Raw genomic sequence first — 115,077 nt, 5'->3', positions numbered from 1 at the left:
CCTGAACAGGCCCCACAGGAACTTCGCGACCGCGCTCGCGCCCTGGAACGGCTTGGTGCGGGCGGGGACCTTCCCGCCGCCGTCGCCGATCGACACGGCGTTCTCGGTGAGCAGCTGCACCAGCGGCGCGACCGAGCCGCCGGTGGCGGCGGCCAGGAACTCCTCGACGATCCGGCGGGCGTCGGCCTCGTCGATCTCCTTGCGGGCCTTGCCGTCGGCGAGGTGCTTCTTGGCGCGGTGGTAGATCTGCTGGCTCGACGCCTCGGTGAGTTCGAGGAACCCGGCGATCTCGCGGTGCGTGTAGCCGAACGCCTCGCGCAGCACGTACACGCCGCGCTCCACCGGGGTCAGCCGCTCCATGAGGGTGAGCATCGCGAAGGACACCGACTCGCGCTGCTCGGCCGTGTCGGCCGGGCCGAGCATCGGGTCGCCCGCGAACAGCGGCTCCGGCAGCCATTCGCCCACATAGGTCTCACGCCGCGCCCGCGCGGACGTGAGCTGGTTGAGGCACAGGTTCGTGAGCACCTTCGTCAGCCACGCCTCCGGCACCTCGATGCGGTCGCGCTCGGCCGACTGCCAGCGCAGGAAGGCCTCCTGGACGGCGTCTTCGGCTTCGCTCGCGGAACCGAGGAGGCGGTAGGCGATGGCCTCCAGGCGGGGCCTGGAGGCCTCGAACCGGTCGAGTTCGGTCGCTGTGACGGGCATGGTCCGATCGTAGCCCGCGGACGGGTGCGACGGCCGAGACCGGCTGCGGGCCTGGGCCCTAGACCTCCTTCACGCAGTAGACCGCGGTGATCGAGTCGAGCTCGGGGTCCCAGTCGCGGCCGGCCGCGATCGCGGTGTCCGTGTAGTAGTAGTTCGTGTTGCCGCTGCCCGCGCAGGCGTCGGCGGCGGCGACCGAGTGGGCCGCGTCGGTCGGCTCGGGGTCCTCGGGGCTCTGGACGACCCGCAGGACCTCCCAGTAGGCCAGGTCGGACCCGCAGTCGACGACGTAGAAGCCCTCGGGGTTGTTCTCGATGCACTCGCCTTCGGCCGGAACGCGGTAGACGGACTCGCCCTCGGTGGTCGCCTCCTCGGTCGGCTCGGCGGCGCTGGTCTCCTCGGCCGCTTCGCTGGTCTCCTCCGCGGCGGTGGTGGTCTCCGCCGGGTCGGGGTCGTCGTCGCCGGTCATGCTGAGGCCCAGCATGATCCCGCCGCCGATGACGGCGATGACGACCACGACGAGGGTGATGATGAGCGGGGTGTTCGAGTTGCCGCCGGGCGGCGGGGGCGCGGCCTGGCCGGGCTGGAAGGCGCCGCCCGGCGGGCCCACCGGGGGCTGCTGGTAGCCGCCGGTCTGCGCGTACGCCGGGCCGGGGGAGTAGGGCTGCCCGGGAGGGGCGCTGCCGGGGTGGCTCGGGGCGGTCGGGTAGCCGGCGCCGGGGCCGTACGGGTCGGGGCGGGAGTACGGGTCGGCGTCGGTGGTGTAGTGCTGGGGTGCGGGCGAGGGCTGGCCGTATCCAGGCGACTGGTTGGGGTCGTAGGGGTTCGGCGGGGGATAGGTCATGGGGTTCTCCGTCGCGTGGCCGGGCTCGAGGGCGTCGTGGATGCGCTTGGGTTCCATCATATTGCTCGCTTGCGATGCCCTCGTCCCACCAGTCTCCGCAAGCGTTCGGCGCGACGGCGAGCGACGCGTCCGATTCCGGCAGGTACGCGGGCGGATCGGGGCCGCCGGGCACGCAGAAGGGCCGCCCCCGGGCGGGGGCGGCCCTGCCGCGTCAGGTCTCGCGGGCTACATGGTGGTGTAGCAGTAGATCGCGGTGACCGGGTTGTCGCTGGTGTCGAGGTCGAACGTGTCGGTCGACTTCTGGTTGAGCCAGGTGACCGACTCGCCGCCGGAGCACTCGGAGGTGCGGGCGACGATCTCGTCCTCGGTCATGACCGCGGGCGGGTCGACGAGGATGACGTCGTCGACCTGGTAGTAGGCGTCGGCCGCACCGCAGTCGACGCTGTACCAGTCGTCGGCGTCGTTGAAGCACTGGCCGGCGTCCGGCGTGCGCGGCGTCTGACCGGCGTCGTCGACCTTGTCGATCGCCTCCAGGCAGAAGGCGTAGTCGATGTAGTAGTCGCCCACCGTGTAGACGTAGTAGAAGTCCTTCCACAGCTGACCCGGGGTGCGGGCGAGGATCTCGTCGCCGCACATCGTGGTGAACTCGGAGAAGTCCGCGACGTCGCCCAGGGCGTCGGTCTCGGTGTCGATCGAGTCGTCGACCGAGGTGATCGTCCAGAACGCCGTGGGGTCGTCGCAGGGGACGATGAGGCTGTCGGTCGGGTCGTCGAGCGAGGTGTCGCTGGAGTCCCAGTCCTGGATCATGCAGTCGCCCGCGGCGGCGCTGGGGCTCATCTTCGAGTCGTCGAGCTCGTCGAGCGCCTCGCCGGCGCTGTCGCCGCCGGCGACCTTGACGAGGAAGTAGATGCCGAGGCCGATGACGACGAGGATCACGGGGACGATCTTCCACAGGAGGCCCTTGCCGGTCTCCTTGGCGAAGTCGCCGAAGCCGCCTCCGCCGCCCGCGCCGGGCGGCAGCGGGGGCGGGCCGTACGGGTTGCCCGGCTGCTGGGGCGGGTAACCGGGCTGCTGGGCGCCGTATCCGGGCTGCTGGGGCGGGTAACCCGGCTGGGACGGCTGGCCGTAGGGCTGCTGCGCCGGCGGGGGGGCGTACCCGCCCGGCTGCTGCGGCGGGTAGCCCGGCTGCTGCGGCTGCTGTCCGTAGCCAGGGGGCGGGGGATAGCTCATTGGTGCATTGCTCCTTGCGAACGTACTGTGGAAGGGGTGTCCCTGCACGGGGGATGGGCACCGCGCGAATATCAGCTCACTCTAACCACCGGCCGCCACCGGTTCGCGCCGCCCGCCCCACGTGTGCGAACGCGTTACGCGCCCATTACGGATCAGTTGCCCGGGGCTGCCGCACAAGTGAGAAAAACCGCTCGACCTGCTCGGATCGTAGGACGATGGTGTCCATCAGATGAGCGATGCATTACACTCGTCTGACACTTTGCATTCTCTCGGGCCGACGTCGTCCCGTTCGAAACACCGTAGTGCTCCGCGCCCCCACCTGCTGCTGGAGCCCTCGACGACGAAGGAGGCCACGGTTGCGTTCTGCCCTGAACTCAGAGCCCGGTCTTTACCGCCCCGCTTGGGAACACGACGCCTGCGGTGTCGCGTTCGTCGCGGACATGCAAGGCAGGGCGGCCCATAGTGTCATCGAGCACGGTCTCTCCGCGCTCGTGCGCATGGAGCACCGCGGCGCGACCGCCCCCGACCCCGATTCGGGCGACGGCGCCGGCATCATGCTGCAGATCCCCGACGCCTACTACCGCGCCGTGGTCGCGTTCCCGCTCCCCGAGGCCGGGCACTACGCCGCCGGCCTGGTCTTCACCCCTGAAGACGACGACGCGACCGCGCGCGCCCGCGCGATCGTGGAGAAGTACGCCGTCGCCGAAGGCTGCACCGTCCTCGGCTGGCGCGACGTGCCCACCGACGCCTCCGGCCTCGGCGCCGCCGCCCTGGCCTCCAAGCCGCGCGTCTCCCAGGTCTTCCTCGCCGCCGAGGACGGGTCCGCCGCCGGACTCGACCTCGACCGCCTCGCCTACGCCGTGCGCAAGCAGGCCGAGCGCGAACTGCGCGAACGCCACCTCGACGGCTCCGCGATCGTCGGCCTCTCGGCCCGCACCATCGTGTACAAGGGCATGCTCACGCCCGCGCAGGTCCCGCAGTTCTACCCCGAGCTGGCCGACGAGCGCCTCCAGAGCGCCATCGCCCTCGTCCACTCGCGGTTCTCCACGAACACGTTCCCGTCCTGGCCGCTCGCCCACCCGTTCCGGATGGTCGCGCACAACGGCGAGATCAACACCATCCGCGGCAACCGCAACTGGATGACCGCGCGCCAGGCCGAGCTCGCCACCGAGGCCCTGCCCGGCCGCCTGCGCCGCCTCTTCCCGATCAACACCCCGGGCGGCTCGGACTCCCTGAACTTCGACGAGGTCGTCGAGCTCCTGCACCTGGGCGGGCGCAGCCTGCCCCACGCGATGCTCATGATGATGCCGGAGGCCTGGGAGCACAACGCGACCATGGACCCCAAGCGCCGCGACTTCTACCGCTACCACGCCTCCATCATGGAGCCGTGGGACGGCCCCGCCGCGGTCTGCTTCACCGACGGCGTCCAGATCGGCGCGGTTCTCGACCGCAACGGCCTGCGCCCCGCCCGCTGGTGGCGCACCACCGACGACCTCGTCGTGCTCGCCTCCGAGTCCGGCGTGGTCGACATCGAGCCCTCCAAGGTCGCCCAGAAGGGCCGCCTCGAGCCGGGCCGCATGTTCCTCGTCGACACCGGCGCGGGCCGCATCCTCGACGACGAAGAGGTGAAGGACGCCCTCGCGAAGGAGCACCCCTACGGGGACTGGCTCCACGCCGGACTCATCCGCCTCGAAGAGCTGCCCGAGCGCGAGCCGGTCGGCTGGGACGCCGAGTCCCTGCGCCGCCGCCAGCTCACCTTCGGCTACACCGACGAGGAGGTGCGGCTCATCCTGGCGCCCATGGCGTCCAAGGGCGAGGAGCCGCTGGTCTCCATGGGCTCGGACACGCCCATCGCGGGCCTGTCCAAGCGCCCGAAGCTCCTGTTCGACTACTTCACGCAGCTGTTCGCGCAGGTCACCAACCCGCCGCTCGACGCGATCCGCGAGAAGCTCGTCACCGCGCTCGGCACCACGGTCGGCCCCGAGGGCAACCTCCTGGAGCCCGGCCCGCACTCGTGCCGCCAGATCGAGCTGGCGCGCCCGATCCTGTCGGACGAAGAGCTCGCCAAGATCCTCCACATCGACGAGGACGGCGACATGCCCGGCTTCAAAGCCGTGCGCGTCTCCGGCGTCTACAAGGCCCGCCACGGCTCGCGCGGCCTCAAGGACCGCCTGGTCGAGATCTGCCGCCACGTCTCCGAGGCCATCGAGGACGGCGTGCGCATCCTCGTGCTCTCCGACCGCGACTCCACCGCCGACCTCGCGCCGATCCCGTCGCTCCTGCTCACCGCCGCCGTGCACCAGCACCTCGTGCGCGAGCAGACCCGCACCAAGGTCGCGCTCCTGGTCGAGACCGGCGACTGCCGCACCGTGCACCACGCCGCGGTCCTCCTCGGCTACGGCGCCGCCGCCATCAACCCGTACCTCGCCTTCGACTCCATCGAAGAGCTGTGCGCGGAAGGCGTCGTCGACCTCGAACCGGCCCAGGCCGTCGAGAACTACATCAACGGCCTATGCAGCGGCGTCCTCAAGGTGATGTCGAAGATCGGCATCTCCACCGTCGCCTCCTACACCGGCGCGCAGATCTTCGAGGCCGTCGGCCTCGACGCGGACTTCGTCGACCGGTACTTCACCGGCACCGACTCCGCGATCGGCGGCATCGGCCTCCAGACCCTCGCCAAAGAGGTCGCCGAGCGCCACCGCTCCGCCTACGAGCGCCGGATCGAGACCTCCGAGCCGCTGCCCCCGGGCGGCGACTTCCAGTGGCGCCGCGAAGGCGAAGTGCACCTGTTCAACCCCGAGACGGTGTTCCTGCTCCAGCACGCCACCCGCTCGGGCCAGTACGACGTGTTCAAGCGCTACACCGAGAAGGTCAACGCCATCGCCGCCGACTCCGGTCTGCTGCGCGGCATGCTCGGCTTCGACGACTCCCGCCGGGCGGTCCCGCTCGACGAGGTCGAGCCGGTCGAGACCATCGTCAAGCGCTTCCACACCGGCGCGATGTCCTACGGCGCGCTCTCCGCGGAGTCCCACGAGACCCTCGCGATCGCCATGAACCGCCTCGGCGGGCGCTCCAACTCCGGCGAAGGCGGCGAAGCCGTCGACCGCCTCTACGACCCGCTGCGGCGCAGCGCCATCAAGCAGGTCGCCTCCGGCCGCTTCGGCGTCACCTCCGAGTACCTGGCCACCGCCGACGCCATCCAGATCAAGATGGCCCAGGGCGCCAAGCCCGGCGAGGGCGGCCAGCTGCCCGGGTACAAGGTCTATCCCTGGATCGCCGACACCCGCAACGCCACGCCCGGCGTGGGCCTCATCAGCCCGCCCCCGCACCACGACATCTACTCGATCGAGGACCTCGCCCAGCTCATCCACGACCTCAAGCACGCCGGAGGCGGCGACGCCGAGGTCCACGTGAAGCTCGTCTCGGAGACCGGCGTCGGCACCGTCGCCGCCGGCGTCTCCAAGGCCAAAGCGGACACCATCCTCATCTCCGGCTACGACGGCGGCACCGGCGCCTCCCCGTCCAACTCGATCAAGCACGCGGGCACCCCGTGGGAGATCGGGCTCGCCGAGGCCCAGCAGACCCTCATCCGCAACGGCCTGCGCGACCGCGTCAAGCTCGAAGTGGACGGCGCCATGAAGACCGGCCGTGACGTCGTCGTCGCCGCCCTCCTCGGCGCCGAAGGCTTCGGCTTCGCCACGGCCCCGCTCGTCGTCACCGGCTGCGTCATGATGCGCGTCTGCCACCTCGACACGTGTCCCGTGGGCGTCGCCACCCAGGACCCGCGCCTGCGCGAGCGCTACACCGGCGAACCCGAATTCGTGGAGAACTTCTTCCGCTACATCGCCGAAGAGGTCCGCGAGCTCCTCGCCGAACTCGGCTACCGGTCCCTCGACGAGGCGATCGGCGCGGTCGAGCGCCTCAAGCAGATTCCCGGACCGGGCCGCAAGGCCTCCCGCGTGGACCTCTCGAACGTCATCGCCGCCCCGGTCGAGGGCCCGCGCACGCAGGCCACCGTCCAGGACCACGGCGTCGAGGACACCCTGGGCGCCCGCATCGTCGAGATCGCCCGCCCCGCCATCGAGCAGGGCGAGCGGGTCGCGGCCGAACTCGAGATCCGCAACACCGACCGCTCCGTCGGCGCCCTCCTGGGCGCCGCGGTCTCCCGCGCGCACCGCGAGGGCCTCGCCGACGACACCGTGAACCTCACCTTCCGCGGCACCGCCGGGCAGTCCTTCGGCGCGTTCCTCACCCGCGGCGCGAGCTTCAAGCTCGTGGGCGACGCCAACGACTACGTCGGCAAGGGCCTCTCGGGCGGGCGCCTCGTGCTCACCCCCGACGCCGGAGCCCCGTTCAAGGCCGAGGAGAACGTCATCGCCGGCAACACGCTCCTCTATGGAGCGACCTCCGGCGAGGTCTTCATCCGCGGCAAGGTCGGCGAGCGCTTCGCCGTCCGCAACTCCGGCGCCGTCGCCGTCGTCGAAGGCGTGGGCGACCACGGCTGCGAGTACATGACCGGCGGCACCGTCCTCGTCCTCGGCCCCACCGGCCGCAACTTCGCCGCGGGCATGTCCGGCGGCGTCGCCTACGTGTGGCGCCTGGACGAGTCCCGCACCAACACCGCGCTGGCGGACCTGGACCCGCTGTCGGCCTCCGACATCGACCTGGTCCACTCGCTGCTGCTGCGCCACGGCCGGGCCACCGGCTCGGCGGTCGCGGCGGACCTGCTGGCCGAGTGGCCGCGGGCCGCGAGCGGCTTCACGAAGGTCATCCCCCGCGAGTACAAGGCCGTCCTCGCCCGTCAAGCCATTGACACGATCACGACCCGCACGCTCGTCCTGACCGAGAAGGAGGCCGCCAATGCCTGATCCGAGCGGATTCCTCGAGCACGGCCGCGCCGTGCCGAAGAAGCGTCCTGTGCCGGTGCGCATCCTCGACAACCGCGAGGTCTACACCCGCACCTCCAAGGAACTGGTGACGGCCCAGGCTTCGCGCTGCATGGACTGCGGCATCCCGTTCTGCCACAACGGCTGCCCGCTGGGGAACCGGATTCCCGAGTGGAACGACCTGGCCCGCACGGGCCGGTGGGGCGCGGCGATCGAGCAGCTGCACGCGACGAACAACTTCCCCGAGTTCACCGGGCGGCTCTGCCCCGCCCCGTGCGAGGCGGCGTGCGTGCTGGGCATCGGGGACGACCCGGTGACCATCAAGAACATCGAGGTCGAGATCATCGACCGCGCGTTCGACGATGCGAACGTCCGGCCGGAGCCGGCCGAGGCCTCCAGCGGCAAGTCCGTCGGCGTGGTCGGCTCGGGCCCGGCGGGCCTGGCGGCCGCCCAGCAGCTGGCCCGCGCGGGCCACGCGGTCACGGTGTACGAGCGCGACGACGCCCCCGGCGGCCTGCTGCGCTACGGCATCCCGGACTTCAAGCTGGAGAAGCACCAGATCGACCGCCGGGTCGAGCAGATGCGGGCCGAAGGCGTCGAGTTCGCGTGCAACGTCAACGTCGGCGTGGACATCACCGCCGAGGACCTGCGTGAACGCCACGACGCGGTGATCCTGGCCGTGGGCGCGCTCGAAGGCCGCGAGACCGAGCAGCCGGGCCGCGAGCTCGCGGGCATCCACCAGGCGATGGAGCACCTCGTGGGCGCCAACCAGGTGGTCGCGGGCAAGGCCCCGTTCGCGCCGATCGACGCCAAGGGCAAGCACGTCGTCATCATCGGCGGCGGCGACACCGGCGCGGACTGCCTGGGCGTGGCCCACCGGCAGGGCGCGGCCTCGGTGCGCCAGCTCGACCTGTACCCGACCCCGCCGGAGCTGCGCGACGCCGGCCGCGACCCGTGGCCGACCTGGCCGGTCATCGTGCGCAACTACCCGGCGCACGAAGAGGGCGGGGAGCGCAACTACGCGTCCGCCGCCGCCGAGTTCATCGGCGACGAGCACGGGCACGTGCGCCAGATGCGCTTCAGCGAGGTCCGGGTCGACAAGTCCCAGGGCCGCCGCGACATCCTCCCGGTCGAGGGCACCGAGCAGATCGTCCCCGCCGACCTCGTCCTGCTGGCCATCGGCTTCGCGGGCACCGAGGACCAGCCGCTGCTGCGGCAGTTCGGGATCGAGCGCTCGCGCCGCAACGTGATCGACTGCGGCGAGGACTGGCAGACGGACGCGCCCGGCGTGTTCGTCGCGGGCGACGCCCATCGTGGAGCCTCGCTCATCGTGTGGGCGATCGCCGAGGGCCGCGCCGCGGCCGCCGCGGCGCACCGCTTCCTCGGCGGGCAGACCGCGCTTCCGGCGCCGGTCGAATCGAACGCACAGGCACTCGCGGCGTAAGTGCAATAGGCGGAATTGAGCGCAGTAAATATGTACTCGCGCTCAATTCCGCCTATCTCCGATTTGCATTCCGGCAGCGGTGAATTCCACCTCTCAACTGCGGAGACCCTGCGAGTGCGAGTAGGCGTCCGATATAAGCTCGCAGGGTGACTCGTAGAGCAAAAATCGTCTGCACCATCGGGCCTGCCACGGCCACGCCCGAGCGTATGGCCGGCCTGATCGACGCCGGCATGAACGTCGCCCGCATGAACTTCTCCCACGGCGCCCAGTCCGACCACGAGGCCGTCTACCAGATGGTCCGCGAGGCCGCCGACGCCGCCGGCAAGCCCGTCGCCATCCTCGCCGACATGCAGGGCCCCAAGATCCGCCTGGGCACCTTCGCCAACGGCTCCGAGCAGTGGGACGCGGGCGACCGCATCCGGATCACCTCGGACGACGTCGAAGGCACCCACGACCGCGTGTCCTGCACCTACAAGAAGCTGCCGGCCGAGGTGACCAAGGGCGACCGCCTCCTGGTCGACGACGGCAAGCTGGCGCTCGAGGTCCTCAGCGCCGACGACACCGACGTCGAGTGCCTCGTCGTCGAGGGCGGCCCGGTCTCCAACAACAAGGGCCTGTCGCTGCCGAACGTGAACATCTCGGTCCCGGCGCTGTCGGAGAAGGACATCTCCGACATGAAGTTCGCGCTGAACCTCGGCGTGGACCTCATCGCGATGTCGTTCGTGCGCAGCCCCGACGACGTCCGCCTGGGCCACAAGGTGATGGACGAGGTCGGCGTGCGCCGCCCGATCATCGCCAAGGTCGAGAAGCCCGAGGCCGTCGCGCGCCTCGAGGAGATCGTCCGGGCCTTCGACGGCGTCATGGTCGCCCGCGGCGACCTGGGCGTCGAGATGCCCCTCGACGAGGTCCCGATCGTGCAGAAGGAGATCGTGCGCCTCTGCCGCGAGAACGCGAAGCCCGTCATCGTGGCGACCCAGATGCTCGACTCGATGATCGAGAACGCCCGGCCCACCCGCGCCGAGGTCTCCGACGTCGCCAACGCCGTCCTCGACGGCACCGACGCCGTGATGCTCTCCGGTGAGACCTCGGTCGGCAAGTACCCGATCGGCACCGTCCGCACCATGGCCAAGATCGTGGAGACCACCGAGGGCGGCCCCATCGGCCTGCGCGAGCTGCTCCACGACCCGAAGACGAAGTCCGGCGCGGTGACCCACGCGGCCGCCGACATCGCCGAGGCGATCGGCGCGAAGGCCCTCGTCGCCTTCACCCAGACCGGTGACACCGTCAAGCGCCTGGCCCGCCTCAAGCCGGACCGTCCGATCTACGGCCTCACCCCGATCGAGAGCGTCCGCAACCAGATGGCGCTGTCCTGGGGCACCGACTCCTACCTGGTCGAGCACGTGGACCACACCGACCAGATGTTCCAGCTGGTCGACAAGACCGTGCAGGAGCACCACCTGGCCGAGCCCGGCGACCTCGTCGTCATCGTGGCGGGCACGCCGGCCGGGACCCCCGGTTCGACGAACACCGTCCGGGTCCACCGAATCGGCTCCTGATCCCTTGAACAGCTCAGGGCGGGAAGTCCTCGTAGGCCAGGACGCCGTGGACTCGCTCCTCGGCGTCCTCGACCTGGAGGAGATCGACAAGGGCCTCTTCCGGGGACCGCGCGCCGGGGTGGGCCTCCAGCGGGTCTTCGGCGGCCAGGTCGCCGGGCAGGCGCTGGTCGCCGCCGGGCGCACCGTCCCGGCCGACCGCCGGGTGCACTCGCTGCACGGCTACTTCGTGCGCCCCGGCGACTCGACGAAGCCGATCGTCTACCAGGTCGAGGACATCCGCGACGGCCGCTCCTTCTCCGTACGTCGTACGGTGGCGCTGCAGAACGGGCAGACGATCTTCTTCATGTCCGCCTCGTTCCACACCGGCGAGCGCGGCCTCGAGCACTCGGATCCGGCCCCGAACGGCCTGGCCCGGCCCGAGGAGATCGCGCCGCTCAGCGAGCAGCTCAAGTCCCACCCGGACCGGCTCGGCATGTGGGCGCGCGTGCCGCGCCCGATCGACATGCGCTACGCCGGGGGCGGCTCGGGCTTCTCGGCCTCGGGCGAGCGCCCGGCCCAGGAGCACCAGCGGGTCTGGATGAAGGCGGACGGCCGGCTCCCGGACGACCCGCTCATCCACGTGTGCGTGCTCACGTACGCCTCCGACCTGACGCTGCTGGACTCGGTCCTGTCGCGCCACGGCGCGGTCTGGGGCCCCGGGGGCTACCTCGGGACGAGCCTCGACCACGCCCTGTGGTTCCACCGGCCGTTCCGCTTCGACGACTGGATCCTCTACGACTCGATGTCGCCGACCGCCGCCGACGGCCGCGGCCTGGCCCAGGGCCGGTTCTTCGACGCGGCCGGGGTGCACCTCGCCTCGGCGACGCAGGAGGGCCTGCTGCGGGAGACCCCGGAGCCTCCCGGCGTCCCTTAGGGGGCGTTCACGGACGAAACGGCGAGGGCGCACCCGGCACAACGGGTGCGCCCTCGCCGTTCTCCGTATGCGGCCACCCTCGGTAAACATGGTGTTCGAGTGATATATCACCGCTTTAGAGGGGGTAGATCCCATTAACCGGGCAATGTTATGGTCTGCACTCGTCCCCGGTAAGACCCCCGACCCCAGTCCGCCCAGCCCTGCCCGGCTGGGGAGTCCGATGCCCGGTGAACCGTTCGGAGACCGACATTCATGCGTCTGACCAACGCACACGAACCGGCGAAGACGTCCGATGACGCCGCCGCCCGCATAGCACCGAAGCGGGACCCCGAGACCGCCGCGACCAAGCGGACCGACCAGTCGTCCAGTGCGCGCCCCAGCCACTGGCGACCCGACATCGAAGGCCTCAGGGCCCTGGCCGTGGGCGTCGTCATCGCCGCTCACATCGGCTTCCCGTACATGGCCGGAGGATTCGTCGGCGTCGACGTCTTCTTCGTCATCTCCGGCTTCCTCATCACCTCGCTGCTGCTGCGCGAGATCGACACCACGGGAACCGTCTCCATCGCGGGCTTCTACGCCCGCCGCGCCGTGCGCCTCCTCCCGGCCGCCGCCACGGTCCTGGTCGCGACGCTCGTCGCCGCCTGGCTCTGGCTGCCGCGCACCCGACTCGGCGACATCGCCGCCGACGCGGCCGCCGCCGCGCTCAACGTCATCAACATCCGCCTCGCGCAAGAGGGCACCGACTACCTCAACGCCGAGGTCCCGCCCTCGCCGCTGCAGCACTTCTGGTCGCTCGCGGTCGAAGAGCAGTTCTACATCGTCTGGCCGCTCGTGCTCCTGGCGATCGTCTTCCTGGGCGCCAAACTCGGCAGGCCCGGCAAGTTCACGCTGGCGCGCCACCGCAACAGGGGACCGGGTCGCACCGCCGCCATTACGGCGTTCCTCGTCGTCGCCGGGGGCGCGTCCTTCTGGGCCAGCGCCGCCTGGACCGCCGGGGACCCCATCTGGTCCTACTTCGGCATCCACACGCGGGCATGGGAACTCGCCGTCGGCGCGCTCATCGCCGTGGCCGCGGGCCGCATCCGCGCCTGGGTGCCGACCTGGGCCGCCGCGATCGCCTCCTGGGCCGGACTCGTGCTCATCGTGGCCGCCGTGTTCGTCCTCGACGAGCACACCGTCTTCCCCGGCACTGCGGCGATGCTGCCCGTCGCCGGGTGCGCGCTCGCCATCGCCGCCGGGTGCGTCCCGCACCGCTTCGGCGCCGGGGCGCTCCTGGGGATCAGGCCCGCCCAGTTCGTCGGCAAGATCTCCTACGGGCTCTACCTCTGGCACTGGCCGCTCATCATGATCGGCCCCGCCGTGATGGGCCTGGAGCAGGTGCGGCTGCGCCACTACCTGCTGCTCATGGCCGTGGCGTTCCTGCTCACCATCGCCACGTTCTACCTGGTGGAGAACCCGATCCGCACCAAGCGGCCGCTCGTGCAGGTGCCCTCCCGGGCGCTCGCGCTGGGCGGCGGGCTCATCACCGCCATGCTCGCCGTGTCGATCCTCATGGTGCAGCAGCCCATGCCCGCCCAGGAGAACGACGAGGCCGCCGAGATCACCGGCGACGACAGCACGGTCTGGGAGATGATCGGCGAATCCTCCGATGTGGAATCGGTGCCCGCCAACCTCACCCCGCCGCTCGACGCCGCCGGCAGCGACGAACCCGCGCTCTACGCCGACGACTGCGTCACCTCGCGCGAGGGCACCGACCTCGCGAAGGACTGCTGGTTCGGTGACCCCGACGGTGAGAAGACCATCGTCCTGCTCGGCGACTCCCATGCCGCCCAGTGGTTCCCGGCGTTCAACCAGATCGCCGAGGCCTCCGGCTGGAAGCTCCTGCCGCTCGCCAAGGCCGGCTGCAGCGTCGCCGACGTCGCCGAGCACAGCAATCAGCTGGGCCGGCGCTACACCGAGTGCGAGGAGTGGAAGGAGAAGGCGTTCGCCGAGATCGAGTCGATCGAACCCGACGTCGTCGTCGCCTCCTCCTACGACGAGAAGGAGATCCTCGCCGACGACCCGGACCAGGCCTGGGCCGACGGCTGGGCCGAGAGCCTCAACCGCCTCGACGAAGCGGCCGACAGGGTCTACTACCTGGCCGACTCCGCGAACCCGCCCGGCGACACCCCCGCGTGCCTCGCCGAGCACTCCGACAACGTGACCGCCTGCGTCGTCGGCATCGCCGAGGCCACCACCAGGCCCGAACGCCGGGCCGCGGCCATCGAGGCGATCGAGGCGGACACGGACGCCACCGTGGTCGACCCGATCCCGTGGATGTGCGACATGGAGAACGACACCTGCCCCGTCGTCGTCGGCAACCTCCTGGTCTACCGCGACGCCAACCACCTGTCGCCCCGCTTCGTCGCCGAACTCACTCCACAAGTGGCGGCGGCCATCCCGCTGGAGGCCCAGCAGGTCGACACCAGGTAGTCCCGCAACACAATCCGAGCACTGAGGTGGGCCCGCATTCGCACGCGAATGTAGGCTCACCTCGCTTCGTAGGAAGCACAGTGCAAGAGGCACAACGCATCACGCACAGCGCAAGCGGCACACAAGGAGTGGTACGGATGGAACGCGTCTCACCCTGGCTCAAGGCCGTCAACAGCGTCCTCACGCCCGCGATCGCCGGACGCCGCAAGAAGATCGACCGCCTCCTCGACCGCGCCGTCCGCGAAGCCGAGCACCGCACCGGCTCCACCGCCCACGGCGAGGACGCCTTCATCGACGACATGCGCGTCCTCCTCGCCGGCTACGCCGACATCGACGGACTCACCCTCACCGGCTGGGTCGCCGTCCAGCAGGAGGTCACCGACCGCCTCGAGAACCGCCTGCGCATCCGCAAGCTCCACGCCCTCAGCCCCGAGATCGCCGACGAGCCCATCAGCCGCCCCATCGTCATCACCGGCGTCCCCCGCACCGGCACCACCATGCTCCAGCGCCTCCTCGCCGCCCCCGCGACCCACCGCTCCCCGCTCATGCACGAGCTCATGCACCCCGACCTCGAGCACGCCGACCACGTGCGCCGCGCCGAACGCGCCACCGAGTTCCTCAACAAGGCCGTCCCCACCTTCGGCGCCGTCTACGACATGCACCCGCACAAGCCCGACGCCGACGTCTGGGTCCTCCCGCACGGCATCGGCCACCTCGTGCGCGCCCAACCGCCCGGCTACGTCCAGTGGATGCTCGAACGCGACTACACCCCCGACTACCGTTACCTCAAGCAGACCCTCCAAGTGCTCCAGCACGGCCGCCCGCGCCGCCGCTGGGTCCTGCGCGCACCCGCGCACCTCTGGAACCTGGGAGCGCTCATCAAAGCCTTCCCCGACGCCCAGATCCTGTGGACCCACCGCGACCCGGCCGCCGCCCTCGCCTCGCTCTGCTCGATGACCGAGAGCGCCAGCGCCGTGAACACCGGCGACACCGACCCGCACGAGATCGGCCGGACCTGGCTGGGGCTCTTCGCGACCGGCCTCGACCGCGCCCGCGCCGCCCGCGAACGCATGCCCGCCTACGCCGTCGTCGACGTCCCCTACCGCGACCTCACCGACGACGCCCGCGAACGCCTGCCGCAGCTCTTCGAACACCTCGAGGCCCCGTGGGGGCGCACCGAAGCGAACGCGCTCGACGAGGCGCTGGCGAGCCGGCCCACCGGGCACAAGTACGAACTGGCCCGGTACGGCCTCAACGAGGGCGAGGTCGACCGGGCGCTCGGCGATTACAAGCGGGCGTACGGGGCCCTGCTCTAGAGCTCGAGGCGGAAGGCCCACAGGCGCACGCCCGGCAGCGGGTACCAGTCCAGCCCGGGCTCGCGCTCGAACCCGAGGCGCCCGTACAAGCGGTGCGCGGTCGTCATGGCCTCCTGGGAGCAGAGCACGACGCGCTTGACGCCGGGCTCGGCGCGGGCCCGCTCCACGCACGCGACCGCGAGGGCCGAACCGACGCCGCGGCCCTGCGCGGCGGGATCGACGGCGAGCATCCGGACCTCGGCCTCGCCCGGCCCGGCCAGCTGCGCCATGGGACTGCCGTGGAACGCGAGCGTGACGCCGCCGAGCAGCGCCGGCCCCTCCTCGTTCGCTCCGGCGCGCTCGTCGACGGCGACCAGCACCGTCGCGGAGGCCGCCCGCCCGGCCACGTCGCGCAGGTTCGGCGCGTACGGGTCGTCGAGGCCGCCGATCAGCAGTTCGCCGTCGAGATAGGTGCGGAGAGTCAACTCGCCGAGCGCATCGTGCTCGGCGGGGAGGATGGGGCGGATCTGAAAGTCGCTGGAAGTCACCAGAAGATTCTGCCTCGCGCCGTCCGCAGCACCTCGCGTGCCGGGCACTCGCCTCCCAGCCTTGCGGGCGACCCCTCCGAAGAGGACCAGAGCCGCCGATTCGCCTCTGCCACATGCGGAATCGGCATCCGTCACCTACCGTTCCCGGATCGGGACAGGTCCCGGGGGACCACCGATATCGTCTAGGATCGATGCCACACCTCACGATGACGTGACATCCCTGCCTCACCCCCAGGCCACCCCGAAGGGAACACCATGCCTTCAGCGACCCTTGAGGACGAATTCGAGAAGGTGAAAGCGCTCCTCGGCCGCCCCTCCGCCCCCGCCGAACACGACCTCGAACTGGCGGCGACGGCCCCCGCCGACATACTCGACCGAATCGCCGCCGCCCTCGACGGCCGCACGCCGCACGTGGTCATCGACTGCCATGAGTTCTCCCACGAGAGCATCCCCAAGCTGCTCGCCGCCGCGAAGGCCCGGCTCGCCATGCCGTGCCCGAACTACCCGCGCCTGTGGTTCCGACGCCTCGAAGTGGGCCTCGTGGTCATCGAGCGGCGCATCGACGAGACCTCCCAGCTCGCCTACACGAAGGCGTTCAAGGAGGCGGCCCGGAAGATCATCGCGCGCCCCGCGGCCTCCAAACGCAGCGCCCAGGGCCTCGTGGCGCTCCTGTCCCAGGTCGGCCCGAGGATCGCGCTGATGGGCGCGATCGGCGCATGGCTGTTCGAACGCCGCTACCCCTCCCTCTACGAGTTCTACAAGTGGTACGGGCACCGCGATCGCCCCGGCCCCCGCCACGTGCCCGAATCGCGCCTCGGCGAACTCAACAACTGGGCCCACCCCGCAGGCGAGCACGGCACCCCCAAGCACCGCCTCCGCGACCGCCAGCTGATCGAGGCCATGCTCGCCGACATCCGCCACGCCTACAGCCGCGGCCGCCTCGCCAAGCACGACTGGTACCGCTGCGTCATCCTCCTGCGCAACTCCCGCACCCGGGCCGGCGCGGTCTTCCGCGAGCGCCTGCGATCCGAGCTCGCCGAACTCGAACGCCTCGGCGTCGCGCCGCCGCCGCTGCTGGTCGTCGCGGACGGACGCACCCCCGGCACCGACAGAGGAGACGACGAATGACCTCCGCATCGACAACGGACCGATCCGGCCAGAGCCCGGCCCTCTACCTCCCGCCCAGCGACGGCGCCCTGCGCTGGGCCCGGCGCCGCCGCCGCATACGCCGGTCGTCGCTCCTCGCGGCCGTCGCGGCCGTGATCGCCGCCGCCGTCCTGTTCGGCCCGACCGCGATCGGCGAGCTCCGCTGCGGCGGCATCGGCTCCGGCGTCCGCGAGATCGAGGACGAATGCGTCGGCGTCACGGACGGTTCCTTCCACTTCCAGGGCCAGTTCGCCGCCGTCCAGGACAACATCAAGGCCGAGAACGAATGGGCCGCCGAGCAGGCCGCGGCCGAAGGGCTGCCGCTGGTGCGGATCGCCCTGCTCACCACCATGACCACCACCGCGGACAGCGCCATGAGCGCCGACAAGATCCAGAGCGCCCTCGAAGGCGCCTACGTCGCCCTCCACCGCGCCAACCGCACCGCCGAACTCGGCGACCGCACCCGGCTCGTCCAGCTCTACCTCGCCAACGAAGGGGCGCGGCAGGCCCACTGGGAGTTCGTCGTCGACGAGTTGGAGGGAATGGTCGACGACGAGGTGCCCCTGGTCGCCGTCATGGGCCAGGGCATCAGCAGCGACCGCACCGTGGCCGCGGCCGAGCGGCTCTCCGCCGCCGGCATCCCCATGGTCACCGGCGTCACCACCGCCGACGGCATCGACCACGACTTCATCGACGGCCTCATCCGCGCCGCCCCCAACAACACCGACTTCGCCGTCGCCCTACGCCGCCACCTCGACGCGCGCGGCGACGTCGACTCGGCGATCCTCGTCTACGACAGCACCGCCGAGGACCGCTACACGACCACCCTCCGCACCGCCTACGAAGCCGAGCTCGGCGAGTACATCACCGGCTCCCACCAGCCGTTCCCCGGCCGCTCCATCGCCACCGGCGGACCCGAGGTCTTCGACCCGATCACCCGCAACATCTGCACGGCCGAATCCGAGGCGGTCCTCTTCGCCGGACGCGAACCCGACCTCAAGGTCTTCCTGGAGGCGCTGATCGTGCGCGCCTGCGTCGGCCGGCCCCTCACGGTCCTGTTCGGCGTCACCGGCACCGACATGCAGCAGGACCGGGAACTGGGCGAACGCATCCTCGAAGCCAACCTCGACGTCCGCTACGCCGCCGGGGCCGACCCCGGCTGGGCCACCGGCGCGACCGTGGCCCCCGCCGACTTCGCGGCCTTCCACGGCCACTACTCCCGCCTGGTGGGCCCCGACCCCGCGGGCCTGGCGGACGGCTACGCCGTGACCTACCACGACGCGCTGGCGACGGCGATCGGCGCGGTGCGGATCACGAACCCCTGGGAGGTGGAGGCGCCGCTGCCCGAGGACGTGCGCGAGCACCTGCTGCTGCTCAACAGCGAGCAGGTGGTGCGGGGGGCGACCGGCGCGCTGAGCTTCGCGAGCAACCGCGGCGGCAATCCGGGCGGGAAGTGGGTGCCGGTCGTGGCGCTGCCGTACCCGCAGGACCCGCCCGCCCAGGACGTGTACGTCACCCCGGTGGAATGACGGCCTGACCTGGGGAAGGTGTGGCCGGGCGCCGGATGGGTACACCCACGGAGCCAATTACCGTTCGGGAAAGGACGGAAAGTCATGGGTGGTTTTGACAAGGCCAAGGACAAGAAAGACCAGCTCGTCGGGAGCGCCAAGGAGAAGATCGGCGACGCGACCGACAACGAGAGCCTCGCTAACGAGGGGCGCGCGCAGGAGCTGAAGGGCAAGGCGAAGGAGGAGTGGCACGACCTCAAGGAAAAGGGGGACGACAAGCTCCACGACGCCAAGCAGGGCCTGACCGACGACGACGAGGGCCGGCGCTGACCGGAGCCGCACGTCACACGGAACCACCGGGGCGGGGCCGCTCATAGCGGCCCGGCCCCGAGATCCGTGTGTTCCGGCCTCAGCCCCGGCGCGGGGGCGGGGCCACCGTCTCGCGCACCACGATGTGGGTGCCGAGGACGACCTGGTCGGGCGCGGACGCCTCGCGGCGCAGCCCGAGCCGCACCGCTTCGCGGCCCAGCTCCTCGTGCGGTACATGCACCGTGGTGAGCGCCGGGGTGAGGTCGGAGGCCAGCGGGATGTCGTCGAAGCCGACCACCGACATGTCCTTGGGGACGTCGATCCCGGCCTCGCGCAGCGCCTTGAGCACGCCCGCGGCGATCATGTCGGTCGCGCTGAACACGGCCGTCACGTCGTCGCGCTTCGCGAGGAGCCCGCGGGTCATCTCGATCCCGCTCTGCTTGGAGAACTCGCCGGGGATCAGCAGGGACTCGTCGACGTCCACGCCGTAGTCGGCGTGCGCGCGCCGGAAGCCCCGGATGCGTTCGTCCGTAGTGGAGTGGCCGATGCCCGTGCCGAGGTACGCGACGGTCCGGTGCCCGGCCGAGAGCAGGTGCGAGGTCATGGCGTACGCGCCGCCCTCGTTGTCGTAGTGCACCACCGTCGCGGGCACGTCCTCGCCGAGCGAGGGCCGGCCGCACAGCACCAGCCGCGAGCCCGAGCGGTCCAGCGCCGACGCGAAGTAGCGCATCCGCTCGTTGTACTTGTCGTCGTCCCAGGCGCCGCCCACGACGATCACGGCCTCCGCGTGCTGCTCGCGCATGAGCTCCACCACCGCCAGCTCGCGCTCGGGGTCGCCGTGCGTGGTGCACAGCAGGCAGAGGCGCCCCTCAGAGGCGGCCTGCTGCTCGACGCCGCGCGCGATGTACGCGTAGAACGGCCCCGTCACGTCGTCGACCACGAACGCCACGGTCTTCGTCGTCGCCCCGGCCAGTGCGCGCGCGTGCGCGTTGACCACGTAGTCGAGTTCGCGCATGGCGCGCAGCACCTTCGCGCGGGTCGCGGGGGCCACGGGGTAGTTCCCGGCGAGCACCCGCGAGACCGTCGGCACCGACACGCCGGCACGCGCGGCGACGTCCCTGATCGTGGGGCGCTTGCCGGTCTCCGCATTCGACTTCTTGGGCACTGGGGCCTTCTCTCACCGTTTCTCGGGGGATGCGACGGGTCCGCACCCAGGGTAGTGCACGCTCGCATGCTCCTTTGTGAGCACGTCATTGTGCGCGAACCCGTCGCACGGGTCTCACTCGGTCGCTTCGAAGCCCAGCGTGAACGCCGTGGCCTCGGGCAGCAGCCGGTGCTGGGGCAGGACGCCCGGGCCGCACGCGGCCGAGCCCATGCCTTGGAGGCCGGCGTCGAGGTTGACGTAGAGGCGGTCGCCTTCGACGAGGTCGTACGTGTGCTTCGCCGCTTCGAGCTGCTCGCTCGTCCACGGCCGCACGGTGAACGCGAACTCGGGCGCGCCGAGCACCTTGAGCGTCCTGCCCTCGCCGGAGAGGCGGGCCCAGCGCACGTCGATGCGGGAGCCGTTCTCCTGCGGGAACACGTACGGGGTCTGCATCCCGGCGACGGTCGACCGGAAGCGGCCGACGCGGGCGGCCGCGCGGGTGTCGGCGTAGGCCTCGCCCGGCCCGCCGCCGAACCACTCGACCTCGTTGAGCGCCTTCGGCACTGAGGCGCGCACGCCCAGGCGCGGCAGCGGGAAGTCCCACTCGCCCTCGGGGTTCACCTCGACGGTGAGCCACAGGCGCGCGCCGTCCAGGCGCCAGCGGTAGACCGCGCCCATGGCGATCTCGGCGCCGCCGGCGCCCACGCGGGTCGCCACGGTGAGGCCGTCCGCAGTGGACTCGATGTCGAGGACCTTGTGCTCCAAGCGGTCCAGGCCCGCGTTGCGGTCCTTCCACAGGGGCGCCATCTGCCGGGTCCAGCCGAGCAGGTCGTTGTCGACGGGTGCCCGCCACAGGTCGAGGCGGGGGCCTTCGATGTCCAGTCCGCCGATGGCGGTGAGGCGGCCGAGCGCGTCGAAGGCGGCGTCGCCGAGGCGGTAGCCGTTGCCTGCGGCGACGGGCGCGGTGCCCCCGCCGGCTGACGCGGGCGCGCCAGCGGCGAGTTGCGCCTGGCCCCAGGCGATCTCGTGCCCGGCTTCGGCCCAGGCCTCGTCCTTGGCGAGGACGGCGCGGACGGTGAGCCAGCGTTCGCCCTCGGCTCGGGCGAGTGCGGCGACGGCCGCCGGGAAGGCGACGATCGCGGACTCGCCGGCGGCGACGGCGCGGACTTCGAGCTCGCCTCGGCCCACCGGCTCGCCTTCGTCCTCGACGGTCCAGGTGAACGCGAGGTCGCCGGTGTCGGCGAAGTCGCGGCGGTTCGCGATGACGACGGCGTGCGAGCCGGGCTGGACGGTGATGCGGACGGGCTCGATGACCTTCTTGTACTCGACCAGCCCGGGGGAGGGGGTGCGGTCGGGGAAGACCAGCCCGTCGACGACGAAGTTGCCGTCGTGGAGGGGCTCGCCGAAGTCGCCGCCGTAGGCGAACCATTCGCGGCCGTCCTCGGTGTGCATGCGCACGCCGTGGTCGATCCACTCCCAGATGAACCCGCCGGCGTTGCGCTCGTACTGCTCGAAGAGGCGCTGGTACTCGCTGAGGCCGCCGGGGCCGTTGCCCATGGCGTGGGCGTACTCGCAGAGGATGAAGGGGAGGTTGCGGCGGTGCTCGTCGTGCGCGGGGTCGCTGGTGCGCGCTTCGGCCTTCTGGCCGATGCGGTCGACGCCGTCGGTGTCGGTGTACATGTGGCTGTACACGTCGACGTAGGGGGAGTCGAAGTCGCCTTCGTAGTGGATGGGGCGGCCGGGGTCGCGCTGCTTGGCCCACTGGGACATCGCGGCGAGGTTCTCGCCGGTGTGGCTCTCGTTGCCGAGGGACCAGATGATGACCGAGGCGTGGTTCTTGTCGCGCTCGACCATGCGGGCCATGCGGTCGAGATAGGCGTCCTTCCACATGGGAACGTCGCTGGGGTTGTTCCGCCACTCGTGGTGGAAGAAGCCGTGGGTTTCGAGGTCGCATTCGTCGATGACCCAGACGCCGAGTTCGTCGCAGAGGTCGAGGAAGCGGCGGTCGGGCGGGTAGTGGCTGGTGCGTACGGCGTTGACGTTGTGCCGCTTCATGAGTTCGAGGTCGTGGCGCATGGTCTCGACGGTGAGGGTCCGGCCGGTGTCGGGGTCCCATTCGTGGCGGTTGACGCCGCGCAGGAGGATCGGCTTGCCGTTGACCTTGAGGACGCCGTCCTCGATCGTGACGGTGCGGAAGCCGATGCGCAGGCTCACGCGTTCGGTCTCGGTGGCGACGACGGCGTCGTACAGGCGTGGCGTTTCGGCGGTCCACGGTTCGACCGGGATGGTGGCGCTCTCGCCTGCGGCGATGTCGATGCCGAGTTCGGGCACGGTGACGCGGGCGTTCGCGGCGGTCTCGACGCGGAGGGTGCCGAGGCCGGTGGCGTGGTCGTAAGCAGCGTGCGCGAACACGTCGTCGATGCCGTTCTCGGGGCGGTGGACCAGGGCGACGGGCCGGAAGATGCCCGAAAGCCACCACATGTCCTGGTCCTCCAGGTAGGACGCGGCGGACCACTGGTGGACGCGGACGGCGACGGTGTTCTCGCCGGGGACGAGGTGCTCGGTGGCGTCGAATTCGGTCGGCAGCCGCGAACCCTTGCCGTCGCCGAGGAGGATCCCGTTGACCCATACGGCGAACGCCGAATCGACGCCTTCGAAGCGCAGCAGGGTGCGACCGGTGGCGGGCCATTCGGCGGGGAGGGTGAAGGTGCGGCGGTACTCGCCGGTGGGGTTCGCGTCCGGGACCCGGGGCGGGTCGACGGGGAACGGGTAGTACGTGTTCGTGTAGGCGGGCTTGCCGTACGGGGCGTCGCCGTCGAGGTCGGTCATCTGCCACATCGACGGGACGGCGAGGGTGTCCCAAGCGCCGGCGCTGTCGCCGTCGGGGTCGAATGCGGGGGACTCGAAGCCCTCGGTGGTGTCGTGGAGGCCGGCGGCCAGGTTGAAGCGCCACTCGCCGTCGAGGCTGAGCGCGGCGGCGTCGGAGGCCAGCGCCGCCCGCGGAGCGCGCCGCCCGCTGCCAGGGCTAACGCTTTCCACGTAAGTGAAATCGGTTCGGCTCATCGCCAGGTTCCCTTTCCAGTATGCGATCCGTCCGGTCGGCTCTGGGCCGGCCGGACTCCGGCCCGCGACCGCCGAGCTGCCGCGCGAACGCGCGGCCGCCTCGTCTCGGTTCGGCGGTGCAGGCCGGATCATTGTCCGCCATGACGCAGACGCGTCCATCGCGGCCGGCCCGTCGCACGAGCAGCGGCAGGCCGACCGGATAGATACCGGTTTCTATCTTAAGGGTGGCCACTGAGGTGTCAATACCCGGGAGACGTTCATGTTCTAAGAGTGAACGTAGATGTCGAACTCCCGGGTCTCCTCCACTCATCTACGGCTCTGAGGCTTCGCGGAGAGCGGAGGTCCCAAAGGGCGCAAGTATCACTGCAAACCGCGATACTTCACTGTTCGAAGGTGCTATTCCACCGGCTTCAGCATCGACGAGAACGCCACCGTGTCGGCCGGATAGTGCTCCGCCGCATACGCCTCCAGCTCCGGGGTCACCAGCAGCGCGTCGATCAGTGCGACGCCGTTCTGCTCGTCGGCCCAGCCGCCGTAGACGTACCGCGGGAACTCCGCGGTGATCTCATCCGCGATCGCCTGCAGCTCGACCGCGCTCAGGTCCTCAGCCGGGTCGCCGATCTCCGGCTCCTCGTACTGGAGTTCCGGGTAGTCGGCCATGTCGATCTCCGAGGTCGGCACCGGGTCCTCCGTGAGCACGAACGACTTCCCGTCGAACGTCCCCGTCACCAGGTACGAGCCCCACCGGACCCCTTGGGCCTTCTCGTGCTCGACCGCGCCCCAGTCCCAGCCCGTCACCGGCAGGCCGCCGCACTGCGGCGGATACGACTCCGCCACCGCGCCGCACAGCTCCGCCGCGTCGCGCTCGACCCCCTGGAGCACCGTCAGCGCCCCCTGGTAGACCACCTCGTCGGACGGCACCGTCGGCTCCTCCGACTGCGCATCGCCGGACTGCGAGCTGTCCGCGGCCGAACCGGCCCCGTCCGAGCCCGCCTCGTTCGCGCCCTGCCCGCACGCCGCCAGCACCAGGAGTGCCGCGAGCGGGATCAACCGTTGCATACTCTTGTGTCCCATCATGTCCCTTCGACGCCGCCCACCCGGATCGGGTTCCCCGCACGACGAGTCCGAAAAATCCAGCCGCCCGGAACACCCGGAGACTCAGTCGGCAGCGCATCCGGAAACACAGTCGAATAACGGATAACCGGATACGTACCCCCGATGCTAGGTTTGGCCACGGTGCCACCAGCGCCCCAGGCCGGAGCCGCCCGCCCACCCAAGGCGCTCCGCCCGCCCCACCGTGAGGAGCCACTGCCCGTGAGCGAGAAGTTCAATCCCCGTGCCGCCATCGCCATCGGCATCACCGTCCTGTGCTGGGCCTCGGCGTTCGTGTCCATCCGCGACGCCGGCCGCCACCTCGACCCCGGCCCGCTGACCCTCGGCCGGGCCGGCGTCGCCGCCGTCGTCCTCCTGGCCGTCTGGGCCGTCCGCCGCGAAGGCCTCCCCAAACGCGCCGCCTGGCCCGGCATCCTCACCGCCGGCATCCTCTGGTTCGGCCTCTACATGGTCGCCCTCAACTGGAGCGAGCAGCTCGTCGACGCCGGCACCGCCGCCCTCATCGTCAACATCGGGCCCATCCTCATCGCCCTCCTCGGCGGCTGGCTCCTCAAAGAGGGCTTCCCGCCCCGCCTGTTCATCGGCATGGCCGTCTCCTTCGCCGGCGTCGCGGTCGTGAGCCTCTCGATGTCCCGCGACGGCGCCGCCTCGGTCCTCGGCGTCCTGCTCTGCCTGGTCTCGGCCATCACCTACGCCATCAGCGTCGTCGTCCAGAAGCCGACCCTGAAGCACTGCACCTCGCTCCAGTTCACCGCCTTCGGCAACGCCATCGCCGCGGTGCTCTGCCTGCCGTTCGCCCCGCTCCTGTTCAGCGAACTGGAGGCCGCCCCGAGCTCGGCGACCCTCCACGTGCTCTACCTCGGCCTGTTCCCGACCGCCCTGGCCTTCCTCACCTGGGGCTACGCCCTCCGCTTCACCACCGCCGGGAAGCTCGGCGCGACCACCTACGTGGTGCCGGCGATCGTGGTCGGCCTCTCCTGGATCCTCCTCGACGAGATCCCGACCTGGCTCACCCTCGCGGGCGGCGCGCTGGCGCTCGTCGGCGTGGCGATCTCGCGCTCCAGGGGCCGCAAGCAGTCGAACGACGCCCCGAAGCCGCCGGTCGAGGCGACCGACGCCGCCGCCCCGGCGGCGAAGGCCTAGGCCCGTCCCCTGAACCGGCGCGGTCGTCTTCGCCCTGATGGACCGGACGGGCCCTAGGCCAGGCGCTCCGCGAGCCGTTCGAGGCGGGCCTTCCAGTCCACCTTCGCGGCGGCGAGCGCCTCGGCCGAGCCGAGCTTGGCGATCTCGACCTGCACGGCCGTCTTGGCGTCGCCCTTGGCGGTGAGGTTCGCGAGGACGAGCGTGCCGTCCGACGCGTCGAACCGCACCGATTTCGGCGGCGACGCGCTGCGCTGGGTCAGCTCGATGTCGCCGAGCCACCCGGCCTGCGCGGCCGGGTCGGCGAGCTGCTCGAAGACGTCGGTGATCGAGCCGGGCACGGTCTTGGACGCGTTGGCGCTGAACGTGCCGTCGGGCCGCTGCCCCGGCTCGCGCATGCCCCGCTCCTGCTCGTAGCCGACGGTGATGGACTGCGCCCACCAGCCGTCGACCTCGAACTCCTGCACCAGCATCCGCGCGATCGCGGTGTGGTCGAGCGCTGCCGCATCGCGCTCGTCGAGAAGCGCCAGCCAGGTCTTCCAGTCCGCGCCGGTGCCCTCGATCAGGGCCTGATCGGACATGGTCTGGCGGCGCGGCGACGTCGATGCACCCATGGCTCCAGCGTAGGGGAGGAGTGTGGCGCGGACGCCCCATCCGGCAGAAGGCGCCGCGCCGACTTCCCGCTGCGCAACAGCGCTGCCGCGTCGGTTCTCTGATAGTTTTCGCCATTTGTAGGGGTTTCCGCCGAGATTGCGGCCGTACGGGCATTAACGTCCTTCCCGAACCCGATCGGAACGGAGTCCGCATGATCCCTGCCCGCCTCGCGGCCGCGGCCCTCGCCGCCGCCGCGCTCGCCGTCCTCCCCGCCGCCGCGGCCCGGGCCGAGGTCGAGGTCGACCCGACACGGTATGCGGCACTCGGGGACTCGTACTCTTCAGGGACCGGTACCGGCGACTACTTCGACGAGACGTGCCTGCGTTCGAACCGGGCCTACCCGCAGCTCCTCGCGAACGGACTCGGCGCCGAACTGGCCTTCGCGGCCTGCTCGGGCGCGACCACCAGCGACCTCCTCTCCAAGCAGCTCGGCTCGCTCGACGCCGAGACCGACCTCGTCACGGTCACCATCGGCGGCAACGACATCGGCTGGGCAGAGGCCGTCACCGCCTGCATCACGCCCCTCACCGACTGCATGGACGAGATCGAGGCCTCCGAAACCCTCGTCGAGGAGCATCTGCCCGGACTCCTCGACGGCGCGTACGGGGCGATCACGAACCGCGCACCCAACGCCGCCGTCTACGTGCTCGGCTACCCGCGCCTGTTCAACGGCGAGCGCACCTGCGGCGCACTGAAGCAGCCGAACGTCGCCGAGCAGGTGCGCATGAACCAAGCGGCCGACCGGCTCGCCGAGGTCCTCCAGGGCAAGGCCGAAGAGCACGGCTTCACCTATGTGGACGTGCGCGACGCGTTCGCCGGACACGCGATCTGCGACGACGTCGCCTACCTGAACGGCCTGACCTACCCGCCGGCCGAGTCCTACCACCCGAACGAGATGGGCCACCTCAACGGCTACTACCCGGCGCTGTCCCGCGCGATCGCCTGACGCGAGCCGTCGGCTTCGAGACGGAGCAGGGCCCGGCGGCATCGCCGCCGGGCCCTTTGCGCGCCTGAGAGCTTGTCCCAGTTGGTGTCGAAGGTGAGCGGGAGAACCTCGCGGGAGCCGGAGTGTCAGGGCAGTGCTCGCGTGAGCCAGACGATGTCGCCACGATCGTCGGTGGTGGTGTGGTCCCGCTCGAAGTCGAGCTTGTCGAGGACCCGGAACGATGCCGTGTTCCAGGTGCGGACGGTCGACCACAGTCGCCTCCTGCCGGTCGCGATCGCGGCGTCGAGGACTGCGCGGGCGGCTTCGGTCGCGTAGCCGTTGCCGTGGACGCGCTGGAACAGTTCATAGGCGATCTCGGGCTCTTCGATCGTGGCGCGGCCGACCAGCAGACCGCAGTAGCCGATGAAATCGTTCTCGACGCGGCGGCGTATGGGCAGCAAGGCGATCCCGGAGCTCGCCGCGGACGCGAGACCGTTCGCGATGAGCTCCCGGGCTTCTTCGACCGTCAGATTCCCATCGCCGCGCTCAGCGTGCAAGGCGCATAGCGCCTCCGCGTCCGTCTCGGCCCACGGCTGCAGGATCAGCCGTTCGGTCTCCAGGTGGAAGGACATCGGTTCGTAGGCAGACATGCCCCTACCTTTCACCAAGGGCGTCGAGACGCTCTTTTGGGGTGCCAAGCACCGACATCGCCTGGTGTGCACCGAGTGTGGTGTCGATCGTGTGCGGATGCCGCCGCGTTCCTCGCCCTCGCGGCAGCCGTCGCCTGCTGCAAGAAACTCGCCGACTGAGACACGCTCCAAGTACCAGGCCGCCCTGCGCGTCAGGCCTGCAAGGCGAGCGCGAGCGGGTACACGGCCGTCGCCCCGGCCTCGCGCAACCGCATGGCGGCCACGGTCATCGACCAGCCGCTGTCGCGCACGTCGTCCACCAGGAGCACGCTCGAAGCGGGCACCGGGAAGTCCACGGTGAACGCGTGCAGGACCTGCTGGAGGCGCTGGGCGCTGTTGGCGCGGTGCGCCCCGCCACCGGTGCCGCCCGCGCGGCCGAGAGCGCCGAGATACTCCATGCGGCCGAGCTGCGCGAGGCGCCCGGCCAGGCCGTCGACCAGCCTCGGGCGCGAGAGCGACCCCATCGAGACCACCGCGGCGGGCCGCTGCGCCCAGTCCCAGGACGCCAGGACCTGCACCACCGCCTTGAACACGTCCTCCGGGACCTCCCGGTCGGCGCCGTCGGCGAGCAGTTCGCGCAGCGGGCCGCCCCAGCCGATGTCCGACAGGCGCGCCAGCGCCCGGCCCGGCTCGGCGCCCGACTCGACCGGGATCTTGCCCTTCAGGTCGATCCCGATGGCCTGCAACCCGGTGGGCCACATGCGCTTGGGGTCGAACGGCACGCCCGGCTTCGACAGCGCTGCCGCCGCGCCCGCGGCCGCCTCTGCCGAAACGCCCGCTTCGGTGCGGGTGCCGGTGCAGTTGTCGCAGCGCCCGCACGGCGCGGCCTCGGCGTCGTCGAGCTCCTTGCGCAGGAACTCGAGCCGGCATTCGGTCGTGGCCTCGTAGGCGAGCATCCGCCGCTGCTCGTGGGTGCGGGCCGCGGCGACCTTCGCGTACCGGTCGGCGTCGTAGACCCACGGCTGCCCGGTGGCCTCCCAGCCGCCCTTCACGCGGCGCACCGCGCCGTCCACATCGAGCACCTTGAGCATCATCTCGAGCCTGGTGCGGCGCAGGTCGACCCGGGTCTCCAGGGCGGCGGTCGAGAGGGCGCGGCCTTCGGCGGCGAGCACCTCGAGGGTGCGGCGCACCGCGTCTTCGGCCGGGAACGAGAGCGACCCGAAGTAGTCCCAGATCGCCCGGTCCTCGCTGCCGGGCAGGAGCACCACCTCGGCGCGTTCGCGGGCGCGGCCGGCGCGGCCGATCTGCTGGTAGTACGCGACGGGGGAGGACGGCGCTCCCAAGTGGACGACGAAGCCCAGGTCGGGCTTGTCGAAGCCCATGCCGAGGGCGCTGGTGGCGACGAGCGCCTTGATGCGGTTGCCGAGCAGTTCTTCCTCGCGCTCAAGGCGTTCGGCGTTGTCGGTGCGGCCGGTGTAGGAGCCGACGGCGTGGCCGCGCGAGGCGAGGTAGTCGCTGACCTCCTCGGCGGCGGCCACGGTGAGGGTGTAGACGATGCCGGAGCCGTCCATGCGGGGGAGCTGCTCGTCGAGCCAGGCGAGGCGGTGGGCGTTGTCGGGCATGTCCACTACGGAGAGGCGCAGGGACTCGCGGTCGAGGCTGCCTCGCAGGACCAGCGTGGCGGCGTCCTTCTTGTCCAGCTGCTCGGCGATGTCGTCGGAGACGCGGGCGTTCGCGGTGGCGGTGGTCGCCAGGACCGGGACGCTGTCGGGCAGGTCCTCGATGAAGGTGGCGATGCGCCGGTAGTCGGGCCGGAAGTCGTGGCCCCAGTCGGAGATGCAGTGGGCCTCGTCGACGACGAGCATGCCGCACCCGGCGGCCAGCTTGGGCAGCTGGTAGTCGCGGAACGCGGGGTTGTTGAGCCGTTCGGGGCTGATGAGCAGCACGTCAACCGTGTCCTCGGCGATGGCCTCGGCGATCGCGTCCCAGTCCTCGGGGTTGGCCGAGTTGATGGTGCGGGCGCGCACCCCGGCCCGCTCGGCGGCCTCGATCTGGTTGCGCATGAGCGCGAGCAGGGGCGAGACGATCACCGTGGGGCCCGCGCCGCGGCGGCGCAGGAGCGAGGTGGCCGTGAAGTAGACCGCCGACTTGCCGAACCCGGTGCGCTGCACCAGGAGTACGCGGCGGCCGCTGTCGTCCGGTTCCTTGTCGCAGAGCGCCTCGATCGCCCGCCATTGGTCTTCGCGGAGCCGCGCGTGCTCGCCCGCGAGGGCGCGCAGCAGTGTCTCGGCTTCGTCTCTGAGCGTCGCTGTTCCTGCCATAGGGACCGTTGTACCGCACTGGTGTGACGGCCCGTGACGACAGTAGGCTCGGAGCGATGGACGATGTGGCACCGAACGACAACCCGGCCTCGGCGACGCTTGCGGGCCGGGAACTGGCATGGAAGTGCGGCGCATGGACGACGCTGCCGGTCGCGGCGAAGGAGTCCGACGACGGCCGGCTGCTGGTCACCGCGGCCGAGGGCAGCGACGCGTGGCGGCACACCGGGTACGGGTTCGTCCACGAGGACGAGCACGCGCTCCTGGACGACTGGGACCGCGGCAGCGCGGTCGAGGTGAGCTTCATCGCCGCGTTCGAGGCGCAGTTCGACCAGGCCGGTCTGATGATCCGCGTCGACGCGGAGCACTGGATCAAGGCCGGGGTCGAGTTCGCCGACGGCGCGCCGCAAGTGGGCGCCGTGGTCACCGCCGGGAAGTCCGACTGGTCCGTTGCGCCGGTCCCGGACTGGGCCGGGCGCGAGGTCACCATCCGGGCCGGCCGCTTCGAGGACGCCGTCATCATCCGCGCCCGCGTCGAGGAGGAGCCCTGGCGGCTCGTGCGCCTCGCCCCGCTCGACCCCGCCGCCGCGGCCCAGGCGGGACCCTACTGCTGCGCGCCGAGCCGCGCCGGCCTCAGCGTCGCTTTCACCTCGTGGCGGCTCACGGAACCCGACGCGGCGCTGCACTGACGGGCGAGCGCATGGAGGATCGCTCGTATCGTGTTCGAAGGATCGATGCCCTACCCGGCGCATCCTTTTGAACCTCGCCGATTGCGCTCGCAGGCCTCGCCGAGGCCGGGTCCTTAAAGCCGGAAATATCACGATACGGCGGATTATTCCCAGTCGTCTTCGTCGTCCGGTGTCGGATCGTCCTCGTCGAGTTCGGCCGCGAGGAGCTTGAGGTCGTAGACCGACATGCGCTGGGCGCGGTCGGCGCGGCCCTTCGCGCTCACCGTCACGCCGTCCGCACGCAGGAGGTCGGGCACATCGCGGCCGGTCCGGCCGTCCGCCCAGCGGAAGCCCTCCGAGACCGTGCCGCCCGCCGTGAGGACCCGGTACGCCTGCGGGACATCACCGTCCCGCATGTACGCCCCGACCTGGCGCGGGCCCGTGCCGATCAGCTCCGCGAGGTCCCCGTACGAGGTCCAGGTGCCCTCCGGCAGCGCCGCCACCACCCGCCGCACCCGCTCCCAATCCCGTTCAGTCGTCATCACGGCAATGTACCCAGCCCGGCCGATGCCCCGCCCCCGCGATCGGGCGTGCACGCCGAGCGTCCGGCGCCACCTGTCGGGATCGCCTCGGGTCACGAATCGTCGCCTGGTGTTAACGTCGGAAGCGACAGGGGAGCCGATTGGCTGAGAGTGCGGAACCGACCGCAGACCCTCACACCTGATCCGGGTAATACCGGCGGAGGAAGTCGTTCGTCGACCGCTGTCGCGTCGTGTCCATGAATTTCGTGAAAGGCATGCCCATGCCCGACAGCCCCGCCCTCGCCGCCCCCGGCCGCTGGCGCACAGTCGACATCCTCACCTGCGCCGTCCTCGCCGTCGCCTTCAGCGTCGTCTTCTGGGCCTGGAACTTCGTCTGGGCCGTCCTCAGCCCGGCCCTGTCGTTCTACCCGCCGCTCTCCGCCGTGATCTACGGGCTCTGGCTCATCCCGGCCGTCCTCGCGCCCCTCATCGTGCGCAAAGCCGGCGCCGGCGTCTTCACCGAAGGACTCGCCGCCCTCATGTCGCTGCTCCTCGGCTCCCCCTACGGCATGACCGTCATCTACCAGGGCCTGCTCCAAGGCCTCGGCGGCGAACTGCCCTTCGCCGCGGGCCGCTACCGCCACTTCGGCAAGTACACCGCCCTCGCCGCCGGCGCGCTCGCCGGCATCGCCGGGACCCTGTGGGACGTCTTCTACTGGTACCCCACCGCCGACCTCTGGGCCTTCAAGGTCCCGTACGTCGCCATCGCCGCCGCCTCCAGCGCCGTCGTCGCCGGACTCGGCTCCAAGGCCCTCGTCAAGGCCATGCTCCCCACCGGCGTCCTCGACCGCTTCCCCGCCGGCCGCGAACGCCAGCGGATCTGACCCCGCCATGATCCCGGTCGAATTCCGCGGCTTCGCCTGGCGCCACGCCGGCCGCCGCGCCCAGGCGGTCGCGGGAGTCGACCTCCGCGTCGAACCCGGCGAGCGGGTCCTCCTGCTCGGCCCCTCCGGGTCCGGCAAGTCCACCCTGCTCGCCGCGCTCGCCGGACTCCTCACCGAGGACTCCGGCGAGCAGGACGGCGACGTCCTCATCGACGGCAAGGCCGCCGCCGAGCAGCAGGGCCGCGTCGGCATCCTCTTCCAGGACCCCGAAACGCAGCTCGTCATGGCCCGCAGCGGCGACGACGTCGCCTTCGGCCTCGAGAACCAGGCCCTGCCCCGCGACCAGATCTGGCCCCGCGTCCACGAAGCCCTCGAAGCAGTCGGCTTCCCCTACGGCGTCGACCGCGCCACCCACGCCCTCTCCGGGGGCGAGCAGCAGCGCCTCGCCCTCGCCGGCGTCCTGGCCCGCCGCCCCGACCTCATCCTCCTCGACGAGCCCACCGCGAACCTCGACCCCGAAGGCGCCCAAGACGTCCGCAACGCACTGCGGTCCGCGCTGGCCGACACCCGGGCGACCTTGATCGTCGTCGAGCACCGGGTGGCCGAGATCCTCGACCTGGTCGACCGCGTCATCGCCCTCGGGCCCGGCGGCACCCTCCTCGCCGACGGCCCCGCCGCTGCCGTCCTCGTCGAGCACGGCGACCACCTCGCCGCCCAAGGCGTCTGGGTCCCCGGCGTGCCGCTGCCGACCCGGCCGGCCCGGGCCGCCGGAGACGTGGCGCTCCGCGGCGAATCCCTCGCCTTCACGCACCCCGGCGCCGACCGGCCCGCCCTCGACGAGGTCGCCTTCGAACTGCGCCAAGGCGAACTGCTCGCCGTCACCGGAGCCAACGGCTCCGGCAAGTCCACACTGGCGCTCCTGGCGGGCGGGCTCGCGAAACCCACCCGCGGCGCCACCACCGTGCCCGGCGAACCCCGGCCCCTCCACAAACTGGCCGCCCGGCGCCTGGCGACCCGCGTCGGCTCGGTCTTCCAGGACCCCGAGCACCAGTTCGTGACCGCGAGCGTCCGGGACGAACTCGCCTTCGGGCCCCGCCAAGCCGGCTGGCCGAAGGACCGCACCGAAGCCCGCGTCACCGAACTCCTCGAACGACTCCGCCTGGCGCCCTTGGCCGACGCCAACCCCCACACGCTCTCGGGAGGCGAGGCCCGCCGCCTCTCCGTCGCCGGGGCCCTCGCCGCCGCGCCCGGCGTGCTCCTCCTCGACGAACCCACATTCGGGCAGGACCGGCGCACCTGGGGCGAACTCGTCGACCTCACCGCCGACATCCGCGACGAAGGCACCGCCCTCCTCGCCGTCACCCACGACCGCGACTTCGCCGCCGCCCTCGCCGGACGCGAACTCGTCCTCCGGGAAGGCCGCATCGCCGAGGAGCGCCGCCGATGACCATCACCCTCGCGCCCGTCTGCGACGCGCAGGCCCCCATCGCCCGCGTCAACCCGGTGGCGAAGCTCGCCGCGGTCACGGCCGTCTCGACCACCGCGCTCATCGCCTCCGACTGGCTCACGCCGCTGCTCCTGCTCACCGCGCTCCTCGCCGTCGTCCCGTTCAGCGGCATCCGCATCGCCGAACTCGCCCGCCGGCTGCGCTGGCTCTGGTTCGCCGCCGCGGCGGTCGTCATCGTCAACGCGGTCTTCGCCGCAGAGCAGACCGGCCGCACCCTGATCGACTTCGGCCCCTTGGAGATCAGCACCGGCGCGCTCCTCGGCGGCACGGCCATCGGCCTGCGCGTCTGCGTCGCCGCCACCGCCGGCGTCCTCGGCTTCGCGACCACCGACCCGACCGACCTCGCGGACGCCCTCACCCAGCAGCTCCGCGCCCCGGCCCGGTTCACGATCGGCGCACTCGCCGCCCTGCGGCTGCTGCCGCTGCTCGGCGCGGAATGGCATCAGATCACCAGCGCCCGCAGGGCCCGCGGCCTGGAAGGCGGCTGGAACCCGGTCCGGCGCGCACGGCTCTTCGCCTCGACCATGTTCGCCCTGCTCGTCGGGGCGATCCGCCGGGCAGGCCGCCTCGCGGCCGCGATGGACGCGCGCGGATTCGACTCGGAGATCCCCCGAACCCATGCGCGCGAGCAGCGGATGCACCCGTCGGACTGGGGCGTCGTCGCCGGGGCGCTGGTGGTGTGCGGGGCGGCGATCGGGATCAGCGCGGCGTACGGCGTCTTCACGGCCTTCGGCTGAAAAGCCGCACCCGCTGGTCATTGCGGTGGATCAGACGGTGACCGCGGCGCCGTCGGCGATGCGCTGGAACGGGTCGCCGATGAGGTCGGTGAGCACGCGGTCGACGATGACGATGCCGTCCTTGCTGAGGATCGCGTCATGGATGGGGTGCACGACCGGCGCGCCGACCGCCCGGATGAAGTCGACGGCCTCGGAGAGCTTCATCCAGGGTGCGGCGACCGGCGCGAGCAGGACCCGGACGGGTTCGCCGGGGACCGTGAGGGCGTCGCCCGGATGGAATACCCCGTCGACGAGGTAGCCGACGTTCGGGACCACCGGGAGGTCGGGGTGGATCACCGCGTGATGCCGTCCGATGACCTTGACCTCGGTGCCCGCCACGGCGATCGCGTCACCTGCGCCGACCACGGTGAACGGGAGCCCGCCGAGCACCTCGGTGAGCGATGCGGGACCGTAGATCCTGGTCTCGGGCTGGTCCTCGAGGAGTCGACGCAGTTCCGGGTCGTTGCAGTGGTCCGGGTGCTGGTGGGTGATGAACACGGCCTCCACGCCGTCGAGGGCCGCGGGATCGGAGAACACGCCCGGATCGATCGCGAAGGCACCGCCGTCGGTGTCGAGCCTGACGCATGCATGGCCGAACTTGGTGAGTCGCATGCCTTCACCGTAAACGCCTTGGGGCGGTGAACCAGGCCGCCCCGAAAACGCGGCTGCCGAGCCGATCCGGTTCCCGGTGGTACGGGGATCCGCGCAGTCGAGCCTGTGAGACGTGACCGGTGGGCCGGGCTCTCGCCCCGGCCCACCGGCCTCGCTTCCTGGTTTCGCTGGTTATCGCGGGCCCCGACCGGCTCGGCTACTTGCCGGCCGGCTCCTCCTCGATCGCGGGCTGCGCGAACTGGGCCTCATAGAGGCGGGCGTAAGCGCCGCCGGAGGCGAGGAGCTCGTCGTGGTCGCCCTGCTCGACCACGTGGCCGTGCTCCATCACCACGATCACGTCGGCGTCGCGGATGGTCGAGAGCCGGTGGGCGATCACGAAACTCGTGCGGCCCTGCCGCAGCGCGACCATGCCCTGCTGGACGAGCATCTCGGTGCGGGTGTCCACCGAGCTCGTGGCCTCGTCGAGGATCAGGATCGACGGGTCGATCAGGAACGCCCGCGCGATCGTCACCAGCTGGCGCTCACCTGCGCTCAGGCTGCCCTCCTCGGCGCCGACCACCGTGTCGTAGCCGTCCGGGAGCGTCCGGATGAAGTGGTCGGCGTGCGCCGCCGAGGCGGCCGCCACCACTTCCTCCCGGGTCGCCTCCGGCTTGCCGTAGGCGATGTTCTCGGCGATGGTGCCGTCGAACAGCCAGGTGTCCTGCAGGACCATGCCGATGCGCCGCCGCATCCGCTCGCGCTCGACCGTGGAGACGTCGACGCCGTCGACGGTGATGCGGCCCGCATCGAGGTCGTAGAAGCGCATGAGCAGGTTGACGAGCGTGGTCTTCCCCGCGCCGGTGGGACCGACGATCGCCACGGTCTGGCCCGGTTCGGCCGAGAGCCACAGGTGCTCGATGAGCGGCTCGTCCTCCAGATAGCGGAAGGAGACGTCCTCGAAGGCGACCCTCCCGTGCACCGTCTCGAGCTCGGCGCCGACCGCCACCGGGTCGGGGCGCTGCTCCTCGGCGTCGAGGAACTCGAAGACCCGCTCGCCCGAGGCGACCGCGGACTGGATCTGGCCGAACATGCCCGCGAGCATGTTCAGCGGGTTCGAGAACTGGCCGGTGTACTGGATGAACGCCTGGATCTGCCCGAAGGTCAGCACCGCCGCGGCCACCTGGAGCCCGCCGACCACGGCCACGAGCACGTACGTGACCGAGCCGAGGAACCCCATCGCCGGGCCGAGCAGGCCCGCGACCCACTGGGCGCGCACGGTGGTCTCGTACAGCTCCTCGTTGTGCTCCTTGAACCGGGCCGCGCCCTGGGCCTGGCGGCCGAAGAGGGTCACGAGCTGGTGGCCGGTGATCATCTCCTCCACGTGCCCGTTGAGCTTCCCGGTCGTCGCCCACTGCTTGGCGAACCGCGGCTGGCTGCGCTTGCCGATGACCCGCGCCGCGATCACCGTGAGCGGCATCGTCAGCAGCACCACGAGGGTGAGCAGCGGCGAGATCGTGAGCATCATGATCGGCACGCCGACGAGGAACAGCATGCCCTGCACGACCCGCTGCGTCACCTGCCCGACGGTCTGGGTCAGGTTGTCGATGTCGTTGGTGACCCGCGAGAGCACTTCGCCGCGCGAGCGGGAGTCGAAGTACCGCAGCGGGAGCGCCGAGATCTTCCGATCGGCCTCCGCGCGCAGGTCGAACGCCATCTCCTGCGCGAGCTTCGCGATCGTGCGGCCGTTGAGGACCGTGATGGCGAAGGTCGCCAGGGCCAGCGCCACCGCGAGCCCGAGCAGGCGGGCCAGGCCCGCGAAGTCGAGGCCGCTTCCGGTGGTCGCGCCCTGGATCACGAGGTCGGTGGCGCGTCCGAGCACGGTGGGGATCGACAGCATGCCGGCCACCATGAGGACGCCGAACCCGACGACCGAGGCGAGCCGCAGCGGATTGCGGCGCAGCAGGTCGAGAATGCGGCGGACGGTGCCGCGGAAGTCCTCGGCCTTGGTCGAGCCCGGTGCGCCGGGCCTGGCTCCCATCATGGTCACAGCGCCTCCTGGAGGGTGAGTTGGGAGTTGACGATCTCGGCGTACACCGCGTTGCCCGCGAGCAGCGCTTCGTGGGTGCCCGTGCCGGCCACGCGTCCGGCGTCGAGCACGACGATCCGGTCGGCGTCGCGGATGGTCGAGACCCGCTGGGCCACGATCACCTGCGCGGCGTCGGCGATGTCGCGGGCGAGCGCGGCCCGCAGCGCGGCGTCCGTGGCGGTGTCGAGCGCGGAGAACGAGTCGTCGAACAGGTAGATCTTGGGGCGCGCCACCAGGGTCCGGGCGATGGCCAGGCGCTGGCGCTGGCCGCCGGAGACGGTGGTGCCGCCTTGGCCGATGACCGTGTCGAGCCCGTCGGGCATGGCGCGCACGAAGCCGGCGGCCTGAGCGGTCTCGAGGGCGCGCCAGAGGTCGTCGTCGCTCGCGTCCGGGTCGCCGTAGCGGAGGTTGGAGGCGATGGTGCCGGAGAACAGGTAGGCGCGCTGGGGGACGAGCCCGATGGTGCGGGCGATGAGGGCCCGGTCCATCTCGCGGACGTCGACGCCGTCGACGCGCACGTGCCCGGCGTCGACGTCGAAGAGGCGGGGGATGAGGTGGAGCAGGGTGGTCTTGCCCGCACCGGTGGAGCCGATGACGGCGGTGGTCTGGCCAGGCCGGGCGACGAGGTCGACGCCGCGGAGGACGGCCTCTTCGGCTCCGGCGTACCGGAAGGTGACGCCTTCGAGTTCGAGTTCGCCGATTCCGACGAGTTCGGTGACCGGTTCGGCGGGGTCGGCGATGCTCGGGTCGGTGTCGAGGACTTCGCGGATGCGCCCGGCCGCGACCTTGGCGCGCGGGGCCATCATGAACACGCCCATGGACATCATGACCGCGCCGAGGATCATGCCGGCGTAGGTGAGGAAGGCGATGAGGTCGCCGATCTGCATGGTGCCGTCGGCGATGCGGCCGGCGCCGATCCAGACGATGGCGATCGAGGTGAGGTTGCCGAACATCATCGCGGTGGCGCCGAAGAAGGCCTGGACGCGGCCGACTCGGAGGGAGGCCGCGGTGAGCTCGGCGTTGGCCTCGCTGAAGCGCTGCTGCTCGTGGCCGTCGCGCACGAAGGCGCGGATGACGCGGATGCCGGTGATGTGCTCGCGCATGACGCGGTTGATGCCGTCGATGCACCGCTGCATGACGCGGCTGGCGGGGACCATCGCGATGACGATGCAGGCGATGGCGACGGCGACCACGGGGATGGCGGCCAGGAGCACGCCGGTCATGGGCACGTCGAGGCTCAGTGCCAGCGCGAGGCCGCCGAAGGCGGCGATGGGCGCGGTCAGGAGCAGGGTGAGCGCCATGACGAGCATGGTCACGATCTGCGTGATGTCGTTGGTGGCGCGTGTGATGAGGGAGGGCGCCCCGAAGCGGTCCATCTCGGCGGCGGAGAAGCGCTGGACCTGGGCGAAGAGGTCGGCGCGGAGGTCGCGGCCGAGGCCCATGGCGGTGCGGGCGCCGAAGTAGACGGCGAAGCCGGACGCGGTGATCTGGACGACGGTGACGGCGAGCATGAATGCGCCGTGGCGCAGGACGTAGGCCGTGTCGCCGGTGGCGACGCCGTGGTTCACGAGGTCGGCGTTGAGGGTCGGCACGTAGAGGGATGCGATGGTGCCGAGGATCTGGAGCACGACGGTGAGGGCGAGGGTGCGGCGGTGGGGTCGCAGGTATTCGGCGAGGAGCCGGACGACCGAGCCTTCAGGCGAGGCCTCCTCGTCGTCCGCCGCCTTCGGGGCCGGGGGTGCGGGTGGTTTTCCTGTCATGTCGTCGAGGATAGCAGTAGAATTTGACCGGGTACAAGTTTTTTCCCGGTTCAGATTTTGATCTGGTATAGTTAAGGGGTGGAGCACAAGGCGGGACTGCGTGAGCGCAAGAAGAACGCGACCTGGGAGCTGTTGCGGAAGACCGCCCTCGACCTGTTCGAGGCGAGCGGCTTCGAGGACGTGTCCGTCGCCCAGATCGCCGCCGCGGCCGAAGTCTCCAAGGCCACGGTGTTCAACTACTTCCCGACGAAGGAAGACCTCGTCATCGGCGGCATGAAGCGCCACACCGGCGATGCGGCGCGGATCGTGCGCGAACGGGCCAGGGGGCAGACGCCGCTCGAGGCGCTTCGCGAGCACTACTTCCACCTGCTGGAGTGCCGCGCGCCGCAGGTGGGGTTGAAGGACGACCCGGTGTTCCTTCGGGTCCAGCGCCTCATCATCGCCACACCGTCCCTGCTCATCAGGGCCATGGACTACCGCCGGCAGTCCGCGGTGCTGCTGGCCGAGGCGCTGATCGAGGAAGGGAACCCGCCGCTCACCTCGCGACTGATCGCCTCCCAGGTGCTGCACACCCAGCACATCATCGTGGAGGTCAACGTCCGGCGGGTCCTGGCCGGCGAACCGGTCGAGGTGGTCCACCACGCAGCCGTTTCCGCCGCCGAGCACGCGTTCGGGCTGCTCGAGCACGGGATGGGCGACCTCATGCGCCGCGAGACCGAGCCGCCCCCGCCCGATCCCGCGTACGGTCCCGACGGCTGCCGCCTGGACTACCACCGGCAGCACGCCGAGGAAGCGGTCGAATCGGCCGCGGAGAAGGTCCTCGCCGAGCCCGGGGACGACATGCTGCAGATGCTCGCCCATCCGGAGCGCCCCTGAGGCGGTACCTGCGACACCCGTTACGCCAGTGGCTCACAGTGACTAAACTGCGGTTTATGTCCTCACTCGACCACCTCGTTCTCGCCACGCCCGATCTCGCCGCCACGGTCGCGGAGATCACGCGCCTCACCGGGACCCGACCGGTCCCCGGCGGGGTCCACCCCGGCCGCGGCACCAGGAACTTCCTGCTCGGCCTCGGCGAGGGCGGCTATCTCGAGATCATCGGACCCGACCCCGAGCAGGGCGACCCGGAAGGGCCGCGCCCGTTCGGGATCGACGGCCTCACCGAGGCCCGGGTGGCGACCTGGGCCGTGCGCGTCGAGGACATCGACGCGGCCGTCGCGGCCTCCCGCCAGGCCGGCTACGACCCGGGTGAGCCGCACGCGATGTCGCGCCAGGCCCCCGGCGGCGAGCAGCTCTCCTGGAAGCTCACGCTCGACCTCCAACGCGGCCAGACCGGACTGGTCCCGTTCCTCATCGACTGGGGCCGGGCGGTGCACCCCGCCGCGAACCTGCCGGTCGTGCCGCTGGTGAGCCTCGAAGCCGTGCACCCGCACCCCGAGCGGATCGAACCGCATCTCGCGGCCGTCGGCGCGAAGCTCCTCGTCAAGTCCGGCAACCGGCCGTCGCTGGCGGCCACGGTCTTCGGCGAGACCGGACTCGTGGTCCTGCACTGACGCACGGAAATGGCCGTCCCCGTCGCGGGGGCGGCCATTCGCGCCTAGCCCCCGTTCGGCTCGCCCGAAGGCGGATCCCCGGAGGGCCTCTCGCCCGCAGGCGGCTCGCCGCCGCCACCGCCGCCCGCCTCGGTCGAGGTTTCCACGCCGACTGCCAGCGAGACGGTGTAGCCGTTCGCGACGTCGCCGGACACGCTCCCCATCTGGGACTCGCCGCCGTCGTCGCTGAAGACGCCGTCCGACTCCAGGGTGATCCGCGTCAGGTGCTCCACGGAGCTCTCGTAGCCCTCCTCCGCGTACACCGTGTCGCAGACGTCCTCGGGGAACGCCAGCTGCGAGGTCGCGATCGAGTTGGCGCTGTCGGTGATCGACCCCTCGTCCGGGTACACCTCGAAGTGGACGTGCGGCCAGCGGCCCGAGTAGCAGCCGGGGAAGACCGAGGTGAAGGACACGACGCCGTCCGCGTCGGCGATCTGCACGCCGCGCAGGAAGTTCTCGCCCTCCAGCCCTTCGCCGTACATCGAGTACTCGCCCTCGCGGGTGCAGTGCCACGCGTAGACGGCGACGCCCTCGTACGGCACGTTCCCGTTCGCCATGTCGTACACCGTGAACTGGAGCGTCAACGGCACCCCCTCGGCGGTGGCACCGCCCGTGCCGAAGCTCGAGCGGATGTCGCCGCGCACGATGCCGCTCTCCTCGAGCACGTCCGGGCCGTTCGAACCGTCGCCCGGGTACGGTCCCGCGGTCTCCTCCGGGATCTCGGTCAGGTCCCCGGAACCGTTCGAACCCGAGCCGTCGGCCTCCGTGTCCGCGGTCCCGCAGGCCGCGAGCCCCGCCACCGCGACGCCCGCCCCGGCGAAGAGCACCCCGCGCCGGCTCAAGAGCGTCCCGATGTCGAATTGCAGGCCCTGGTCGGCCAGCTCCTCGTCCTGCTTCGCGTACCGACGCCCCTCGTAGGTCGGCGCCTCCTGCTGCTTCGTCCTCACCGTGTGCCCCTTTCCGGCAGTTCGTCCGCCGAATACTGCGTGCGGAACCACCGCTCGCGCTCGGAGCCGTGTCAAAGGAACCTCGGAGCGGTCGGCCCGGCACCGGATCGCCGGCTCCGTGATCGGAGCCGGCGGGGCCGCACTCCCCGAGCGCGGGAAACACCGCCTCAGGCGTTGTCGTACACCTCTTGGATGACCGAGGACTCGATCTTGCCCATCTTGAGCATCGCCGCCATGATCGCCTCGGACTTCGCCGGTTCGCCGTCATAGCGCAGTTCCCACCAGAGTTTCGGGAAGATCTGCCACGACAGGCCGAACTTGTCCTTCAGCCAGCCGCACGGGCCCGGCTCGCCGCCGTCCGCGATGAGCGCGGCCCAGTAGCGGTCCAGTTCCTCCTGCGTGTCGACGGTGACCATGATCGAGACGGCCTCGGTGAACGGGAACTGCGGCCCGGCGTTCAAGGCCGTGAACCTGAGTCCGGCCAGTTCGAAATCGACCGTGAGCACGGTGCCGGGCTCCCCGGGGCCGGCTGAGCCGTTCTTCTTGATGCGGGTGATCCTTCCGTCGTCGAAGATCGAGGTGTAGTGGTTCGCGGCCGCTTCGGCCTGGTCGTCGAACCAGAGGAACGGGTGCACTTCGGTCATTGTTCTGCTCCATTCAGGTTTGCATCGGCCCGCAGCGGGATCGATTGCGGGAACGTGAAGAGTCGGCCGGGGTCGTAGGCGGCCTTGACCGCCGCGAGCCGGGGGAGGTTCTCGGCGTGGTACGCCGCCGGGCCGTCCTCCAGCGCCGGATCGGGGAAGTTCGGGTACACCCGCCCCGAGCCGTCGGCGTGCGCGATCGCCCAGGACGCGTCCACCCACGCCGAGCCCGCCTCGGCGACCTGCTCGACCAGGTACCGCTCGCCCCGGTGGGCGAAGGCCGTCGCGGACGCGGGCACCCGGTTGTAGGCCCCGCCCATCGGCATGAACGTCAGCCGCCGCCGCTCGTCCCGATGCTCGGCGAAGGCGTCGATCAGGGCCCGGATCGTCCGGGGCCGCATCAACGTCGCGAAGCACTCCGATCGGATCCGCAGGCCCGACGCGGGCCGCTCGTGCGGGTCCTGTTCGGCGAGCGCGGCTTTGAGGCCGTGGTAGGGCCTGGCCTCCCCGATCGCGAGGTCCGCGTCCGCTGCCGTGGCGGCCCGGAACCCGGTCAGCAGTTCCCTCGTCGCGGCTGCGGTGAGCAGGGAAGCGCCGAACAGGACGACCTCGCCCGGTCCGCCCGGGTCGGCGGCGAGGGTGAGGTTCGCGGTGAGGTCGTCGGGCGCGTCCGGGGCCCAGCGCTGCCATGCTGCGATCACCGCCGCGGCGTCGGTTCGCGCCCAGTGCATCGCGAACGGCATCGCCACCGGCTCGGGAACGGTGGCGAAGACCAGGTCGGTGACGACCCCGAACTGCCCGCCGCCGGCGCCCCGCAAGGCCCAGAACAGGTCCGGCTCGCGCTCCTGGTCGCAGTCCACGACGCGGCCGTCCGCGAGGACCACCTGCGCGCCGACGAGGCTGTCGGCGGTGAACCCGTACTTGCGCCCCAGCAGCCCGAAGCCGCCGCCCAGGGTGAGGCCCGCGATCCCGACGGTCGGCCCGCAGCCGGCCGGAAGGGTCCGCCCGTGCCCATGGAGCGCCTCGTACACCCGCGCCAGCCGGGCGCCCGCCCCGATCCGGGCCAGTTCACCGTCCACAGTGATCTCGTCCAGGTGCGACAGGTCGAGCACGATCCCGTCCGTCGTCGACCGCCCCGCGAAGGAGTGCCCGCCGCCGCGAGGGACGATATGCACACCGGACTCCCGCGCGCAGCCGAGGGCGAGCACGACGTCGGCGACCGAGCGGCACCGCAGGACCAGCTGGGGGCGTATGTCGTCGAAGCCGGGGACGGCGGGAAGCCGCGCGGCCTCGTAGCCGGGCGAGCCGGCGTCGAGCACCTCGCCTTCGAACCGGGCCCGGAGTCGTGCGGTGTCGATCATGGATCCGAGGCTAGTGGCCGGCCCACCGCCCGGTCTTGAACGAATCGAGCATCTTCACCGGTGCAGCGGCACGGTCCGGTTCGCGAGGAACGGCTTGTAGGACGCGGCGTGGTCGTGCCCGCATTCGCACCTGCCCACCAGCTCCCGAGGGGTGAGCCCGGTCAGGCTGAGGCATTCGCGGCTCAGATGCGCCTGGTCGGCGTACCCCGCCTCGGCCGCCAGGACGGCGTTCCCGCGCCAGGCGGCGCCGACGTCGGCCTGCGCCAGCGCCAGGAACCCCTGGAACCGCAGCGTCCGCTGGAGCGTCTTCGGGCCGACCCCGAGCGCGTGCAGGCACCGGCGCCGCAACTGGCTGGGCGAGATCGCCAGGTGCTCGGCGACGGCCCCGGTCGCGAACGGCCGCCACGGCATCAGCAGCCGCACCGCCTCCCGGACGAGCGGATCGACCCGGTCGGCACCGCGGAGGACGAGGTGGTCCTGCAGGACTTCGAGCGCCGCGTCGGGTCCCGCGGCGTTCGCCATCGCTTCGCCGAGGCGGTCGACCGCGCCGCCCCAGACGTCCGCGAGCGCCACCCGGCCGTCCACGAGATCGTCCAGGACCGTCGGGAGCGGCGGCGCCGCCCCGGGGTGGAAGCGCACCCCGATGACAGTGGTGTGCGGCGGGACGACCTCGAGGTTCGGGCCGGTGAGCGGTCCGACCAGCTCGGGCCGGCCGCCGATCGGGACGTGGATCTCGACCCCGCCGTGCGGCAGGTTCCGCTGCACGAACGCGGTCGCCTCCGTGCGCTGCACCCACAGGGCGCGTACCGCGCCGGCCAGTTCGGGCCGGGGCTCGTGCTCGACATAGGACTGCGTCACCACCCCAGGTTAGGGCCTGTCCTGAGCATCAGGAGGCCCTAGACCGGCCGGGACGCCTTCAGCGAGTACATCAGGGGCAGCTGCGGCCGCCCTTTCGGCAGCCTGAAGTACCCGTCGTCGCCCCGCACGAGCTCGGGGAACTGCTGGAACACCGTCACCCCGTGCTCGTGCAGGAACTCGAGGCGGAGCCCTGCGGCGCAGATCGCCGAGACGATGTCGCCGAGCGTGTGGATCCGCGCATAGCTGAGATTGTCGATGGTCTCCGCCTCGATCTCGACGTACGAGCCCGGTTCGTCCGTGACCAGCGGCTCGGAGCGGAAGTAGTCCTCCTTGGCCTCCGTGACGCTCTCCCACCCGAAGACGTTCAGGAACGGGTGGAACTCGGCCAGGTACAGGAAGCCGCCCGGCGCGACCAGCGACGCGGCCGTCTCGGCCCACCGCTCGATGTCCGGCAGCCAGTACAGCGCCCCGATACCGGTGTAGACGATGTCGTAGTCCTCGTCCGGCACGGCCGCGGGCGCCTCGTACACGTCCGAGACGACGAACGCCGCGCGGTCGGCGAGCCCGATGTCGGCCGCCAGGCCGCGCGCGACCACGATCGCGGGTTCGGAGAAGTCCAGCCCCACCACGCTCGCGGCGCCGCGGCGCGCCCACGAGAGCGTGTCCTGCCCCATGTGGCACTGCAGGTGCAGGAGGCGCTTGCCGGTCACGTCGCCGACCTCGGCCGCCTCGAAGTCGCGGATCTCGTCGCGACCGGCGCGGAAGCCCTCCTGGTCGTACAGGGCGCTGGCGGCATGCAGCGGGACCCGCTCGTCCCACATCGCGCGGTTGGCGGCGATCCATGCCGCATCGTGCCCGGCTTCGCTCATCATGGGCTTCACTGTTGCAGCGGTGCGGGTCCGCGGCAACCGAATTGCCTAAACGCGCTTGCTGCGCGCGCCCGGGAAGTCGGCGACGAAGGACCAGCCGAGGTGCTCGTACAGGGCCCGGCCGTCGTCGCTGCCCACGAGGAGCCCGAACCGCATGCCCTGCGCCCGGGCGCTGCCCGAGAGCGCCCGCATCATGAGCGAGCCGAGGCCGCGGCGCTGGTGGGCGGGGGCGGTGACGACCTTGTCGAAGACGCCGAACTCGCCGTCGCGGCCCAGCCGCGCGGAGGCGGCCAGGTCGCCGTTGCGGTGGAAGACGCGCGCGACGGTGAGCGGGCCCTCGCTCTCGAGGAGGAGCCGGTAGTCCTCGGGGACCGCGTAGTGGTCATGGGCGAACGGGACGGTCATGAGGTGGCCGCGATCGTCCATCGTCCAGGTCGAGGGCACGGTCGAGGCGAGCAGCGCGGAGGGGCCGGCGATCATGACCTGGTGGCCGGGCTCGTCGAGGCGGGCCGCGGCGGCGGCCAGCGACTCGGGGGTGTACGTGTGGAAGACCTCGCGGATCTCGGTGCTGGGCGGTCCGACCGCGACCCGGAAGCCGCCGTCGATCGGCTCGGGCAGGGCGGTGGTTCGCGAGTGGGCGCGACCGCGCCCCCAGGCCATGATGAGGTCGGGGAGGGTGTGGCCGGTGGGCGTGGTGGTCATGGGGGGCTCCTTCGCGTCGGGGGACTTGCACGACTCTATTGCAAGTATCTTGCAACAAGGGTGTGACAGTCCAGGAGTGCGGTGGGGCGGATCGTCGGTGGCGGCGCGTACGCTCGGGGCGGTTCGCACGAGGGACGGGAGTCAACGGTGAGCGAAGCAGACGACGGCCTCACGCGGTGCCCCTGGGGCGCGTCCCCCGAGATCTACCGGGACTACCACGACCAGGAGTGGGGCCGGCCGATCCGCGGCGACGACGCCCTGTTCGAGCGGGTCAGCCTGGAGGCCTTCCAGTCCGGCCTGTCGTGGCTGGTGATCCTGCGCAAGCGCGAGGCCTTCCGGAAGGCCTTCGCGGGCTTCGCGATCGCGAAGGTCGCCGCGTTCACCGAGGCGGACGCGGCGCGGCTCCTCGGCGACGCTGGCATCGTGCGCAACCGCATGAAGATCGAGGCGACCATCGCGAACGCCAGGGCCGCCGCCGAGCTGGACGGCGGGCTGAGCGACCTCGTGTGGTCCTTCGCCCCCGAGCCGCGGGCGCGCCCGGAGCGGATCGCCGACGTTCCCGCGGTGACCGCTGAGTCGACCGCGCTCGCGAAGGCGCTCAAGAAGCGCGGCTTCAAGTTCATCGGGCCCACCACCGCCTACGCGATGATGCAGGCCATCGGCATGGTCGACGACCACCTCGCCGACTGCCACGTGCCCGCGCGCTAGGCCCCCGCGGTCGCCCCCAGTGCGGGGCGCCGGAGACGGCGGCCGTAGCCGCCGGGCACCGGGGCGTCGTGAACCGGCGGTCCCCGGCAGGTGCTCAGCCCGCGGACGCGGTGGAGCCCCGCACGACGACGCGGCACTGGACGGTGCGCACGCCGGGGCCGTGCTCGGCGTCGATCGCCGCGAACAGGGCCCGGGCGGCGGCGCGGCCGAGCTCTTCGAGGTTCATGTCCACACTGGTGAGCTGCGGGCGGGCGCCGGTGGCGAGGACCTCCCAGTTGTCGAAGCCCATGACCGCCACGTCCTCGGGGACCCGGCGGCCGCGTTCGCGCAGCGTGTCGAGTACGCCGCGGGCGACCTGGTCGGAGCCGCACAGCACCGCGTCGACGTCCGGTTCGCGGTCGAGGAGCATCCCGGCCGCCGCACGGCCCCAGCCCTCTTCCCAAGCGCCGTAGGCCACTTCGCCCACGAGCTCGAGGCCGGCGGCGTCGAGGGCCGCCTGGGCGCCCGCCGCGCGGTCGCGAGCGGCGCTGTACTCGCGGTCGCCGCTGATGTGCGCGATCCTGGTGCGGCCGCACGCGATGAGGTGCTCGACGGCCATGCGGCCGGCGTTCACGTTGTCGGGCACGATCGAGAGGTCTTCGGGCGCTTCGGAAGGCGCGTAGGCGTACACGACCGGCACGTCCACGGCGACGGCCAGCGGCGGCCTCGGGTTCGTGGAGGACCCCACCACGATGAGCCCGTCCACGCGGCGGCTCAGCAGGGCCCGCACATGGTGGCGCTCGCGGATCGCGTCGCCGCGCGCGTCGCACAGGAACACCGAGACCTGACCCGCGCCGAACGCGTCCTCCGCGCCCATGAGGATCGGGAGACTGAAGCGGCCCACCAGATCCGAGGTGAGGAGCCCGACAGTGCCGGTCCGGCCGGCGAGCAGCCCCCGGGCGAGGGAGTTCGGGGAGAAGGAGAGCTGCGCGGCGGCCTCCAGGACCCGCTCGCGGGTCTGGGGGTGCACATGGTCGCGGCCGTTGAGCGCCTTCGATGCCGTCGCGATCGAGACGCCCGATAGACGAGCCACATCGGACAGTGTGGTGGCGCGTGTGCCGCGCGGCGCGGGGGTTCGGGCCACTCGTCCTCCTTCGGCCGGAGCCCGACGGGCGCCGCCCGCGGCGGCGTCCTTTCCTCCGGGCTGGGCTCGACTGTAGCCGACCGGCCGAAAAGGTTTTCGGAGCTTTCGGCCGACCCGGGCCACCGGACCTGGCGGTGCGGACGTGGCGGAACTCACGGTCGACGCCTCCGTCGCACCGGTCGAACGGGACGGCCGGGTCTGGATCACCGCGCAGGTGCGCGACCGCGACGCGTCCGGCCCTGCGGACCGGCCACACCGGACGAAGGACGCAAGGCCGCCGAGGCCGCACTGATCCGCTCCCACCGCAGGGCGACCAGGGGACCGGCGCCCATGCGCGTGCGGCTGCCGACCGGCCGGCCGGAACGGGCCGGTGCGGCCCGCACTGCGGGCCGCACCGGGCCCTCCTTCCGGGTGCGCCGGGAAAATCGGGCAGAACGTCGCACTGGGAGTCCAAGTGCCGCATGGTCTTGCACCTTTAGGATGAAATCCGTCGGGGTGGGTCGAGACGAAGGCGGGAACTGCATAATGAGCGAGCTGCTGGAATTCCTGGGCACGGCGGAGCAGGCGGCCGAGACGGCCGTCGCGGCGATCCGGGAGGGCATCGGGCGCGAGCGCTCCATCAGCGGCAAGGGCGACCGGGACTTCGCCACGGACCTCGACTACGCCGCAGAGGACGCAGTCCGCGCCTTCCTCGAGCGGGAGACCCCCGAGATCCCGCTGCTGGGGGAGGAGCGGGGCCGCACCGGCGACACCGAGTCGCACTACGAATGGGTGCTCGACCCGATCGACGGGACCATCAACTTCGCGCACGGCTCACCCATGTTCGGGGTCTCGCTCGCCCTGGTGCGCAACGGCATGCCCGTGGTCGGCGTCGTCCATGCCCCGATGTCCGAAGAGCGCTTCAGCGCCGCGCTCGGCCACGGCGCGGCCCTGAACAAGCAGGCTCTGCGCTCGACCGGACCGGCGGACCTGGCCGAGGCCGTGGTCGCCATGGGGGACTTCTCGGTCGGACCCGACGCCGACAAGCGCAACCTCCGCCGCCTCGCCACCCTCCAGCGGATCGTGCCGAAGGTGCAGCGCATCCGCATGCTCGGCACCGCCGCCCTCGACATGTGCTGGCTCGCGGCCGGGCGGGTCGACGCGGTCTTCCACGAACGCGTCAACCTCTGGGACGTCGCGGCCGGGACCGTGATCTGCCGCGAGGCGGGCCTGCTCGTCACCGACCTCGACGGCGTCGACTACGGCGACGGCGCCCTCTCGGTGCTCGCCGCCGGCCCGGCGATCCACCGGGCGCTGCTCGCCGAACTCGCCTGACCCGCAAGGAGCAAGACGTCCGGTCCCCGGGTCAGGGACGCCGCTCGGGCGGCCTGCCGTGCCGCGCCCGGTAGCCCGCCACGATGTCGTCCTTCACGTCCTCGCCGGCGTGGAGCCGGACGAGCAGCGGCACCAGCCAGTGCAGCGCCGTCGCGTCGAACTCCTCGGCGAACGCAGGGTTCAGGCCTGTCCCCGATTCGTCGAGGACGGCCGCGAGGGCGACCAGGCCGCCCGCGTCCATCGGGTGCGGTCCGACCGAGATCGCGACGACGGAGTCGCGGCCGGCGGGGTGGACGCCCACCTCCACGGGCCACGACCCGGGCGGCGTCCTCCCGACCACGATGAAGCGCTTCGGGGCGGCGCGGTGCTTCCTCCGTTTCATCGCCCGGCGTTCACGCGGCGAGCGCCTGCTCGTCGTAGGCCTTCCGGGCCTCGATGATGTCGGGCTGGTGGCGCTCGGCCCACTCGAGCAGGCCCGTCAGGTGCCCGTACAGCTCCCGCGCGCTCGGGGTCGCGCTGTACTCGACCTTCGGCGGCACGGTCGGGTAGACCGTGCGCTCCAGCAGGCCGTCGCGTTCCAGGTTCCGCAGGGTCAGTGTCAGCATCCGGCGGCTGATGCCGGGGACCGAGCGCTCGAGCTCGGTGTAGCGCACCGGCTTCCGGATGGCCGCGACCAGGATCGAGACCGACCACTTGCCCGCGACCCGGTCGATGATCTGGACGATCGGGCAGGCCTCGGCCTGCACGTCGGACTTCGGCAGCACGCAGTCGTCGTCGTTCATCGGTCCACTCCTCAGCAGCGGTGCGGTGCCGCCGGGCGAGACCGCGAGCACCTATGTCGCACGTCACATCCAGGGAAAAGGCCGGTCGACCTGGACAGGAACATCCCTGTACCCCCTGGCACATGAAAGTGCCTTCTTACGGATCGCTCCATTGGAACACATGATTACCCCAGGAACAAAACGTTCCCCAAGCCGGGTTTCCGAGCCCGCCGTTCTATCAGGAGCACCCGATGTCACCCATTGCAGCGCAGCGCCTTCGCACCCGTTGGCTCGCGGTGATCGCACTCGCGGCCGCCCAGGTCATGATCGTCCTGGACCAGAACATCGTCAGCATCGCCCTCCCGGCCATCCGCGAGGACCTCGCCTTCAGCCAGGCGAATCTCGTGTGGACCGTCAACGCCTACGTGATCCCCTTCGGCGGCCTGCTGCTCCTCGCCGGCCGGCTCGGCGACCTCGTCAGCCGCAAGCAGGTGTTCCTCGCCGGGCTGGCCCTCTTCACGCTCGCCTCCGTCGCGGCGGCGCTGGCCGACTCGCAGGGCTTCCTGCTGGCCGCCCGCTTCGTGCAGGGCATCGGCGGCGCCATCACGGCCGCCGGGCTCCTGGGCATGATCGTGACGATCTTCCCCGAACCGCAGCACCAGGTGAAGGCCATCGGCCTCTACGGCTTCGCCTCTGCGGGCGGCGGTGCCGCGGGCAGCGTGGTCGGCGGCGTGCTCACCGAGACCCTCGGCTGGGAGTCGGTGTTCTACGTGAACCTGCCGCTCGGCCTCATCGTGGCCGCGATGGCCTGGAAGCTCCTGCCCGCCGACCGCGGCATCGGCCTGAAGGCCGGAGCGGACGTGATCGGTGCGGCCCTGGTGACCTCGGGCCTGATGCTCGCCGTCTACACGCTGATCGAGACCGAGCGGTACGGCCTGACCTCGGCCCGCACCCTGGGCATGGGCGCCCTCGCGATCGCGCTGCTCGCCGGGTTCTTCATCCGCCAGGCGAAGGCCGCCGCGCCGCTGATCCCGCTGCGCATCCTGTTCTCCCGCAACGTGGCCGGGGCGAACCTCTCGCAGTCGCTCATGGTCGGCGCGGCCTTCGGGTTCATGTTCTTCACCGTCCTCTACCTCCAGCAGGTGCTCGAGTTCGCGCCGCTGGCGGCGGGCCTCGCGTTCCTGCCCGCCCCGATCGTGATCGCGGTGGTCTCGATGGCGCTCGCCCCGCGGCTCCTGACCCGCTTCGGGGCCCGCCCGATGGTGCTCGCCGGCCTGTCGCTCATGGTCGTCGGCTTCGTCCTCTTCGCCCAGATGCGGGCCGACGGCAACTACCTGGCCGACGTCCTGCCCGGCATGATCACCGCGCCGCTCGGCTTCGGCCTGGCGATGCCCGCCCTGATGACCCTCGGCATGGCCGACTCCCGGCCCGAGGACGCCGGGGTCACCTCCGGCCTGTTCAACACCGCCCAGCAGGTGGGCGGCGCGGTCGGCCTCGCGGTCATCAGCACCGCGGTCTCGGCCCGCACCGGCACCCTGCTCGAGGGCGGCGCGGCGCAGGCCGAGGCCCTCACGGGCGGCTTCCGCCTCGGGTACGGCATCGCCGCCGGCCTCGCGGCGGCGGCCCTGGTCATCGCCGTCGCGGTCATCAAGACCCGCAAGGCCGCCGACGCGGTCGAACCGGTCCCGGTCGCCGTCGGCTAAGTACGCGAACGCCCGGGGCCGCCTCCCGCAAGGAGGCGGCCCCGGGCGTTTCCGGCGTTCAGCCGGGGAACATGACGGCCCACGCCGGGACGTGGTCGGTGAGCCAGACGCCGTTCTCGGACTTGTAGAACGCGTGGCCCGCACCGGCCATCCGCTCGGCGTCGATCACGAGGACCACGGGCTTGCCGCGCCGCGACCCCACCTTGACCGCCGTCTCGCGGTCGGGGGAGAGGTGCACGTGGTGCCGGTCCATGGCCTTGAGGCCCTCTTCGCGGATCGTCGCGACGAAGCCGCCGACGGTCCCGTGGTAGAGCACGGGCGGCGGCGCGGCCGGGGCGAGACCGAGGTCCACGTCCACGGTGTGGCCCTGGTTGGCCCGGATCCTGCCGTCCCGCAAGGCGAACCGCTGCTTGTCGTTGCGGGCCACGACCTCTTCCAGTTCCTCGCGGGTGACCTGGAAGTTCCGGTCCTCAAGGGCCTTGAGCAGTGCGTCGACCTCGACCCAGCCGTGCTCGTCGAGTTCGATGCCGAGCCGCTCCGGCTCGTGGCGCAGATGCCGCGAGAGGTACTTCGAGACCTTCACCAATCGCCGATCGTCCACTTCGTTCTCCGTTCTCGCCGAGGGGAACGTCAGGCTATCGCGGGCGACTAGAGCTGCGTCAACGCGAATATCAGGGCCAGCGCCGGGAACAGGCCCTGCTTCAGCGCCGCCGAGGCCATCGACCGGTCCTTCAGCACCAGCACGAGGGCCGCGCCGAGCATCGATGCGCACGCGAAGACGATGAGCGTCATGCCCACGGCCGCTTCGGATCTGACCACGGCGACGCCGACGAGGGCCCCGATCGCGAGGAACAGGTTGTACCAGCCCTGGTTGAAGGCCCAGGAGCGGACGGTCTCGACGTCTTCGGCGGCGACCCGGAACACGCCGTGGTGCACCTTCGGGTCGGAGAAGCGCAGGCACTCCATGACCCAGATGTAGACGTGCAGGAGGCCGGCGAGCGCGGCGAGGATCTGGACGACGATGAGCATGGACAGCATTCTCCACGACGCGGCGCCGCGATGGCGCCGGTCCGGTCCGATTCGGCCTCAGGCGCTGTCGAGCACGAACAGGTCGGGCGGCACGAGGGTGCGCGTGCGCAGCAACTCGGTGACGAGGTTGTGGTTGAGCATGTTGCCCACCGGTTCCCCGACCTCCTCGCGGGTCAGGCCCGGCACGCCCGCGGCCGACAGGCGCCGGCGCACCCCCGCGACGAGGTGCTCGGCCTTCTTCGGCCGCCAGCCGCTCCGGGGCCGCAGCTCCGCGAGCTCGGCGGCGACCTGCTTCCACGACACCGGCTGCGGGTAGGCGTCGTGCAGGAGGTACCGCTGGGCCAGGCACACGAGCGCCAGCCGCTCGTCGGCGTCGAGCTTCCAGGGCTTGTCCTTCAACGTGGACGCCGCGGGTGCGGGTGCGGGCAGGCGGCCGTCGACGCCGGCGACGTACAGCTCCACGAGGTGGCGCCGCCGCGCCGTGCCGCTGATGAACACCGGCGTGTACCCGGTGTCGAGCGGGTAGGCCTCGTCCTCGGGGAACAGCATCCGCGCGCCCGGCAGCTGGAGCGGCAGGTGCCCGGTGTTGGCGAGCCACCAGTGGTCCCCGCGCCGGGCGAGGCGGCCGTGGCTGCGGCTGACGCGGCGGTCGTCCCCGCCGACGCACACGTGCACATCGGGCCGGTTGCGTCCGAAGAGGACGACCCGCTCCTCCTTGGGCCGGAAGCGGACCCCGCCGGAGACGGAGAGGGCGTAGAGCGTGCCCGGCTCGGACTCGGGCACGCCGAACGCGAGGCTGGCGTGGTTCGGCTGCAGCGGTTCGAGCCCCTCGACCTGGGAGATGTCGGTCATGGCGACCTCCTTTCCTGCGCTCAGCCTGGCATGGTCCCCCGGGACCCGTCCCGAGCCGCTTCGTTCGCATCGGGCGGGGACGCGATGCCCGAGCGCCGCAAGCGGCTACGCGTCAGGCAGGGCCTCGGCGGCGGGCCCGGCCATGGCCTCGGCGAGGTCGCACAGCTCTTCCACCGGGTCGTCGCCGATCACCCAGATCCTGAGGTACTCGGCGGTGATGGTGCCGTCCCCTTCGGCGCTGGTGAACTGGCGGTAGACGACGCTGACCAGGCACGAGTCGTCCTCGCTCCAGTGGTCGCCCTCGTTGTACGCGACCATGCCGGCGTATTGGAGGCGCTGGCCGTCGTCGGCCTCCGGGGGGTCGTCGCGGTCGAAGAGGACGCGCACCACCGTCTCGCTCGTGGTGCTGGTCCACGCGCAGGTCCAGCCGCCGAAGCCCTCCAGCGGATCGTCCGCGGCGACGCCGGGGAAGCGTTCGAGCGCTTCGTCGTCGAGCAGCTCGCAGGCGTCGAGGTGGAACAGCGACTCGGGGTCCTCCTCGCGCTCGCGCCGCGGGAGCGGGCGGCCCTCGGCGACCACGGCGATGGCGGCGTTCGCGGCGGTGTCGATGATGGGGCAGATCTCGGTGTCCTCGCCGGGATCCTGCTTGGCGTACATCTCGACGAAGTGCTCGCCGTCGGGGAAGATCAGGGTCCGCGTGCACCTGTCGTGCGAGCCTTCGTCGCTGATGAGGCCGAACTCGCCGACCATCGAGACGTCGCCCTGCTGGTGGGGCTTGCCGTTCGTCTCGTAGAAGTAGAGGTTGAGGTCCACCCCGCCGGTGTCGTTCTCGATGCGCAGGTCGCAGCTTTCGAAGGGGCCGTTGTCGGCGTCGATCTCGGTCGGCCCGTAGGCGCCGAGCGCCGCCTCGTCCCAGAGCGAGCACGGGTCGGCGGTGATCTGGTCGCCGACGAAGTCCCAGGGGTCGAGTTCCGGCGGGTCCTCTTGGGCCGCTTCGGACCCGTTGTCGCGCATGCCGTTCCACACGGCCGCGGTGAGCACGACGAGCGCCGTCGCGGCGGCCCCGGCCCAGACCCACGAGCGCCGCGGACGCTTGGCGGCCCCGATCGCCGCTTCGCCGCCGAGCTTCCCGAGTGCGACGCGGGCCTCGCCGACCTTGATGCGCCGCTTGGGGTCGGTCTCGAGCAGCCGGTCGAGCAGCGGCGCGAGCGCCCCGGCCCGCTTCGGTTCGACGCGGTCGCCCTGCGCGGTCCGCCACAGCAGCGAGTGCGCGTTCCCCTCGCCGAAGGGCGAGGTGCCCTCCACGAGATGGAAGATGGTGGCGCCCAGGGAGAAGACGTCGGCGGCGGGGGAGAAGCTGGCGCCCCGCACGACCTCGGGCGCGACGTAGCCGGGCGTGCCGGTCACCGCGCCGGTCCCGGTGAGGGTCGGTTCGGTGTGGACCTGCCGGGCGATGCCGAAGTCGGCGAGCTTCGCGTGCCCCTGCGCGGTGACCATGACGTTCGCGGGTTTGATGTCGCGGTGCAGGATGCCCTTGGCGTGCACCGCCTCCAGGCCGCCGGCGAGCTGCGCGCCGTACCGCGCGGCCTGCTCGGCCCCCATCGTGCCGGTGTCGGCGAGGGTGCGGCCGTCCACGTACTCCATGACGATCCACCAGTCGCCGTCCTCCTCGACGGCGTCGTAGACGGTGACGACGTTGGGGTGGTTGACGCTCGCGAGCACCTCGGCCTCGCGCCGGACCCTCGCGGCAGCGGCCGCGTCACCGCCGGTGAGGGCCCGCTTGAGCGCCACGGACCGCTCGCGCAGCCGCAGGTCGGCCGCGCGCCAGACCTGCCCCTGGCTGCCCGAACCGAGCCGCTCCTCCAACCTGTACCGATCGCCCACGACCTGCCCAGCGCGCAACCGTCTCTCCGCTCGCTTAAACCCGAATCGCCCCCATGTGTCGCGCTCCACATTAACGCACCGAAGTGACGCGAATCCGTACTGGAAGCCGCACTCCGGTATCAGTCGGTCCTGTGGCCGGAACCACGCGGCGCAGTGTTTGCACTCCGTGCGTCGTTGCACTTAGTGTAATGAGCATGTCCGCGACACCCGAGCCCGTCGACCGCCGCGCCGCCCTGAAGGCCCGGAGCCGCAAGGCGATCCTCGACGCCGCCACGGCCCTGATGCGCGAGCGCCGCTCCACCGACTTCTCCGTCGACGAACTGGCCGCCGCCGCCGACGTCTCCCGCCGCACCGTCTTCAACCACTTCGACTCCCTCGAAGCCGCGGTCACCGCCGCCGCCGGCCGCATGCTCGTCGACATCGTGGACGCCATGGAGGCCGAGGCCGCCAACGCCTCCGGCGACGGCGCGACCGTCCTCGGCGACCTCGCCGCGGCGGGCTCGGCCGAGCACCTCGTGCCCACCGTCGCCTACCTCATCGAAGTCCTCGGCGCCGACGCGGAGCAGCCGTCCGAACGCGGGGCCGTGCTCATGCAGCGCGCCATCGCCCTCTTCACCGAGCGGATGTCCGCCTCGATCGCCCGGCAGCACCCGCAAGCGGACGCACTCCAGGTCGCCCTCCTCGTCTCCGCCTTCTGCGGCGGCCTCGTCGGCCTCGTCGGGCACTGGACGGCCGCCACCGGAGGCACCGACACCGCCGCCTCCCGCCGCGTCTGGAACGACCTGCTCGACCACCTGGTCGCCGTCCTGCGCGAACCAGAAGCCTGACCGATCCTCAGCAACCGAAAGGCCGACATGGCTGAATTCCTGTACCGCGTGGGACGCTGGTGCGCCCGCCGCGCCAAGACGGTCATCGCCGCCTGGGCCCTGCTCCTGGCGGCCGCCGCGACCGCCTTCGTCCTCTTCGGCGGCACGCTCACCACCGCGTTCACCATCCCGGACACGCCCACCGACGCCGTGACCGAGCAGCTCAAGGACGCCATCCCCGCCGCCGCGGGCGGCACCGGCACCATCGTCCTCAGCACGACCGACGGCAAGCCGTTCACCGCCGAGCAGCAGGCGCAGATCAGCGACCTCGTCGCCCGCGCCGGCGACCTCGACGGCATCGAGACCGCCGTCGACCCCTTCGCCACCGAGGCCGAACGCGCCGCCCAGGTCGCGGCCATCGCTGACGGCCGCACCCAGATCGAAACGGGCCGAGCGGAACTCGAGGGTGCACAGACGCAGCTCGACCTCGCCCGGCAGCAGGCCGGCGACTCCGCCGAACTCGACGCCCAGCAGGCCCAGATCGACGCCGGGCTCGCCGAACTCGAGACCCGGTCCGCCGCCCTCGAGCAGGGCGCGACCCTGCTCGACCTCGCCTCGGGCATCACCCTGGTCGCCGAAGACGGCAGCGCCGCCGTCGTCTCCATCGCCTTCACCGAACCGCAGATGGAGGTCACCCCCGAGACCAAGGCCGCCGCCACCGACCTCTTCGACGACAACCCGATCGACGGCGTCGAGGCCGACTACTCCTCCGACATGCTCGAATCCGTGCCGAGCGTCTTCGGCGCCGGCGAGGTCGTCGGCCTCGTCGTCGCGGCCGCAGCCCTGATCGTCATGCTCGGCACCCTCATCGGCGCGGCCCTGCCGCTGCTCACCGCCCTCGTCGGCGTCGGCGTCGGCGCCATGACCACGATGTCGCTCTCCGGCGTGATCGACATGGCCTCGGTGACCCCGGTCCTCGGCCTCATGCTCGGCCTCGCCGTCGGCATCGACTACGCGCTGTTCATCGTCAACCGCCACCGCCGCCAGCTCAAGGAGGGCTACGACCTCGACGAGTCGATCGCCCTCGCCACCGGGACCTCCGGCAACGCCGTCGTGTTCGCCGGGGCCACCGTCCTCATCGCGCTGGCGGCCCTGAACGTCACCGGCATCCCGTTCCTCGGCCTCATGGGCTCGGTCGGCGCGCTGTGCGTCGCCGTTGCGGTCCTCGTCGCCGTCACCTTCATCCCGGCCCTGCTCGCCTTGGCGGGCATGAGGATCCTGCGCCGCTCCGAGCGCGCCGCGCTCGACGCCGAGCACCCGGCGCCCGAGACCGCCGCCGCGGACGGGCGCGAGGTGAAGGCCATGCGCACGCCGAGCGCGCTCCTGCGCGTCCTCGTCGGCATCGGCGCGCTCCTGGTCGTGGCGGTCCCCGCGATGGACATGCGCCTCAACCTGCCCGACGGCTCCTCCGAAGCGCACGACACCACCCAGTACCAGGCGTACGCCACGGTCGCCGAACGCTTCGGCGAGGGCCAGAACGGACCGCTGCTCGTCGTCGCGACCCTCCCCGGCAGCCCCGACGAGGCCGCCGCGCAGACCGCGCAGCTCCACATCGCGCAGGCCCTCGCCGACCAGGACGGCGTCGTCGCCGTCGCGCCGATCGGCACCTCCGAGGACCGCACCGTCGCCGCCTTCCAGGTCCTGCCCGAATCGGGCCCGACCAGCGAGGAGACCGAGGCGCTCGTGCACACCCTGCGCGGCCTCGACATCGACGGCGTCGACTCGATCGGCGTGGCGGGCAACGCGAGCGGCAACATCGACATCTCCGAGAAGCTCTCGGACGCGCTCCCGGTCTACCTCGGGGTCGTCGTCGGCCTGTCGCTGCTCATCCTCATCCTGGTGTTCCGGTCGATCTTCGTGCCCGTGGCCGCCACCCTCGGGTTCGTCCTCAGCTACTTCGCGGCCCTGGGCGGCGTGGTCGCGATCTACCAGTGGGGCTGGCTCGCCGACGTCTTCGGCGTCGACAGCCCGGGGCCGATCCTGAACTTCCTGCCGACGCTCCTGGTCGGCATCCTGTTCGGACTCGCCATGGACTACATGCTGTTCCTCGGCTCGGGGATGCGGGAGGCCTACGCCCACGGCGTCCCCGCGCGCCTCGCCGTCGTGCACGGCCTGCGCGCCGGGCGCTCGGTCGTGACCGCCGCCGCGATCATCATGATCGCCGTCTTCGGCGGGTTCGTGTTCTCGCATTCGGCGATGATCCGGCCCATCGGGTTCGCGCTCGCGTTCGGCGTGCTCGTGGACGCGTTCCTGGTGCGGATGCTCATCATCCCGGCGCTCATGCACCTCTTCGGCGACAAGGTCTGGTGGCTGCCGAAATGGCTCGACCGCCTGCTGCCCGATGTGGACGTGGAAGGCGCGGCCCTCGAACGCCGCCACCCGCAGGTTGAGCGGGAGGCCGCCGCGACTCCGTAAGCGGCGCAGCCGGCCCGGGAACGCCGTCGTTCCCGGGCCGGCCTTCTCCGTGCTCAGTCCTGCCCGAGGACCGCGGTCACCCGGATCTCGACGCGCATCTTGGGCGCGCCCAGCGCGGCCACCCCGATCTGCGTCCAGATCGGCGCGCGGTCGCCCATGCGCTTGCGGAACTGCTCGGCCATGACGCGGGTCGGCCGCTCGCCGATCTGGTCGGGGGCGTCGGGGAGGTGGTAGGAGTCGACGTTGACGACGTCCCGCCACGTGGCCCCGGCCAGCGCGAGCGTCCGCTCCACGTTGTCGAAGGCGCGCACGATCTCCGCTTCGAGGTCGTCGGGGAAGACGAGGTCGTCGTCCCAGCCGCCCTGCCCCGAGATCTCGACGCGGTCGCCGATGCGCAACGCCTGCCGGTAATGCAGCATCTCCTGGAGCTTCTCCCCGGCGCCGGGCGTGACGAAGAATTCGGGCCTGCTCATGACGGTCTCCTTCAATTGACTTCAAGCTTGAAGTAAACCTAGCACATTGACTTCAACCTTGAAGTCAATCCTCGGCGGTATATTGCTGCCATGACCGAACCCGACGAGACGCTGTGGCTCGACGCCGCCGAGAAGGCGGCCTGGACCGGCGCCGCCTCACTCGCCTGGCTGCTCCCGGGAAGGCTCGAGGCACCGCTCCAGAAGGAGTTCGGCCTCACCCTCTTCGACTACCTGACCCTCAGCCACATCTCCGAGGCCCCCGACCGCCGCCTGCGCATGAGCGAGCTCGCCTACCTCGCCAACGGCTCGCTGTCGCGGCTGTCGAACGTCGTCAAGCGCTTCGAGCGGCGCGGCTGGGTCGAGCGCTCGCCCGACCCCGAGGACGGCCGCTACACGATCGCCGCGCTCACCGACGCGGGCTTCGACGTCGTCGTCGCCGCCGCCCCCGTCCACGTCCGCGCGGTTCGCAAGTACGTCCTCGACCCCCTCGACGACGAGGACCGGCGCGCGCTCGCCCGCATCGCCGCGAAGCTGGACGTCCGCCCCGAAGACCTCGCCTGAGGCGGCATGAAAGCCGCCGACCGGCACTGCCGGTCGGCGGCTTTCGGGTGTCGTCGACTAGATGTTCTGGACGTTCTCGTAGACGCCGTCGCTGTTGTTGTCCTCGGCGGACACGTCGTAGACGCCGTCCCCGTCCGTGTCGGACTGGACGGTGTTGACGAAGCCGTCGCCGTCGGTGTCCGTGCCGGTCGTGTCGAGGAAGTCGTCGCCGTCGGTGTCGACGACGATCGTCTCGGAGTACCCGTCCATGTCCGCGTCGGTGGTCACGGTGTCGACCCAGCCGTTGCCGTCCATGTCGGACTCGATGGTCTCCTCGAAGCCGTCGCCGTCGAGGTCGTAGGAGGTCGACTCGTTGATGCCGTCACCGTCGACATCGGTGTCCGCGATCGAGGTGTACACGTCGTCGTCCGACGACGTGTCGTCGGCGTACGCGTCCTCGGTGTACGACTCGTCCGTGTAGCTCGTCGTGTCCTCGGCGGTGTAGTCGTCGGCCGAGTCGGCTCCGTAACCGTCCGTGGTGTAGTCGTCTTCGACGGTGTCGAATTCGCTCATCGCTCAACCTGCCTCGGGTGTGAGTTGTGTTCAATGCGTGCGTTGAGAACGATAGAACCTGTACGCAAGCCCCGTCCTCCCAGGATCGTGCCACTGCGAATCGTTTCTGCCCGGCGCGCACACGCGCGAATCGAATGGCTCCGCTCCGTGGCCGCACCCTTTGGCGATGGCGTCGCACTCGTATGCTCGGACGATGGACCAGCCCCTCGGATTCACGCTGCCGAACGAGCCCGGCCCGCGCGTCGCCGCGGCCGGACGCGCGCTCCGCGTCATCGGGCACGTGCACTCCGAAGCGGAGTTCCTGATCGGAGAGGACACAGAGGACGCGACCGTGTGGGTCCTCGACGTCGCCGACGGAGCGCTGCACCCGCTCAACCGCGACCGAGACCGCACCGCGCGCTTCCTCGAGGCGTTCGGCGAGTACCTGCGGGACGGCCCGCCCGCGGCGGCGCCCATGGTGCTCGACGCGCGGCAGGCCGCGGAGCGCCTGGCCCTACTCCGCGCGGGCAAGGTGGCGCCGTGCGCCCCGGCGCGTCCGGCCGTTTCCCACCGGGTGCGCCTGGGGCGCCTGCTCGAAGCGCTCGAGGGGGCCGATCCGGAGGCGGCGGCGGCATCGTGGTGGTCGGGCCCGATCGAGCAGGCGAAGGACGACCTGCTCTAGCCTTCCGAAGACCGAACCGAACCCTGGAGTCGCCGCATGGCCGCAGCCGAGCCCGTGAAGCCGCATCCGGCGCTGACCGCGGTGCTGCTCTTGATCGTCGTCGGCGTGTTGTCGCTGTTCCCGATCGCACTGCACGCCAACGGGATGGAGATGCTCGACGGCTACCGGGCCTCGCACGGCGAGGCCGGGACCCCGGGCACCGCGACCGTCGAGAGCGCGGTCCACGCCAAGGGCGGGCAGGTCTGCCGCGGCGTCTTCACGCCGGACGGCGGCGCCGCCGCGGCCGACGTGCGCATCGAGGTCGACGGCGATTGCGAGGAGGGCCAGGAGGTCGAGGCGCGCTTCATGGAGGGCCGCTCCTCGATGTTCACCGGTTACGGCGAGCCCAGGGCCTGGGCCGCAGGGGCGGACGACTGGGCCGGGTACATTCCCCTGGTGGTCCTCTTCGGGGTGCTCAGCCTGCCGCTGGTCCTGCTGGCGTTCATGATCGTCGTCAAGCTCGCGAAGCTCGTCTTCCTGCCGCGGGAGGCGCCGAAGGCGTGAGGGGATTCGGGCTTGACAATCCGCTGTGAACCTCTAGGCTCTTTATCGATAAAGTCATGTCGTCGATGACCTAAGGAAGTTCGCCTCGTGAGCCGGAAACTCATCCGTCACGCGCCCATCGCCAAGGGCGTCCCCCACCTGCTGCACGGCGGGGACTACAACCCCGACCAGTGGCTGGCGTCCAAGGACGCCACCTGGAAAGAGGACATGCGCCTCGCCCGGCTCGCCGGGGTCAACACCCTCTCGGTGGGCATCTTCGCCTGGGCCGCACTCGAACCCGAAGAGGGCCGCTACGAGTTCGGGTGGCTCGACGAGATCATGGACCTCATGGCCGAGAACGGCATCACCGCCGTGCTCGCCACCCCCTCCGGCGCGCGCCCCGGCTGGATGAGCCACCAGTACCCCGAGGTCCTGCGCGTGAACGGCGACCGCTCCAAGAACCTCCACGGCGGCCGCCACAACCACTGCCTCACCTCCCCGGTCTACCGCGAGAAGACGCTCGCGATCAACACGGCCCTGGCCGAGCGGTACGGCGAGCACCCCGCGCTCGGCGTCTGGCACATCTCCAACGAGTACGGCGGCGAATGCCACTGCGACCTGTGCCAGGAGCGGTTCCGCACGTACCTCCAGGCCAAGTACGGCTCGCTCGACGAGCTGAACGAGGCCTGGTGGACCGCGTTCTGGGCCAAGACCTACGGCGACTGGTCCCACATCGTGTCCCCGGGTGCCAACTGGCACGGCGAGCAGGACATCCACGGCCTCCGCCTGGACTGGATGCGGTTCACCACCGAGCAGTTCGTCGACTTCTACCTCCACGAGACCGCCCCGCTGAAGGCGCGCACACCCGAGATCCCGTGCACGACCAACCTCATGGGCACCTACCCGGGCATCGACTACTACCGGCTCGCCCAGGTCCTCGACGTCGTCTCGTGGGACTCCTACCCGCAGTGGAGCGACACCGACCGGGACGTGCGCGCCGGCGTCGAGGCCTCCTTCAACCACGACCTGACGCGCAGCCTCAAGGGCAAGCCGTTCATGCTCATGGAGTCCTCCCCGTCGGCCACCAACTGGCGGCCGGTCGCCAAGCTCCACCGCCCCGGCGTCCACATGCTCCAGTCGATGCAGGCCGTCGCCCACGGCGCGGACACCGTGCAGTACTTCCAGTTCCGCAAGGGCCGCGGCGGCTCCGAGAAGTTCCACGGCGCGATCGTGGACCACGAGGGCACCGAGCGCACGCGCGTCTTCCGCGACGTCGCCGCCGTCGGCGAGCGCCTCGCCGAGCTCGACGCGGTCGTCGGCACCACGACCCCCGCCGACGTCGCGGTCGTCTACGACTGGCCCAACCGCTGGGCCCTGGACGACATGAAGGGCATGCTCCAGGACAAGACCGGCTACCACGGCACGGTGCTCGACCACTACCAGGCGTTCTGGGAGCAGGGCGTCCCGGTGGACGTCATCGACGGCTCGTTCATCGCGGCACCCGGCGAACTCGACCAGTACCGGGTGCTCGTCGCGCCGATGCTCTACATGCTCCGGCCCGGCGTGGCCGAAGCGGTGGACGCGTTCGTCGAGCGCGGCGGCACCTTCGTAGCCACCTACGCCTCCGGCTACGTGGACGAGAACGACCGCACGTTCCTCGGCGGCTTCCCCGGTCCGCTGCGGGCCACGCTCGGCGTCTGGGCCGAGGAGATCGACGCGCTCTACCCCGACGACCGGAACGCGATCGCCTGGAACGGCAAGGAGTACGAGGCCTTCGGCCTGTGCGAGCTGATCCACGCCGAAGGGGCCGAGGTCCTGGGCGCGTACGGATCGGACTTCTACGCGGGCCGCCCGGCGCTCACCGTCAACCGCCGCGGCGAGGGCAGCGCGTACTTCATCGCCGCCCGCACCGGCGCCGACTTCCTCACCGACTTCTACCGCACGGTGATCGAGGAGACCGGCGTCGAGCGGGTGCTCGACGCGGCGCTCCCCGCGGGCGTGACCGCCCAGGTCCGCAGCGACGGCGAGAACGACCACGTGTTCGTGCTGAACTGCAACCCCCACGGCGCGGTCGTCGAACTCGACGGCGGACCGCTGGAGCTCGACCCGCACGCGGTCATGGTCTTCGAGCGGCCCCGCAAGGGCGCCGACGCCTCCTGAGCGAAGCCGGCCCCGGACCCGCACGGGTCCGGGGCCGGCTCGCGCCTCACGCCGCCGCGGTCCCGGCTAGGTGATCCGGCGCTCGCTCGGCAGCGTCGCCTTCGTGAACACGACCGCCCCGACGGCCGCCACCAGCGGCACGGCCATGAGCACGACCGCGAAGCTCGCCCACGGCAGCTCCCAGCCGTAGAGCGTCTCGAACGGGTACTGGAACTGGAGCGGCCGGTTCAGCGCCTCGCGCAGGACCGCGTAGCCGATGAACGCCGCGATCACGCCGAGCACCGTCCCCAGCACCGCGATCACCAGGGTCTGCCACATCGCGAACCGCCTGCGCAGCCCCGGCGCGGCGCCCACCGCGCCGAGCGTCGCCATGTCCCGCCGCTGCTCGGCGACGATCAGGCCCGTCGAGACCGCGGTGGCCCCCAGCGCCACGAGCGCGCAGAGCCCGGTCACGGCCATCACCAGGTAGCGCAGGAACGGGTCGGAGTAGTCCACGACCGTGAAGATCGCCCAGGCCTCGCCGCCGAGGACCTCGCGGTCGACGTCCGTCGTCAGCGCCTCCAGGTCCGCGGCCTCTGGTTCGGATTCGGGGGTCACGAGGAACTGCTGCTGCCCCTGGGAGCGCACGAAGCCCATCGCCTCGGCCGCTTCGGGACTCACGAGCATCTGGTCGAGGCCCAGCTGCCCCTTCTCGACGGCCATCGCCGGCAGTTCGAGGGTGGCGGCCTGCGACTCGGTCGATCCGCCGTTCGCGTCCCAGACCGTGAGGTACTGCTGGAGCACCACCGTTCCGGCGTCCGTGAGGGCCCACTCGTCGGCGACGAGCAGGCCGCCCGACTCCAGGACCTCGATCGCGCGGTCCAGTTCGGCGCCTTCGAGATCGGTGTACGCGGCGACGACCGCCGGGTCGGTCGTCCCGACGATCTGGTCGGCGTAGACCCACGACTCGCTCAGGAGCTCGTCGCAGCGCGGGTCCCGCCGCGCGGCGTCGACCGCGGCGCGTTCGGCCGCATCGGTCGACGTGTCGGCCTCCCAGTACGGGCAGCGGTGCTCCTCGGGCCGGACGGGGGACCACTGGCAGTCCACGTCCTCCTTGGTCGTGTCGACGACCGTGCCGCAGCCGTCCCAGCCCGCGTACTCCGGGACCGGGGTGATGATCACGTCGCCGAGGCGCGAGCGCAGTTGCGGCTCCACTTCGGCCACGGCCGCGTCCCAGTCGGTCGCGCCGTCGTCGGAGGTGCCCATGAACGTCAGCGTCATCGTCCCTTGGGGCAGGATCTGCTCCTGGCTCTGCTCGGAGCGGACGGACTCCGCCGTCGCCATCATGGAGAAGGCCATGCCTCCCGCGACGACGCCGAGGACCGCGGCGATCGCCGGGGCCGCGGAACCGCGGTTGCGGCCGGCCTCGCGCAGGGCCAGGCGCGGCGCGAGCGGCAGCCGCCGTCCGATCCGCGCCGCGGCCGCGAGCAGCGCGGGCGTGCAGGCGACCAGGCCGAACTGGGCGAGGACGATCGCGGCGGCCATGAGCGGCAGGCTCACGAACAGGGCCCCGACGACAGCGGAGGCGATGCCCGCGGCGACCATCGCGACGCCGATGGCCAGCCACCGCTTCGAGCCGTGGCGGCGGGGCACGCGGCCGGTGAGCGCCGCGATGACGTTGACGCGGGAGGCGCTGACGGCCGCCGCGAGCGCCGAGAGCAGGCCGGTGGCGATCGCCGCCCCCACGAGCGAGGCCTGCAGCGAGGGCAGGACGCGCAGTCCCGCGCTCCGGTACCCCATCACCTGCTCCAGCCACGGCAGTCCCGCCGCGATGAGCCCGACCCCGATCGCGATCGCCGCTGCGGCCGCGATCGCGCCGAAGAGGACGCCGCCGGCGAGGACGACGGCGCGGATCTGCCCCGGGGTGGCGCCGTTCGCGCTCATGAGCGCGAACTCGCGGGTGCGGCGGCGGGCGCTGATCGCGAACGCCGGGCCCGCCAGCAGGATGACCTCCATCATGACGACGACCACGATGAGGCCGTAGATCATGAGTTCGGCCTCGTCGACCACATCGCTGGACTCGAGGTACGCGGGCGAGGGCGGCTCGTTCAGGAGGGAGCCGGCCCACACGGTCAGCCCCAGGCCGTTGAGCGTCAGGGCCTGCTCCTTGGTGAGCGGCGCGGGCGCGTCCACCAGCCAGCCGAGGGCGTCCGCCGGGAAGGACTCGGCGATCGCGAACGGCCCGTTGAGGTTCCAGGGGAGTTCGACGATGCCGCTGACCTGCAGCTCCCCGGCGCCCTCGTCCAGGACCAGGTCGTCGCCGACGCCGATGCCGAGCAGTTCGGCCGCGGCCTCGTTGACGACCGCCTCGCCCGCTCCCGGCGCGGATCCCTCGAGGTACTCCAGGCCGGCGTCCTCGTAGAGGCCGTCGTCGAGGCGGTAGCCGTAGCCCTGGATCTGGGCGAGCCCGCCGCCGTTCTCGACCTGGAGCGTCGTGCCCTCGCTCTGCAGGCTGTAGGGCGCGATCGAGGATCCGGGCGGCAATGCGGCGAGGATCTCGGCGTCGGCCAGGTCGCGGCCGGCGCTGTCCTCGAAGCGCGTGTCGCTCGGGACGTCGAAGGTGATCCACTGCGAGTCCCAGTTCATCTGCTCGATCGGCACTCCGGGCACGGCGGGCTCGATGAACGCGTCGGCGGACCCCAGGTACTGCTCAGCGGTCTCCTCTTTGGAGAGGGTCATGGTGTCGTAGGCGCTCGCGCCGATGGCCACGGCCAGCAGGGGCAGGCCCAGCAGGATGATCGACAGGGCCGAGCGCCCCTTGTAGCGCAGCGCTTCGCGCCGCGCGATGCGGTAGGCCAGGCGTTGGCTCGAGAGGATCATTGCGCTCCTTTGCGGAGGCCGTCGGCTCCGGTGAGCGGTGCGCAGGCGTGAATGACGGTCATGCGGGGCCTCGTATCCGGGGGAGTGGCGAAGATACGCAGTATTGTATACCTGGTATGCGCACTGTCCGCGCCACGGAGTCGAGCCGACCCGCCGCGCGGGCCGGCCGGGCCGGTCCCGTGGCCGAAGCCGCGGGACCGGGCTCAGCTGCTAGACGCGGGTCCACTTCTGGTTGGCGCCGGTCCAGCAGGAGTAGAGCTGGACGGCGGAGCCGTTCGCGCTCCCGTACACGTCAAGGCAGGTGCCGGTGCCGGTGTTGCGCACCGTGCCGTCCGATCCGAACGTCCACTTCTGATTGCCGCCGCTGGAGCAGCTGCCGATCTGCGCCAGCGCCCCGTTCCCGCTCCCGGAGGGCTCCAGGCACTTCCCGAGGACGCGCAGCTCCTGCGCGGCGGTGTAGGTGAACTGCTGGTTCGCGCCCTCATAGCAGGTGTAGAGCTGGACGCGGGTGCCGTTGGCGGTGTTGCCGCTCGGCACGTCGATGCACTTGCCTGCCGATTCGGAGCGCAGCAGGTCGGTGCCGGTGCCGCCACCGCCGCCTCCGCCGCCCCCGGTCGTGGGGGCGACGGCCCGGCCGGTCGACGGGGAGATCATCCCCGCGCACAGGCCCCGGGAGCGCAGGTTCGCGGCGATCTGCGGGATCGCGTTGACGGTGTTCTGGTAGGCGTCGTGCATGAGGATGACGCCGCCGTTCTGGAGGTTGTTCGCCGCCGACACGATCTGGGCGGTGCTCGCACCGTTCCAGTCCTGGGAGTCGACGGACCACAGGACCTCGGTCAGGCCGTACTGGGCCTCAACGGATCGCAGGGTCGCGTTGGTCTCGCCGTAGGGCGGCCGGAACAGCACCGGGGTGCCGCCTCCGGCCTGCTGGATCGCCTGCTGGGTGCTGGAGATCTCCTGCGCCATCTGGGAGGACGACATCTGCGTCATGTGCCCGTGCGAATAGGAGTGGTTGCCCACCCACATGCCGGCGTTGACCTGGGCCGCGACCAGCGAGGGGTTGCCCGCCGCGCGCTGGCCGGTGTTGAACATGGTGGCGCGCAGGCCGTTCGCGGTGAGCGTGCTGAGCAGGCTGCCGGTGGTGCCGGGGTTGGGGCCGTCGTCGAAGGTCAGGGCGACGTAGCCGTTGCAGGTCTGGGCCTGCGCGGGGCTCGCGGTGAGGAGCGCCGCGGCGGTCGCGGCGGTGAAGACGAGTGCGGACAGGGTGGCGATGAGCGGTCGGATGCGGCGGCGGATGCCGTGCATGCTGCCCTCCTTGGGATGCGATGCGGCGCATCAGTTCCGCGTCGACGGATCCCGGGGTGAGGGCCGTGGTCGTCATGAGGGGGACGATGGAGCGATGCAGTAGACATTGAGAATTATCGATGTAATCGGAGGGTCCTAACAAGACGTCTGCGCCGGACGGCGGCCGCGCTGCGCCGAACGTGCTGCGAACGGTCGCCCTGCGGTCAGAGGGCCGCGGCCTTCTTGAGGAGGTAGCGCTGCTCCGGGGTGCTGGTGGCGAGCCGGGCCGCCTCGCCGAAGGCGTCCCGGGCCTCGGGGAGCCGGCCGGCCTGTTCGAGGAGGTGCGCCCTGACCGCGTGGAGGCGGTGGGCCCTGGCGAGTGCGGGTTGGCGCAGGAGCGGATCGAGCATCCCCAGTGCGGTGCCGGGCCCCTCGGTCATCGCGACCGCAACGGCGCGGTTCATGGTCACGACCGGCCCGGGCGCCGCGGCCTCCAGCATCCGGTAGAGCTCGGCGATCTGGGGCCAGTCGGTGTCCGCGTAGGCCGCGGCCTCGTCGTGGACGGCGGCGATCGCCGCCTGCAACTGGAAGGGCCCCACCGGACCCGAGGGCAGGGCCGCTTCGACCAGCCGCACGCCCTCGGCGATGAGCGACCGGTCCCAGCGGGACCGGTCCTGGTCGGCGAGCGGGACCAGGTCGCCGCGCGCGTCGGTGCGGGCGGCCCGCCGCGCCTCGGTCAGCAGCATGAGGGCGAGGAGACCGGCGGTCTCGGCGTCGCTGGGGAGCCGGCGGTGCAGTGCGCGGGCGAGGCGAATCGCCTCGGCGGTCAGCGGGACGTCGAGGAGGTCGGCGCCGCCGGTGGCCGTGTAGCCCTCGTTGAAGACCAGGTACAGGACCTGGCGCGCGGAGGCGACGCGCGCGGGCAGGTCGGCCCTGGTGACGTCGCCCAGGCGCGCGCCCGCGGCCGCGAGCCGGGCCTTGGCGCGGCTGATCCGCTGGCCCGTCGTGGCGACGGGCACGAGGAACGCCGCGGCGATCTGCTCGGTGGTGAGCCCGCCGACGGCCCGGAGCGTCAGGGCCACTTGCGAAGCGGGGGTCAGGGACGGGTGGCAGCACAGGAGGAGGACCTGCAGCGAGTCGTCGCCGCCGAGGACCGGCGCCTCACCCGGCTCGAGCAGGTTCGCGGCGGCCTCGCGGTCGTGGCGGGCGCGGTCCGAGCGCAGGGCGTCGACCAGCCGGCGGGAGGCCGCGCGGATCAGCCAGCCGCGGGGGTTGGCGGGCGCGCCCTCGCGGGGCCAGTGGACCGCCGCGGAGAGCAGGGCCTCCTGGACGGCGTCCTCGCAGGCGTCGAAGCGGCCGTAGCGGCGCACCAGCGCCCCGAGGACGTGCGGCGACTCGCGCCGCCACACGTCCTCGAGTCCGCCGTCCATCAGTGCTCCTCGCCGCCGGGCCACATCGCCGGGCGCAGTTCGACGGTCTCGCCGGGGCCCGAGAAGGCGTGCGCGATCTCCTGGGCGCGTTCGGGTCCGGCGACGTCGATGAGGAAGAACCCGGCGAGGTGCTCCTTGGACTCCGAGTACGGGCCGTCCGTGGCGAGCGGTTCGCCGCCGCTCCAGCGGTAGAGGGTCGAGGTGCTCGGGTCGGCGAGGGCCTCGCCGTGCACGAGCTCGCCGTTCGCGCTCATCTCGGTGAGCAGCCGCTCGAACTCCGCGTTGAGCCGCTCACGTTGCTCGGCGGGAAGCGCCTGGTTCTCGGCGATGTACTCCCCGGTCGGGTGGCCCCACGGCTGCGGGTTGGAGTGGATGAGGATGACGTACTTCACGGTGACCTCCAGTCGCGGATCCGGCTCTTCCGGATCTTCACCCGGGACGACGGAGCCGACCCGCGGTTTTCGACACCCTGAGCAAACCATCCCCGAAGTTTCTTGCGCCGGGACCCGCCGCCCGTTCGAACCGTGCGGCGGAGCCGGGTGCGCGTCAGTAGCCGGTGCCGTGCTTGACCTGGGCCCGTTCGACCGCATGGGTCGCGCCCTTGGCGTCCAGCGTGCGGCACGCGTCGGCGATGTCCTCGCTCAGGCGGTCGATCTGCTCGCGGCTCAAGGTCTCCTTGACCAGGGCGCGCATGATCTTCACCGCCTGCGCGTCGGGCGGGAGCGTGTAGGCCGGGACCATCCAGCCGCGCTCGGCCGAGAGCTGCCATGCGACGTCGGACTCGTCGTAGTCCTGCTCGCCGGTGAGGCGGAACGCGACCAGCGGCAGCTGCTCGGCGTCGTCCCCGATCACCTCGAAGCGGCCCCCGTCGCGCAGGTTGCCCGCCAGCACGCGGGCGTTCTCCTGCATCATCCTCATGACGTAGGTGTAGCCCTGGCGGCCGAGCCGGACGAAGTTGTAGTACTGCGCGAGCACCATCGAAGCGCCCGTGGAGAAGTTCAACGTGAACGTCGCGTCGGTCTTGCCCAGGTAGTTCTCGTAGAACACGAGGTCCATCGACAGGTCGGACTCCTCGCGGAAGACCAGCCAGCCGATGCCGGGGTAGACCAGGCCGTACTTGTGCCCCGAGACGTTGATCGAGCGGACCTGCTCGAGCCGGAAGTCCCATTTCGAGTCCGGGTAGAGGAAGGGCCACACGAAGGCGCCGCTGGCGCCGTCGACGTGGATCGGGATGTCGAGGTCCCGCTTCTCGCGGACGTCCCGCAGGAGCTCGTCGATTCCGACGACGTCGTCCTTGTGGCCGGTGAACGTGGTGCCGAGGACGGCGACGACGCCGATCGTGCGCTCGTCGAGGCGGGGTGCGACGTCTTCGGGGCCGATCGTGTACTTGCCCTCGGCGAGCGGCACGATCCGCGGCTCGACGTCGAAGTAGCGGCAGAACTTCTCCCACACGACGTGGACGTCCCCGCCGAAGACCAGGTTGGGCCGGTCGGTCGACAGGCCGGCCGCCTTGCGGCGCTCCCGCCACTTCCACTTCAAGGACAGCCCCCCGAGCATGATCGCCTCGGACGAGCCCTGGGTCCGGCACCCGGTCGTCCTGCCCGGCGCGTTGAAGAGGTCGGCGAGCATGCGCACGCAGCGCCGCTCGATCTCGGCGGAGATCGGGTACTCCGCATGGTCGATGAAGTTGCGGTGGAGGTTCTCGGCGATGATCCGCTGCGCCTCGGGCTCCATCCAGGTGGTGACGAACGTGGCGAGGTTGCGCTGCGGGTCGCCCTCCATGGCGAGGTCCACGTCCAGCAGCCGCATGGCGTCGGTCGCGCCCATGCCCTCCTCGGGGAACCGCTCCGAGGGAGCGGGCGTGGTCAAGAACCGGTTGCCGAACAGTGCCGCATCGTCGCGCTCAGTCATATGAGGATTCAACCGCGCAAGAGCCCGCCTCGGCGCGGAAACGCTGAGGCGGACTCTGGCGCGGCTCTGACCAGGGCGTCGAGCCGACCGGGTCGCCGCAGTCGCGCTCAGAGCGTGCGCGCCGCCGGATCCCACTGATGCGGCAGGGCCTCGGGCCGGGTCACCGTGCTCTGCGGTTCCACGGCGCCTCCCGACGCCGCGGCGTCAGTGATCGCGACCATGACGTCGAGCACGTGGAAGGCGACGGCGGCCGAGGCCCGCTCGCCGGTTCCCGACCGGATGGCGCGGGCCAGGTCGAGCACGCCGGCGCCTCGGCCGTATTCGGCCCCGACCGCCTCGATCACGTCCGGCTCGCCGCCGTCCCGCCACAGCCGCGAGGGGCCGTCGAAGCCGTTCGGGTCGGGGAGCGCGAGCGTGCCCGAGGTGCCGGTGACCTCGACGAGGCCGGCCCGCACCAGGTGGGACTCGAAGCTGAACAGGGCCACCGCGCTCGTGCCGCCGGTGAACTCCAGCAGCGCGCTGTGCGCGGTCGGCACGTTCACCGGGAACTCCGTTCCGGCCCGCGGACCCGAACCGATGACCCGCGTGGCGCGCGACCGGGACGAGGTCGCGCTGACGCGGCGCACCGGGCCGAAGACGTGGACGAGGGCGGTCAGGTAGTACGGGCCGATGTCGAACAGCGGGCCGCCGCCGACGTCGAAGAGGAACTCCGGACTCGGGTGCCACGATTCGGGGCCGGGGGACTGCATGACCGCCAGGGCGGTGAGCGGTTCCCCGATCTGCCCGTCCTCGATGGCCCGCAGGCCGGTCTGGAGGCCGGAGCCGAGGACCGTGTCCGGTGCGCACGCGACCCTGAGGCCGCGCCGTCTCGCCTCCTCCAGCAGCATCAGGCCGCTCTCGCGGTCCATCGCGACGGGCTTCTCGCTCCACACGTGCTTGCCCGCTTGCAGGATCTGGAGGCCGACCTCCACGTGCACGGCGGGGATCGTCAGGTTCACCACGATCTCGATGTCCTCGCGCGCGAGGAGCTCGGCCACCGTCCCCGACGCCGGAACGCCGAACGCCTCCGCCTGCGCCTCGGCCCGGTCCGTGTCGAGGTCGGCCACGAACCGCACGGCGAGGTCAGGGAACGCGGTGAGGTTGCGCAGGTACTCGCCGCTGATGACTCCCGCGCCGATGACGCCGACGCCTACCGGCCCGGCGCTCATGCCGCCTGCCCGGCGTCGACGGTGCTGACGAACCGCAGGCTCTGCGCGATCCCGTCGAAGAGGTCGCCGGCGTAGTCGTCGAACTCGATCACCCGCACGGCCCGGGGCGCGGCCGCCAGGATCTCCTCGACCGGCATGTCACCCGCTCCCGCGGGCTGCTGCGCGAACGCGTCGGTGCTGCGGGGTCCGTCCTTGACGTGGATCAGCCGCACGCGGTCGCCAAGGCGGGTGAGGACCGCGGGCGCGCTCGCGCCGCCGACCTCGGCCCAGTACGTGTCGATCTCGAGCGCCACCGCGGGGTCGAGCCGATCCGCGAACACGTCGAAGGCGTCGCGCCCGTTGATCTCGGCCTCGAACTCCCAGGTGTGGTTGTGGTAGCCGACCGCGATGCCGAGCGGCTGCGCCTGGGCGGCGAGCTGCCCGAGCCGCTCCGCGATGGCGGACACGCCTTCCGCCGTCTCCCATCCGTGGCGGATCATGGGCTCGATGAGCGTCCGCATGCCGAGTGCGGCCGCGGCGTCGAGCGCGCGGTCGGCGTCGCCCTCGGCGATCGGCGCGTGGCCCGAGAGCGCGGTGAGGCCCGAGTTCGCAAGCGCGGTGCGGTACTCGTCGACTCGGTCGACGAAGTCGAAGAGTTCGACGTTCGCGAAGCCGAGCCCCGCGAGGCGGTCGAGCGTTCTCGGCAGGTCGGCGGCGAGCGCGTCCCGCACGCTGTAGAGCTGCACCGAGAGTTCGGCGGTCATGGTGGTCTCCTTCTGGTCGGGCGGATCGGCCGCGGCCGGGTGGTCCGGCGCGGCCGTTCGGTGGTCGGTGCTCGAGCGCCGTGTCTCGGAGCGCTGCAGCGGCGTGGGCACTCAGGCGCCCACACAGTCGGGCAGGTCGCCGATCAAGCGCTGGGGCCGGTCACGGTCGCTTGGAGGCGGTGCACTCGATCGTGCCGCCGCCCCAGGAGTGGAACGTGAGGCTCCATGCGCTCGGGGACGGTCGTGCAGTCCAGTCCAGTCCCGGGCCGGTGTGCGACCTGCTCCATGGCCGTGGTGCCGCGCGGCGGCGCGGCCGGGTCGCTCACCTCGCAGCCTTCGGCCGCGTTGGCGCTGGCAGCGCAGACCAGTCCGGCGGTCACGCCGGTGGCTGCGGCGACGGCGAGGCGCAGCCGTCTTCTGTGGACGGTGTCTGGACGCTTCACGGCTCTCCTTGGGGGGAAAGTGGATTCCGTGAGGGTGCGGCGCTTGCCGCCGATGGGGGGTCGGTCTCCTCGAGCAGATTAAGTTTAATGACCCAACTTTGTCAAGGGGTGAGTCCGCGTGCTTCGGAGGCCACCGGACGCGCCCAGAAGGCGGCGGCCGAACGGGCGCCGCAAGCCTGCGGGACCCGGCGTGTGATGCTGGCGCAATGACTGATCAACGCGAGGTCGCCATCGTCCGCTGGCCCGGTCAGGGCCCTGTCGCGGAGCGGTTCGCCGAGCTGCTGGCGGCCTACCACCTGCAGACCGAGGCGGAGAAGGGCGAGCCCGTCGCCGACGTGGACGGTTTGCCGGACCGGTACCGGGCGGAGATCCTGGACCCGCGGGCCGCGTTCGCCCGCGATGTCGTGCTGGTCGCCTCGATCGGCGACACGGCCGTGGGCTGCCTGGTGGTGACCGCCCCCGCCGGCGGCCGGTCAGAGGTCAAGCGGCTCTGGACCGACCCGGCGTTCCGGGGCCGGGGCGTCGCCTCGGGCCTCGTCGGTGCCGCGCTCGTGCACGCTGCCGAGAGCGGGGTCGGCACGGTGCGGCTGTCGGTGTGGCGGTGGCGGGTCGACGCGATCGCTCTGTACGAGCGGCTCGGTTTCACCGCCGTCGAATCGTGGGAGGAGCGGGATCAACTGGTGTGCATGGAGAAGGCCCTGTGAGCGGCAGCGGACCGCGGGAGCGCACCGGCCGCTATGTTGTGGGCATGGAAGCCTTCGACGAACTGCTCGATCTCGAACGCTCAGGCTGGAACGCGCTCTGCTCGGGCGCCGGCGCGGACTTCTACGGGTCGACCATGACCGCGGACGGCCGCATGGTCTTGGCGAACGGCGTCGCCCTCGACCGCGAAGGCGTCGTCGCCTCCCTGGTCAGCGCGCCGCCCTGGGCCGGCTATGCACTCAGCGACGTCCAGTTCCTTCCACTCGGGGACGACGTCGCCGCCCTGGTCTACACCGCCAGGGCCTGGCGCGAGGACCCCGAGGCGCCGTTCAAGGCGTTGATGTCCTCGACGTACCTGCGCAGCCCTGAAGGATGGCGGCTGGCGCTGTACCAGCAGACCCCGATCCCCGACTGAGGCAACCGGCAAGGATCGCCGCTGATCGGCTGCGTCCTGACCGGTCCTGGTCGGGGATAAAGTCCGCTGCGCCGGGCAACCGGTGCGGATGATCTGGAACGAGGTACGCGACGGCGTCACGGACGATCTTCGCGGGGCGTGGCACTTCACGCGCGACCTGCCGCGCAGCGGCACGTGGGCGCAGGAGACCGCGGTGCAGGCGCTCAAGGCCGCCATCGCGACCGTGCTCGCCTGGTTCGTCGCCGCCCACGTGCTGACCCTTCCGCAGCCGTACCTGGCGCCTTGGGCCGCATTGGCCGTGGTCAGGCCGACGGTGCACTGGTCGGTCCTGACCGGGCTGCGGCAGATGGCCGCCGTCGGATTCGGCGTCCTGGTCGCCGTCCTGGCGGTCGCCGTCACGCCCGGCAAGGAACTCGCCCTCGCCGTGGGCGTGCCGGTCGCCTTCCTGGTCAGCTGCTGGCCCCGGCTCAGCGACCAGGGCCTCTACGTGCCGTTCACCGCCCTGTTCATGATCGCGGTCGACAGCGTCCAAGAACCGTTCGTCCTGGTCCGCCTGCTCGAGACCGCGCTGGGCGCCGGGATCGGCATGGGGGTGAACCTGCTGATCAAACCGCCCGCGCGGGTGCTGTCGGTCGGCGGCCGCATCCGTCGCGACGGCGCCGCGGCCGTCGACCTCCTGCGCGAGATCGCCGCCGCCTTGCGCGAGGACGCCGGGCACGAAGGGGCCCGCACCTGGTCGGCCCAGGCGAAGCGCCTCAGCGACCACTCGACCGAGACCCGTTCGGCACTCCACCGGGCACGCGACAGCCTCCGGCTCAATCCCCAGACGACCGGGGAGTACACCGACGCGCTCGACCGGTTCAACGCGGCGTTCGAGCTGAACCAGCGGGTCGGCCGCTCCACCCGCGCTCTCGCGGACCTCCTCGACGGCCCCGCCCGGGTCGCCATGCCCGACCATTCGCTCGAGTCCGCCTACCGCCAAGACTGCGCCACGGCGATCGACGCGGCGACCGACGCCTATGAGCAGCAGCTCACCCGCCTGCTGTCGAACGGCGATCGGGAACCCGTCGACCTCGAGCCCGCCGACGCGGCACTGGCAGCGCTGGAACGCCGCACCCACACCGCCGACGCCGACGGCCCGACGACTGAAGTGCAGGCCACGGCGCTCGTCGCGGTACGCCGCCTGCGAAGCGACCTGGACTCCTGACGTCGCGGTGGTGCGCCGCTCGTAGGATGCGGCGGAGGCCGATCCCGAGCGAAGGAGCCCCTGGTGAGTGACGATCGCGCCCGGTCGAACACCTGGCACTGGCACGAGTACGGGGTCGGGCCGGCCGGTGAGGTCGCGCATGCGTGCGCCCGCTCCCTGACCGCGTTCCTGGTCGGGCTGGGATGCTCGTTCGTGCTGATCCTGGGCGCGGGCCTCCTCGCCGAGGAGGACCAGTTCGGCGATCCGGTCCTCGAATCGGCCATCGACCACCTCATGCGCTTGAGCGTGGGCCTGTTGATGGTGTTCGTGCTGGTCACTGCGGGCGTTGCCGCTGCAGCGAGCTACCTGCGGGAGGCGACCACGTCCAGGGCGCTCGTCAAGGCCGCCGAGCGCGGCGTGTCCAGCCGCGCCGTGCCCGCGCCCGATCAGGTCGCGTCGGTCATCAACGAACCGGCGGCGCCGCTCAAGTACTTCGGGTGGGTGAGCGCCGGCCTGGCCGGACTCGTGGGCTTGATCGGACTGTTCGTCGTGCTGACGGAACCCAGCACCGAGGCCTGGACGATTACCTTCCTCTCCTTCGGTGGCGCGGCGGTCATGAGTCTGCTCGGATACGCCTGCCACCGGTGGCTGCCCCGCGCGCATGAGCGGCGCCGGGTCCGGATCGCCGCCCACTGGACCGCCGAGGACGAGGCCCGGGCATGGAAGCGGGCGAAGCACCGGCGCGCCAAGGGGAAGGGCGAGCAGACGCCGTCGCGGCCCGAAAAAGGCGGGCGCTTCATCTACCTCGCGTGCCTGTTCTGCGTCGTGGGTTTCGTCGCGCTCCTGGCCTCGATGGTGATGCGCTGCGGGACCATTCCGGGGCGGGGGCAGTCCGAATGCCACGAGGTCTACTACTCGTCGTTCATCGAGCGCGTGCTCTCCTGGGGATTCTGGATCTTCGCGATCGCGATGCCCCTGGCCGCACTGCTCGCGGCGGTCGGCGTACTGCTGGAGTGGCAGCAGCGGCGGGCCGAACGCGCCGACCTCCTCGCGCTGCTGGCCGACCCGCGGTCCGCGAGCCCGGCCCACGACCTGCTCGCCTATCACGTGGAGCGGCACACGCATCCACTCGCGCGCGTCGGCGCGGCGCTGTCAGGGGGCGGTCTGGTGTTCGGCACCTCGGGTTACCTGCTCGGACAAGGCATGGGACTCGGCTCGCATGAGGAATTCGCCGTCTACCGCACCGAGGCGCTCCTTGCGATCCTCGTCTCGGCGGGGCTGCTCCTCGCCGCGACGGTCGGCACCGGCATCGCCAACGCGCGCGGCCGCGAATTGCGCAACGCCCTCATGGAACGCTGGCCCCGGCTGCCTTCCCAGTCCGGCGAAGGCAGGGCCAAACGCCCCAACCGCCCCCTCGCACCCAACGTCTCGCGTGGCCCCGCGGCGGCGTCGACTGCCCGCCGTTCGGGCCGGGGCGCCAAGCGCTGAAGACGCCCCTGGCCGTGGTGGGCTCGCAGTACCCGATCGGCTCCACGGCGTTCGTCCGCGGGGCGGCCGGGTGTTCAGCCCGCCCCGGCGATGTAGCCCTCGAGTTGCTCCTTCTCGAATTCGAGCTGGCCGATGCGCCCTTTCACCACGTCGCCGATGCTCACGATGCCCACGAGGGCGTCTCCGTCGGTGACCACGGGGACATGGCGGATGCGCTGCCGGGTCATGAGGACCATCAGGTCCTCGATGGAGTCGCCAGGGGCCCGGGTGTGCACGTCCGTGGTCATGATCCGCGAGACCGGAGCGTCGAGCAGGACAGGGTCCGTGTGCAGGCCCCTGGCGACGTCCCGTTCCGAGACGATGCCGGCGACGTTGCGGCCGTCCGCGCTCACGACCAGCGCGCCGACATTGTGCTCGGCGAGCTTGGCGACGAGGGCGCGTACCGAGTCCTCGGGCCGGATGGTCACCACGGCAGCGCCTTTGGACCGCAGTATGTCACTTATCCGCATGGCGGCCTCCCGTGTGCACAGTGAGTAGCCATTCAGGCTATCCCATACCGGGCCGGAACGACACCGGCACAGTGGGACCGGGTGTGCGGGTCTTACCTCTCGGAGAGGTCGAACGCGGGTTCGGGGCGGTGCACGCCGGCGGGGCGGTAGCCGAGGGACTCGGAGGCGCCGGCCAGGTCGGCGAAGTACCAGAGGGTCGCGGCCCACATCTCGGTGCCTTGCAGGCCAGGGCGGTGCTCGTCGGTCTGCGGGCCGCCGAGCGGGGCGACCCGGAACGCGAAGCCCTCGTGCGGCCGCCAGCGCGCGATCGTCTCGGTCGCCATCCGCTGCGCGAGCGCGGCGATCTCCGCGTTCCGGTGGGCGGTCTGCTTTGCCGCGATCCACAGTGGGTGGGCGATGTCGAGGGCGTTGCAGGCCGTGGTCCGGCCCGGGCCGAAGTGCCGTTCGTCGCGGGCGTGGTCGAGGACGGCGTCGATGACCCGCTCGGGGTAGGGGACGGGGAGTCCGTATTGGGCGAAGCTGCCGCGGACGGCGCGGTAGTAGCCGTTGACGACTTGCAGCATGCCGTCGGAGAGCCGCGGCGCCGACCACATGCCGGTGTCGCGGCGCGCGTTCGCGAGCAGCCAGCCGATCAGGACGTTCGCCTGGCGGCGGGCGGTTTCGGCGTCACCGATGCGGAGGTTCCACAGCAGGGCGGTGCCGAGGGTGTCGACGCCCGAGCCCGCCGACCATCCCATGTCCTTCCAGGGCTGGCCGTCCAGGACCGCGATGATCTCGTCGAGGCTGTACTGCTCCACGGCCGTGATCGGGTGCTCGAAGCGGCTGCCCAGCAGGTCGAGGGCGTAGCCGAGGCTCAGGACGTGGTAGTGCGCGGACCCGTCGTCGAAGCCGGACGGCGCCTCGGCGTGCCGCTGGTCGACGAGCAGGGGTGTGAGCCCGGTGGCCGGGTCCTGGTTCTCGCGCAGTCTCGCGATGTGCTGCTCGCGGGTGAGTTGTCGGGGCGGTTCGGCGGTGAGCAGCATCGAGAGCTCGACTGCGTCGGCGTGCGCGCGCAGCGTTGCTTGGGATCCGGGGGCATCGACGTAGCGGCCGGGGCTGGTCCCGTCGGCGGCGAGCGCGTCGGGTTCCCAGCTGCGGGCGATGATCGCGCCGACCTGCTCGCGTGCGGTGGCGCCGAAGTCGCGCAGTGCCGCGGCCAGTTCGTGCCGTCCGGCCTTGCGCGGTGCCCGGCGGTCCCGGATGAAGCGGGCGGGGTTGCCCGCGACGATCGCCCAGTCGGGGACGTCGGCGGTGACGACCGAGCCGGCGCCGATGACGGCGTGGGATCCGATGTTCACGCCGTCGACGATGACGACGTTCGACCCGATCCAGACGTCCTCGCCGATGCTGATCCCGGTCTCGGTGCTCGCCTGGAGGTAGATCCGCCGGTCGGGCGCGGTGGAGTGGTTGAATCCGAGGATCGAGGTGTGGGCGCCGATCCGCACCCCGTCGCCGCAGGTCACGGTGCCGCGGACGACGGTGAACGCGTTGACGGTGCAGTCGTCGCCCAGGTTGACGGTGCCGGTGATGTAGGCGTGCGCCGCGACATAGGAGTCGCTCCCGAGGGTGAACTCGGTCGGCTCGACCATCGCCAGTTCGGAGATGAAGGTGCGCTCCCCGATGGCGCCCTTGGCGCGGCGGAGGATGCCCTCTTGCCGCCGCAGCTGCGCCTGCTGCTGTTCCGGTGTGGCGTGCTGCCAGAACAGCCAGCCGTTGTAGTCCAGGGCGAGGGGGTCGCGCGGGGTGTCGTCGGTCGGGTCGGGCATGGGGGAGCGGCCTCTCTCGTTCAGGCGGAGCGTGCGAGGTTGCGGGGGTCGACGGGGTGCTGCAGCGGGGCGCCGTCGGTGGCGCGACGGACTTCGTCGAGGGCGCCGGCCCCCAGGCGGTGGAGTTCGACGCCTACTGATCCTGCGAGGTGTGGGGTCACGACGACGTTGTCCAATCGGGCGAGTGCCCGACCGCTCGCACCGACATGGACCAGGTCCAGGATCGCCGAGATGCGCCCGGTCGCGGCGACGCGCAGGAGGGCGTCCTGGTCGACGAGTTCGGCGCGCGAGGTGTTGATGAGCGTGGCCCCGGGCCGCATGGCGTCCAACTCGTCAGTGCCGATGAGGCCGTGCGTTTCGGGGAGCGAGGGCGCGTGCACGCTGACCACGTCGCTCTCGCGCACCAGGGCGTCGAGCGGGACGAGCCTCGCCCCGAGGGCGGCGGCCCCGGCCTCGTCGAGCGTCGGGTCGGCGACCAGGAGTCGCAGGTCGTAGGCGGCGAGCATCCGCAGGACCAGGGCGCCGACCTGTGAGGCGCCGATGACCCCGACGACTTTGCCGTAGTTGCCGGCGCCGGCGAGCTCGGTGCGGATGTCGGGGTCGGGTTCGCCGCGCTGGGCGCGCCTGGCCATGGTGAAGACGCCCTTGTTCGCGAGCACGATCATCGCGACCGTGTACTCGGCCACCGGGACGGCGTTCGCCGCCGCTTGCGAGGAGACGTGGACGCCCCGTTCCCAGAGGGCGTCGGTGACGAAGGGTTTGACCGATCCTGCGCTGTGGATGACGTACCGGAGCGCGGGAAGGCGCTCCAGCAGCGCCTCGTCGAGCACCGGGCACCCCCATCCGGTGATGAGGAGTTCGAGGCGGTCGGCTCCTGGAAGCCGCTCGACATCCGATCGGCTCTGCAGCACGGTCGGCGCGAGGTCGAGCCGGCGGCCGAGCGCGTCGAGCTGTTCAGGGCTGAAGACCTGCGTCCGCAGGGACTCCGGGGCCATCGCGAATGCTGCGCGGAGCTTCGCGCGGGGTTCGGCGGGCAGCCGGTCGGCGGTGGATTCGCGGTCGGTTCGCAGCGAACGGTTCGGCGTCATGCATGCACTCCACTGCGGGTCATGGCTCTCGGCGGGTCCCGTCTGATCCTAGGGCTTTCGGCTCGCGCTGCAATTCGAGGATGATCGCCTCGCCGGGGGCGAGGAGCGGGAGCTGCACTCCCACATCGGCGATGACCGCGCCGGGGAGCAGCAGGGGACCGTGCTCCAGCCAGGGCGGGGGCACTTCGTCGAGTCCGCGCGGCACCGGCAGCTCGAGGACGGGCGCGACCCGGTACCGGCCGTCGGGGTCGAGGCCGGGTATGCGGAGCGCGGTGGCGAGTGCGCGGTTCCCGGTGGCGTGCCGGGCGACGCGGATGACCGCGTGGGTGCGGTCGTCGTTGACGACGGCGGTGGCGGTCGTCCCGTCGTCGCCGGTGTCGAGGTGGCTGAGCGTCCCGGTGTGGAGCAGGCCGCGCAGGCGCCGGTAGCAGGCGATGCCGTGGCGCAGCCGGTCGAGTTCGCCTGGGGTGCAGGCGGTGATGTCCCATTCGATGCCCGCGGAGCCGAACAGCGCGGTCGCGATCCGGAAGTCCAGGCCCGCCGCGCGATGGGTGGTGTGCGCGGTCGGCGGGCCGATGTGCGATCCGATGAGTTCGAGCGGCAGCAGCAGCTCGGTCCACCGCTGGATCGCCAACCGCTCCAGGGGGTCGTTGGTGTCGGACGCCCACACCCGGTCGGTGCGGTCGAGGATGCCGAGGTCGACGCGGGCGCCGCCGGAGGCGCAGGATTCGATCTCCAGCGACGGGTGCAGGGCCCGGAGCCGGTCCAGGAGCCGGTAGACGGCCTCGGTGTGCCGGTGGACGTTCGCGCGTCCATCATGGACGGCCTCGATGAGGTCCCGGTTCTGGTCCCACTTGATGTAGTCGAGCTCGTACTCCCCGACGAGCGCCGATATCGAGCCGAGGAGGTAGTCGAACGCGTCGGGGCGGGTCAGGTCGAGCGCGTACTGGCCGCGCCACGCCCGCGTCGACGGGGGCTGGAGCAGCCATTCGGGGTGCTCGCGCGCGAGGTCGGAGTCGGGGTTGACCATCTCGGGCTCGAACCACAGGCCGAACTGCATGCCGAGGGAGCGGACGGTGCGCACGATCGGATGCAGCCCCTGGGGCCAGACCCCGGGGTCGACGGTCCAGTCCCCGAGGCCGGCGGTGTCGTCCCGGCGGCCTCGGAACCAGCCGTCGTCGAGCACGAACCGCTCCACGCCGATGCCGGCGGCCGTGCGCGCCAGCGTCTCCAGCCGGGCGAGGTCGTGCTTGAAGTAGACGGCCTCCCAGGTGTTCAGCACGACCGGGCGGGGCCCGCGCGGGTGCGAGGGCCGGGCCCGCAGCGAGCGGTGGAAGCGGTCGCCGAGGCCGTCGAGGCCCCGGTCGCTCCATACGAACACGGCGTCGGGGGTGCGGAACGACTCGCCGGGGGCGAGCTCGATCTCGCCGGGGCGCAGCAGGGGTCCCGCACCGAGGACGGTCCGCGCCTCGGGGAGGGCGTCGTGGCGGTAGACGGCATCGCCGCTCCATGCGAGGTGGACCGCCCACAGTTCGCCTGCGGCGGTGTCGAAGCCGGGGGTGCCCAGGACGAGGGCGAACGGGGCGTCGTGGCCGGTGCGTCCGCGCCGCGTCTCCCGCACGCGGCTGCCCTGTGCGAGAGGACCGCGCTGGGGGACGCGCTCGCGGGTCCAGCGCCCGGTGAAGTCGAGGACTTCCGCGGCGCGGTCGTCGACGGGCATCACGGCCTCGAGCGCCGCGAGCGACAACGGCCGGTCTCCCGTGTTGACCAGTTCGTGCGCGGCGCGGAGCACCCCGGCGTCGTCCAGACGCAGCTCGCTGCGCAGGAGGAGGCCGGGGGCCTCGGCGCGGAGGTGCAGCGTCCCGGTGTCGACGTCGGTCTCGAATCCCGAGTCGGCGACGGTCCACCGGGGGTACTGGGCCCGGCCGGCGCGGTGCGCGGCGAACCCGGGACGGCCTTCCCACCCGTCCTGCTCGCCCGGTACGAGGGTGAGGGGCCAGGGGGCGTCGAGCGCGCTGGGCGAGACCGACCGCGTGCGGGCCCGGCGCAGCTGCTCGAAATCCCGGTGGCTGAGGTCGCCGAGGTCCCGGCCCCAGTGCAGCACTTCGGGCAGTCCGCGTTCGGGCAGGTGAACGACCACGGATACGCCTCCGGCCCAGAGCATCCGAGTCTTCCCGCCCTCGTCGAGGCCGTCGGGGGCATTCGCGGCGACCTCCTCGCTCGGCGCCGGGTCGGGCTGCCGGAAGTGGGGTGCTTCGGCGACGGCTCGCGGTTCGGTCATGCGGACTCCTCGATGGACGGGTGCGGGGCCGTCCAAGTATCGACAAGGCGCACGACTTTGTCAATAAAAAACACTAACTCTTGATCGTGCCCCAGGAAGTCGCTGATGGCGAGCACGGCGCCGGCGCGGGCCCACTCGTCGAACTCGAACGGCTGGATGTCGAGGGTGATCGGTGCGCTGTCGGGGTGGCGGCCCGCCTCGGCGGCGGCGTCGAGTTCGCCCCGCGCGAGCTCGGTCACCGCGATGCCGTCGCCGGTGATGATGAGCTTCTGGGGGTCCATGGTGTTCGCCAGCGTCGCCACCAGGACGCCGAGCGCGTGCCCGGCGTCGCGGAACGCCTGCTTGGCGGCGGGGTCCCCGCCTCGCGCGAGGGCGACGACGCTCGCGTAGTCCAGGCCCGGGGTGCGCAGGGCGCCGACGATCGCCGCGTTCGAGAGGTACGAGGCCAGGCAGCCGCGGTGCCCGCGCTCGCACCGCGGTCCGCTCGGGTCGACCGGCAGGTGCTCGAGCCTCCCGGCCCGGCCGTTGGCGCCGGTCACGACCTTCCCGTCCACGACGATGCCGACCCCGATCCCGGTGCCCACGGTGATGAGCACCATGGACTCGTACCCCACGCCGACGCCGAACCAGTGCTCGGCCACCGTCAGGGCGCGGACGTCGTTCTCCGCGGCGGCGGGCACCCCCAGGCGCTCGCTCACGAGCTCGGCCAGCGGCACCTCGCGCCAGCCCAGGAACGGCGACTCCAGCACGATCTGGCGCCCGCCCGCGGCGGCCACGTCCCCGGCGAGGCCGATCCCCGCCGCGGCGATGCCGGGATACTCGTCCGAAAGCCGCTCGTAGGCCCCGCCGATCTGCGCGACGACGTCCTCGACCTTCCGCGACGCCAGGGGCTCGTCGAACTCGGCGAGGGCCTGCGCCTTGAGGTCGGTGACGACGGCGAAGAGCCTGTCGCTGGTCAGCTTGACGCCGAGGAACCGCCTGCCCTCGGGGCGGACGTGGAGGACCTCGCTGGGCCTGCCGGTAGCCCCCCGCAACTCGATGGTGCCGCTGGTGACCAGGCCCTGCTCGATGAGGGCGCGCATGACCACCGTGAGGCTCGTCCGCGAGATGCCGATCTTCCGCGCTATCTCCGCGCGGGACTTCGGACCGTGGATCAGCAGTTCGCGGAGGGCGCTGCGCTCCAGGCCGCTGAGCGGAGTCCCGGGCCGGCGGCCCTCGGCCTGCGGTGGCGTCGTCGTCTGCATCGCGTTCCCCTCGGTTTGTACTCGGCCAACGTTATCGGGGCCCCCGGTCGCCGATGTGTGCCCTCATATGTCTTGTTCATAGCCATTTTGCCATTCGGGTTGCCGCCAATAGTTGGTACGGCTAGTTGACAAACTGAACGGCATCTGCGTACCGTACATCGCACCAGGTCAGGCATACACATACCTCGATACGCCCGATCTGCGTGAACTCCTTATCCCTTCGCGACAACGAGGTTCAGCGACATGACCACTCCCTCAGACCGGGCGCCGTTCAAGCGCCGCTCCCTGTTCAAGGCCGCGGGGCTCGGGGCCGCGGGGGCCGCGGGCCTCCCGGTCATCGCCGCCTGCTCCGACATCGATTCCAGCAGCGGCAACACGCAGGCCACCACCGGCTTCGACTTCCTCCCGACGCACGAGGAGTGGCCGCTCCCGGTCCAGCCCGACCTGGTCGGCGAACCGCCGCACCACCCCTCCGGCTTCACGTCCTACCCCGAGCCCGTCCAGGCCGTCACCGACCTGCCCGCGGGCAAGGGCACGTACGAGCTGACCGTGCCGTGCTGGGGCCCCGCGCCGGCGAAGGACGACCCGTACTTCGCGGCGGTGTACGAGGCCTGGGGCGGCACGAAGCTCGAACTGCGCCAAGGCGACGGCATGACCTACGGCGACACGGCCGTGCAGTGGGTCAAGGCCGACGAGTACGGCGACGGCATCCAGCTCTTCAACTACATGACCGGCTCCTTCAGCAACTTCCAGGAGACCGTGGTCAACAGCTTCTACGACCTCACCGAGATCGTGCAGGGCGACATCGCCGAGCGCTGGCCGCTCCTCGCCGCGATCCCGTCGGAGGCGTGGGGGTACGCGGTGTGGCAGAAGGACCCCGACGACCGCGAGACCGCGGGCATCTACGCCATCCCGATGAACTACAGCGGCGGCCAGGGCAACGGCATCCTCGCCCGCGTCGACCTCCTGGAGGCCGAGGGCCTCGCGGTGCCGACCACGGTCGAAGAGTTCCTCGAGGTCGCCCGCGCCTGGTCCGACGACGCCGCGGGCAGGTGGGCCACCGCCGGCCTCGACTGGTTCATCGGCCAGTGGTTCGGCCTCGGCGGCACGGACGGCTGGAACTGGGACCCCGACCAGAAGAAGATGATCAACAACATCGAGCGGCCCGAGTTCACCGAACTCATGGAGTTCCGCCGCACCCTCTGGGACGAGAAGCTCATCCACCCCGACGCCCCCACCGGGACCCTCGACGCCGCCGCGATGCAGCAGGCCGGGCAGGTCATGTTCACGCAGGACAACCTCGTCCGCTGGAACGACTACAACCTCAAGGTCAAGAAGGGCGAGGCCGAGGGCCGGGTCGCCCCGCTGCCGCCCCTGGCCGCGAAGGGCCGCACGCCCACCGTCGCGATGGCCTCCGGCAGCGGCGGCTGGACGTTCCTCAACAAGAACCTCTCCAAGGAGCAGGTCGAGGAGATCCTCGACGTCGCGAACTGGTGCGCGTCGCCCTACGGCACCAAGGAGTACGAGATCCTCAACTACGGCGTCGAAGGCCAGCACTTCGAACTCGGCGCCGACGGCACCCCCGTCTTCACCACGCTCGGCAGCGAGATCGTCCAGGGACCGGTCCACTACAAGGCGCTGACCTGCCAGGTCCAGACGTTCCTCACCGGCGACCCCGACATGGTCACCGAGCGTTTCGCGTACGACGCCTCGATCCAGGACTACCGCATGGAGAACCCCTTCGAAGGCGTCCGGATCGAGGCCCCGGCCGAGGCCAAGTCCGCCGGCTCGACCCTCTGGGACCAGCAGAACGACATCGCCTACGGCCGCGCCGAGCTCTCGTCGATCCCCGACATGGTCGAGACGTACATGAAGAACGGCGGCGAGGCCGCCCGCGAGTACTACACCGACGCGTACAAGGCCCTCCACGGCGAGTAGCGCGCAGCCTGGCGGCCCGCGGGCCGCCAGGCGTCCCTCCATACAGGACCTACACGACTGGATTCTGAAGCGATGGCAATTCTCCAGAGCACTGCGCCGCCGGGCACCGAGCCGCCCGCGGGCCGGCCGATCGTCAGGCGTAAACGGACCGTGCTGCAGCGGCTGCGGCATGACTGGCCGCTGCTGCTGCTGGCCCTTCCCGTGGTCGCGCACCTGTCGGTGTTCCACTACTGGCCCACGGCCTGGAACATCATCGCGTTCATGGACTACAGCCCGTACCGGCCGTTCTGGGAGAACCCGTTCGTGGGCTTCGCCTGGTTCCAGCGGCTGTTCAACGACCCGTACTTCGCCCCGGCCCTGGTGAACACCCTGAAGTTCGCCGCCCTGAACCTGCTGTGCATGTTCCCGCTGTCGGTCGCGTTGGCACTGGCGATGAACAGCATCATCTCCATCCGGGTCCGCTCCACGTTCCAATCCATCGTGTACCTGCCCCACTTCTTCTCATGGGTCCTGGTCGTCACCGTCTTCGTCCAGGTCCTGGGCGCTGACGGCCTGGTCTCCAACTGGATCATGGACAGCGGCGGGGAACGGCTGAACTTCACCTCCAACCCCGACACGTTCACGTTCCTGGTCTGGATGCAATGGGCGTGGAAAGACGCCGGCTGGGGCATGATCATCTTCCTCGCCGCCCTCGCCTCGATCAACCCCAGCCTGTACGAGGCCGCGGCCTCGGACGGCGCGAACCGGTGGCGGCGGATGTGGCACATCACCCTGCCCGGGATCAGGCCCGTCATCATCCTCCTGCTCATCCTCCAGATCGGCGGGATCCTCTCGGTCGGGTTCGAGCAGTACCAGCTGCAGCGCCAGGCCGTGGGCTACCAGGCCACCGAAGTGCTCGACACCTACGTGTACTACCAGTCGATCGTCGGCAGCCAAGGCGAATCGTTCGGCACCGCCGCGGGCCTGTTCAAAGGCGTCATCGGGCTGATCCTCATCCTCGTCGCCAACCACATCGCCCACCGCCTCGGAGAACAAGGGATCTACCAGAAGTCATGACCGCCATCGACACCACACCCCGCCGCCGCAAGAGCGCGCGCCCGGTCTGGGACGAAGAACCCACCCTCGCCGGCAAAGCCGTCAAAGCCCTGTTCCTCATCGGCTACGGCGCCGCGATCGTGCTGCCCTTGTGGGCGGTCCTGGCCACCAGCTTCGCGAGCGAGGAAGCACTCGCCCGCGCCGGCGGCAACCTCCTGCTCCTGCCCACCGAAGTGAGCTTCCAGGCCTACCAGGAGATCTTCTCCGGCGGCGCGCTCACCGACTCCCTGCTCCTGACCACGGCCCTGACCATCGGCGGCACCGCGATCAGCATGGTCCTGACCATCTGCGGCGCCTACGCCCTCTCCCGCACCGGCTCGCTCCTGCACCGCCCGATCCTGTGGTTCATCCTGCTCACCTTCCTGTTCGGACCGGGCATGTTCCCCAGCTTCCTCGTAGTCCAGAAACTGGGCCTGTTCAACTCGTACTGGTCACTCATCCTGCCCGGGGCCGTGGGCACCTTCAACATCATCATCCTGCGCGCGTTCTTCATGAACTCCATCCCCGGCGAACTCATCGACGCCGCCAGAATGGACGGGGCCGGCGAGTTCCGCACCCTGCTCACCATCGTGCTGCCCATGTCGAAGGCGATCCTGGCCGTCATCGCCCTGTTCTACGCCGTCGCCAACTGGAACATGTACTTCTCCGCCGTGCTCTACACCCCCGGCCTGGAAACCCAACCGATCCAAGTCGTGCTCCAACGGATGCTCATGTCCACCCAAGGACTCCCCGAAGGCGCACAAGCCGCCGCCCAATACCGCGACCAAGGCGAAGCCGCACCCACCGCCGCCCTCAAAATGGCCGTCGTCGTCTGCACCATCATCCCCATCGTGATCATGTACCCCTTCATCCAAAAACACTTCACCAAAGCCGTCATCACCGGCGCCGTAAAAGGATGACCCGCGGACTGTGAGGGTTCCGTGAGGGGCGGGCGTCCGGATCTGTGCCGGGCCCGGACGCCCACCGCCTTTCCAAGGCACGCCCCCCTGACCTCCTCCGCATCGCAAGACCGCAAGATCCCTCAACAACACAAAGGAGCAACACGTGCGACGACGCACATTCGCCGCCACCGCAGGCGCGGCCGTGGTCGGGGCCGGCGCCCTGTCCGTCCCCCTCCTGGCCGGAGCGGAAGAACGCAACCAGCAGGGCGGCGGCAACGCCTACACCTGGAAGAACGTCGCCATCAACGGCGGCGGCTTCGTCCCCGGCATCGTCTTCAACGAGACCGAGGCCGACCTCATCTACGCCCGCACCGACATCGGCGGCTGCTACCGCTGGCAGGAGGACTCCCGCACCTGGAAGCCGCTCCTGGACTGGATCGGCCGCGACAAGTGGGGCTGGTCCGGCGTCGTCTCGATGGCGACCGACCCCGTGGACACGAACCGCGTCTACGCCGCAGTCGGCACTTACACGATCGACTGGGACCCCAACAACGGCGCGGTCCTCTACTCCGACGACAAGGGCGACACCTGGGGCGTCGCCGAGCTGCCGTTCAAGCAGGGCGGCAACATGCCCGGCCGCGGCATGGGCGAGCGCCTCGTCGTGAACCCGGCCGACAACGCCGAGCTCTACCTGGGCACTCCCAGCGGCAACGGCCTCTGGCGCTCGAAGGACCACGGCCGCACCTGGGGCCAGGTCGAGAACTTCCCCAATCCCGGGAACTTCGTCGTCGACCCGAACAACCCCACCCTGGCCGACAACCAGGGCGTCATCTGGATCGACTTCGACCAGATCGGCGGCAAGGTCTATGTGGGCGTGGCCGACCCGGACGACCCGCTGTACGTCTCCGAAGACGGCGGCGCGACCTGGACCGCGGTCCCCGGCGCGGCCGAGATCCTCGGCTCCGCCGGCGGCAACCGCACCTTCCCCAGCCAGTCCGCAGTGGACAACACCAACGGCTACCTGTACATGGTGACCAGCCACGACCCCGGCCCGTACAACGGCGCCCCCGCCTCGGGCAACGGCGGGAAGATCGTGCGACTCGCCACCCAGACCGGCGAGTGGACCGACGTCACGCCGACCTACAACCCGCGCGGGGTGATCCCCGGCTTCGGCGGGATCACCGTCGACCGCCAGAACCCCGGCACTCTCATGGCGGCCACCCGCAACAACTGGTGGCCCGACGAGATCCTCTACCGCTCCACCGACTCCGGCGCCACCTGGTCGCTCAGCTGGGACTACGCCGAAGGCCAGGACCGCCACGACCGGTTCGACATGGACGAGTCGGGCAGCCCGTGGCTCTCGTGGAACGGCGAGGACCAGGGGCCGGCGTACGCGGTCAAGCACGGGTGGATGATCGACGCCCTCGCCATCGACCCGCACGACTCGGGCCGCATCATGTGGGGCACCGGCGCCACCATCTGGGGCACTGAGGACCTGACGCAGTGGGACGCGCAGGGCGATCTCATCGGCGAGGAGAACGGCGGGCGCGTGCCGCTCCCGGTCGAGAAGTTCACCGTCGGCGTCCGTGCCGAAGGCGTGGAGGAGTGCGCGACCCTCGACCTCGCCGCGATCGGCGGGACGCTCGTCTCCGCGGTCGGCGACGTCGGCGGCTTCGTCCACACCGACCTCGACCGGGCCGAACCGATGATCGACACCGGCTGGTCCACCGGCACCAGCGTCGACTTCGCCCAGGCGAAGCCCGACTTCGTCGTCGGCACGGGCAACGTCCACGGCAACGAGAAGGGCCACGTCGGCGTCTCCACCGACCGCGGCAAGACCTGGCGCAACGCCGCGACGCTGGAGGGCGTCCCCGGCGACGGCCACGGCGGCACCGTCGCGATCACCGCCGACGGGTCCACGATCCTGTGGTCGCCCAGCGGCACCGAGGTCACCCCGGTCTACAGCACCGACCTGGGCGAGACCTGGACCCCGGTCGAGGGGCTCCCGGCGGGGGCGAAGATCCGATCCGACCGCGTCAAGGCCTCGGTCCTGTACTCGTTCGCGGGCGGCACGTTCTACCGGAGCACCGACGGGGGCAAGACCTTCGCCGACACGGGAGCCACCGGCCTGCCCCCTGCGGCCGTCGAGGACTTCCGGGCCGTCCCCGGCAAGAAGAACCACGTCTGGCTCGCCGGGCGCGGGGACGAGAAGGAAGGCGTCGGCGGCGGCATGTGGCGCTCCAAGGACGGCGGCACCACCTGGAAGCGCATCTCGAAGTTCGAGACGGCCGAGTCGGTCGGCTTCGGCAAGGCCGCCAAGCGGTCCGGCTACCCGGCGATCTACTCCTCCGCGGAGATCGGCGGCAAGGCCGCGATCTACCGGTCGATCGACGGCGGCAACCGCTGGTACCGCATCAACGACGACGACCACCAGTGGGCCTGGTCGGGATCCGCCATCACCGGCGACCCGCAGATCTACGGCCGCGTCTACCTCACCACCAACGGCCGTGGCATCGTCTACGGCGACATCGCGGACTGACGAGACGGGCCGCCCGCACCGCGGGCGGCCCCCTCGGACGGGCACTTCCCCCGCGAACCTGCCGTCGACCCTCGGCGTCGCCGGCGTGACGCCCCGAAAGGAACCTGAACCATGACCGGCAAGCACCGCGAGCGCCTTCCCGAATGGGCGCGGGAGGCCAGCCTCGGCATCTTCATCCACTGGGGACCGTACGCGGTCCCGGCCTGGGCCGAGCCCGAGCACATCGCGGGGGAGGAGGAGCCCGAAGGCGGCTGGTTCAAGCACAGCTCCTACTCCGAGTGGTACGCCAACACCATCCGCATCGAAGGCTCGCCCGCGGCGGCGCACCACGCGGAGGTCCACGGTTCGGCCCCTTACGAGGACTTCCTCGACCAGTGGCGGGCCGAGGAGTACGACCCCGCCGTATGGGCGCGGCTGTTCGCCTCGCTCGGCGCGGACTACGTCGTGCCCGTCACCAAGCACCACGACGGCGTGACGCTGTGGGAGGCCCCCGGCAGCGAAGGCTGGAACACCGTCGACCGCGGCCCGAAGCGCGACCTGCTCGGCCCGCTCGCCGATGCCGTGCGCGCGGAGGGGATGCGCTTCGGCGTCTACTATTCCGGCGGCCTCGACTGGTCGGTCACCGACTTCCCGCCGATCGTGGAGGTCGACGACATCTGGCGGTATCGCCCCAACGACGCCGCCTACACCGCTTACGCGACGGCGCACGTCCGCGACCTCATCGACCGCTACCGGCCCTCGGTGCTCTGGAACGACATCGAGTGGCCGGAGACCGGCAAGGAGGACGGCTCGCTCGACGAGCTGATCGCCCACTACCGGGAGGCCGTCCCCGACGGGATCGTGAACGACCGCTGGGGCGCGGACGTCTGGGACTACCGCACGAGCGAGTACTCCATGGCCGCCGACCACGAGACCGGCGTCGGCTGGGAGCACAACCGCGGCCTCGGCTCCTCCTTCGGCTACAACCGGGTCGAGGACGAAGCGCTCACCCTCTCCCCGCTCGCGCTCGCGCGGCACTACACGGACGTGGTCTCGCGGGGCGGCCGTCTGCTGCTCAACGTCGGACCCGACCCCGCCGGCCGCATCCCCGACGTGCAGCTCCGCACCCTCGCTGGAGTCGCCGGATGGATGACCGCGCTCAAGCCCTACACCGCCGACCGCGGGGTGCTCCCCGACGGCACCGCCGTCGCCGATGACGGCGGATGGTGCCGCGCCTGGAGCAGCGCCGACCGGATCGTGGTCGTCGCCGAGACCCCCGATGCTGTGCGCGTCGACGCGTCGGACCGCGAGGTCGTGCGCATCGCCCTGCCGCACTAGCGTCGCCGTTCGAGGGCGCCCGTGGCGTCCTCGAGCGTCAGCGGCGCGGCGGTGCCGTGGACTCCCGGACCACCAGCTGGGGTTTGACCACTGAGGACCGCAGGTCGCCTTCGCCTCGGAGGCGTCGCGACAGCAGGTCGAACGCCCGGGCGCCGAGGTCCTCGAAGTCCTGCTCGACCGTGGTCAGGGAAGGGTGCCAGAGCGAGACGAGGGGATGGCCGTCGAAGCCGGCGACGGAGACGTCCCCCGGGACGTCGAGGCCGCGGTCGGCCAGGGCCCGCATGACGCCCAGGGCGATCTCGTCGTTGCCGCAGAACACGGCGGTCACGTCATCACGACCGGCGATCCGCTCACCCCACCGGTATCCGGCGAGGGCGTCCCACTCGGAGTCCATCACCGCCGGGACTTCGACGCCGGCGTCCCGCAGCGCGGCGCGCCAGCCCTCAGTGCGGCCCGAAGTCTTCCCACCGGTGGGTCCCGCGATGTGGTGGACGGTGCGATGCCCTTGCCGCAGCAGGTACTCGGTGACCTGTCGGCCGCCCGCGGCCTCATCGATCAGCGCCGCCAGGGTGCCGTCGGCGCGTTCCGATCCGCCTCCAGCGGCGACGACCGGCAGGGATGCCGGCAGCGCCCGCGAGGCCTTGATGCCGGCGCGACGGAACTCCAGCACGATCGCCCCGCCGATGGGCTGCGACAGGGCGAGGTCGACCGCACGCATCACCGACTCGTCCTCATCCGAGGCCACGATCGTTATTGAGACCGACATGCCCGCCCGCTGGGCGGCGGTCTCGATCCCGCTGAGCGTGTTCGCATAGCCGTAACTCGACGTCGTGGCCTCCGCGATGATCGAGATCAGCGTCGGCTGGCTCAACCGCAGCGACCGGGCGGCGCTGTTGGGCCGGTATCCGAGCTCCTTCACCGCCACGAGGACCCGCTGGGCCAGCGCCGGGGCGACGTTCTTGGTCCCGTTGAGCACGCGGGAGACGGTGGGCACCGAGACGCCCGCCGCCTTCGCGACATCGGCGAGGACGGGGGCGCGGTAGGACTTCGGGGCGGTCATGGGTCGAGGATAACCTTCTCTCGACGTTGCAGGGGCCGAGCGCTTTCGTGCTCGGCCCCTGCCGCTTCGACCGCGTCAGACTCGGATCAGTCGCCACCGCTGCGGCACGGACCCCTTGTCCGGCCACTGGATCGCGATGTCACCGTCGGCTTCCTTGTTGCCGTTGTCGAGCACCATGCCGGAGCGTTCGCAGGTGAGCGTGACCGCGCCGCCGCCCGCATCGGTGATCTTCCACCGCTGCGCGGCTCCGCCGTTGTCGGTCCACTGCTTGACTTGTGCGCCTTCGATCGCGGTGTTGCCGTTGTCGAGGGCTTTGCCCGACTGCTCGCAGACGACCTTGTGGTACCCGCCCCCGACGTCGGTGATCTTCCAGCGCTGCTGGGTGTCGCCGTTCTCGGCCCACTGCAGGACCGCGTGGCCGTCGACCGTGGAGCGGCCGTTCTCGAGGAGCTTCCCGGAGCGCTCGCACATGAGGTGGTAGGTGCCGCCTGAGACGACCGCCGGGGTGGATCGCAGATGCGCGAGCGTGCCCCAGCCGAGGGCGTCGAAGCCGCCGGAGTTGCCGCCGTAGTCCCCGCCGCCGCCTTCGGGACGCGCGAGGGCGGCCATGCGTGCCACGTGCGGCATGCGCATGCCTTTCCTGGCGCTGTAGTGGTTGTAGACCAGCTCCCAGACGGGTCGGACCTGCCCGCGGGAGCCCGCCGAGATCACGGTGTGCTCGATGCCGTCGCAGTTGCGGTAGGTCGTGAACGGGACGTCGTAGCCGAGGTTGTAGCGGGCGACGTACTCGGCGGCCTTGGCGAAGGCGTTGTCGCGGGCGGCGTAGAGGTCGATGCCCTGGTTCCAGGCCGTCTCCATGAAGGCGCCCATGAGCCCGATGCCCATGATGGTGTGGGCCTGGTCGCGGCCGGACTCCTGCCATTGGGCGAGGCCGAGGTCGTCGTAGACGTGGGGGATCGCGCCGTTGATGGATCCGGTGCCCTCGTCGCCGTGGAAGTAGGCCACCGCTTCGTCGACCAGGGCCTGGTCGTCGCAGAGGATGCCGATCGCCAGGATCGAGGCCATGTTGCACAGGTCCCAGTTGGCCCAGTAGTGGGTGCCGCAGGTGCCGTTCTTCCGGATGAGGAAGTCGCTGTTGAGCGGGTAGAAGACGTCGAGCATCATCTGCTGGAACCGGCCCAGGTCGAACCCGGGCGCGCCGCGGATCAGCTCGGCGGCGTTGGCGAACTGGTACCCGTAGATGCCCGAGGCCAGGCGCGAGTCGGAAGGGGGCCAGTAGATGGACTTCAGGGTCTGCGACCACGCGTTGCAGATCCGCACCGCCGCATCGCGGTGCGCGGTGTCACCGCTGATGTGCCAGCGCAGGGCGTTCTGGTAGGCGGCATGGGCGTCGTTGTAGAGCAGCCAGTAGTTCTGGGGCTTGTCGGTGCTGCCCCGGACGACCTCCTCGACGGGCTGGGGCGTCCAGGTGCTCTGCGAGTGGGCGTTGGCGACGAGCTTGTCCCAGCCCTGCCGCCACGGTCGGGCGCTCGCGTCGACTTTGGATCTCATGCGGTCGAGGTCGGCTCGGGTGTGGACCATGCCCGGGTGGCCGAACGCCTGCGCGCCGACCTGGCCGGATCGCTCCTGGGCCTGTGCGATCGCGAGACCGCCGGCGCCCGATGCCGCGAGGGCGCCCGCCGCGACCGCGCCTTTCAGGAGGTCGCGTCTTCTGAAGCCGGTACGGGTGAACCTTGGTGACGGGTGGGACTGGTGGTTGGACATGGTCCTCCTTCGGCTGCCGGGCGAGGGGCGGCGGGGACGCGGACCCGGCTAGAAAGCGTTATCTCTCTTCAAGATAAGGTTTTCATTCAAGCATGTCAATACGTTGACGAGTCGTGGCTCGAGAAGGCATGCGGGCGCCGATCGCGATGAGAAATCGATATCTGCTTGCCCGAAACGCAAAGCCCCGCCGCGACCGGGGCACGGTCGCGGCGGGGCGGAGGGCCGGGGTGGCCGCCGGCTATGCGAAGTCCCCGAAGAACTGGACTTCACCGAGGTTGCCGTGCCAGCGGTTCGGGTTGTAGATCTTGAAGTAGCGGTAGTGGGTGTCGTCGGAGACGGGCTTGCCCTGCCAGACGCCGGCGGTGGTGCGGGTCAGCGGCTCGGTCAGGTCGGTCCACGTCTGCCCGTCGTTCGACCCTTGGACGATGGTGCCGTCCGACCTGGAGGTGCAGCACAGGCGCGGCAGGAAGTACACCTCGTTCAGGCGCACGGCCGCGCCCTCCCCGAAGTCCACTGTGTAGTAGGAGCCGACGCCGGTGTTCAGGTCCCCGGCCGTGTGCTCGTCGCCGTCGAAGAGCAGGTAGCCGACCTCGCCGGCCGGGAGCCCGTTGCCGGGCCACTGCTTGTCGGAGGCAAGGACGGTGGCGAGGTTGGCGACGTCGATCAACTGGTCGCCGTCGCCGCCGACGAACAGCTTGGAGCCGTCGGTGGTCCCGTGCAGCGTGGGACCGGCTTCGCCGTCGAGCGTGTAGTCGGCGGTGAACGTGACCGGTCCGGCCTCGACGCCTTCGAGCGGCACCGCCGCGGTCCAGTTGACGCCGTCCTCTGAGGCGGCCTCCGCGGTCGTGCCCATCACGTTCACCGAAACGGCGTCGACCGGCCGTCTCGTCACGACGGTGGCGGTCACGGTGTCGCCGACGGCGACCTTGCCCGCCACCGCGTCCTCGGAGGCGATGGCGGCGGACTCGATCTGGTTGCCGATCTCGTGGCGCTCGCCGTAGATGTGGAACTCGGTCATCTCGAACACGCCGCGGACGATCCCGTAGAGGACGTCCGGGAGCTGTTCGATCATCTGGACCTTGATGTACCGGAACCGGTCGTCCCGGAGCTCCGGTGCCACTTCGAGGGTGTTGAAGTCCTGGGTGAACTGCGTGACCCCCGGCGTGAGCCGGGTCCATTCGACGCCGTCGTTCGAGCCGTACACCGCCGAGTTGGCGAGCCGGTCGGCGAAGATGTTGCTCTGGAACCCGAACTCCCGCGCCGACACCCGGAAGTCGGCGCCGAAGTCGAAGACGTGCGACATGTTGACGGCCTGCGGGTAGCCGGTGCCGGTCTGGTTGTCGCCGTCCACGAGCAGCGGCGTGCGCTCTGCCGCAGTAGAAGCGTGAAGGGCGTCCGTGTAGTCGAGGCTGCCGTCCACATCGGTCTTCGGCGAGACCAGGCGCAGGTCCTCGACCGCGGCGACCATGCCCGCCAAGGCGGTCGCGAACTCCGCGTCCGTCCCGTCCTGGAGCGCCGCCTCGGCAGCTGCGCGAGCGGTGGTGAAGGCGGCCTCGGTCGCCGACTCGTACCCGTCCTCGGGCTCGTACTCCTCCTCGGCCAGCGCCAGCGCGTCCTGGCGGTCGGCGGCCGCGTCGAGCGTGATCGTTCGCGCGGCGACGCTGGTGCCGTCGTCGGCGGCGACGGTGATCGTGCCCGAGTCGTCCCCGGTCCACGTCAGCGTGCCGGTCGCCGCGTCGAGTTCGGCGCCGTCGGGGAGGTCGGCGGCGCTGTAGGCGATGCCGTCGGAGCCGGCGGCGGCGAGGTCGAGCGTGATGTCGGCGCCGGACCAGCCGACGGTCCGGTCGGCCGCGTCCTCGGGGAAGACCGGGCCGTCGAGTTCGGCCCCCGCGTTGGTGTCGATGTGGTCGATGTCGACTGCGGCACCCTCGGTCTCGATGAACAGGATGTTGTCCATGCCTCGGGCGACCGTGACGTAGCGCCATTCGCCGCCGGTGTCGGGCACGGTCACGGCGGTGTCCCGCCGGACGGTGTCGTTGTGGCTGACGCCGCCCAGATGGATCACGGCCGCGCCTTCGGTGCGGACGCGGAAGCCCTGCTCCGGCTTGTTGTTCGCGCCGCTGAGGTAGGCGATCTTCGATCCGCCCGCCATGCGCACGAATCCGTCGCCTTCCTGGACGTCGCCGGCGAGGTGCGTGTAGCGCTGCTCGATCTCCAGGATGTCGGGGTCGGCGTTCGGCTTCGAGGCCGTTTCACCGACCGCTTCCGCAGGCGCGAACATCCACGAGTCGCCGCCGCCGTCGCGGCCGTCCCAGCCGATCTGGACGGGGGTGGGGCGTTTGGCGTAGGCCTCGGCGAAGAACGGCGCCATCGCCTCGACGTCCTCGCCGAGCGTGAACTTGTAGTGGTAGTAGATCTCCCAGAAGCTCGCGGTGCCGTATCGGCCGCGGTAGCCGTCGGCGATGTGGTCGTACGTGTCGCGGATCGTGCCGTCGGGGGAGATCGCGTACCCGACCGGGGTCCACTCCGGGTCGCGGCCGGACATGAACTGCCAGAAGTAGTCGGCGGCCTTGAGGATGCGGTCGTCCAGGAACTCGTAGGGCCCCACGGCGTCCGCGGCGGTCGAGACCGTGCCGTCGACCGGGTCGACTTCGGTGCCCTGGGCCGTCATCATGCGCGACAGGGCCGCGAAGTTCGTGAGGTTGCCGCCGCCGTGGGCCTGGTCGCGGCCCATCTCGACCAGCTGGACGTGAGGGTCGTCGATGGGCTCGCCGGTCTTGTCGTTCTCGTCCACCCAGCGGGCCAGCCGCGCGATGGAGCCGTTGAAGCCTTCGTCCTTCGCGGTCTCATTGACGGTGAACCACTCGACCTTCTCGGCGTACAGGTCCGTGTCGTCCATGAAGATCGACCCGGCCATGGAGCCCAGCAGCGGGTAGTTGTGCTGGTTCATGAAATGGTCGGGCGAGGACATGAACGTGGCGATGGCGGGCCTGATGAGGTTCCGGCTGAAGGCCTCGGTGTCCGCTTCGGTCCATGTCAGCGCATCGTCCTCGCCGCAGCTGGTGTAGCGCAGCAGTTCTGCGGCGCTCGCCATGCGGAAGAGCGGGATGCCGTTGTGGATGTGCGAGTCGGTGTAGTACTCGAACGCGGCAGGATCCATCTGCTCCCAGTTGCGGAGGATGGCCAGGGCGTTCCTGCGGTAGACCTCCTTTCCGGTGAGCACGTGCATGACCGCCTGCGTATAGGACTTGAGGCCGTCGGCCTCGAACATCCCTCTGGTGCCCGCGTCGAACGCGGTCGTGCGCGGCTTGGTGGGGTCCGAGCCGGCGTTGGAGGGTTTCACGCCCTCCCCGGCGGCGCTGGATTTCAGCAGCGCCTCGAACCCGGAGGCCCAGGGCTCGGCTCCGGCCGCGAGTTGAGCGCGCACGTTCTCCAGGATCGGCTCGGTGAGGCCGACGCCGGGGTGGGTGAAGCCGGCTTCGCTTGTCGTGGAGTGGATCTGCACATCGCAGGTCCCGGTGTCCTGCCCGGCCGCAGGGTCGGCGGCCGGGACGAGTTGGAAGAGTCCGATGGACAGCAGCATCGCCGCAGTGAACGCGACCGCCCGCCGGGGGAGGGCGGCGCGGTCGCGAAGGGCGGCCGTGAAGGGATGCATCTGAGGTACCTGCTCCGTTCGAGAGACCGTTTTCTATCGAGAGATAACGATATCTCATTCCAGCGTCCTGGGCAAGGCTCGCGTACGAGCGGGCAAACTCCCTGTACAGCGGGAAATTCGCTGCGATGCGACGCCGATGGATGGGCATGTGGCCCGCTGATGCGGAGCACGAACGGCATGATGAGCGGCAGTGGTAGATATCGTTATCTACCTTCCTCTGGGCCCCAGGTCCGCGATCCCGGGATCGGCACGGCCGGGCTGGGGGCCCTGGGAGACGCCGATGGGCCGGAGCGGTCCGCTCCGGCCCATCGGTGACGGGATCCGCTAAGTCCACAGGGAGTAGCTGTTGCAGTTGAAGTCGCGGCCTCCGGCCGATGAGGTGATCTCGAAGCCGAACGCGATCTCGTCGATGCGGACCCGCGGCATGCGGCCGTTGGCCACCAGCCATTGGCAGTGCGCGGTGATGTCCACCCAGGAGTCGGTGGTGTGCGAGCGCGCCAAGAAGCTGTGAACGGCGTTCGAGCCGTTGCTGCCCTGGTAGTAGGCCCAGGCGCGGCCGCCGAGGTTGACGTCGGTGACGTAGGAGCCGATCGGGCCGACGGCGCCGTGGTACTGCGTCCAGATCATGACCTCGTAGTCGTGGCCGTTGCCCCACACGTCGTAGGTGGTGCAGTAGGCGAGGTTCGAGCCGGTGGGCACGGTGACGTTGTGGTTGCTGGAGACGTTCCCCATGTTCCACACGTCGCGCCCGAGCTGGTAGCTGACGTGCGGGTAGGACTTGACGCCGCCCGTGGCGGGGTGGTCGGCCCAGACGCCCCAGTCGGCGTAGGAGTTCGCCCAGATGGACTGGGCGCCGGCGCCGCTGCCCCAGACGTGGTTGGCCACCGTGAACGCTCCGTCGGTCCACCGCCCCCAATCGTCCTCGGTGTACCAGGCGGCGGCCTGCGCGGGGGACTGGAGGGCGCCGACGGCGCCTGCGGTGGCCAGTGGTGCGGCCAGGGCTGCGGTGAGTAGCGATCGGCGTCGCATGAAGGGCCTGCCTTTCTCGAGGAACTCGGCTTCGGTTATCGAGGTTCACGCATCTAGAAACGTCGATACATTAATGCAATCACATTACAAAGTCAATGTCCATACTCCTTGAAACGCACCAAAACGGCCCAGGCCGGACGAGGGGATGCGGGGAGGGCTCAGGACGATATGCCCTCAGCTCAGGTGCAACGTTCAGCGACTTAATCCTGTAGGTTGACAAACTCGATGGTTGTTGCGTACTCTGCTGCGCAGTAGTTCAGAGATCTGCATCCCTCGATGCGCCGACCCCCCGGCCCTTCGCGGCACGACACAGCAGACCTGCGCGGCCGCACCGCGGCGCAGGTCGATCACTCGCCTCTTGCCTACAAAGGAGCACTTCATGCGACGACGCACATTGGCCGCTTCCCTTGGCGCGGCAGCGGTCGCGGCCGGCGCCCTGCCCGCCCCGGCGTTCGCCAAGCCCGGCCAGCGCCCTGATGTCTACGCTTGGAAGAACGTCGCGGTCAACTGCGGCGGCTTCGTGCCCGGCATCGTCTTCAACGAGACCGAGCCGAACCTGATCTACGCGCGCACGGACGTCGCGGGCGCGTTCCGGTGGCAGGAGGAGACGCGGACCTGGAAGCCGCTGACCGACTGGGTCTCCCGCGAGAACTGGAACTTCCAATACGTGGTCTCGATGGCCTCCGACCCGGTCGAGACGAACCGCGTCTACGCCGCGGTTGGCGCGTACACCATCAGCTGGGACGGCAACAACGGCGCGATCCTGTACTCCGATGACAAGGGCGACACCTGGGGCGTCGCGGACCTGCCGTTCAAGCAGGGCGGCAACATGCCCGGCCGCGGCATGGGCGAACGCCTCGCCGTCAACCCTGCCGACAACGCCGAGCTCTACCTCGGCGCGCCCTCAGGCAACGGCCTGTGGCGCTCGCGCGACTACGGCCGCACCTGGGCGAAGGTCGAAACCTTCCCCAACTCCGGCAACTTCGTCGTCGACCCGAACAACGAGTACCTGTCCGATAACCAAGGCGTGATCTGGATCGACTTCGACCAGATCGGTGGGAAGATCTATGTGGGCGTGGCCGACCCGGACGACCCGCTGTACGTCTCCGAGGACGGCGGCGAGACCTGGCAGGCCGTCGCTGGTGCGGCGGAAGCCCTCGGCGACAGCGACGGGAACCGCACCATCCCTAAGCAGTCCGCAGTGGACAACACCAACGGCTACCTGTACATCATCACCAGCTGGGACCCCGGCCCCTACAACGGCGGGCCCGCATCCGGCCGCGGCGGCCGGATCCAGCGCCTGTCGACCCAGACCGGCGAATGGACCGACGTCACCCCGCCCTACAACCCGGGCCGCCCCGTCCCCGGCTTCGGCGCGGTCACCGTGGACCGCCAGAACCCCGGCACGCTCATGGCGTCCACGTGCAACAACTGGGGGCCCGACGAGATCCTGTTCCGCTCCACCGACTCCGGGGCGACCTGGTCGCTCTCTTGGGACCTGGTGAGCGAGAACGTGCGGACCGACCGGTTCGTCTTGGACAGCTCGGGCTCGCCGTGGCTGGACTGGCGCGGCACCGACAACGGAGCCTCGTACGCGGTCAAGCACGGCTGGATGATCGAGGGCCTGGCGATCGACCCGCACAATTCCGACCGCATCATGTGGGGCACCGGAGCGACCATCTGGGGCACCGAGGACCTGACCCGATGGGACTCGCAGGGCGATCTGATCGGCGAGAACGAGGCCGGCGAACGCGTCGCGCTCCCGGTCGACCGGTTCACCGTGGGAGTGCGGGCCGAAGGCATCGAGATGACCTGGGTTCGCGACCTCGCGGCGCTCGGCGGGACGCTCGTCTCGGCCATGGGCGACGTCAACGGGTTCGTCCACACCGACCTGGGCAGGGCCGAGCGGATGTTCCACGGCGGCTGGGGCGGCACCAGCCTCGACTACGCCGCCTCGGACCCGGACGTCATCGTCGGCAGCGGCGACACGGGCGACACCGGCCCCCACGTCCTCGTCTCCACCGACCGCGGCGCCACCTGGCAGGACGCGAAGCGACTCGACGGCGTCCAGAACAACAGCGGCGGCGTCGTCGCGATCACCGCCGACGGCTCAGTGATCGTGTGGTCCCCGAACAACACCGACAAGACCCCGGTCTACAGCGACGACCTGGGCGCGACCTGGAACCCGGTCCAAGGACTCCCCGCCGGGGCAAGGGTCCGCTCCGACCGGGTCAACGCCTCGGTCGTGTACGCCTACGCCGGCGGCACGTTCTACCGCAGCGCCGACGCGGGCAAGACCTTCGCCGACACGGGAGCGACCGGACTGCCCGCCGAAGGCGTCGACGACTTCCGCGTCGCACCCGGCAAGAAGGGCCACGTCTGGCTCTGCGGGCGCAGCGACAAGGCCGAGGTCGCGACCGGCCTGTGGCGCTCCAAGGACGGCGGCACCACCTGGACGCGCATCGCCGCGGTCGACCTGGCGATCGGCGTCGGCTTCGGCAAGGCCGCCTCGCGACGGGGCTACCCGGCGATCTACCTCTCGGCCGATGTCGAAGGCCGGGAAGGCATCTTCCGGTCCATCGACGGCGGCACCACCTGGTGCCGCATCAACGACGACGCCCACCGGTGGGGGTTCGCCGGGTCCGCCATCACCGGCGACCCGAACATCTTCGGCCGCGTCTACCTCTCCGCCCGCGGCATCGTCTACGGCGACATCGCCTGATCCAGCAGGCCGCCCCGCCGGGGGCGGCCCGACCAGACTCCGATCCCCGCACCCTTCCGGATTCCCACCCTTCCGACAAAGGAGTCTCGAAATGCATCCCACCACCGGGCAAAGGAGACGGTCGCGCCTCGGCGTGATCGCCGCCTCCGCCCTCACCCTGCTGGCCACCAGCCTCCTCGGGGCGGTCAGCGCCCAAGCGGCCCAAGGCTGCGAAGTCGACTATCAGGTCACCGGCCAGTGGTCGGGAGGCTTCAACGCCAACGTCGAGGTCACCAACCTCGGCGACCCCATCGACGGCTGGACCCTCGCATGGGCCTGGCCCGACGGCCAGCGCGTCACGAACCTGTGGAGCGCCGAGGACCAGAGCAGCGCCGACGCGGCCAAGGTCGAGTCCTTGGGCTACAACGCGAAGCTCATGACCGGGGGCTCGACCTCGTTCGGGTTCGGCGGCTCCTGGGCCGGCGCCAACACCGACCCGACCGAGTTCCGGCTCAACGGCCGCCTCTGCGACGGCACCGTCGGCGAGCCGCCGGCCGAGTGGGCCAGCGCTGAAGAGCAGGTCGCCGCCATGCAGCCGGGCTGGAACGTCGGCAACACCCTCGACGCGCTCGGCGGCGAGACCAACTGGGGCAACCCGCTGATCACCGAGGAACTCCTCCAGACCGTCAAGGCCGAGGGCTACAACTCGATCCGCCTCCCGGTCACCTGGGACGAGTTCACCGGTCCCGCCCCGGACTACACGATCGCCCCCGAGCGCATGGAGCGCGTCGCACAGGTCGTGGACTGGGCCCTGGAGAACGACCTCCAGGTCATGCTCAACCTCCACCACGACTCGTGGACGTGGCTCCAAGAGCTGCCGAACGACCACGACAACGTGATGGCCAAGTTCGAGGCGATGTGGACGCAGATCGCCGAGCGCTTCAAGGACTACCCGGCCGCGCTGTCCTTCGAGAGCAACAACGAACCGCAGTTCACCGGTGACGGCGCCGACGAGGCGGTCGGCGACACCTACAACGAAGCGCTCAACCTCGCGTTCTACGACGTGGTCCGGAATTCGGGCGGCAACAACGACGACCGGCTCCTCGTGCTGCCGTCACTGAAGACGAACGCGGAGCAGCCGCGGCTGGACTCGCTCAAGGCCACCATCGACGGCCTCGACGACGAGATGATCGCCGCGACGATCCACTACTACGGCTTCTGGCCGTTCACCGTGAACATCGCCGGCTTCACCACCTACAACGAGCAGGTCCAAGCAGACCTGGCCGCGTACTTCGGGCGCGCGGGCGACACGCTCGTGGACAACGGCATCCCGGTGATCGTGGGGGAGTGGGCGGTGTTCAACTACTCCCACTGGTCGCCCGAGCGGATCGAGCAGGGCGAGATGCTGAAGTTCTTCGAGGACCTGCAGTTCCAAGCGCGCGAGCACGGCATGACGACGATGCTGTGGGACGCCGGCCAGTTCCTCAACCGGGAGACCCTGGAATGGCGCGACCCGTACATCGCCGAGCGCCTCCGGACGGAAGTGACGTCCCGTTCGGGGACGACCTCGTTCGACCGGATCTACCTGGAACGGTCCGGGGCCATCACCGACGAGTCGCTCACCTTGAACCGCAACGGCCTTGAATTCGAAGGCCTGTGGCATGGAGACACCGAGCTCGCCGAGGGCACCGACTACACGGTCTCGGGCGACACGCTCACCCTCACCGCCGCGGCCCTCACCCGCCTCGCCGGCGACCGCGCCTACGGCGTCAACGCCATCGTCGAGGCCCGCTTCTCGGCCGGATCGCCGTGGCGGATCTACATCAAGTCCAACGACCGGCCCGTGCTCTCGGACGCGACCGGGACGACGACATCGTTCAGCATCCCGACCGAGTTCAAGGGCGACAACCTCGCCACCATGGAGGCCGGGTACGCCGACGGCACCAACGCCGGGCCCGCGAGCTGGACCCCGTTCCAGGAGTTCGGCCACAGCTTCATCTACGACTACGAAGCGGGCACGATCATCCTCAACACCGCGTTCCTCGACGCCCTCAGAGAGGGCGAGCCCGCCACTCTGACCTTCCACTGGTGGGGCGGCGACACCGTCACTTACACGGTCACCAGAACCGGCACCACAGTGACCGGAACGGCTACCTGACCCCCCGACCGCGGGTCCGGCGCCAGGGACGGCGCCGGGCCCGCATCCCCGCTCAAGAAGGAACAATGCATTGTCTACAGTCATCCCCTGGCGCCGCGGTGCTGCGGCGGTCTTCGCGATCACGCTCGCCCTGGCGTCGGCGCTGGCGGTCTTCATGGCCCCCAAGGCCGCGCATGCCGCGCAGTTCACCCAGATCACCGAGTTCGGGGACAACCCCGGCGACCTCGAAATGTACGTGTACGTGCCCGACGACATCGGACCGAATCCGGCGGTCCTCGTCTCCAGCCACTGGTGCACCGGCTCCGCGCAGAACCTCTACGACTGGATGCAGTTCGACGAGATGGCCGACCAGTACGGCTACATCGTCGTCTACCCGTCGGTGACCCGCGCCAGCAAGTGCTTCGACGTCGCCTCGCAGGCCTCGCTCACCGGGACCGGCGGCGACTCGGCCAGTATCAAGTCCATGGTGGACTACGCCATCGACGAACTCGGCGGCGACGCGGACCGGGTCTTCGCCACCGGCATCTCCTCGGGCGCGATGATGACCAACGTCCTGCTCGGGGTCTACCCCGAGGTGTTCAAGGCCGGATCGGTCTACGCGGGCGTGCCGTTCACCTGCTTCGCGACGGCCGACGGTTCGGAGTGGAACAGCACCTGCGCGACCGGCCAGATCGATCGCACCCCGCAGGAGTGGGGCGACGCCGTCCGCGGCGCCAACCCCGGCTACGACGGGCCGTGGCCGCGCATGCAGATCTTCCACGGCACCGAGGACCAGGCGCTCTACTACCCCAACTTCGTGGAGCAGATCGACCAGTGGACCAACGTCCACGGCACCGACCAGGTCGCGGAGTTCACGGACAACCCGGAGCCGAACGCTACCCGGACCCGCTACGGCACCACCGGGGGCCAGGCCCTGGTCGAGGCGGTCAGCTTCGAAGGCGTCGACCACAGCGTGCCGCACCGGCTCCTGGAGACGCTCCGCTTCTTCGGCATCGCCTCCACCGACCAGGCCGCCGGCGAGATCGCCGGCACGGCCTCGAATCGATGCGTGAACATCCCGGGCACGGGCACGGCGAACGGGAAGCAAGCGGTGCTGCGCAAGTGCAACGGCAGCGCCGGCCAGACGTTCACCCACACTGCAGAGAACGAGCTGCGAGTGAACGGCAAGTGCCTCGGAGCGCAGGCCTCGGGTACGGCCGACGGCACCAAGGCCGTGATCGGCGACTGCACCGGCGGCGCGCACCAGCGCTGGGCCGTCAACGCCGACGGCACGATCACCAACGCCCACAACAGTCTCTGCCTGGACGCCTTCGGCGGCGGCATCAACAGCGGCACCAGGATCATCCTCTGGTCGTGCAGCGGCGGATCCAACCAGCAATGGACCCTGCGCTAGCCGATACCCGCAACGAGTGGGGCGCCGAACCGTGGGTTCGGCGCCCCGCAAAACATGTGCTCGGCTCCTCCACCGTGCATCTACAGAGGCTGCATCCGGCCGGGTTGCGATCCATGCCATGAGCACGCAGCACCAGCCGGACGTCGGGAAGCATTCGTGCGGCGCAACTGGAGTCGTCCAGGCGTCGTCGCCAGCGGCCAGACGCTGTTCGACCTGTACGCGCGGATCGCGCAACGGGAGCAGCGCGTCAATGAGCTGGAGTCGGCGAGCGTCAGACCCCGGCAAGTAACCCGCTGCGGTATCCAAGCCCGGCCCCGGCGGCACGCCGGGCGAACGCAGCGGTCGCAACGCACCGATCTGCGCCCCTGCGAGTTGCCGGCCGTGCCTGGCCGAGCGGCGGGCCTGCGGTCGACCCGATGGCAGGCGTCGGTGCCGGGTCGGGGCGATCCTGGCCGGCCGTTGCGCTCACGGCATCGCATGGGAACGCGCCTCGACCCGCGACGTCGCCGGGGGGCCGCCATCGTTGAACCCGCGAATTTCACGCGTTCGGGTGATATCTCCGCTGTCGCGACTTAGCCTCAGGGAGTCATTTTTCCGATTCCAAAGGAGGCACAGCAGCCGATGACCATCATCAACACCCGAAAGAAACGGCGCGAGAAAACGGTGCGCCGCGTGACGACCGGCGTGGCCGCCGGCGCAGTCGTAGGCCTGGCGGTCGCGGGGGTCGCCGTGGCCGCCAGGCGCACCGAGCGGGTCGTTCCGAAGCTTCCGGCACCGGGCGCTACCGCCGATGTCGAGGTGCTCTCGAAGGGCATCGAGGTGGTAGTGGCGGGCCGCAAGATCCGTACCGGACCGCTCCAGGGGAGGGCCGCGTTCGAGATCGAGGCGAACCAGACCGACCCGTCGGCGGTGCGGACCAGGGTCAAGGAGTTCCACCTCGTCTCCACCGGGGACCGCGAAGGCGTCACCGTGACCGTCGACCTCGAGCCGCGCGCCGGAAGTCGAGATGTCGCGTCGGGGCTGCGCCGCGTCTCGGCCGAATCGACGAGGTTCCGCCACACGATCGCGCTGCCGTGCATCATCACCATCTCGAACACGCGCGCGCTCGACCTGCCCGTAGGCGTCGACGAAACGCTGGCGCTCGCCGCGAGCGTCCCGCTTCAGTTGTCGGGGAAGCCGTCGGGATTCCCCGACGACCGCGCCCAGTACCGGCTCGATGAGCAAATCGATCTCTCGGGATCCGGGTTGCCCTTGGGCGGCAGGGCTTCGATCACCAAATTCCCTTTGCAGATCAAGGGCCTGTGATCGCACATGCTGCCGGACCCACGGGCCCGGCAGCATGCCCCGGACCGGCGCGGAGGCGGCCTTCGGCGATCACGGAGTCGTAGCCTACGAGCCGAAGGATCAAGTCCGAGGTGGCCAAAAGGGGGGTCTACGCGAATCCGCGTAGACCCCCCTTGGCGTACGCCGACGCTTACTCGTCAGGCCTGAATGCCCGTTCGATTTCTCGGCTCCCGGTCGAGGCCGCAGGCGTGTTCGTCGTGCGATGCGCACCTGGTCGGCCCGGTTCCGTCCCTGGCGGCGTCGACGCCGCCCCGGCGGGCCCGCGCCCCGCCCCGGTACATCCTGCCGGTATCCCGCCGGTCTACCGCCTCGTAAATCACGCCTTCCGCACGCAAGATAGCCAGGCGTCGAAGATCCCCGAATGAAAGGTCGCCCAATGCCCCCCAAGAAACTGACGATCCTCCCCACGGCGCTCGCGGTCGCCGCTCTCTCGGCGTGCAGCTTCAGCGCCGGAGAGCCCACGGTCACCGGTGACGAGCTCGCCGAATTGGCCGAGGACGCTCTGGAGGAAGAGACCGGGTCCCGTCCCGAAATGGACTGCGGCTCCGTCGACTCGATCAGCGTCTCCCAAGACAAGGAGGTTGACTGCGTGGCGACCTCCACCGAGACCGGCGCCGAATACGACGCCACCATCACCTTCACCAGCGTCGAGGGCAGGGACTACGAGATCAGCGTGGAAGTGGCCTCCGAGCCCAACAACGCCCCCAGCGAGGCCCCGACCTCCGATCCCGCCGAGGCTGAGACCTCGGCACCGGCCGCCGACGCGAACAGCATCGTGGTTCCCGCTCCAGACTTCGCCGCGGCGGTCGCGGACGCGGTGGCGGCCGAATGGGGGGAGGGCAACGACATCGATTGCGGCGACGCCGCCACGAGGACCCTGTATGAGGGTGCGATCCACTCTTGCGTGCTGATCGACGTCTCGACCGACGCGCAGTACACCATCACCATCACCATCACCGGCATCGACGTCGAGGCCGGCAGCTTCAACTTCGAGGCTGAGGTGGATGACACCCCGTTGGCCGGTTAGGTTCGGGCGCGGACCTGGCCTATGCGGCATTCAGCCGCACCCTAGAGCAGAACAAGGGGGTCTCCGGCCCGCACCTGTCCTGGCGACACGACCGTGGCAAGCCCGTCCAACCGCATGTCGTGCGCTTTCGAGATGGCCCGCAACACCAGCGGGGAGTGGGGGAGGTCCTGCTGGGCCTCGTTGGTCATCACGCATCGCTCGCTCGATCGCACGAACTCGATGCACACGGCGTCGCCGATACGCGCCTTGCTCCCGAACCACTCGTCCTCCACGAACGGAGGGGTCCCTGCTGGTGTGCGTACCAGGAGGTTCGGCCGGAAGCGTCGCTCATCGACGGGAACATCGGGTACCGCCGAACGCACCCAGTCAAGGGTGGCCGTGGTCAACACGCTGATAGGCAGTTGGTCGAAGTGAGCGATCGCCCCCTCGCGGGCCACCTCGACGTCCTCGCGACCTAGGTAGCGACGAAGGTAGGCACTCGGATCCGGTGCCACCGCGCCTCGCGGGTCCAGCAGTTCAGGCACACCAGCGTCGTCCACGTAGCGGGAACGCAGATGCAGCAGGCCCGGCATCCTGCGGAAGCGACGAGTGTTCTTCCCCGAGCCGAACTTGCCCTGAGCGTCGCGCACCGCGAAGAGACGGTCGCCGACAAGGCCCCTCGTCTCCACCTCCGCCTGGCGGAGCAACTCGCCCCCTGTCGACTTGATCGGATATCGCCAGATTCGTTCGATCACGCCTACCTCGATCATCATCCGAATGAGGCTACAAGGGCGAGGCGTACTCACTTTCGATACACGCCCTTGTGCACCCCGGTCTCCCAGCGAGCCCGCCAGGCCCCGATCGACTTGGTCGACACCTCGAAGTGCGCCGCCGCGGCCCAGTCGGCAATGCCCCCGCGCAGCACCGCCGCCATCACCTGCTTCCGCAGTATCTCCTCCTGCGCAAGAGAAAGCGTCCGCAAGTCCACTCGAAGGATCGCAGAGGTCCTCGCCGAAGAGGCCTGAGGACTGTCCAAAGTTCTATTCTCGTGATGACTCGACCACTCGATGGCAAGATTCGCAATGCGACAGTGAGTCGCTCGCACATCGAAGGGAATAGTATGAAACGCCTGCTCGCATCCGTCGTTTCGGTCGCCTTGGCCGTACCGATAGCCGTCGGTCTCCTCGCCGCTCCCGCCTCGGCCACGCACCACTTCGACGAAATCGATCTCCCGAACGGGTTCTCCCCCGAGGGCATTGCCATTCACGAGGGCCTCGCCTACACCGGCTCGCTAGCCGACGGCTCCATTCTGCAGATCGACCTCAAAACCGAGGCGCTCAGCGATTTCGGCGACGATCCCGGCCCGAACAAGCGGTCGCTCGGCATGAAGGTCGACCGCTTCGATCGGCTCTGGGTCGCGGGCGGCGGACCGAGCTTCTTCCCGGGCGTGGCGGCGGGCTTTCGCGTCTACGACATCGAGACCGGCGATGTGTTGGCCGATGTCGCGATCGGCGAGTTCGTCAACGACGTGTTCGTGACCGATGACGCGGCCTGGTTCACCGACTCGCTCGCCGCGCAGCTGATCCGCGTGCCGATCGCGAAGGATGGTGCGATCGGCACTCCGGAAATCGTCAAGCTGGGCGGCGACTGGGCCCAGGCCCAGAACGTCGGCGCCAACGGCATCGTCGCCGCTCAGGGCGGCAAGAAGCTCATCGTGGGCCAGACCTTCACTGCCGACGAGGCCGGCGGGGCGCTCTATGTCATCGACGCCGATGCCGAGGGAGAGGCCGACGCGCAGCGGATCGCCATCGAAGGCGGCTCGCTGGAGCCCGGGCCTGACGGCCTGGTCCTGATCAAGAGGAAGCTCTACGCCGTCACTCCCGAGGGCGTGGTCAAGATCAGGCTGAACAAGTCGCTGACCACCGGGACCATCGTCAAGGAACTCGATGTGGGCGCCGAGTGGGCGACCACGGCCGCCAAGTACCGCTCCAACCTGTACGTGGTCGACGGCAACTTCGGCGAGAACTTCGTCAACATCGGCAACCCGGATGCCGAATTCAAGATCGTGAAGGTGCCGCTCGGCGCCTTCCACCAATAGCGGCGCATCCGGCAATGCGGCACCGACGAGCGAGCCTCATATGAGGCTCGCTCATTTCTTGAGCACGAACAAGATGCCCTGCAAGCACTTGACACCGACCTCATCGCCACCGACCTCGGCGAATTTGATGCCGCTGAGCAGCAAGCTGTGCTCGCCGCCGATCCCGCTGAACCGATAGCGGCACTCGAGGACCTACTGACAGCCCACCCCCGCCGCAAACCCGACCGGTGAGGCAACCGGCCTTCACCACCCCGCATCACCGGTCGGGAGACGGTCCTGCCGGGAAACCGCAACTTCTGCCGAGCAGAACGCTCCACCGACTGAGACGCGCTCTTAGAACCGGTAGCGGAGTATGCGGGTTCCTTGCCGGGAGAGTCCGGTGCTCAGGCCCATGACCCGCGAGAGGGCGCGCAGCGGCTGCGGGAAGTCGGCGACTTCGGGGGCGCGGGCCAGCATGAGTTCCTCCGCCAAGGTCAGCCCGGCTTCCCAGGTTTGGGGCTCGCGTGGATCATCGAAGCCCTGGGCGGCGGTGATGCCGATGGCCTTGATGGTGGGGTGGTACTTCATCGCCCAGGCGGCGAACCTGGTGTAGCCGTTGAGGACGAGTTCACCGGTGGTGAAGTGCGCGGTCAAGGTCCGGATCATTTGTTGGAAGGAATCGCCGGGCATGAACGGCAATAGGCCTTCGGCGACGATGATCGCGGGCCGGTCCGCGGGAAGGCCGGTGTGCCAGCCGGTCTCGGTGAGGTCGGCGCCGATGTGGACGGACGGGGACGGCACCAAGCGCTCGCGAACCGCGATGATCTCGGGGAAGTCGACGTCGTACCAGGTGACGCCGGGCGGCGGGTCGCAGCGGAGGACGCGGGTGTCGAGTCCGCAGCCGAGATCCATCACGACGGCGTTCGGGTGGTAGGCGGTGAAGTTGGCGACGGCTTCGTCGATGCGCTTGGCGCGCAACGCAGTGCCGCAAATGAGGCCGGGTTTGACGTCGAGTTTCGCGAAGTCGTAGTCGATTCGGTTGGCCAGGTCGGCCGACCACTCGTCGCCTAGGATGGGACGCTCACCGCGGCTGTCCAGCGCCCTCGCATAGAGGGTGAGCAGCAGCGTCTCCTGGATCGGGGCGAGGTCGAGGCGTTCTCGTTGCACGGAATGTCCTCAGGATTCGAGCGGGTGGTCGTCGGCGATGTCGCGCAGCCAGGTCAGGGACCGCTGCGCGTTGTGGATGCGCTCGGCGGCCGGTCCGTCGGCGCCGGTCAGCGCGAGGCCCTGGTCGGCGATCGCGCCGAACCGGCCGAGACCGTCGAGCTTGCGCTGGATCACCTTGTGCCAGGCGTCGTCCTCGATGCGGAAGTACGCGGTGCGGTCGCCGGGGACGCGGACTTTGCGGACGAGGCCGATGGCGGTGAGGAAGCGCATGTTCGACGTCAAGGACGCACGGCTGGCCTGGATCGCGTCGGCGATCTGGCCGGCGGAGCGTTCGGGGGGATCGCAGATCATCAGCAGGCCGAGAATGCGCCCGGTGATGGGCGGCAGTCCCCATTCCTCGGTGCTGAACGCGGCCACGCTCTCCACCCAGGCGGTGACCTCGTCCTGGTCCGGCACGTGATCGTCGGCGCGGCTAGTCATGGGTGCTCCCGTTCGTGATGAAGGCCGCCGACTCCCGCGTGGGGGTCGGCGTCGCAGTGGCCTGCCGGGTCTGACGCAGGTGCTGGTCGAACCAGTCGGTGGCCAGGGCCATCGCTTCGTCGAGGCCGGGACCGGTGTACAGGCCGAGGACGTCGTACGGCAGCACTTCGAGGCGTTTCGGCTCCCCCGCCTTAGCGAAGGCGCTCTGCGCTTCGTCGAGCGCGTGGTAGGGGTCCCATCCGCCGTTGGCGATCATGAGCAGCGGCGTGGGCGCCAGGCGGCCGATGAGATGCTCGGGCGCGAACGTGAGCAAGTGCTCGGTGGAATCGAGGGTCTTCTCGTTGCGATAGGAGGGGAACAGCTCTTCGGCGAGGTTCGGTGCGCCCTCGACGTTCTCGCCTTCCAGTGCCAGATGCGGCACTCGGGCGCTGGATTCGCCGTCGAAACGGCGCTGCCAGTCCGCGTCCAAGCGGTCGCGCATCGCGCGGAACCCGGCGCGGCCGAGCATCCGTTCGAGGTAGCGCCAGCCGTCCCACACGCTCGGGCTCTGCACCACGACGCAACTCGCGCGCCGGTCGAGGACCGCAGCCTGCACCGCGATCGAGCCGCCGATGCTCACGCCCCACAGGCCGATCCGTTCGGTGTCGACCTCGGGGCGGGTCTGGAGGTATGAGATCGCGCTGCGGAAGTCCTCCACCTGGCGTTGCGGGTGGTCTTGGCCCCGCGGTTCGCCGTCGCTGGAGCCGACGGTGCGGTAGTCGATGGCTAGGACCGCGAAACCGGCGCGCGCGAAATACGGGGCGAACGCCGCCAGCGCCTCCTTGACCATCACACCGCTGTGCCCCAGGACAAGTCCCGGCACCGGATCCTGCGATTCCGGCAAGTACAGATCACCGGCACATCGGGTGCCAAGGCTGTTGAAGCTCACTTTCTCGGTCTGCCAGGTCATGCTCGCCCTCCAAGAGCCTTTCAGTGCTACTAATTTCAATCATGACTGAAATAAGTAGCACTGTCAAGCTCTGTTCGTGCTCGGTCGGAAGATGCAGGATCCCGTCGCCATGCGGGTCGGCCTTCGCCGCACGGGGCGTCGGCCTGTCGACCCACTTGCCTCGGTGCCTCACCTTGGGCTGCAAAGACTCTGATCCCTGCGGCGGTGAAGCGAGCACAGGGTGGTGGGATCGCCCGAGCCCGGGACCGGACGGTCTTCTGCGCGATCGTGTTCGTGCTGACCACCGGCTGCGCCTGGCGACACCTGCCGCCGACATTCGACGTCTCCCACCAGACTGCGCACCAGCGCTACATCGAATGGACCGAAGCAGGTCTGTGAGCCAAGCTCCATCGGGCCGTACTCGATCGGATCGGAGCCGCCGGGCAGATCGACTGGTCCCGCGCAATTGTCGACGCCGCCAGCCTCCGCGCCAAACGAGGGGGATCGCTGACAGGCCTCAACCCGACCGATCGCGGCAAGACGGGCAGCAAGATCCACGTCCTCACCGACCGAAACGGCCTTCCATTGGCCCTGGCCGTCTCAGCGGCGAACCTGCACGACTCTCAAGCTCTGGAGCCGCTTGCGCAAGGCATCCCGAAGATCCGCTCCCGACGCGAGCGCCACGGCCACCACTTCGCCGCATTCCTCGCCCTCGCAGCAGCAATCACCTGCTACAAGAAACCCGCCAACTGAGACACGCTTTGAGTACTGCAGCGGCACTTGGCGTTACAGAACTCCCAGGGATTCGTGAACTGCTTCGATTTGAGCGATCGCCTCCGACTCGTCGACGGAGCAGACGGAAGTCAAAGCCACCAGGCGCCCGTCGAGTTCGAGGACGGTCGCCATCAACCAGATCCCGGAGTCCGAGTAGATAGAGGTGGCGCTGGCGTGGCCGTCTAGGGTTCCGGACGCGACCCGGATCGATTCGTGTTCGGGTCCGTTCCCCGAGAACAGCGCCGCCTGCATGCGAGCGGCCAGATCGAGATCCCCATTGCCTGACCGATCGTCGATTGACGTCGACATGACCAAGCCGGATCCGTCAGCGGAAGCGATCGCTGACCCGGCGCTGACCTCCTCTTGCTCCCAGCCCTCCGGAATCATGTAGCAGAGTCCGGTCTCCTCATCCACGACGTGGCCTCCGTCATCAACGCATGAGGCGCTTCGCCAAGGCTGCCAGACCAAGACGATTGCGGACATGACAACGACCCCTACGACGGCCAGCGCGATCACCTTGACCCGTCGCCGAGTGGAGCGCGCCTGGTGCAAGCCGTCATCGGGCGGCGCTTCATCACTCATAGGGCCACACTAAGCGATGTCCCGGAAGCTTGGGGTCGGTCAGTCCGCATCCGTGTCGGTGCCTCTGGCGCCGGCGGAGCGAAGGGACTGACCTAGAGATCCGGTGAGGATACGGGGGTGGCGACGCCACCACCACATGTCGTGGTCGGGCAGTTTGTGGAACTGGTCGAGTGCCAGACCATCGTCATCGATCGTCGCCGCGCGGAAGCGGTCATCGAGGGTCTTGATCTGCGGAGTCCAGCGTCGGACGACATCATCGTGCAACAGGATCCATGCCTCGTGGAGCCAGTTTCGGCAGTAGAGGTCGTTGGCGTACTCGTAGATGTCGTCGCCGTAGCCGCGTTCGACGTCGGCCACCAGGTGCGCCCACCGATTGACCCGCTCGGCAACGGTGAATGCTGTCCGCCAGCCACGCCGATGGAGCAGCTCGCCGACCTCGGCTTCGTCGAAAGTACTCACCGAGGAAGGGTCGCACGTTGATGACGCTGCGATCGAGGTGCCCGTAGGAGCCCGCACGCTTCACGATCGGGTTCAACTGGACCGGCTCGGATGCTGTTGGAACACAAGGGATCATAGGCGAGTGGCAAGTGTGATCAGTGCGGCGGACGAGACGATGATCGAGCTGTTCAGCGGCCTGCCGGCCCGGCAGTTCGCCAAGCTCTTGCGGCAGTTGCGATCCGAGGGCGCCGAGCCCGCCCTCAAGGGCCGTCCCTGGGGACTTGCCTTCGAAGACCGGGTCCTGCTGGTCGCCGCGTACTGGCGCACCAACCTGACCATGCGCCAGCTCGCGGCGCTGTTCGGGACTTCAAAGTCCGCCGCGGATCGGATCATCGACGACCTGGCACCGAAACTCGCGCTTCGGCCCCGACAGCGCTTCGCGCCCGAGACCGTCCTCATCGTTGACGGCACCCTGGTCCCCACCAGGGACCACGCCGTAGCGGCTAAGTCGAAGAACTACCGATACTCCACGAACCATCAGGTCGTGATTCACGCCGACACCCAGCTCGTGGTCACCGTCGGGACGCCGCTACCGGGTAACCGGAACGACTCGATCGCCTTCGCCGCTTCCGGTATCGACCACGCCACGCGCACCGCGACCGTGATCGCTGATGGCGGCTACCCGGGAACCAGGGCGGTCATTCCGCACCGGCGCAAATCCAAGGACGAACCACTGGTCGGGTGGAAGGAAGAGCACAACGCGTCGCACCGGCATGTCCGCGCCCGGATCGAGCACACGTTCGCGAAGTTGAAAGTCTGGAAAGTCCTGCGCGACTGCCGCCTCCGTGGCGAGGGCTCCGCCGAGGCAATGGCCGGCATCGCCCGCCTCCACAACCTCACCCTTACAGGCTGACACCCGCGAAACCGCCGCGCCTGGGCGCACCCACGAGCAACTAACGGGACATCGCT

The 115,077-nt window shown here is 70.5% G+C and carries 95 protein-coding genes, 1 pseudogene and 1 riboswitch (1 of these 97 only partly in view); of the genes and pseudogenes, 43 read left to right on the top strand and 53 right to left on the bottom strand.

All coding sequences use genetic code 11. From position 1 onward, the window contains the following. From sigJ to QWI33_RS00470, 3 genes are all read right to left on the bottom strand, one after another. On the bottom strand, nucleotides 1–705 hold the 5' portion of the coding sequence (sigJ, locus tag QWI33_RS00480) for an RNA polymerase sigma factor SigJ (RefSeq protein WP_289953810.1). Its footprint begins 243 nt before the window's first position; the window shows 705 of its 948 coding nt (coding positions 1–705); its start codon is at nucleotides 703–705; the stop codon falls past the left edge of the window. Nucleotides 706–763: 58 nt separating this feature from the next. Continuing rightward, nucleotides 764–1,603, bottom strand: coding sequence for a hypothetical protein (locus QWI33_RS00475; protein WP_289953808.1), 840 nt, complete (start codon nucleotides 1,601–1,603; stop codon nucleotides 764–766). 168 nt (nucleotides 1,604–1,771) lie between these two features. Then, nucleotides 1,772–2,776 carry a hypothetical protein gene (locus tag QWI33_RS00470; protein WP_289953807.1) on the bottom strand — a complete coding sequence of 335 codons (1,005 nt, stop codon included), beginning with the start codon at nucleotides 2,774–2,776 and terminating at the stop codon, nucleotides 1,772–1,774. Nucleotides 2,777–3,132: 356 nt separating this feature from the next. Here QWI33_RS00470 and gltB point away from each other — a divergent pair, with 356 nt between their 5' ends. The 6 genes from gltB (at nucleotide 3,133) to QWI33_RS00440 (ending at nucleotide 15,363) form a co-directional block, all read left to right on the top strand. Continuing rightward, nucleotides 3,133–7,644, top strand: a complete 4,512-nt coding sequence (gltB, locus tag QWI33_RS00465) for a glutamate synthase large subunit (RefSeq protein WP_289953805.1) — start codon at nucleotides 3,133–3,135, stop codon at nucleotides 7,642–7,644. After that, nucleotides 7,637–9,106, top strand: a complete 1,470-nt coding sequence (locus QWI33_RS00460) for a glutamate synthase subunit beta (RefSeq protein WP_289953802.1) — start codon at nucleotides 7,637–7,639, stop codon at nucleotides 9,104–9,106. The genes gltB and QWI33_RS00460 overlap by 8 nt, the downstream gene beginning before the upstream one ends. A 146-nt stretch (nucleotides 9,107–9,252) precedes the next feature. Further along, nucleotides 9,253–10,662, top strand: coding sequence for a pyruvate kinase (gene pyk, locus QWI33_RS00455; RefSeq protein ID WP_289953801.1), 1,410 nt, complete (start codon nucleotides 9,253–9,255; stop codon nucleotides 10,660–10,662). Between the two features lie 4 nt (nucleotides 10,663–10,666). Further along, nucleotides 10,667–11,575 (top strand): acyl-CoA thioesterase, encoded by a 909-nt coding sequence (locus QWI33_RS00450; protein ID WP_289953800.1) that lies wholly within the window; start codon nucleotides 10,667–10,669, stop codon nucleotides 11,573–11,575. Between the two features lie 252 nt (nucleotides 11,576–11,827). Further along, entirely contained in the window at nucleotides 11,828–14,047 is a 2,220-nt protein-coding gene (locus QWI33_RS00445) for an acyltransferase family protein (RefSeq protein ID WP_289953798.1), read from the top strand. A gap of 137 nt (nucleotides 14,048–14,184) precedes the next feature. Further along, entirely contained in the window at nucleotides 14,185–15,363 is a 1,179-nt protein-coding gene (locus QWI33_RS00440) for a sulfotransferase family protein (protein ID WP_289953796.1), read from the top strand. Here QWI33_RS00440 and QWI33_RS00435 read toward each other — a convergent pair. After that, the gene (locus tag QWI33_RS00435; protein ID WP_289953794.1) at nucleotides 15,360–15,890 is read right to left on the bottom strand and encodes a GNAT family N-acetyltransferase; all 531 of its coding nucleotides are present in this window, start codon (nucleotides 15,888–15,890) and stop codon (nucleotides 15,360–15,362) included. The two genes, QWI33_RS00440 and QWI33_RS00435, sit on opposite strands and share 4 nt — an antisense overlap. A 255-nt stretch (nucleotides 15,891–16,145) precedes the next feature. Between QWI33_RS00435 and QWI33_RS00430 the strand changes: the two genes are divergently transcribed. The 3 genes from QWI33_RS00430 to QWI33_RS00420 all read left to right on the top strand — a co-directional run bounded on the left by QWI33_RS00430 (nucleotide 16,146) and on the right by QWI33_RS00420 (nucleotide 18,874). Then, a complete protein-coding gene (locus tag QWI33_RS00430) occupies nucleotides 16,146–17,018 on the top strand; it encodes a hypothetical protein (RefSeq protein ID WP_289953792.1) in 873 nt (290 codons plus the stop codon). After that, a complete protein-coding gene (locus QWI33_RS00425) occupies nucleotides 17,015–18,565 on the top strand; it encodes a type 1 periplasmic-binding domain-containing protein (RefSeq protein WP_289953791.1) in 1,551 nt (516 codons plus the stop codon). Before QWI33_RS00430 ends, QWI33_RS00425 begins: the two co-directional genes overlap by 4 nt. Nucleotides 18,566–18,649: 84 nt before the next feature. Then, nucleotides 18,650–18,874, top strand: a complete 225-nt coding sequence (locus QWI33_RS00420) for a CsbD family protein (RefSeq protein ID WP_289953789.1) — start codon at nucleotides 18,650–18,652, stop codon at nucleotides 18,872–18,874. 79 nt (nucleotides 18,875–18,953) lie between these two features. Here the strand turns inward: QWI33_RS00420 and QWI33_RS00415 are convergent, their stop codons facing one another. The 3 genes from QWI33_RS00415 to QWI33_RS00405 all read right to left on the bottom strand — a co-directional run bounded on the left by QWI33_RS00415 (nucleotide 18,954) and on the right by QWI33_RS00405 (nucleotide 24,119). Then, a complete protein-coding gene (locus tag QWI33_RS00415) occupies nucleotides 18,954–20,018 on the bottom strand; it encodes a LacI family DNA-binding transcriptional regulator (protein WP_289953787.1) in 1,065 nt (354 codons plus the stop codon). 114 nt (nucleotides 20,019–20,132) lie between these two features. Then, entirely contained in the window at nucleotides 20,133–23,060 is a 2,928-nt protein-coding gene (locus tag QWI33_RS00410; protein ID WP_289953785.1) for a glycoside hydrolase family 2 TIM barrel-domain containing protein, read from the bottom strand. 396 nt (nucleotides 23,061–23,456) lie between these two features. After that, nucleotides 23,457–24,119 carry a hypothetical protein gene (locus QWI33_RS00405; protein WP_289953784.1) on the bottom strand — a complete coding sequence of 221 codons (663 nt, stop codon included), beginning with the start codon at nucleotides 24,117–24,119 and terminating at the stop codon, nucleotides 23,457–23,459. A gap of 255 nt (nucleotides 24,120–24,374) precedes the next feature. Here QWI33_RS00405 and QWI33_RS00400 point away from each other — a divergent pair, with 255 nt between their 5' ends. Continuing rightward, nucleotides 24,375–25,316: a DMT family transporter gene (locus QWI33_RS00400; protein ID WP_289953782.1), complete on the top strand. Its 942-nt coding sequence runs from the start codon at nucleotides 24,375–24,377 to the stop codon at nucleotides 25,314–25,316. A 53-nt stretch (nucleotides 25,317–25,369) separates the two neighbouring features. Here the strand turns inward: QWI33_RS00400 and QWI33_RS00395 are convergent, their stop codons facing one another. Beyond that, a complete protein-coding gene (locus QWI33_RS00395) occupies nucleotides 25,370–25,927 on the bottom strand; it encodes a hypothetical protein (RefSeq protein ID WP_289953780.1) in 558 nt (185 codons plus the stop codon). Nucleotides 25,928–26,118: 191 nt separating this feature from the next. Between QWI33_RS00395 and QWI33_RS00390 the strand changes: the two genes are divergently transcribed. Beyond that, nucleotides 26,119–26,913, top strand: a complete 795-nt coding sequence (locus tag QWI33_RS00390; protein WP_289953777.1) for an SGNH/GDSL hydrolase family protein — start codon at nucleotides 26,119–26,121, stop codon at nucleotides 26,911–26,913. Between the two features lie 125 nt (nucleotides 26,914–27,038). Here the strand turns inward: QWI33_RS00390 and QWI33_RS00385 are convergent, their stop codons facing one another. Both QWI33_RS00385 and QWI33_RS00380 read right to left on the bottom strand, forming a co-directional pair. Next, nucleotides 27,039–27,542, bottom strand: coding sequence for a GNAT family N-acetyltransferase (locus QWI33_RS00385; protein ID WP_289953776.1), 504 nt, complete (start codon nucleotides 27,540–27,542; stop codon nucleotides 27,039–27,041). A gap of 191 nt (nucleotides 27,543–27,733) precedes the next feature. Then, nucleotides 27,734–29,842, bottom strand: coding sequence for a RecQ family ATP-dependent DNA helicase (locus QWI33_RS00380; RefSeq protein ID WP_289953773.1), 2,109 nt, complete (start codon nucleotides 29,840–29,842; stop codon nucleotides 27,734–27,736). A gap of 56 nt (nucleotides 29,843–29,898) precedes the next feature. Here QWI33_RS00380 and QWI33_RS00375 point away from each other — a divergent pair, with 56 nt between their 5' ends. After that, nucleotides 29,899–30,528, top strand: a complete 630-nt coding sequence (locus QWI33_RS00375) for a DUF1349 domain-containing protein (protein ID WP_289953771.1) — start codon at nucleotides 29,899–29,901, stop codon at nucleotides 30,526–30,528. A gap of 143 nt (nucleotides 30,529–30,671) precedes the next feature. Here the strand turns inward: QWI33_RS00375 and QWI33_RS00370 are convergent, their stop codons facing one another. Beyond that, nucleotides 30,672–31,049, bottom strand: a complete 378-nt coding sequence (locus QWI33_RS00370) for an MGMT family protein (protein WP_289953769.1) — start codon at nucleotides 31,047–31,049, stop codon at nucleotides 30,672–30,674. 119 nt (nucleotides 31,050–31,168) lie between these two features. After that, nucleotides 31,169–31,271: riboswitch (TPP riboswitch) on the top strand. A gap of 38 nt (nucleotides 31,272–31,309) precedes the next feature. Between QWI33_RS00370 and QWI33_RS00365 the strand changes: the two genes are divergently transcribed. From QWI33_RS00365 to QWI33_RS00355, 3 genes are read left to right on the top strand one after another with little or no spacing between them, the layout of a single operon-like run. Beyond that, on the top strand, nucleotides 31,310–31,912 hold the full coding sequence (locus QWI33_RS00365) for an ECF transporter S component (RefSeq protein WP_289953768.1): 603 nt from the start codon (nucleotides 31,310–31,312) through the stop codon (nucleotides 31,910–31,912). 7 nt (nucleotides 31,913–31,919) lie between these two features. After that, complete coding sequence (locus tag QWI33_RS00360) at nucleotides 31,920–33,359, top strand: ABC transporter ATP-binding protein (RefSeq protein WP_289953767.1); 1,440 nt, start codon at nucleotides 31,920–31,922, stop codon at nucleotides 33,357–33,359. Then, on the top strand, nucleotides 33,356–34,156 hold the full coding sequence (locus tag QWI33_RS00355) for an energy-coupling factor transporter transmembrane component T family protein (RefSeq protein ID WP_289953765.1): 801 nt from the start codon (nucleotides 33,356–33,358) through the stop codon (nucleotides 34,154–34,156). The genes QWI33_RS00360 and QWI33_RS00355 overlap by 4 nt, the downstream gene beginning before the upstream one ends. A gap of 30 nt (nucleotides 34,157–34,186) precedes the next feature. On the opposite strand, the gene QWI33_RS00350 is transcribed toward QWI33_RS00355, so the two are convergent. The 3 genes from QWI33_RS00350 to QWI33_RS00340 all read right to left on the bottom strand — a co-directional run bounded on the left by QWI33_RS00350 (nucleotide 34,187) and on the right by QWI33_RS00340 (nucleotide 38,632). Then, nucleotides 34,187–34,807 (bottom strand): MBL fold metallo-hydrolase, encoded by a 621-nt coding sequence (locus QWI33_RS00350; RefSeq protein WP_289953764.1) that lies wholly within the window; start codon nucleotides 34,805–34,807, stop codon nucleotides 34,187–34,189. A 196-nt stretch (nucleotides 34,808–35,003) separates the two neighbouring features. Further along, entirely contained in the window at nucleotides 35,004–36,827 is a 1,824-nt protein-coding gene (locus tag QWI33_RS00345) for an ABC transporter ATP-binding protein (protein WP_289955622.1), read from the bottom strand. Between the two features lie 2 nt (nucleotides 36,828–36,829). After that, nucleotides 36,830–38,632: an ABC transporter ATP-binding protein gene (locus QWI33_RS00340; RefSeq protein ID WP_289953762.1), complete on the bottom strand. Its 1,803-nt coding sequence runs from the start codon at nucleotides 38,630–38,632 to the stop codon at nucleotides 36,830–36,832. Nucleotides 38,633–38,710: 78 nt separating this feature from the next. On the opposite strand from QWI33_RS00340, the gene QWI33_RS00335 reads away from it, so the two are divergent. Then, entirely contained in the window at nucleotides 38,711–39,508 is a 798-nt protein-coding gene (locus QWI33_RS00335; protein ID WP_289953760.1) for a TetR/AcrR family transcriptional regulator, read from the top strand. Between the two features lie 56 nt (nucleotides 39,509–39,564). Next, nucleotides 39,565–40,185 carry a VOC family protein gene (locus tag QWI33_RS00330; RefSeq protein WP_289953758.1) on the top strand — a complete coding sequence of 207 codons (621 nt, stop codon included), beginning with the start codon at nucleotides 39,565–39,567 and terminating at the stop codon, nucleotides 40,183–40,185. Nucleotides 40,186–40,229: 44 nt separating this feature from the next. On the opposite strand, the gene QWI33_RS00325 is transcribed toward QWI33_RS00330, so the two are convergent. The 6 genes from QWI33_RS00325 to QWI33_RS00300 all read right to left on the bottom strand — a co-directional run bounded on the left by QWI33_RS00325 (nucleotide 40,230) and on the right by QWI33_RS00300 (nucleotide 45,602). Further along, nucleotides 40,230–41,171, bottom strand: a complete 942-nt coding sequence (locus tag QWI33_RS00325; RefSeq protein ID WP_289953756.1) for an intradiol ring-cleavage dioxygenase — start codon at nucleotides 41,169–41,171, stop codon at nucleotides 40,230–40,232. 167 nt (nucleotides 41,172–41,338) lie between these two features. Continuing rightward, nucleotides 41,339–41,815: a VOC family protein gene (locus QWI33_RS00320; RefSeq protein WP_289953754.1), complete on the bottom strand. Its 477-nt coding sequence runs from the start codon at nucleotides 41,813–41,815 to the stop codon at nucleotides 41,339–41,341. Continuing rightward, on the bottom strand, nucleotides 41,812–43,173 hold the full coding sequence (locus QWI33_RS00315) for an FAD-binding oxidoreductase (RefSeq protein WP_289953751.1): 1,362 nt from the start codon (nucleotides 43,171–43,173) through the stop codon (nucleotides 41,812–41,814). Before QWI33_RS00315 ends, QWI33_RS00320 begins: the two co-directional genes overlap by 4 nt. Before the next feature lie 54 nt (nucleotides 43,174–43,227). Then, complete coding sequence (locus tag QWI33_RS00310; protein WP_289953749.1) at nucleotides 43,228–44,031, bottom strand: DUF6597 domain-containing transcriptional factor; 804 nt, start codon at nucleotides 44,029–44,031, stop codon at nucleotides 43,228–43,230. A 38-nt stretch (nucleotides 44,032–44,069) separates the two neighbouring features. After that, nucleotides 44,070–44,900: a class I SAM-dependent methyltransferase gene (locus tag QWI33_RS00305; protein WP_435367550.1), complete on the bottom strand. Its 831-nt coding sequence runs from the start codon at nucleotides 44,898–44,900 to the stop codon at nucleotides 44,070–44,072. Between the two features lie 48 nt (nucleotides 44,901–44,948). Beyond that, the gene (locus QWI33_RS00300; protein ID WP_289953745.1) at nucleotides 44,949–45,602 is read right to left on the bottom strand and encodes a GNAT family N-acetyltransferase; all 654 of its coding nucleotides are present in this window, start codon (nucleotides 45,600–45,602) and stop codon (nucleotides 44,949–44,951) included. Nucleotides 45,603–45,749: 147 nt separating this feature from the next. On the opposite strand from QWI33_RS00300, the gene QWI33_RS00295 reads away from it, so the two are divergent. Then, the gene (locus QWI33_RS00295) at nucleotides 45,750–46,310 is read left to right on the top strand and encodes a DNA-3-methyladenine glycosylase I (RefSeq protein WP_289953743.1); all 561 of its coding nucleotides are present in this window, start codon (nucleotides 45,750–45,752) and stop codon (nucleotides 46,308–46,310) included. Nucleotides 46,311–46,404: 94 nt separating this feature from the next. Here QWI33_RS00295 and QWI33_RS00290 read toward each other — a convergent pair whose 3' ends face one another. After that, entirely contained in the window at nucleotides 46,405–47,433 is a 1,029-nt protein-coding gene (locus QWI33_RS00290) for a LacI family DNA-binding transcriptional regulator (protein WP_289953741.1), read from the bottom strand. A gap of 525 nt (nucleotides 47,434–47,958) precedes the next feature. Between QWI33_RS00290 and QWI33_RS00285 the strand changes: the two genes are divergently transcribed. After that, nucleotides 47,959–48,747 (top strand): inositol monophosphatase family protein, encoded by a 789-nt coding sequence (locus QWI33_RS00285; protein WP_289953738.1) that lies wholly within the window; start codon nucleotides 47,959–47,961, stop codon nucleotides 48,745–48,747. A 31-nt stretch (nucleotides 48,748–48,778) separates the two neighbouring features. Here QWI33_RS00285 and QWI33_RS00280 read toward each other — a convergent pair whose 3' ends face one another. Both QWI33_RS00280 and QWI33_RS00275 read right to left on the bottom strand, forming a co-directional pair. Beyond that, nucleotides 48,779–49,129, bottom strand: coding sequence for a hypothetical protein (locus QWI33_RS00280; protein WP_289953736.1), 351 nt, complete (start codon nucleotides 49,127–49,129; stop codon nucleotides 48,779–48,781). Nucleotides 49,130–49,139: 10 nt separating this feature from the next. Next, nucleotides 49,140–49,529, bottom strand: coding sequence for a winged helix-turn-helix transcriptional regulator (locus QWI33_RS00275; RefSeq protein WP_270110279.1), 390 nt, complete (start codon nucleotides 49,527–49,529; stop codon nucleotides 49,140–49,142). A gap of 230 nt (nucleotides 49,530–49,759) precedes the next feature. On the opposite strand from QWI33_RS00275, the gene QWI33_RS00270 reads away from it, so the two are divergent. Further along, nucleotides 49,760–51,211 carry an MFS transporter gene (locus tag QWI33_RS00270; RefSeq protein ID WP_289953730.1) on the top strand — a complete coding sequence of 484 codons (1,452 nt, stop codon included), beginning with the start codon at nucleotides 49,760–49,762 and terminating at the stop codon, nucleotides 51,209–51,211. Nucleotides 51,212–51,269: 58 nt separating this feature from the next. Here QWI33_RS00270 and QWI33_RS00265 read toward each other — a convergent pair whose 3' ends face one another. The 4 genes from QWI33_RS00265 to QWI33_RS00250 form a co-directional block, all read right to left on the bottom strand. Continuing rightward, nucleotides 51,270–51,812, bottom strand: coding sequence for an RNA 2'-phosphotransferase (locus QWI33_RS00265; protein WP_289953728.1), 543 nt, complete (start codon nucleotides 51,810–51,812; stop codon nucleotides 51,270–51,272). Between the two features lie 47 nt (nucleotides 51,813–51,859). Next, nucleotides 51,860–52,240, bottom strand: coding sequence for a DUF1304 domain-containing protein (locus QWI33_RS00260; protein ID WP_289953726.1), 381 nt, complete (start codon nucleotides 52,238–52,240; stop codon nucleotides 51,860–51,862). A 57-nt stretch (nucleotides 52,241–52,297) separates the two neighbouring features. After that, nucleotides 52,298–53,092: an FHA domain-containing protein gene (locus tag QWI33_RS00255; RefSeq protein WP_289953723.1), complete on the bottom strand. Its 795-nt coding sequence runs from the start codon at nucleotides 53,090–53,092 to the stop codon at nucleotides 52,298–52,300. A 105-nt stretch (nucleotides 53,093–53,197) separates the two neighbouring features. Next, nucleotides 53,198–54,994: a serine/threonine-protein kinase gene (locus tag QWI33_RS00250; RefSeq protein WP_289953720.1), complete on the bottom strand. Its 1,797-nt coding sequence runs from the start codon at nucleotides 54,992–54,994 to the stop codon at nucleotides 53,198–53,200. A gap of 176 nt (nucleotides 54,995–55,170) precedes the next feature. Here QWI33_RS00250 and QWI33_RS00245 point away from each other — a divergent pair, with 176 nt between their 5' ends. Beyond that, nucleotides 55,171–55,803, top strand: coding sequence for a TetR/AcrR family transcriptional regulator (locus QWI33_RS00245; RefSeq protein WP_289953719.1), 633 nt, complete (start codon nucleotides 55,171–55,173; stop codon nucleotides 55,801–55,803). A gap of 27 nt (nucleotides 55,804–55,830) precedes the next feature. After that, entirely contained in the window at nucleotides 55,831–58,257 is a 2,427-nt protein-coding gene (locus QWI33_RS00240) for an MMPL family transporter (protein ID WP_289953717.1), read from the top strand. Nucleotides 58,258–58,310: 53 nt separating this feature from the next. Here the strand turns inward: QWI33_RS00240 and QWI33_RS00235 are convergent, their stop codons facing one another. Next, nucleotides 58,311–58,730: a Rid family hydrolase gene (locus QWI33_RS00235; protein WP_289953715.1), complete on the bottom strand. Its 420-nt coding sequence runs from the start codon at nucleotides 58,728–58,730 to the stop codon at nucleotides 58,311–58,313. 90 nt (nucleotides 58,731–58,820) lie between these two features. On the opposite strand from QWI33_RS00235, the gene QWI33_RS00230 reads away from it, so the two are divergent. Further along, nucleotides 58,821–59,291 carry a MarR family winged helix-turn-helix transcriptional regulator gene (locus QWI33_RS00230; protein ID WP_289953714.1) on the top strand — a complete coding sequence of 157 codons (471 nt, stop codon included), beginning with the start codon at nucleotides 58,821–58,823 and terminating at the stop codon, nucleotides 59,289–59,291. A gap of 57 nt (nucleotides 59,292–59,348) precedes the next feature. On the opposite strand, the gene QWI33_RS00225 is transcribed toward QWI33_RS00230, so the two are convergent. Continuing rightward, nucleotides 59,349–59,843 (bottom strand): hypothetical protein, encoded by a 495-nt coding sequence (locus tag QWI33_RS00225; RefSeq protein WP_289953712.1) that lies wholly within the window; start codon nucleotides 59,841–59,843, stop codon nucleotides 59,349–59,351. Nucleotides 59,844–60,036: 193 nt separating this feature from the next. Here QWI33_RS00225 and QWI33_RS00220 point away from each other — a divergent pair, with 193 nt between their 5' ends. From QWI33_RS00220 to QWI33_RS00210, 3 genes are all read left to right on the top strand, one after another. Beyond that, nucleotides 60,037–60,504: a hypothetical protein gene (locus QWI33_RS00220; protein WP_289953710.1), complete on the top strand. Its 468-nt coding sequence runs from the start codon at nucleotides 60,037–60,039 to the stop codon at nucleotides 60,502–60,504. Nucleotides 60,505–60,540: 36 nt separating this feature from the next. After that, nucleotides 60,541–61,047: a hypothetical protein gene (locus QWI33_RS00215; protein WP_289953709.1), complete on the top strand. Its 507-nt coding sequence runs from the start codon at nucleotides 60,541–60,543 to the stop codon at nucleotides 61,045–61,047. Between the two features lie 87 nt (nucleotides 61,048–61,134). Beyond that, on the top strand, nucleotides 61,135–63,186 hold the full coding sequence (locus QWI33_RS00210; RefSeq protein ID WP_289953707.1) for a beta-galactosidase: 2,052 nt from the start codon (nucleotides 61,135–61,137) through the stop codon (nucleotides 63,184–63,186). A gap of 66 nt (nucleotides 63,187–63,252) precedes the next feature. On the opposite strand, the gene QWI33_RS00205 is transcribed toward QWI33_RS00210, so the two are convergent. From QWI33_RS00205 to QWI33_RS00170, 8 genes are all read right to left on the bottom strand, one after another. Next, on the bottom strand, nucleotides 63,253–66,045 hold the full coding sequence (locus tag QWI33_RS00205) for an ABC transporter permease (protein ID WP_289953704.1): 2,793 nt from the start codon (nucleotides 66,043–66,045) through the stop codon (nucleotides 63,253–63,255). Between the two features lie 210 nt (nucleotides 66,046–66,255). Further along, a complete protein-coding gene (locus QWI33_RS00200; protein ID WP_289953702.1) occupies nucleotides 66,256–67,350 on the bottom strand; it encodes a polysaccharide deacetylase family protein in 1,095 nt (364 codons plus the stop codon). 203 nt (nucleotides 67,351–67,553) lie between these two features. Beyond that, nucleotides 67,554–68,759: an RNA polymerase sigma factor gene (locus QWI33_RS00195; RefSeq protein ID WP_289953701.1), complete on the bottom strand. Its 1,206-nt coding sequence runs from the start codon at nucleotides 68,757–68,759 to the stop codon at nucleotides 67,554–67,556. After that, nucleotides 68,759–69,151, bottom strand: a complete 393-nt coding sequence (locus QWI33_RS00190; protein ID WP_289953699.1) for a YciI family protein — start codon at nucleotides 69,149–69,151, stop codon at nucleotides 68,759–68,761. Before QWI33_RS00190 ends, QWI33_RS00195 begins: the two co-directional genes overlap by 1 nt. Nucleotides 69,152–69,305: 154 nt before the next feature. Continuing rightward, nucleotides 69,306–70,670, bottom strand: coding sequence for a glutamate decarboxylase (gad, locus tag QWI33_RS00185; protein WP_289953697.1), 1,365 nt, complete (start codon nucleotides 70,668–70,670; stop codon nucleotides 69,306–69,308). Between the two features lie 107 nt (nucleotides 70,671–70,777). Then, the gene (locus QWI33_RS00180; RefSeq protein WP_289953695.1) at nucleotides 70,778–71,878 is read right to left on the bottom strand and encodes a Gfo/Idh/MocA family protein; all 1,101 of its coding nucleotides are present in this window, start codon (nucleotides 71,876–71,878) and stop codon (nucleotides 70,778–70,780) included. Then, nucleotides 71,875–72,621, bottom strand: a complete 747-nt coding sequence (locus QWI33_RS00175; protein WP_289953693.1) for a sugar phosphate isomerase/epimerase family protein — start codon at nucleotides 72,619–72,621, stop codon at nucleotides 71,875–71,877. The genes QWI33_RS00180 and QWI33_RS00175 overlap by 4 nt, the downstream gene beginning before the upstream one ends. Before the next feature lie 143 nt (nucleotides 72,622–72,764). After that, nucleotides 72,765–73,064 carry a hypothetical protein gene (locus QWI33_RS00170; protein WP_289953689.1) on the bottom strand — a complete coding sequence of 100 codons (300 nt, stop codon included), beginning with the start codon at nucleotides 73,062–73,064 and terminating at the stop codon, nucleotides 72,765–72,767. Between the two features lie 206 nt (nucleotides 73,065–73,270). Here QWI33_RS00170 and QWI33_RS00165 point away from each other — a divergent pair, with 206 nt between their 5' ends. The 4 genes from QWI33_RS00165 (at nucleotide 73,271) to QWI33_RS00150 (ending at nucleotide 76,855) form a co-directional block, all read left to right on the top strand. Beyond that, nucleotides 73,271–73,768: a GNAT family N-acetyltransferase gene (locus QWI33_RS00165; RefSeq protein ID WP_289953687.1), complete on the top strand. Its 498-nt coding sequence runs from the start codon at nucleotides 73,271–73,273 to the stop codon at nucleotides 73,766–73,768. Between the two features lie 44 nt (nucleotides 73,769–73,812). Beyond that, entirely contained in the window at nucleotides 73,813–74,181 is a 369-nt protein-coding gene (locus QWI33_RS00160; protein WP_289953685.1) for a nuclear transport factor 2 family protein, read from the top strand. 88 nt (nucleotides 74,182–74,269) lie between these two features. Next, nucleotides 74,270–75,388, top strand: a complete 1,119-nt coding sequence (locus QWI33_RS00155) for an FUSC family protein (RefSeq protein ID WP_289953683.1) — start codon at nucleotides 74,270–74,272, stop codon at nucleotides 75,386–75,388. Nucleotides 75,389–75,451: 63 nt separating this feature from the next. After that, nucleotides 75,452–76,855 carry a hypothetical protein gene (locus QWI33_RS00150; RefSeq protein ID WP_289953681.1) on the top strand — a complete coding sequence of 468 codons (1,404 nt, stop codon included), beginning with the start codon at nucleotides 75,452–75,454 and terminating at the stop codon, nucleotides 76,853–76,855. Nucleotides 76,856–76,929: 74 nt separating this feature from the next. Here QWI33_RS00150 and QWI33_RS00145 read toward each other — a convergent pair whose 3' ends face one another. The 5 genes from QWI33_RS00145 to QWI33_RS00125 form a co-directional block, all read right to left on the bottom strand. Next, complete coding sequence (locus QWI33_RS00145; protein WP_353895337.1) at nucleotides 76,930–77,364, bottom strand: CBS domain-containing protein; 435 nt, start codon at nucleotides 77,362–77,364, stop codon at nucleotides 76,930–76,932. 92 nt (nucleotides 77,365–77,456) lie between these two features. Continuing rightward, the gene (locus QWI33_RS00140; protein ID WP_289953677.1) at nucleotides 77,457–79,169 is read right to left on the bottom strand and encodes an acyltransferase; all 1,713 of its coding nucleotides are present in this window, start codon (nucleotides 79,167–79,169) and stop codon (nucleotides 77,457–77,459) included. 20 nt (nucleotides 79,170–79,189) lie between these two features. Then, nucleotides 79,190–80,257, bottom strand: coding sequence for a hydroxyacid dehydrogenase (locus tag QWI33_RS00135; protein WP_289953675.1), 1,068 nt, complete (start codon nucleotides 80,255–80,257; stop codon nucleotides 79,190–79,192). Between the two features lie 19 nt (nucleotides 80,258–80,276). Beyond that, the gene (locus QWI33_RS00130; protein ID WP_289953673.1) at nucleotides 80,277–82,538 is read right to left on the bottom strand and encodes an alpha-galactosidase; all 2,262 of its coding nucleotides are present in this window, start codon (nucleotides 82,536–82,538) and stop codon (nucleotides 80,277–80,279) included. After that, nucleotides 82,535–83,782 carry an ROK family transcriptional regulator gene (locus tag QWI33_RS00125; RefSeq protein ID WP_289953671.1) on the bottom strand — a complete coding sequence of 416 codons (1,248 nt, stop codon included), beginning with the start codon at nucleotides 83,780–83,782 and terminating at the stop codon, nucleotides 82,535–82,537. Before QWI33_RS00125 ends, QWI33_RS00130 begins: the two co-directional genes overlap by 4 nt. A 243-nt stretch (nucleotides 83,783–84,025) precedes the next feature. Here QWI33_RS00125 and QWI33_RS00120 point away from each other — a divergent pair, with 243 nt between their 5' ends. The 5 genes from QWI33_RS00120 to QWI33_RS00100 all read left to right on the top strand — a co-directional run bounded on the left by QWI33_RS00120 (nucleotide 84,026) and on the right by QWI33_RS00100 (nucleotide 91,552). Then, a complete protein-coding gene (locus QWI33_RS00120) occupies nucleotides 84,026–85,720 on the top strand; it encodes a type 2 periplasmic-binding domain-containing protein (RefSeq protein ID WP_289953670.1) in 1,695 nt (564 codons plus the stop codon). Nucleotides 85,721–85,792: 72 nt separating this feature from the next. After that, nucleotides 85,793–86,776 (top strand): ABC transporter permease, encoded by a 984-nt coding sequence (locus QWI33_RS00115; RefSeq protein ID WP_289953668.1) that lies wholly within the window; start codon nucleotides 85,793–85,795, stop codon nucleotides 86,774–86,776. Then, nucleotides 86,773–87,714 (top strand): carbohydrate ABC transporter permease, encoded by a 942-nt coding sequence (locus tag QWI33_RS00110; RefSeq protein WP_289953666.1) that lies wholly within the window; start codon nucleotides 86,773–86,775, stop codon nucleotides 87,712–87,714. Before QWI33_RS00115 ends, QWI33_RS00110 begins: the two co-directional genes overlap by 4 nt. Nucleotides 87,715–87,859: 145 nt before the next feature. Next, on the top strand, nucleotides 87,860–90,235 hold the full coding sequence (locus QWI33_RS00105) for a sialidase family protein (protein WP_289953665.1): 2,376 nt from the start codon (nucleotides 87,860–87,862) through the stop codon (nucleotides 90,233–90,235). 111 nt (nucleotides 90,236–90,346) lie between these two features. After that, nucleotides 90,347–91,552, top strand: a complete 1,206-nt coding sequence (locus QWI33_RS00100) for an alpha-L-fucosidase (protein WP_289953663.1) — start codon at nucleotides 90,347–90,349, stop codon at nucleotides 91,550–91,552. Between the two features lie 37 nt (nucleotides 91,553–91,589). On the opposite strand, the gene QWI33_RS00095 is transcribed toward QWI33_RS00100, so the two are convergent. The 4 genes from QWI33_RS00095 to QWI33_RS00080 form a co-directional block, all read right to left on the bottom strand. Then, complete coding sequence (locus QWI33_RS00095; RefSeq protein WP_289953661.1) at nucleotides 91,590–92,612, bottom strand: LacI family DNA-binding transcriptional regulator; 1,023 nt, start codon at nucleotides 92,610–92,612, stop codon at nucleotides 91,590–91,592. Between the two features lie 75 nt (nucleotides 92,613–92,687). Continuing rightward, on the bottom strand, nucleotides 92,688–94,376 hold the full coding sequence (locus QWI33_RS00090; protein ID WP_289953659.1) for an RICIN domain-containing protein: 1,689 nt from the start codon (nucleotides 94,374–94,376) through the stop codon (nucleotides 92,688–92,690). A 238-nt stretch (nucleotides 94,377–94,614) separates the two neighbouring features. Beyond that, nucleotides 94,615–98,031, bottom strand: a complete 3,417-nt coding sequence (locus QWI33_RS00085; RefSeq protein WP_289953657.1) for a putative Ig domain-containing protein — start codon at nucleotides 98,029–98,031, stop codon at nucleotides 94,615–94,617. A gap of 324 nt (nucleotides 98,032–98,355) precedes the next feature. Continuing rightward, nucleotides 98,356–99,060, bottom strand: a complete 705-nt coding sequence (locus QWI33_RS00080) for a GH12 family glycosyl hydrolase domain-containing protein (protein ID WP_289953655.1) — start codon at nucleotides 99,058–99,060, stop codon at nucleotides 98,356–98,358. Nucleotides 99,061–99,439: 379 nt separating this feature from the next. Between QWI33_RS00080 and QWI33_RS00075 the strand changes: the two genes are divergently transcribed. From QWI33_RS00075 to QWI33_RS00055, 5 genes are all read left to right on the top strand, one after another. Continuing rightward, the gene (locus QWI33_RS00075; protein WP_289953653.1) at nucleotides 99,440–101,782 is read left to right on the top strand and encodes a xyloglucanase; all 2,343 of its coding nucleotides are present in this window, start codon (nucleotides 99,440–99,442) and stop codon (nucleotides 101,780–101,782) included. A 91-nt stretch (nucleotides 101,783–101,873) separates the two neighbouring features. Next, nucleotides 101,874–103,919, top strand: a complete 2,046-nt coding sequence (locus QWI33_RS00070) for a cellulase family glycosylhydrolase (RefSeq protein ID WP_289953650.1) — start codon at nucleotides 101,874–101,876, stop codon at nucleotides 103,917–103,919. 70 nt (nucleotides 103,920–103,989) lie between these two features. Next, nucleotides 103,990–105,312 carry an extracellular catalytic domain type 1 short-chain-length polyhydroxyalkanoate depolymerase gene (locus QWI33_RS00065; protein ID WP_289953646.1) on the top strand — a complete coding sequence of 441 codons (1,323 nt, stop codon included), beginning with the start codon at nucleotides 103,990–103,992 and terminating at the stop codon, nucleotides 105,310–105,312. A gap of 621 nt (nucleotides 105,313–105,933) precedes the next feature. After that, the gene (locus tag QWI33_RS00060; RefSeq protein ID WP_289953644.1) at nucleotides 105,934–106,617 is read left to right on the top strand and encodes a hypothetical protein; all 684 of its coding nucleotides are present in this window, start codon (nucleotides 105,934–105,936) and stop codon (nucleotides 106,615–106,617) included. Between the two features lie 415 nt (nucleotides 106,618–107,032). After that, complete coding sequence (locus tag QWI33_RS00055) at nucleotides 107,033–107,683, top strand: DUF4333 domain-containing protein (protein ID WP_289953642.1); 651 nt, start codon at nucleotides 107,033–107,035, stop codon at nucleotides 107,681–107,683. Nucleotides 107,684–107,724: 41 nt separating this feature from the next. Here QWI33_RS00055 and QWI33_RS00050 read toward each other — a convergent pair whose 3' ends face one another. Beyond that, nucleotides 107,725–108,435, bottom strand: coding sequence for an MOSC domain-containing protein (locus QWI33_RS00050; protein WP_289953640.1), 711 nt, complete (start codon nucleotides 108,433–108,435; stop codon nucleotides 107,725–107,727). Between the two features lie 29 nt (nucleotides 108,436–108,464). Continuing rightward, nucleotides 108,465–108,650 (bottom strand): hypothetical protein, encoded by a 186-nt coding sequence (locus QWI33_RS00045; RefSeq protein ID WP_289953637.1) that lies wholly within the window; start codon nucleotides 108,648–108,650, stop codon nucleotides 108,465–108,467. 132 nt (nucleotides 108,651–108,782) lie between these two features. On the opposite strand from QWI33_RS00045, the gene QWI33_RS00040 reads away from it, so the two are divergent. Continuing rightward, nucleotides 108,783–109,760, top strand: coding sequence for an SMP-30/gluconolactonase/LRE family protein (locus QWI33_RS00040; protein ID WP_289953636.1), 978 nt, complete (start codon nucleotides 108,783–108,785; stop codon nucleotides 109,758–109,760). 333 nt (nucleotides 109,761–110,093) lie between these two features. Here QWI33_RS00040 and QWI33_RS00035 read toward each other — a convergent pair whose 3' ends face one another. Genes QWI33_RS00035 through QWI33_RS00025 form a run of 3 tightly spaced genes read right to left on the bottom strand, consistent with a single transcriptional unit; the run spans nucleotide 110,094 to nucleotide 112,335 of the window. After that, a complete protein-coding gene (locus QWI33_RS00035) occupies nucleotides 110,094–110,906 on the bottom strand; it encodes a class I SAM-dependent methyltransferase (RefSeq protein WP_289953634.1) in 813 nt (270 codons plus the stop codon). A 9-nt stretch (nucleotides 110,907–110,915) separates the two neighbouring features. Continuing rightward, nucleotides 110,916–111,386, bottom strand: coding sequence for a GbsR/MarR family transcriptional regulator (locus QWI33_RS00030; protein ID WP_289953632.1), 471 nt, complete (start codon nucleotides 111,384–111,386; stop codon nucleotides 110,916–110,918). Next, complete coding sequence (locus tag QWI33_RS00025; protein WP_289953630.1) at nucleotides 111,379–112,335, bottom strand: alpha/beta hydrolase; 957 nt, start codon at nucleotides 112,333–112,335, stop codon at nucleotides 111,379–111,381. The genes QWI33_RS00030 and QWI33_RS00025 overlap by 8 nt, the downstream gene beginning before the upstream one ends. Nucleotides 112,336–112,524: 189 nt before the next feature. Here QWI33_RS00025 and QWI33_RS00020 point away from each other — a divergent pair. After that, nucleotides 112,525–112,989 (top strand): annotated as a pseudogene (locus QWI33_RS00020) (IS5 family transposase); the annotation flags it as partial. A gap of 111 nt (nucleotides 112,990–113,100) precedes the next feature. Here the strand turns inward: QWI33_RS00020 and QWI33_RS00015 are convergent. After that, nucleotides 113,101–113,670, bottom strand: a complete 570-nt coding sequence (locus tag QWI33_RS00015; protein WP_289953628.1) for a hypothetical protein — start codon at nucleotides 113,668–113,670, stop codon at nucleotides 113,101–113,103. Nucleotides 113,671–113,709: 39 nt separating this feature from the next. Continuing rightward, nucleotides 113,710–114,129, bottom strand: coding sequence for a hypothetical protein (locus QWI33_RS00010; protein ID WP_289953626.1), 420 nt, complete (start codon nucleotides 114,127–114,129; stop codon nucleotides 113,710–113,712). Between the two features lie 121 nt (nucleotides 114,130–114,250). On the opposite strand from QWI33_RS00010, the gene QWI33_RS00005 reads away from it, so the two are divergent. Beyond that, complete coding sequence (locus QWI33_RS00005; RefSeq protein WP_289953625.1) at nucleotides 114,251–115,021, top strand: transposase; 771 nt, start codon at nucleotides 114,251–114,253, stop codon at nucleotides 115,019–115,021. Nucleotides 115,022–115,077 lie beyond the last annotated feature (56 nt).

It is taken from the genome of Glycomyces tritici, from assembly GCF_030403505.1.
The sequence above is the reverse complement of the archived record's forward strand: the minus strand, read 5'-3'. Positions and strand labels throughout refer to the sequence as shown.

Coding starts and splice junctions, on each gene's coding strand:
- QWI33_RS00475 (WP_289953808.1), bottom strand. CDS start 1,603: ATGGAACCCAAGCGCATCCACGACGCCCTCGAGCCCGGCCACGCGACG.
- QWI33_RS00470 (WP_289953807.1), bottom strand. CDS start 2,776: ATGAGCTATCCCCCGCCCCCTGGCTACGGACAGCAGCCGCAGCAGCCG.
- QWI33_RS00460 (WP_289953802.1), top strand. CDS start 7,637: ATGCCTGATCCGAGCGGATTCCTCGAGCACGGCCGCGCCGTGCCGAAG.
- QWI33_RS00445 (WP_289953798.1), top strand. CDS start 11,828: ATGCGTCTGACCAACGCACACGAACCGGCGAAGACGTCCGATGACGCC.
- QWI33_RS00440 (WP_289953796.1), top strand. CDS start 14,185: ATGGAACGCGTCTCACCCTGGCTCAAGGCCGTCAACAGCGTCCTCACG.
- QWI33_RS00430 (WP_289953792.1), top strand. CDS start 16,146: ATGCCTTCAGCGACCCTTGAGGACGAATTCGAGAAGGTGAAAGCGCTC.
- QWI33_RS00425 (WP_289953791.1), top strand. CDS start 17,015: ATGACCTCCGCATCGACAACGGACCGATCCGGCCAGAGCCCGGCCCTC.
- QWI33_RS00420 (WP_289953789.1), top strand. CDS start 18,650: ATGGGTGGTTTTGACAAGGCCAAGGACAAGAAAGACCAGCTCGTCGGG.
- QWI33_RS00410 (WP_289953785.1), bottom strand. CDS start 23,060: ATGAGCCGAACCGATTTCACTTACGTGGAAAGCGTTAGCCCTGGCAGC.
- QWI33_RS00405 (WP_289953784.1), bottom strand. CDS start 24,119: ATGCAACGGTTGATCCCGCTCGCGGCACTCCTGGTGCTGGCGGCGTGC.
- QWI33_RS00395 (WP_289953780.1), bottom strand. CDS start 25,927: ATGGGTGCATCGACGTCGCCGCGCCGCCAGACCATGTCCGATCAGGCC.
- QWI33_RS00390 (WP_289953777.1), top strand. CDS start 26,119: ATGATCCCTGCCCGCCTCGCGGCCGCGGCCCTCGCCGCCGCCGCGCTC.
- QWI33_RS00385 (WP_289953776.1), bottom strand. CDS start 27,542: ATGTCTGCCTACGAACCGATGTCCTTCCACCTGGAGACCGAACGGCTG.
- QWI33_RS00380 (WP_289953773.1), bottom strand. CDS start 29,842: ATGGCAGGAACAGCGACGCTCAGAGACGAAGCCGAGACACTGCTGCGC.
- QWI33_RS00375 (WP_289953771.1), top strand. CDS start 29,899: ATGGACGATGTGGCACCGAACGACAACCCGGCCTCGGCGACGCTTGCG.
- QWI33_RS00370 (WP_289953769.1), bottom strand. CDS start 31,049: ATGACGACTGAACGGGATTGGGAGCGGGTGCGGCGGGTGGTGGCGGCG.
- QWI33_RS00365 (WP_289953768.1), top strand. CDS start 31,310: ATGCCCGACAGCCCCGCCCTCGCCGCCCCCGGCCGCTGGCGCACAGTC.
- QWI33_RS00360 (WP_289953767.1), top strand. CDS start 31,920: ATGATCCCGGTCGAATTCCGCGGCTTCGCCTGGCGCCACGCCGGCCGC.
- QWI33_RS00355 (WP_289953765.1), top strand. CDS start 33,356: ATGACCATCACCCTCGCGCCCGTCTGCGACGCGCAGGCCCCCATCGCC.
- QWI33_RS00350 (WP_289953764.1), bottom strand. CDS start 34,807: ATGCGACTCACCAAGTTCGGCCATGCATGCGTCAGGCTCGACACCGAC.
- QWI33_RS00345 (WP_289955622.1), bottom strand. CDS start 36,827: ATGATGGGAGCCAGGCCCGGCGCACCGGGCTCGACCAAGGCCGAGGAC.
- QWI33_RS00340 (WP_289953762.1), bottom strand. CDS start 38,632: ATGACAGGAAAACCACCCGCACCCCCGGCCCCGAAGGCGGCGGACGAC.
- QWI33_RS00330 (WP_289953758.1), top strand. CDS start 39,565: ATGTCCTCACTCGACCACCTCGTTCTCGCCACGCCCGATCTCGCCGCC.
- QWI33_RS00320 (WP_289953754.1), bottom strand. CDS start 41,815: ATGACCGAAGTGCACCCGTTCCTCTGGTTCGACGACCAGGCCGAAGCG.
- QWI33_RS00315 (WP_289953751.1), bottom strand. CDS start 43,173: ATGATCGACACCGCACGACTCCGGGCCCGGTTCGAAGGCGAGGTGCTC.
- QWI33_RS00305 (WP_435367550.1), bottom strand. CDS start 44,900: ATGAGCGAAGCCGGGCACGATGCGGCATGGATCGCCGCCAACCGCGCG.
- QWI33_RS00300 (WP_289953745.1), bottom strand. CDS start 45,602: ATGACCACCACGCCCACCGGCCACACCCTCCCCGACCTCATCATGGCC.
- QWI33_RS00285 (WP_289953738.1), top strand. CDS start 47,959: ATGAGCGAGCTGCTGGAATTCCTGGGCACGGCGGAGCAGGCGGCCGAG.
- QWI33_RS00280 (WP_289953736.1), bottom strand. CDS start 49,129: ATGAAACGGAGGAAGCACCGCGCCGCCCCGAAGCGCTTCATCGTGGTC.
- QWI33_RS00275 (WP_270110279.1), bottom strand. CDS start 49,529: ATGAACGACGACGACTGCGTGCTGCCGAAGTCCGACGTGCAGGCCGAG.
- QWI33_RS00270 (WP_289953730.1), top strand. CDS start 49,760: ATGTCACCCATTGCAGCGCAGCGCCTTCGCACCCGTTGGCTCGCGGTG.
- QWI33_RS00260 (WP_289953726.1), bottom strand. CDS start 52,240: ATGCTCATCGTCGTCCAGATCCTCGCCGCGCTCGCCGGCCTCCTGCAC.
- QWI33_RS00255 (WP_289953723.1), bottom strand. CDS start 53,092: ATGACCGACATCTCCCAGGTCGAGGGGCTCGAACCGCTGCAGCCGAAC.
- QWI33_RS00245 (WP_289953719.1), top strand. CDS start 55,171: ATGTCCGCGACACCCGAGCCCGTCGACCGCCGCGCCGCCCTGAAGGCC.
- QWI33_RS00240 (WP_289953717.1), top strand. CDS start 55,831: ATGGCTGAATTCCTGTACCGCGTGGGACGCTGGTGCGCCCGCCGCGCC.
- QWI33_RS00235 (WP_289953715.1), bottom strand. CDS start 58,730: ATGAGCAGGCCCGAATTCTTCGTCACGCCCGGCGCCGGGGAGAAGCTC.
- QWI33_RS00230 (WP_289953714.1), top strand. CDS start 58,821: ATGACCGAACCCGACGAGACGCTGTGGCTCGACGCCGCCGAGAAGGCG.
- QWI33_RS00225 (WP_289953712.1), bottom strand. CDS start 59,843: ATGAGCGAATTCGACACCGTCGAAGACGACTACACCACGGACGGTTAC.
- QWI33_RS00220 (WP_289953710.1), top strand. CDS start 60,037: ATGGACCAGCCCCTCGGATTCACGCTGCCGAACGAGCCCGGCCCGCGC.
- QWI33_RS00215 (WP_289953709.1), top strand. CDS start 60,541: ATGGCCGCAGCCGAGCCCGTGAAGCCGCATCCGGCGCTGACCGCGGTG.
- QWI33_RS00205 (WP_289953704.1), bottom strand. CDS start 66,045: ATGATCCTCTCGAGCCAACGCCTGGCCTACCGCATCGCGCGGCGCGAA.
- QWI33_RS00200 (WP_289953702.1), bottom strand. CDS start 67,350: ATGCACGGCATCCGCCGCCGCATCCGACCGCTCATCGCCACCCTGTCC.
- QWI33_RS00195 (WP_289953701.1), bottom strand. CDS start 68,759: ATGGACGGCGGACTCGAGGACGTGTGGCGGCGCGAGTCGCCGCACGTC.
- gad (WP_289953697.1), bottom strand. CDS start 70,670: ATGACTGAGCGCGACGATGCGGCACTGTTCGGCAACCGGTTCTTGACC.
- QWI33_RS00180 (WP_289953695.1), bottom strand. CDS start 71,878: ATGAGCGCCGGGCCGGTAGGCGTCGGCGTCATCGGCGCGGGAGTCATC.
- QWI33_RS00175 (WP_289953693.1), bottom strand. CDS start 72,621: ATGACCGCCGAACTCTCGGTGCAGCTCTACAGCGTGCGGGACGCGCTC.
- QWI33_RS00165 (WP_289953687.1), top strand. CDS start 73,271: ATGACTGATCAACGCGAGGTCGCCATCGTCCGCTGGCCCGGTCAGGGC.
- QWI33_RS00160 (WP_289953685.1), top strand. CDS start 73,813: ATGGAAGCCTTCGACGAACTGCTCGATCTCGAACGCTCAGGCTGGAAC.
- QWI33_RS00155 (WP_289953683.1), top strand. CDS start 74,270: ATGATCTGGAACGAGGTACGCGACGGCGTCACGGACGATCTTCGCGGG.
- QWI33_RS00145 (WP_353895337.1), bottom strand. CDS start 77,364: ATGCGGATAAGTGACATACTGCGGTCCAAAGGCGCTGCCGTGGTGACC.
- QWI33_RS00140 (WP_289953677.1), bottom strand. CDS start 79,169: ATGCCCGACCCGACCGACGACACCCCGCGCGACCCCCTCGCCCTGGAC.
- QWI33_RS00135 (WP_289953675.1), bottom strand. CDS start 80,257: ATGACGCCGAACCGTTCGCTGCGAACCGACCGCGAATCCACCGCCGAC.
- QWI33_RS00130 (WP_289953673.1), bottom strand. CDS start 82,538: ATGACCGAACCGCGAGCCGTCGCCGAAGCACCCCACTTCCGGCAGCCC.
- QWI33_RS00125 (WP_289953671.1), bottom strand. CDS start 83,782: ATGCAGACGACGACGCCACCGCAGGCCGAGGGCCGCCGGCCCGGGACT.
- QWI33_RS00120 (WP_289953670.1), top strand. CDS start 84,026: ATGACCACTCCCTCAGACCGGGCGCCGTTCAAGCGCCGCTCCCTGTTC.
- QWI33_RS00115 (WP_289953668.1), top strand. CDS start 85,793: ATGGCAATTCTCCAGAGCACTGCGCCGCCGGGCACCGAGCCGCCCGCG.
- QWI33_RS00110 (WP_289953666.1), top strand. CDS start 86,773: ATGACCGCCATCGACACCACACCCCGCCGCCGCAAGAGCGCGCGCCCG.
- QWI33_RS00100 (WP_289953663.1), top strand. CDS start 90,347: ATGACCGGCAAGCACCGCGAGCGCCTTCCCGAATGGGCGCGGGAGGCC.
- QWI33_RS00095 (WP_289953661.1), bottom strand. CDS start 92,612: ATGACCGCCCCGAAGTCCTACCGCGCCCCCGTCCTCGCCGATGTCGCG.
- QWI33_RS00090 (WP_289953659.1), bottom strand. CDS start 94,376: ATGTCCAACCACCAGTCCCACCCGTCACCAAGGTTCACCCGTACCGGC.
- QWI33_RS00085 (WP_289953657.1), bottom strand. CDS start 98,031: ATGCATCCCTTCACGGCCGCCCTTCGCGACCGCGCCGCCCTCCCCCGG.
- QWI33_RS00080 (WP_289953655.1), bottom strand. CDS start 99,060: ATGCGACGCCGATCGCTACTCACCGCAGCCCTGGCCGCACCACTGGCC.
- QWI33_RS00075 (WP_289953653.1), top strand. CDS start 99,440: ATGCGACGACGCACATTGGCCGCTTCCCTTGGCGCGGCAGCGGTCGCG.
- QWI33_RS00070 (WP_289953650.1), top strand. CDS start 101,874: ATGCATCCCACCACCGGGCAAAGGAGACGGTCGCGCCTCGGCGTGATC.
- QWI33_RS00060 (WP_289953644.1), top strand. CDS start 105,934: ATGACCATCATCAACACCCGAAAGAAACGGCGCGAGAAAACGGTGCGC.
- QWI33_RS00055 (WP_289953642.1), top strand. CDS start 107,033: ATGCCCCCCAAGAAACTGACGATCCTCCCCACGGCGCTCGCGGTCGCC.
- QWI33_RS00050 (WP_289953640.1), bottom strand. CDS start 108,435: ATGATGATCGAGGTAGGCGTGATCGAACGAATCTGGCGATATCCGATC.
- QWI33_RS00040 (WP_289953636.1), top strand. CDS start 108,783: ATGAAACGCCTGCTCGCATCCGTCGTTTCGGTCGCCTTGGCCGTACCG.
- QWI33_RS00030 (WP_289953632.1), bottom strand. CDS start 111,386: ATGACTAGCCGCGCCGACGATCACGTGCCGGACCAGGACGAGGTCACC.
- QWI33_RS00025 (WP_289953630.1), bottom strand. CDS start 112,335: ATGACCTGGCAGACCGAGAAAGTGAGCTTCAACAGCCTTGGCACCCGA.
- QWI33_RS00015 (WP_289953628.1), bottom strand. CDS start 113,670: ATGAGTGATGAAGCGCCGCCCGATGACGGCTTGCACCAGGCGCGCTCC.